This is a genomic window from Actinosynnema pretiosum (assembly GCF_024171695.1).
Lineage (GTDB): Bacteria > Actinomycetota > Actinomycetes > Mycobacteriales > Pseudonocardiaceae > Actinosynnema > Actinosynnema pretiosum.
Genome location: NZ_JAMTCF010000026.1, coordinates 1 through 111309 on the forward strand (window position 1 = coordinate 1; position 111309 = coordinate 111309).

The 111309-nt window shown below is 73.7% G+C and carries 102 protein-coding genes and 1 rRNA gene; 52 read left to right on the forward strand and 51 right to left on the reverse strand.

What is annotated here, in order from left to right:
* Positions 1-162 (reverse strand): 16S ribosomal RNA (locus LV78_RS36190); the annotation flags it as partial.
* Between the two features lie 336 nt (positions 163-498).
* On the opposite strand from LV78_RS36190, the gene LV78_RS36195 reads away from it, so the two are divergent.
* The 5 genes from LV78_RS36195 to LV78_RS36215 all read left to right on the forward strand — a co-directional run bounded on the left by LV78_RS36195 (position 499) and on the right by LV78_RS36215 (position 6808).
* Entirely contained in the window at positions 499-2049 is a 1551-nt protein-coding gene (locus LV78_RS36195; protein WP_308208795.1) for an MASE1 domain-containing protein, read from the forward strand.
* Positions 2050-3129 (forward strand): lycopene cyclase family protein, encoded by a 1080-nt coding sequence (locus tag LV78_RS36200; RefSeq protein ID WP_253850618.1) that lies wholly within the window; start codon positions 2050-2052, stop codon positions 3127-3129. It begins immediately after the preceding gene.
* A gap of 42 nt (positions 3130-3171) precedes the next feature.
* Complete coding sequence (locus tag LV78_RS36205) at positions 3172-4869, forward strand: EAL domain-containing protein (protein WP_253850619.1); 1698 nt, start codon at positions 3172-3174, stop codon at positions 4867-4869.
* Positions 4870-5201: 332 nt separating this feature from the next.
* The gene (locus LV78_RS36210) at positions 5202-6323 is read left to right on the forward strand and encodes a carboxylate-amine ligase (RefSeq protein WP_253850620.1); all 1122 of its coding nucleotides are present in this window, start codon (positions 5202-5204) and stop codon (positions 6321-6323) included.
* Between the two features lie 71 nt (positions 6324-6394).
* Entirely contained in the window at positions 6395-6808 is a 414-nt protein-coding gene (locus LV78_RS36215; protein ID WP_253850621.1) for a CBS domain-containing protein, read from the forward strand.
* A 132-nt stretch (positions 6809-6940) separates the two neighbouring features.
* Here the strand turns inward: LV78_RS36215 and LV78_RS36220 are convergent, their stop codons facing one another.
* The 8 genes from LV78_RS36220 to LV78_RS36255 all read right to left on the reverse strand — a co-directional run bounded on the left by LV78_RS36220 (position 6941) and on the right by LV78_RS36255 (position 13583).
* On the reverse strand, positions 6941-7294 hold the full coding sequence (locus LV78_RS36220; RefSeq protein WP_253850724.1) for a metal-sulfur cluster assembly factor: 354 nt from the start codon (positions 7292-7294) through the stop codon (positions 6941-6943).
* Positions 7295-7332: 38 nt separating this feature from the next.
* Positions 7333-7776: a Fe-S cluster assembly sulfur transfer protein SufU gene (sufU, locus tag LV78_RS36225; RefSeq protein ID WP_253850622.1), complete on the reverse strand. Its 444-nt coding sequence runs from the start codon at positions 7774-7776 to the stop codon at positions 7333-7335.
* On the reverse strand, positions 7776-9053 hold the full coding sequence (locus tag LV78_RS36230) for a cysteine desulfurase (protein WP_253850623.1): 1278 nt from the start codon (positions 9051-9053) through the stop codon (positions 7776-7778). The genes sufU and LV78_RS36230 overlap by 1 nt, the downstream gene beginning before the upstream one ends.
* 63 nt (positions 9054-9116) lie before the next feature.
* Complete coding sequence (gene sufC, locus LV78_RS36235; RefSeq protein ID WP_015803858.1) at positions 9117-9890, reverse strand: Fe-S cluster assembly ATPase SufC; 774 nt, start codon at positions 9888-9890, stop codon at positions 9117-9119.
* A 37-nt stretch (positions 9891-9927) separates the two neighbouring features.
* Positions 9928-10254 (reverse strand): Rieske (2Fe-2S) protein, encoded by a 327-nt coding sequence (locus tag LV78_RS36240; RefSeq protein WP_015803859.1) that lies wholly within the window; start codon positions 10252-10254, stop codon positions 9928-9930.
* Entirely contained in the window at positions 10251-11423 is a 1173-nt protein-coding gene (gene sufD / locus LV78_RS36245; RefSeq protein WP_015803860.1) for a Fe-S cluster assembly protein SufD, read from the reverse strand. The genes LV78_RS36240 and sufD overlap by 4 nt, the downstream gene beginning before the upstream one ends.
* A 1-nt stretch (position 11424) precedes the next feature.
* On the reverse strand, positions 11425-12870 hold the full coding sequence (gene sufB, locus LV78_RS36250; RefSeq protein WP_015803861.1) for a Fe-S cluster assembly protein SufB: 1446 nt from the start codon (positions 12868-12870) through the stop codon (positions 11425-11427).
* The gene (locus tag LV78_RS36255) at positions 12867-13583 is read right to left on the reverse strand and encodes a helix-turn-helix transcriptional regulator (protein WP_253850624.1); all 717 of its coding nucleotides are present in this window, start codon (positions 13581-13583) and stop codon (positions 12867-12869) included. The genes sufB and LV78_RS36255 overlap by 4 nt, the downstream gene beginning before the upstream one ends.
* Positions 13584-14113: 530 nt before the next feature.
* Here LV78_RS36255 and LV78_RS36260 point away from each other — a divergent pair.
* The 4 genes from LV78_RS36260 (at position 14114) to LV78_RS36275 (ending at position 21355) form a co-directional block, all read left to right on the forward strand.
* Positions 14114-15007 carry an SDR family NAD(P)-dependent oxidoreductase gene (locus LV78_RS36260; protein ID WP_253850625.1) on the forward strand — a complete coding sequence of 298 codons (894 nt, stop codon included), beginning with the start codon at positions 14114-14116 and terminating at the stop codon, positions 15005-15007.
* Between the two features lie 10 nt (positions 15008-15017).
* Entirely contained in the window at positions 15018-15599 is a 582-nt protein-coding gene (locus LV78_RS36265; protein ID WP_253850626.1) for a TetR/AcrR family transcriptional regulator, read from the forward strand.
* A 64-nt stretch (positions 15600-15663) separates the two neighbouring features.
* Complete coding sequence (gene mptB / locus LV78_RS36270; protein ID WP_253850627.1) at positions 15664-17268, forward strand: polyprenol phosphomannose-dependent alpha 1,6 mannosyltransferase MptB; 1605 nt, start codon at positions 15664-15666, stop codon at positions 17266-17268.
* 145 nt (positions 17269-17413) lie between these two features.
* The gene (locus tag LV78_RS36275; RefSeq protein ID WP_253850628.1) at positions 17414-21355 is read left to right on the forward strand and encodes a patatin-like protein; all 3942 of its coding nucleotides are present in this window, start codon (positions 17414-17416) and stop codon (positions 21353-21355) included.
* Here LV78_RS36275 and LV78_RS36280 read toward each other — a convergent pair.
* On the reverse strand, positions 21298-23805 hold the full coding sequence (locus LV78_RS36280; protein WP_253850629.1) for a glycosyltransferase: 2508 nt from the start codon (positions 23803-23805) through the stop codon (positions 21298-21300). The two genes, LV78_RS36275 and LV78_RS36280, sit on opposite strands and share 58 nt — an antisense overlap.
* Positions 23802-24428 (reverse strand): DUF998 domain-containing protein, encoded by a 627-nt coding sequence (locus tag LV78_RS36285; RefSeq protein WP_253850630.1) that lies wholly within the window; start codon positions 24426-24428, stop codon positions 23802-23804. The genes LV78_RS36280 and LV78_RS36285 overlap by 4 nt, the downstream gene beginning before the upstream one ends.
* A gap of 121 nt (positions 24429-24549) precedes the next feature.
* Here LV78_RS36285 and LV78_RS36290 point away from each other — a divergent pair, with 121 nt between their 5' ends.
* The 7 genes from LV78_RS36290 (at position 24550) to LV78_RS36320 (ending at position 30626) form a co-directional block, all read left to right on the forward strand.
* Entirely contained in the window at positions 24550-25488 is a 939-nt protein-coding gene (locus tag LV78_RS36290) for an ABC transporter ATP-binding protein (protein ID WP_253850631.1), read from the forward strand.
* 53 nt (positions 25489-25541) lie between these two features.
* Positions 25542-26258, forward strand: a complete 717-nt coding sequence (locus LV78_RS36295) for an ABC transporter permease (RefSeq protein ID WP_253850725.1) — start codon at positions 25542-25544, stop codon at positions 26256-26258.
* 156 nt (positions 26259-26414) lie between these two features.
* Complete coding sequence (locus tag LV78_RS36300) at positions 26415-27170, forward strand: YbaB/EbfC family nucleoid-associated protein (protein WP_253850632.1); 756 nt, start codon at positions 26415-26417, stop codon at positions 27168-27170.
* A complete protein-coding gene (locus LV78_RS36305; RefSeq protein WP_253850633.1) occupies positions 27167-27490 on the forward strand; it encodes a WXG100 family type VII secretion target in 324 nt (107 codons plus the stop codon). Before LV78_RS36300 ends, LV78_RS36305 begins: the two co-directional genes overlap by 4 nt.
* Before the next feature lie 3 nt (positions 27491-27493).
* Positions 27494-28615 (forward strand): hypothetical protein, encoded by a 1122-nt coding sequence (locus LV78_RS36310; protein ID WP_253850634.1) that lies wholly within the window; start codon positions 27494-27496, stop codon positions 28613-28615.
* Positions 28615-29466 (forward strand): hypothetical protein, encoded by an 852-nt coding sequence (locus LV78_RS36315; protein WP_253850635.1) that lies wholly within the window; start codon positions 28615-28617, stop codon positions 29464-29466. The genes LV78_RS36310 and LV78_RS36315 overlap by 1 nt, the downstream gene beginning before the upstream one ends.
* A gap of 167 nt (positions 29467-29633) precedes the next feature.
* Entirely contained in the window at positions 29634-30626 is a 993-nt protein-coding gene (locus LV78_RS36320) for a COX15/CtaA family protein (protein WP_253850636.1), read from the forward strand.
* On the opposite strand, the gene LV78_RS36325 is transcribed toward LV78_RS36320, so the two are convergent.
* The 4 genes from LV78_RS36325 to LV78_RS36340 all read right to left on the reverse strand — a co-directional run bounded on the left by LV78_RS36325 (position 30569) and on the right by LV78_RS36340 (position 35302).
* Positions 30569-31027 carry a GbsR/MarR family transcriptional regulator gene (locus LV78_RS36325; protein ID WP_015803876.1) on the reverse strand — a complete coding sequence of 153 codons (459 nt, stop codon included), beginning with the start codon at positions 31025-31027 and terminating at the stop codon, positions 30569-30571. The two genes, LV78_RS36320 and LV78_RS36325, sit on opposite strands and share 58 nt — an antisense overlap.
* Positions 31028-31204: 177 nt before the next feature.
* The gene (locus LV78_RS36330; protein WP_253850637.1) at positions 31205-31930 is read right to left on the reverse strand and encodes a DUF742 domain-containing protein; all 726 of its coding nucleotides are present in this window, start codon (positions 31928-31930) and stop codon (positions 31205-31207) included.
* A gap of 10 nt (positions 31931-31940) precedes the next feature.
* Positions 31941-32384 carry a roadblock/LC7 domain-containing protein gene (locus LV78_RS36335; RefSeq protein WP_253850638.1) on the reverse strand — a complete coding sequence of 148 codons (444 nt, stop codon included), beginning with the start codon at positions 32382-32384 and terminating at the stop codon, positions 31941-31943.
* Positions 32381-35302: a sensor histidine kinase gene (locus LV78_RS36340; RefSeq protein WP_253850639.1), complete on the reverse strand. Its 2922-nt coding sequence runs from the start codon at positions 35300-35302 to the stop codon at positions 32381-32383. Before LV78_RS36340 ends, LV78_RS36335 begins: the two co-directional genes overlap by 4 nt.
* A 341-nt stretch (positions 35303-35643) precedes the next feature.
* On the opposite strand from LV78_RS36340, the gene LV78_RS36345 reads away from it, so the two are divergent.
* Both LV78_RS36345 and LV78_RS36350 read left to right on the forward strand, forming a co-directional pair.
* Positions 35644-36063 (forward strand): DUF485 domain-containing protein, encoded by a 420-nt coding sequence (locus LV78_RS36345; protein ID WP_253850640.1) that lies wholly within the window; start codon positions 35644-35646, stop codon positions 36061-36063.
* Positions 36063-37640: a monocarboxylic acid transporter gene (locus tag LV78_RS36350; RefSeq protein WP_253850641.1), complete on the forward strand. Its 1578-nt coding sequence runs from the start codon at positions 36063-36065 to the stop codon at positions 37638-37640. Before LV78_RS36345 ends, LV78_RS36350 begins: the two co-directional genes overlap by 1 nt.
* A gap of 84 nt (positions 37641-37724) precedes the next feature.
* Here the strand turns inward: LV78_RS36350 and LV78_RS36355 are convergent, their stop codons facing one another.
* Both LV78_RS36355 and LV78_RS36360 read right to left on the reverse strand, forming a co-directional pair.
* A complete protein-coding gene (locus LV78_RS36355) occupies positions 37725-38594 on the reverse strand; it encodes an ATP-grasp domain-containing protein (RefSeq protein ID WP_253850642.1) in 870 nt (289 codons plus the stop codon).
* On the reverse strand, positions 38591-38878 hold the full coding sequence (locus tag LV78_RS36360) for a hypothetical protein (protein WP_253850643.1): 288 nt from the start codon (positions 38876-38878) through the stop codon (positions 38591-38593). The genes LV78_RS36355 and LV78_RS36360 overlap by 4 nt, the downstream gene beginning before the upstream one ends.
* Positions 38879-38916: 38 nt before the next feature.
* On the opposite strand from LV78_RS36360, the gene LV78_RS36365 reads away from it, so the two are divergent.
* Together LV78_RS36365 and LV78_RS36370 are read left to right on the forward strand one after the other, a co-directional pair.
* A complete protein-coding gene (locus tag LV78_RS36365; RefSeq protein ID WP_253850644.1) occupies positions 38917-40524 on the forward strand; it encodes a DUF885 domain-containing protein in 1608 nt (535 codons plus the stop codon).
* A 151-nt stretch (positions 40525-40675) separates the two neighbouring features.
* Complete coding sequence (locus LV78_RS36370; protein WP_253850645.1) at positions 40676-41647, forward strand: quinone oxidoreductase family protein; 972 nt, start codon at positions 40676-40678, stop codon at positions 41645-41647.
* 99 nt (positions 41648-41746) lie between these two features.
* Here LV78_RS36370 and LV78_RS36375 read toward each other — a convergent pair whose 3' ends face one another.
* Entirely contained in the window at positions 41747-42301 is a 555-nt protein-coding gene (locus tag LV78_RS36375) for an FKBP-type peptidyl-prolyl cis-trans isomerase (RefSeq protein ID WP_253850646.1), read from the reverse strand.
* Between the two features lie 238 nt (positions 42302-42539).
* Here LV78_RS36375 and LV78_RS36380 point away from each other — a divergent pair, with 238 nt between their 5' ends.
* The 5 genes from LV78_RS36380 to LV78_RS36400 all read left to right on the forward strand — a co-directional run bounded on the left by LV78_RS36380 (position 42540) and on the right by LV78_RS36400 (position 47256).
* Positions 42540-43547, forward strand: a complete 1008-nt coding sequence (locus tag LV78_RS36380) for a hypothetical protein (protein ID WP_372495026.1) — start codon at positions 42540-42542, stop codon at positions 43545-43547.
* Positions 43548-43553: 6 nt separating this feature from the next.
* Entirely contained in the window at positions 43554-44201 is a 648-nt protein-coding gene (locus LV78_RS36385) for a hypothetical protein (protein ID WP_253850647.1), read from the forward strand.
* Between the two features lie 251 nt (positions 44202-44452).
* Entirely contained in the window at positions 44453-45091 is a 639-nt protein-coding gene (locus LV78_RS36390; RefSeq protein ID WP_015803889.1) for an HD domain-containing protein, read from the forward strand.
* Positions 45092-45209: 118 nt separating this feature from the next.
* Positions 45210-45860, forward strand: a complete 651-nt coding sequence (locus LV78_RS36395; protein WP_253850648.1) for a sigma-70 family RNA polymerase sigma factor — start codon at positions 45210-45212, stop codon at positions 45858-45860.
* A 1012-nt stretch (positions 45861-46872) separates the two neighbouring features.
* Complete coding sequence (locus LV78_RS36400; protein ID WP_253850649.1) at positions 46873-47256, forward strand: hypothetical protein; 384 nt, start codon at positions 46873-46875, stop codon at positions 47254-47256.
* A 98-nt stretch (positions 47257-47354) separates the two neighbouring features.
* Here the strand turns inward: LV78_RS36400 and LV78_RS36405 are convergent, their stop codons facing one another.
* A complete protein-coding gene (locus tag LV78_RS36405; RefSeq protein WP_253850650.1) occupies positions 47355-48278 on the reverse strand; it encodes a heme o synthase in 924 nt (307 codons plus the stop codon).
* Positions 48279-48551: 273 nt separating this feature from the next.
* On the opposite strand from LV78_RS36405, the gene tkt reads away from it, so the two are divergent.
* From tkt to LV78_RS36440, 7 genes are all read left to right on the forward strand, one after another.
* Entirely contained in the window at positions 48552-50651 is a 2100-nt protein-coding gene (gene tkt, locus LV78_RS36410) for a transketolase (RefSeq protein ID WP_253850729.1), read from the forward strand.
* Between the two features lie 32 nt (positions 50652-50683).
* Positions 50684-51796 (forward strand): transaldolase, encoded by a 1113-nt coding sequence (gene tal, locus LV78_RS36415; RefSeq protein ID WP_015803894.1) that lies wholly within the window; start codon positions 50684-50686, stop codon positions 51794-51796.
* Positions 51797-51798: 2 nt separating this feature from the next.
* A complete protein-coding gene (locus LV78_RS36420; protein WP_253850651.1) occupies positions 51799-53418 on the forward strand; it encodes a phosphoglucose isomerase-related protein in 1620 nt (539 codons plus the stop codon).
* Entirely contained in the window at positions 53415-54956 is a 1542-nt protein-coding gene (gene zwf, locus LV78_RS36425; RefSeq protein WP_253850652.1) for a glucose-6-phosphate dehydrogenase, read from the forward strand. The genes LV78_RS36420 and zwf overlap by 4 nt, the downstream gene beginning before the upstream one ends.
* Entirely contained in the window at positions 54953-56071 is a 1119-nt protein-coding gene (opcA, locus tag LV78_RS36430; protein ID WP_253850653.1) for a glucose-6-phosphate dehydrogenase assembly protein OpcA, read from the forward strand. The genes zwf and opcA overlap by 4 nt, the downstream gene beginning before the upstream one ends.
* Positions 56068-56847: a 6-phosphogluconolactonase gene (pgl, locus tag LV78_RS36435; protein ID WP_253850654.1), complete on the forward strand. Its 780-nt coding sequence runs from the start codon at positions 56068-56070 to the stop codon at positions 56845-56847. The genes opcA and pgl overlap by 4 nt, the downstream gene beginning before the upstream one ends.
* A gap of 427 nt (positions 56848-57274) precedes the next feature.
* Positions 57275-58612 (forward strand): sensor histidine kinase, encoded by a 1338-nt coding sequence (locus tag LV78_RS36440; RefSeq protein ID WP_253850655.1) that lies wholly within the window; start codon positions 57275-57277, stop codon positions 58610-58612.
* A gap of 560 nt (positions 58613-59172) precedes the next feature.
* On the opposite strand, the gene LV78_RS36445 is transcribed toward LV78_RS36440, so the two are convergent.
* Entirely contained in the window at positions 59173-60438 is a 1266-nt protein-coding gene (locus tag LV78_RS36445; RefSeq protein ID WP_253850656.1) for a hypothetical protein, read from the reverse strand.
* Between the two features lie 44 nt (positions 60439-60482).
* Here LV78_RS36445 and LV78_RS36450 point away from each other — a divergent pair, with 44 nt between their 5' ends.
* On the forward strand, positions 60483-61421 hold the full coding sequence (locus LV78_RS36450; RefSeq protein WP_253850657.1) for a hypothetical protein: 939 nt from the start codon (positions 60483-60485) through the stop codon (positions 61419-61421).
* Positions 61422-61502: 81 nt separating this feature from the next.
* On the opposite strand, the gene LV78_RS36455 is transcribed toward LV78_RS36450, so the two are convergent.
* The 14 genes from LV78_RS36455 to LV78_RS36520 form a co-directional block, all read right to left on the reverse strand.
* Positions 61503-61847, reverse strand: a complete 345-nt coding sequence (locus tag LV78_RS36455) for an RNA polymerase-binding protein RbpA (RefSeq protein WP_041837022.1) — start codon at positions 61845-61847, stop codon at positions 61503-61505.
* A gap of 50 nt (positions 61848-61897) precedes the next feature.
* Positions 61898-62131, reverse strand: coding sequence for a preprotein translocase subunit SecG (secG, locus tag LV78_RS36460; protein ID WP_015803903.1), 234 nt, complete (start codon positions 62129-62131; stop codon positions 61898-61900).
* 93 nt (positions 62132-62224) lie between these two features.
* Positions 62225-63010, reverse strand: a complete 786-nt coding sequence (gene tpiA / locus LV78_RS36465; protein ID WP_253850658.1) for a triose-phosphate isomerase — start codon at positions 63008-63010, stop codon at positions 62225-62227.
* Between the two features lies 1 nt (position 63011).
* Entirely contained in the window at positions 63012-64178 is a 1167-nt protein-coding gene (locus LV78_RS36470; protein WP_253850659.1) for a phosphoglycerate kinase, read from the reverse strand.
* 19 nt (positions 64179-64197) lie between these two features.
* The gene (gene gap, locus LV78_RS36475) at positions 64198-65202 is read right to left on the reverse strand and encodes a type I glyceraldehyde-3-phosphate dehydrogenase (RefSeq protein ID WP_253850660.1); all 1005 of its coding nucleotides are present in this window, start codon (positions 65200-65202) and stop codon (positions 64198-64200) included.
* A 604-nt stretch (positions 65203-65806) separates the two neighbouring features.
* Entirely contained in the window at positions 65807-66925 is a 1119-nt protein-coding gene (locus LV78_RS36480) for a hypothetical protein (protein ID WP_253850661.1), read from the reverse strand.
* Between the two features lie 87 nt (positions 66926-67012).
* The gene (locus LV78_RS41315) at positions 67013-68080 is read right to left on the reverse strand and encodes a hypothetical protein (RefSeq protein ID WP_301308039.1); all 1068 of its coding nucleotides are present in this window, start codon (positions 68078-68080) and stop codon (positions 67013-67015) included.
* Between the two features lie 254 nt (positions 68081-68334).
* Entirely contained in the window at positions 68335-69321 is a 987-nt protein-coding gene (whiA, locus tag LV78_RS36490) for a DNA-binding protein WhiA (RefSeq protein ID WP_015803910.1), read from the reverse strand.
* A complete protein-coding gene (locus tag LV78_RS36495) occupies positions 69312-70358 on the reverse strand; it encodes a gluconeogenesis factor YvcK family protein (RefSeq protein WP_301308061.1) in 1047 nt (348 codons plus the stop codon). Before LV78_RS36495 ends, whiA begins: the two co-directional genes overlap by 10 nt.
* A gap of 2 nt (positions 70359-70360) precedes the next feature.
* Complete coding sequence (rapZ, locus tag LV78_RS36500; protein ID WP_096498009.1) at positions 70361-71218, reverse strand: RNase adapter RapZ; 858 nt, start codon at positions 71216-71218, stop codon at positions 70361-70363.
* Between the two features lie 26 nt (positions 71219-71244).
* On the reverse strand, positions 71245-73230 hold the full coding sequence (gene uvrC, locus LV78_RS36505; protein WP_253850663.1) for an excinuclease ABC subunit UvrC: 1986 nt from the start codon (positions 73228-73230) through the stop codon (positions 71245-71247).
* A 442-nt stretch (positions 73231-73672) separates the two neighbouring features.
* Positions 73673-74185 (reverse strand): Rieske (2Fe-2S) protein, encoded by a 513-nt coding sequence (locus tag LV78_RS36510; RefSeq protein WP_253850664.1) that lies wholly within the window; start codon positions 74183-74185, stop codon positions 73673-73675.
* Between the two features lie 250 nt (positions 74186-74435).
* Positions 74436-74846, reverse strand: coding sequence for a Rieske (2Fe-2S) protein (locus LV78_RS36515; protein WP_253850665.1), 411 nt, complete (start codon positions 74844-74846; stop codon positions 74436-74438).
* 1191 nt (positions 74847-76037) lie between these two features.
* Positions 76038-76529: a hypothetical protein gene (locus LV78_RS36520; RefSeq protein ID WP_015803916.1), complete on the reverse strand. Its 492-nt coding sequence runs from the start codon at positions 76527-76529 to the stop codon at positions 76038-76040.
* A gap of 244 nt (positions 76530-76773) precedes the next feature.
* Here LV78_RS36520 and LV78_RS36525 point away from each other — a divergent pair, with 244 nt between their 5' ends.
* The 3 genes from LV78_RS36525 to LV78_RS36535 are packed head-to-tail and all read left to right on the forward strand — an operon-like array spanning position 76774 to position 79877.
* Positions 76774-78366 carry a helix-turn-helix domain-containing protein gene (locus tag LV78_RS36525; protein WP_253850666.1) on the forward strand — a complete coding sequence of 531 codons (1593 nt, stop codon included), beginning with the start codon at positions 76774-76776 and terminating at the stop codon, positions 78364-78366.
* Positions 78366-78863 carry a hypothetical protein gene (locus LV78_RS36530; RefSeq protein WP_253850667.1) on the forward strand — a complete coding sequence of 166 codons (498 nt, stop codon included), beginning with the start codon at positions 78366-78368 and terminating at the stop codon, positions 78861-78863. The genes LV78_RS36525 and LV78_RS36530 overlap by 1 nt, the downstream gene beginning before the upstream one ends.
* A gap of 60 nt (positions 78864-78923) precedes the next feature.
* Entirely contained in the window at positions 78924-79877 is a 954-nt protein-coding gene (locus tag LV78_RS36535) for a helix-turn-helix transcriptional regulator (protein WP_253850668.1), read from the forward strand.
* Here LV78_RS36535 and LV78_RS36540 read toward each other — a convergent pair whose 3' ends face one another.
* From LV78_RS36540 to def, 13 genes are all read right to left on the reverse strand, one after another.
* On the reverse strand, positions 79878-80840 hold the full coding sequence (locus LV78_RS36540; protein ID WP_253850669.1) for a hypothetical protein: 963 nt from the start codon (positions 80838-80840) through the stop codon (positions 79878-79880).
* On the reverse strand, positions 80837-81334 hold the full coding sequence (locus LV78_RS36545) for a SigE family RNA polymerase sigma factor (RefSeq protein ID WP_253850670.1): 498 nt from the start codon (positions 81332-81334) through the stop codon (positions 80837-80839). The genes LV78_RS36540 and LV78_RS36545 overlap by 4 nt, the downstream gene beginning before the upstream one ends.
* A gap of 140 nt (positions 81335-81474) precedes the next feature.
* Positions 81475-82827 carry a M28 family peptidase gene (locus LV78_RS36550; RefSeq protein WP_253850671.1) on the reverse strand — a complete coding sequence of 451 codons (1353 nt, stop codon included), beginning with the start codon at positions 82825-82827 and terminating at the stop codon, positions 81475-81477.
* A gap of 104 nt (positions 82828-82931) precedes the next feature.
* Entirely contained in the window at positions 82932-83408 is a 477-nt protein-coding gene (locus tag LV78_RS36555; protein WP_253850672.1) for a PH domain-containing protein, read from the reverse strand.
* Positions 83405-83887: a 6,7-dimethyl-8-ribityllumazine synthase gene (gene ribH, locus LV78_RS36560; RefSeq protein WP_253850675.1), complete on the reverse strand. Its 483-nt coding sequence runs from the start codon at positions 83885-83887 to the stop codon at positions 83405-83407. Before ribH ends, LV78_RS36555 begins: the two co-directional genes overlap by 4 nt.
* Positions 83884-85137, reverse strand: a complete 1254-nt coding sequence (locus tag LV78_RS36565; RefSeq protein ID WP_253850677.1) for a bifunctional 3,4-dihydroxy-2-butanone-4-phosphate synthase/GTP cyclohydrolase II — start codon at positions 85135-85137, stop codon at positions 83884-83886. Before LV78_RS36565 ends, ribH begins: the two co-directional genes overlap by 4 nt.
* Positions 85134-85772 (reverse strand): riboflavin synthase, encoded by a 639-nt coding sequence (locus LV78_RS36570; RefSeq protein WP_253850679.1) that lies wholly within the window; start codon positions 85770-85772, stop codon positions 85134-85136. The genes LV78_RS36565 and LV78_RS36570 overlap by 4 nt, the downstream gene beginning before the upstream one ends.
* Before the next feature lie 107 nt (positions 85773-85879).
* Complete coding sequence (gene rpe / locus LV78_RS36575) at positions 85880-86530, reverse strand: ribulose-phosphate 3-epimerase (RefSeq protein WP_253850730.1); 651 nt, start codon at positions 86528-86530, stop codon at positions 85880-85882.
* 582 nt (positions 86531-87112) lie between these two features.
* Positions 87113-89230: a hypothetical protein gene (locus LV78_RS36580; protein WP_253850681.1), complete on the reverse strand. Its 2118-nt coding sequence runs from the start codon at positions 89228-89230 to the stop codon at positions 87113-87115.
* 106 nt (positions 89231-89336) lie between these two features.
* Complete coding sequence (locus tag LV78_RS36585) at positions 89337-89843, reverse strand: flavoprotein (RefSeq protein WP_253850683.1); 507 nt, start codon at positions 89841-89843, stop codon at positions 89337-89339.
* Between the two features lie 223 nt (positions 89844-90066).
* A complete protein-coding gene (locus LV78_RS36590) occupies positions 90067-91503 on the reverse strand; it encodes an RsmB/NOP family class I SAM-dependent RNA methyltransferase (RefSeq protein WP_253850685.1) in 1437 nt (478 codons plus the stop codon).
* Positions 91500-92432, reverse strand: coding sequence for a methionyl-tRNA formyltransferase (gene fmt, locus LV78_RS36595; protein ID WP_253850687.1), 933 nt, complete (start codon positions 92430-92432; stop codon positions 91500-91502). Before fmt ends, LV78_RS36590 begins: the two co-directional genes overlap by 4 nt.
* A gap of 1 nt (position 92433) precedes the next feature.
* Positions 92434-92979, reverse strand: coding sequence for a peptide deformylase (def, locus tag LV78_RS36600; RefSeq protein WP_253850689.1), 546 nt, complete (start codon positions 92977-92979; stop codon positions 92434-92436).
* Positions 92980-93239: 260 nt separating this feature from the next.
* Between def and LV78_RS36605 the strand changes: the two genes are divergently transcribed.
* From LV78_RS36605 to LV78_RS36625, 5 genes are all read left to right on the forward strand, one after another.
* Positions 93240-93689: a hypothetical protein gene (locus LV78_RS36605; RefSeq protein WP_253850691.1), complete on the forward strand. Its 450-nt coding sequence runs from the start codon at positions 93240-93242 to the stop codon at positions 93687-93689.
* A complete protein-coding gene (locus LV78_RS36610; RefSeq protein ID WP_253850693.1) occupies positions 93686-94240 on the forward strand; it encodes a DUF3558 family protein in 555 nt (184 codons plus the stop codon). The genes LV78_RS36605 and LV78_RS36610 overlap by 4 nt, the downstream gene beginning before the upstream one ends.
* 173 nt (positions 94241-94413) lie before the next feature.
* Positions 94414-94947 (forward strand): DUF3558 family protein, encoded by a 534-nt coding sequence (locus LV78_RS36615; protein WP_253850695.1) that lies wholly within the window; start codon positions 94414-94416, stop codon positions 94945-94947.
* Positions 94948-95048: 101 nt separating this feature from the next.
* Positions 95049-96446 carry a hypothetical protein gene (locus LV78_RS36620; protein WP_253850698.1) on the forward strand — a complete coding sequence of 466 codons (1398 nt, stop codon included), beginning with the start codon at positions 95049-95051 and terminating at the stop codon, positions 96444-96446.
* Positions 96446-97165, forward strand: coding sequence for an ESX secretion-associated protein EspG (locus LV78_RS36625; RefSeq protein WP_253850700.1), 720 nt, complete (start codon positions 96446-96448; stop codon positions 97163-97165). Before LV78_RS36620 ends, LV78_RS36625 begins: the two co-directional genes overlap by 1 nt.
* A 14-nt stretch (positions 97166-97179) precedes the next feature.
* Here the strand turns inward: LV78_RS36625 and LV78_RS41320 are convergent, their stop codons facing one another.
* On the reverse strand, positions 97180-97314 hold the full coding sequence (locus tag LV78_RS41320) for a hypothetical protein (RefSeq protein ID WP_301308040.1): 135 nt from the start codon (positions 97312-97314) through the stop codon (positions 97180-97182).
* 178 nt (positions 97315-97492) lie between these two features.
* On the opposite strand from LV78_RS41320, the gene LV78_RS36630 reads away from it, so the two are divergent.
* The 10 genes from LV78_RS36630 to LV78_RS36675 are packed head-to-tail and all read left to right on the forward strand — an operon-like array spanning position 97493 to position 105666.
* Positions 97493-98068, forward strand: coding sequence for an RNA polymerase sigma factor (locus LV78_RS36630; RefSeq protein WP_253850702.1), 576 nt, complete (start codon positions 97493-97495; stop codon positions 98066-98068).
* On the forward strand, positions 98065-99252 hold the full coding sequence (locus tag LV78_RS36635) for a hypothetical protein (protein WP_253850704.1): 1188 nt from the start codon (positions 98065-98067) through the stop codon (positions 99250-99252). The genes LV78_RS36630 and LV78_RS36635 overlap by 4 nt, the downstream gene beginning before the upstream one ends.
* Positions 99230-99670, forward strand: coding sequence for an RNA polymerase sigma factor (locus tag LV78_RS36640; protein WP_253850706.1), 441 nt, complete (start codon positions 99230-99232; stop codon positions 99668-99670). Before LV78_RS36635 ends, LV78_RS36640 begins: the two co-directional genes overlap by 23 nt.
* Positions 99667-100836 carry a hypothetical protein gene (locus tag LV78_RS36645; protein WP_253850708.1) on the forward strand — a complete coding sequence of 390 codons (1170 nt, stop codon included), beginning with the start codon at positions 99667-99669 and terminating at the stop codon, positions 100834-100836. The genes LV78_RS36640 and LV78_RS36645 overlap by 4 nt, the downstream gene beginning before the upstream one ends.
* Complete coding sequence (locus tag LV78_RS36650) at positions 100811-101248, forward strand: RNA polymerase sigma factor (RefSeq protein ID WP_253850709.1); 438 nt, start codon at positions 100811-100813, stop codon at positions 101246-101248. The genes LV78_RS36645 and LV78_RS36650 overlap by 26 nt, the downstream gene beginning before the upstream one ends.
* Positions 101248-102444, forward strand: coding sequence for a hypothetical protein (locus LV78_RS36655; RefSeq protein WP_253850711.1), 1197 nt, complete (start codon positions 101248-101250; stop codon positions 102442-102444). Before LV78_RS36650 ends, LV78_RS36655 begins: the two co-directional genes overlap by 1 nt.
* A complete protein-coding gene (locus tag LV78_RS36660) occupies positions 102419-102859 on the forward strand; it encodes an RNA polymerase sigma factor (protein WP_253850713.1) in 441 nt (146 codons plus the stop codon). The genes LV78_RS36655 and LV78_RS36660 overlap by 26 nt, the downstream gene beginning before the upstream one ends.
* Entirely contained in the window at positions 102859-104049 is a 1191-nt protein-coding gene (locus tag LV78_RS36665; protein WP_253850715.1) for a hypothetical protein, read from the forward strand. Before LV78_RS36660 ends, LV78_RS36665 begins: the two co-directional genes overlap by 1 nt.
* Positions 104024-104464 (forward strand): RNA polymerase sigma factor, encoded by a 441-nt coding sequence (locus LV78_RS36670; protein ID WP_253850717.1) that lies wholly within the window; start codon positions 104024-104026, stop codon positions 104462-104464. Before LV78_RS36665 ends, LV78_RS36670 begins: the two co-directional genes overlap by 26 nt.
* The gene (locus tag LV78_RS36675) at positions 104464-105666 is read left to right on the forward strand and encodes a hypothetical protein (protein WP_253850719.1); all 1203 of its coding nucleotides are present in this window, start codon (positions 104464-104466) and stop codon (positions 105664-105666) included. Before LV78_RS36670 ends, LV78_RS36675 begins: the two co-directional genes overlap by 1 nt.
* A gap of 64 nt (positions 105667-105730) precedes the next feature.
* On the opposite strand, the gene ggt is transcribed toward LV78_RS36675, so the two are convergent.
* A complete protein-coding gene (ggt, locus tag LV78_RS36680; RefSeq protein ID WP_372495029.1) occupies positions 105731-107530 on the reverse strand; it encodes a gamma-glutamyltransferase in 1800 nt (599 codons plus the stop codon).
* 216 nt (positions 107531-107746) lie between these two features.
* On the opposite strand from ggt, the gene LV78_RS36685 reads away from it, so the two are divergent.
* Positions 107747-108049 carry a PLDc N-terminal domain-containing protein gene (locus tag LV78_RS36685; protein WP_253850720.1) on the forward strand — a complete coding sequence of 101 codons (303 nt, stop codon included), beginning with the start codon at positions 107747-107749 and terminating at the stop codon, positions 108047-108049.
* 7 nt (positions 108050-108056) lie between these two features.
* On the opposite strand, the gene LV78_RS36690 is transcribed toward LV78_RS36685, so the two are convergent.
* Positions 108057-110054, reverse strand: a complete 1998-nt coding sequence (locus LV78_RS36690; protein ID WP_253850721.1) for a primosomal protein N' — start codon at positions 110052-110054, stop codon at positions 108057-108059.
* Positions 110055-110128: 74 nt separating this feature from the next.
* The coding region (gene metK / locus LV78_RS36695; RefSeq protein WP_253850722.1) for a methionine adenosyltransferase at positions 110129-111309 on the reverse strand (1181 nt) is incomplete at its 5' end.

A 111309-nucleotide genomic window follows, 5' to 3' on the forward strand; every position in this document is an offset into this window, starting at 1 on the left:
TAGACCTAGTTTCCCAGGCTTATCCCAGAGTACAGGGCAGGTTACCCACGTGTTACTCACCCGTTCGCCGCTCGTGTACCCCGAAGGGCCTTACCGCTCGACTTGCATGTGTTAAGCACGCCGCCAGCGTTCGTCCTGAGCCAGGATCAAACTCTCCAATAATGAATGAGTTGATCGCTCGGACAACACTGACAAAATGTCAGTTGTCCAGTAACAATCTCAAAGGAATCCTCTTGACGAGGATCATAATTTACTGGCCATTCGGCACGCTGTTGAGTTCTCAAAGAACACGCGCACACCATCTCAAGTCCGCGTTGATCCGCGACCCGATCCGGGGCTGGTGTTTCAAGTTTTTCGCCCCGCTCCGTTCCGGTGTTTCCCGGCCCGTTCCGCGCTGGCAGAGAGAACATTACACAAGTCCTCCGCAGAAGTGAAATCGGGGGGTCCGATCCGCCGTTGTCGCTGGTGGACGGGCTGCGGGCGCGGGATGCTGTCCGGGTGTCACCGAACCCCCGCGCGCGCCGCGCGCACCGATGGGGCGGGTACGCCGCCCAGTTATCCCTGCTAGCGGTCGTGTACTACCTCGGAGCGCGCCTCGGCGGGCTCCAAGAGGTGACTGCGGCGCCCGTCACCCCCATGTGGCCACCCACGGGTGTGGCGGTGCTCGCACTCCTGACCGGCGGTCCCCGCCTGTGGCCCGGCATCGCGCTGGGCTCCCTCCTGGTGAACCTGACCGACGCCCCGCTGACGTGGTGGAACCTCGTGGTGTGCGCGGTCGGCACCGGCGGTCCCGTCCTCGCCTACTACCTGCTCCGCCGCGCGGACCTGCAACTGGAGCTCGACCGCACGCGCGACGCGCTCGCGCTGGTGTTCGTCGGCGCGTTCGCCGGGATGCTCCCCGGTTCCCTGCTCGGCAGCGGCTCGCTGCTGCTCGCGGGGGTGATCACGCCCGCCGAGTGGCTGCCCACCTGGGCGGTGTGGTGGACCGGTGAGGCGATGGGCGTGCTGGTGCTGGTCCCGTTCGGCCTGGCGATGCGCGAGCTCGGACCGCTCGGCGAGCGCTGGCGGGCCACGACCGCGCGCCGCGCGCTGGAGGCGAGCGCCCTGATCGTGAGCACGACGGGGCTGATGATGGTCACCTCGGGGACCAAGGCCAGACTGATGTTCCTGATCTTCCCCTTGCTGATCTGGGGGGCGTTGCGCTTCCAGCACCGGGGGGCGGCGCCGTGCGCGCTGATCGCCACGGTGTTCGCCTCGCGCGCGGCGGTGCTGAGCGCGGGTCCGTTCGCCGGGCTGGAGAACGCCCAGCAGAACATGCTGGGGTTGCAGGCCTACAACGGGACGGTGGCGCTGACCGGTCTGGTGCTGGCGGCGGTGATCGCCGAGCGGGACGCGGGCCGGGTGGCGATCGAGCGGACGGTGGAGCAGTTGAGCGCGGTGGTGTCGAGCTACCAGCCACTCCGGCTGGGTGGCGGGATCGCGGACGAGCGGCGGGACGGCCGGAGCCGTCCTGGCGGCCGGGGCGGCAAGAACGGCGGGGGCGGCACGAGCAGCCAGACCGGCCGGACGGGCTTGGCGGGCGGGAGCATCGGGAGCACCAGTAGCTCGCGGAGCGCGGGCAGCGGCGGGACAGGTCTGCCCGAGCAGGTCGGCCCACCCGGTCGGACAGGACGATCCGCTGAAGCGGGCGGGACTGGTGCGGTGGGCGGCCCCCGCGACGCGAGTGGGCCCGGCGAAGCGGGCGGGACTGGTGCAGCGGGCGGCCACCGCGACGCGAGCGGACCCGGCGAAGCCGGAGGCCCCGGCACGGCGGACCGGTCGGGGCGAGCGCCCGCACCTAGGCAGGCGCCTGGCCCCCGGCAGGCGGACCTGGCGGCAGGCCGGGCGGACAGGACCGGCGGAGCGGACTCCCCAGGTGCGACGAACGGCCCCGACGCGACGGGGCACCCCGGCGAAGCCGATCCCCCCAGTCCCCCCGGCGAGACCACCCCGCCCGACCACGCGGGTCGCCCCGACCACGCGGGTCGCCCCGGTCAGGACGGTCGGTAAGTGGACCTCCTGGTGGTTGGTGGTGGTCCGGCCGGTCGGGCGTTGGCGGCCTCGGCCGTGCGACGAGGGCTTGAGGTGTCGCTGGTGGACCCCCGCCCGGAGCGGCCGTGGCGGGCGACGTACGCGGCCTGGTCGGACGAGCTGCCCGAGGGCACGCCGGTCGTGACGCGCTCGCGCGCGCGGGCGTTCTCCACTTCCGAGCACGTGCTGGAGCGCGAGTACTCGGTCCTGGACAACGCCCGCCTGTGGGAGCTCCCCCCTGAGGTCGAGGTGCTCCGCGCGCGCGTGATCGCGCGCGCGGAGGGTCGGGTGCGCCTGGCGGACGGCCGGGTGCTGCGGGCCCGGCGGGTCGTGGACGCGACCGGGTCGCGCGGTGGCCGGGCGGCGCAGACCGCGGTGGGCGTGGTGGTGAGCCAGGCCGAGGCGGAGCCGTTCGTCGCGCCCGGCGAGGCGGTGATCATGGACTGGCGGCGCCCGCCGTCGGCCACCACCGGCGACCCCACGTTCCTCTACGCGGTCCCGCTGGGCCCGGACCGGGTGCTGCTGGAGGAGACCTCCCTCGCCCGCGCGCCCGGTCTGCCGCTGGCGGAGCTGCGGCTGCGGTTGCGGTCGCGGTTGGACGCGCACGGCGTCCGGACGCCGTCCGCCGAGGAGCGGGTGCGCATCCCGCTGGACGCGCCGAAGGCCGAGGACGGGTTCGGCGCGGGCGGCGGTCTGGTGCACCCGGCGACGGGGTACGGGGTGGCCACCGCGCTGCGGCTGGCGCCGGTGGTCGCGGACGCGCTCGCGGCGGGCGGGGGGCCGGAGGTGCTGTGGACGCAGGAGGCGCGAATGGTTCACGCGCTGCGACTGCGCGGTCTCACCGCGTTGCTGTCGCTCGCCCCGCGCGAAATCCCGGAATTCTTTCACCGGTTTTTCCAATTGCCGGTGGAGAACCAGCGGGAGTACCTCTCGCACCGCGATGACCTGCGCGGACTCACCTCAACAATGTTGATCTTGTTCCGGTCGTCGCCCTGGCGGGTGCGGGCCTCGCTGGCGGGTTCGGTGTTCTTCGGCCAAAGCTTGCTGAACAGCGGGTGAACCCACTCGGCAAACGCCGCGCGTAGGGGGAGTATCGGGGGCGTGCCTGCCCTGCTGGACGATGTCCGATTCGCCTTCCAGCCCCTGTTCAACCTGAACACCGGCGGGGTCGTCGCGGTCGAGGCGCTGGCCCGCCCGCACGACGGCAGCGTGCTCGACCTGCTCCAGGCGGCGTTCCGCGCCGGTTACCTGGTGGACGCGGACGTCGCGCTCGCGTGCCGGGCGATCCGGCACGCGGCCGAGCACGAGTTCGGGCTGCCGCTGCACGTCAACCTCATGTCGATGACCGTCGCGGAGCAACCGGAGAAGCTGGAGCCGCTGCTGCGCGCGCTGCACGAGGTCGGCCGCTCCCCCGACCGCCTGGTGGTCGAGCTGGGCGTGCCGTACACGCGCACCCCGCGCAAGGCGCTGCTGGGGGGCGTGCGGTGGCTGCGCGACGCGGGCGTGCGGGTGGCGCTGGACGGGGTGGGCGACGGCGACGTGCCGCTCGCGCTGCTCACCGACGTGGCCCCGGACCAGCTCAAGCTGGACCGGGGCATCGTCGTCGGCCTGCCCGACGACGCGGGCCGCTCGGCGCTGCTGACCGCGCTGCTGGGCGTGTGCGAGCAGACCGGCTCGGTGCTGGTGGCCGAGGGCGTGGAGACCGAGGCGCAGCTGGCCGCGCTGCGGCGGGCCGGGGTGCGGATGGCGCAGGGCGACCTGCTGGCGCCCGCGCGGCGGCGGCCGGACGTGGCCGCGACGATCCCGACCGCGCTCGCCGAGCCCTCGGACCCGGACGCGGTGGCGCGCACGACGCCGAACCTGCGGCTGGCCGGGCCGAGCGTGACCGACTTCCTGCACCCGGCGACCACCTTGCCCGAGTCGGCGACCGCCGAGGAGGTCAGGGAGGTGCTGGCCGCGCAGCCCTCGGTGACCGGCGTGGTGCTGGTGGACGAGCGCGGCAGGCCGTCGTGGACGTTGGAGCGCAACCGGTTCCTGCTGGCGGTGACCGGGCCGTTCGGGCACGCCCTGCACGCCAACCGGGAGGCGTCGCGGCTGGCGGACCGGCCGAGGGCGGTGGGAGCGCGGTTCAGCGCGATGGAGCTGCTGGAGGTCGTCACCCACGGGGACCGGGAGCGGGCGAACGACGACCTGGTCGTGGTGGACGAGGACGACAAGTGCCTCGGCGTGGTGCGGGTGGCGGACGTGGTGCGCGGGGTCGCCGAGCTGAAGGTGGAGCAGGCGGCGTCGATGAACCCGCTGACCCGGTTGCCCGGCAGCGAGTCGATCGCGCGCGAGGTGGAGCGGCGGGTGCTGGCCGGTGAGGTGTTCGCCGTGGGCTGGCTGGACGTGGACTCGTTCAAGGGCGTGAACGACCGGGCCGGGTTCGCGGCGGGCGACGACCTGATCCGGGCGGTGGGCAGGCGGCTGGCCGAGGGGGCGGCCGGGCTGCCCACGGTGCGCGTCGGGCACGTGGGCGGGGACGACTTCCTGCTGGTGGCGGGGCTGGACGAGCTGGTCGGGTTCGGGGCGGGGGTGCTGGACTCGGAGTTCGGCGTCGACGGGCTGCGGGTGACGCTGTCGCTGGCGACGCTGGTGTGCGCGACCGGGTCGGTGGGCTCGTACCGCGAGGTGTCCCGGCTGCTGGCGCCGCTCAAGCGGCAGGCGAAGTCGCTGAGCGGCTCGAGCTGGGTGCTGGGCAGGCCGGGCACGGACCGGGTGGACGTGCTGCGCGGCGGACCGCACCTCGCGGTCGGCTGACACGGCCGGTTGACGCGGTCGGTTGACGCCGTCGGTTGACGCGGTCGGTTGACGCCGTTGGTTGACGCGGCCGGCTGACGCCGTCGACCGACGCCGCCGGCTGACGCGGCACGGGCCCGGCCGAACCAGGACGGGCGAGGCGGGCGGACCCCGGCGAGCAACCCTCAGTTGGATTACCGGCGCATTAACCGTGATGGTGTTACCCCTGTTGGCGGGACCGCCAAAGGTGTTCGACAGCGGAGGGGTGAATTTCGCTCCAATGACGCTCCCTAACCCCGGTAGTCACTCTTAGCATCAGGGTGACTACCCACCGCACGGGGGAGGTCTTTCTGGTGAGCGAAGTCGACGTCACCGCGCTGCCGATTCCGCGTTCCGGGTCCGGGACAGCGCTGACCATCGGGGTCGAGGAGGAGTTCCTGCTGGTGGACGAGGTCACCGGGGAGCTGGTGGCCCTCGGGCCGCAGGTGCTCTCCGGGCCGCCCGACCAGGGGCTCGACCTCCAGCCCGAGATGACGCAGTACCAGGTGGAGAGCGCGACGGCGGTGTGCCGCACGGCCTCCGAGGTGCGCGAGCAGCTGCTCGCGGCGCGCGCGGCGCTGGCCAGGCGGGCGGCGGCGCACGGGGCGCGCCTGGTCGCGTCGGGCGCGCCGGTGCTGGGCGGCGAGCACCCGCCGCCGCTGACCGACCACCCGCGCTACCGGCGGATCATGGAGCGGTACGGGGCGCTGGTGGACGGGCTGACCATCTGCGGGTGCCACGTGCACGTGGGCATCCCGTCGCCGTCCGAGGGCCTGGTGATCAGCAACCACCTGCGGCGCTGGCTGCCGGTGCTGCTGGCGCTGAGCGCGAACTCGCCGTTCCACGAGGGCAGGGACACCGGGTACGCGAGCTGGCGGCACGTGGTGTGGAACCCGTGGCCGTCGGCGGGCCCGCCGCCGTGGTTCGACTCGGTGGAGGACTACCGGCTGGCCACGCACCTGCTGCGCACGAGCGGGGCGGCGCTGGACGACGGGATGGTCTACTGGGACGTCCGGCTGTCCGCGCACCACCCGACCGTGGAGCTGCGGGTGTGCGACGTGGCGGCGACGGTCGAGGAGGCCGTGGTGCTGGCGGCGCTGGTGCGGGCGATCGCGGCGACCGCGCTGTCCGGCGAGGCGGCGCCTCGGGTGTCGGACCGGCTGCTGCGGGTGGCGCTGTGGCAGGCGGCGCGGCACGGGCCGGAGGGGGCGGCGGTGGACCCGCTGAGCGGGGTGCCGGTGCCGTTCGCCGAGGAGGTCGGCGGGCTGCTGCGGTGGTGCGGGGCGGCGCTGGACGCGGCCGGTGACACCGAGCTCGTGGTCGAGGGCGTGGCCAGGGTGCTGCGGGACGGCGGTGGCGCGGCCAGGCAGCGGAAGGCGTACCGCAGGCGGGGCGAGTTCGCCGACGTGGTGGAGCTGCTGACCACCCGGACGTAGGACTCAGGGCGCGGTTCGGCCGAACGGGGCGCATCCTGCGGACGCAGGCTCACCCACCGGGAGGAACGGCCATGACCACCGCGCGAGAGATCATGCACGCGGGCGTGATGTGCGTGCAGGACGACCAGACGTTGGAGGAGGCGGCGGTGATGATGCGGGACATGCGGGTCGGCTCGCTGCCGATCTGCGGGAGCGACGACAAGCTCAAGGGCATCATCACCGACCGGGACATCGTGATCAGCTGCGTCGCGGCGGGCATCTCCCCCGCCGACATGCGGGCCGGTCAGCTCGCGCGGAACCTGCACTGGGTCGACGCGGACACCGACATCACCGACGTGCTGGAGACGATGGAGGTCAACCAGATCCGGCGCATCCCGGTGCTGGAGAACCACCGCCTGGTGGGCATGGTCAGCGAGTCCGACCTGGCCAAGCACCTGGACGACGACCAGCTCGCCGAGTTCATCGAGCGGGTGTACTCCGACTAGGGCGCAGGGACTAGGACGCGGGGACCAGGACGCCGGGACCAGGGCGCGGGCCCGACCGGCGGGCGGCCTCGAACGCGAGGAGGGCGGCTCCCCCTGACCGGGGAGCCGCCCTCTCGACGTGGAGCGGTGCGCTCAGACCGTGAAGCCGAGGGCGCGCAGCTGGTCGCGACCGTCGTCGGTGATCTTCTCCGGGCCCCACGGCGGCATCCACACCCAGTTGATGCGGAAGTCGTCCACGATGCCGCCGCCGACGCCGCCGACCAGCGCGGACCGGGTCTGGTCCTCGATGACGTCGGTCAGCGGGCAGGCCGCCGAGGTGAGCGTCATGTCGATCACGGCGGTGTTGCTCTCGTCGACGCGGATGTCGTAGACGAGGCCGAGGTCGACCACGTTGATGCCCAGCTCGGGGTCGACCACGTCGCGCATGGCCTCCTCGACGTCGTCCAGCGCCGCGATCCCGGCCTTGGGCGCGGGCGGCTCCGGCATCCCCTCGACGCCCCGCACCACGTCCTGCTCCGATGAAGTCACGACTTCGCTCCCTCGCTGCGGGAAACCGCGTCCTTGAAAGCCATCCAGCCCAGCAGCGCGCACTTCACGCGCGCCGGGTACTTCGCCACGCCCGCGAACGCGATGCCGTCCTCCAGCACGTCCTCGTCCGGCTCCACCTGGCCCCGGCCCTGCATCAGCTCGACGAACGCGTCGAGCTTGTCCATGGCCTGGGAGACCGGCTTGCCGACCACCAGGTCGGTGAGCACGGACGTGGCGGCCTGGCTGATCGAGCAGCCCTGGCCGTCGTAGGAGACGTCGGCGACGAGCGGCCCGTCCAGCTTCACCCTGAGCGTGACCTCGTCACCGCAGGTGGGGTTGATCTGGTGGGACTCGGCGTCGTACGGGTCCCGCAGGCCTCGGCCGTGCGGGTTCTTGTAGTGGTCCAGGATGATCTCCTGGTACATCTGCTGAAGCTGCATCACGCCACCCCGAAGAACTTCTGCGCCTCGCGGACGGCGGACAGCAGCGCGTCCACCTCGCCCTGCGTGTTGTAGAGGTAGAAGCTCGCGCGCACGGTCGCCGCGGCGTTCATCCTGCGGTGCAGCGGCCACGCGCAGTGGTGGCCGACGCGGACCGCGACGCCGAGGCTGTCCAGGACCTGGCCGACGTCGTGCGCGTGCACCCCGTCGACCACGAACGAGACCGCGCCGCCCCGGTCGGCGAGGTCGGTGGGGCCGACCACGCGCACGCCGGGAATGGCCGCCAGGCCGCTGAGGGCGGCGGCGACCAGTTCGTGCTCGTGCGCGGCGACCCGGTCCATGCCGACCGCGTTCAGGTAGTCGACGGCGGCGCCGAGCGCGACGGCCTGCGAGGTCATCGGCACGCCCGCCTCGAACCGCTGCGGCGGCGGGGCGAACGTGGAGCGGGCCATCTCGACCATCTCGATCATGGAGCCGCCGGTGAGGAACGGGGGCAGCGCCTCCAGGAGCGCGCGGCGGCCGTAGAGGACGCCGACGCCCGAGGGACCGAGCATCTTGTGGCCGCTGAAGACGGCGAAGTCCACGCCGAGGGCGCGGAAGTCGACGGGCGCGTGCGGCACGGACTGGCAGGCGTCGAGCACGGTCAGCGCGCCGACCCGCGCCGCCGCGGCGACGAGGGCGGCGACCGGGTTGACCGTGCCGAGCACGTTGGACTGGTGGGTGAACGCGAGCACCTTGGTGCGCTCGTTCACCACCTCGTCCAGGTTCGACAGGTCGAGCCTGCCCTCGTCGGTGACGCCGAGCCAGCGCAGCGTGGCCCCGGTGCGCAGCGCGAGCTGCTGCCACGGCACCAGGTTGGCGTGGTGCTCCATCTCGGTCACGACGATCTCGTCGCCGGGGCCGAGCCGGAAGCGCTCGGCCTCCGGGCCCGCCGTGGCCGCGTTGCCCATGGCGTACGCGACCAGGTTGACGCCCTCGGTCGCGTTCTTGGTGAACACGACCTCGTCGACGCCGACGCCGACGAAGCCCGCGATCCTGCGGCGGGCGTCCTCGTAGGCGTCGGTGGCCTCCTCGGCCAGCTGGTGCGCGCCGCGGTGGACCGCGGCGTTGGCGGTCTCCAGGAACGCCCGCTCGGCGTCCAGGACCTGGCTCGGGCGCTGCGAGGTGGCGCCGGAGTCGAGGTAGACCAGCCGCTTGCCCTCGCGCACGGTGCGGCCCAGGATCGGGAAGTCCGCGCGCACGACTTCGACGTCCAGCGGAGCAGCGGTGGTGGTCACGGCTCCGACGCCTCCTCTCGGTCTGGGGTCTCCCCCGGTGAAGGGGTCTCCCCCGGTGGAACGTCAGGCGATGCTCGCGGCTTCCTGCTTGCCGGTGTACTTCACGTAACCCTCGGACTCGAGCTGGTCGGCCAGCTCGGGGCCGCCGGACTCGACGATCCGGCCGCCCGCGAAGACGTGCACGAAGTCGGGCGAGATGTACTTGAGGATGCGGGTGTAGTGCGTGATCAGCATGACGCCGACCTCGTTGGACGCCTTGTAGCGGTTGACGCCCTCGGACACCACGCGCAGCGCGTCCACGTCGAGGCCCGAGTCGGTCTCGTCCAGGATCGCGATCTTCGGCTGGAGCAGGCCCAGCTGGAGGATCTCGTGGCGCTTCTTCTCGCCGCCGGAGAAGCCCTCGTTGACCGAGCGCTCGGCGAAGGCCGGGTCGATGTCCAGCTCGGACATCGCGCCCTTGACCTCCTTGACCCAGTGGCGCAGGTTCGGGGCCTCGCCGCGCACGGCGGTGGCGGCGCTGCGCAGGAAGTTCGACATCGAGACGCCGGGCACCTCGACCGGGTACTGCATGGCGAGGAACAGGCCCGCGCGGGCGCGCTCGTCGACGCTCATCTCCAGGACGTCCTCGCCGTCCAGGGTGACGGTGCCCGAGGTGATCTGGTACTTCGGGTGGCCCGCGATGGCGTAGGACAGCGTGGACTTGCCGGAGCCGTTGGGGCCCATGATGGCGTGGGTCTCACCGGCGTTGATGGTGAGGTCGACGCCCTTGAGGATCTCCTTGGTCGTCTCGTCGGCGACGACCGAGACGTGCAGGTCCTTGATCTCCAGAGTGGCCATGAGCTGTTCTCAGTTCTCCTGGTGAGGCAGTGCGAAGTCAGTTGGTGGTGGTGGTGACGTCCACGTGGACGTCACCACCGCGCAGTTCCACGGCGAACACGTCGACCGGGTCGGACGCGGGCGGCGAGGAGGGCTTGCCGGTGGCCAGGTCGAAGCACGACCCGTGCAGCCAGCACTCGATGCCCTTGCGGGTCACCTCGCCCTCGCTCAGGGAGATCGCGGCGTGGCTGCACTCGTCGCGCAGCGCGTGCACGGCGTCCCCCTGCCGGACCAGCACGACCGGGACCTGCTCGTCGCCGACCTGGAACGCGACCGGCACGCGGTCGGTCAGGTCGGCGAGCGAGCACACCCGGACGGCGGTCACACGCCCACGGCTTCCAGTTCCGCCTCGATCGCGGCCTCGAGGCGCTCGCGCACCTCGGGGACGCTGATCTTCAGCAGGATCTCGTGGAAGAAGCCCCGGACGACCAGCCTGCGCGCCTGGTCCTCGGGGATGCCCCTGGCCTGGAGGTAGAACAGCTGCTCGTCGTCGAACCGGCCGGTGGCGCTGGCGTGGCCCGCGCCCTCGATCTCACCGGTCTCGATCTCCAGGTTCGGCACCGAGTCGGCGCGGGCGCCGTCGGTGAGGACCAGGTTGCGGTTCAGCTCGTAGGTGTCGGTGCCCTCGGCCGCCGCGCGGATCAGGACGTCGCCGATCCACACGGTGTGCGCGCCCTCGCCCTGCAGCGCGCCCTTGTAGACGACGTTGCTGCGGCAGTTCGGCACCGAGTGGTCGATGAACGGCCGGTGCTCCAGGTGCTGGCCCGCGTCGGCGAAGTACAGGCCGTGCAGCTCGGCGTCGCCGCCCCGGTCCGCGTAGGACACGAGGGGGGTGAGCCGGACCAGGTCGCCGCCGAGGGTGACGGCGGTGTGCCGCACCTTGGCGTCGCGGCCGAGCCGGATGTGGTGCGTGGAGACGTGCACCGCGTCGTCGGCCCAGTCCTGCACGGTGACGACGGTGAGGTCCGCGCCGTCGCCGACGACGATCTCGACGTTGTCGGCGTACGCGCCGGAGCCCCGGTGGTCCAGGACCACGACGGCCTTGGCGAACTTGTCCGCGCGCACCTGCACGTGGCCGTACGCGACCTGGCCCTCGCCCGCGCCGGTGACGGTCACGGTGGTCGGGGCCAGCTCGGTGTCGCCGGGCAGGGTGATCACGGTCGCCTGGGCGAACGCGGACCACGCCTGGGCGGCGACCCGGTCGCCGGGGACGCCCGCGGCGCCGAGGCGCTCGTCGTCGCGACCCACGGTCTCGACCTTGACGGCCTCGGGCGCGTCGACCTCGACGGTGGCCGCGCCGGTGGCCTCGGCCCCGCTGTGCAGGCCCGCCATGCGCTTGAGCGGGGTGAAGCGCCAGATCTCCTCGCGCCCGCCGGGCACCTCGAACGCCGCCACGTCGTAGGACGTGAAGTGGTCGGCGCGCGAGGTGACCAGCGTTCCCGCGCCGTGCGAGTGGGCCGTCAGGCCGTGCTGCTCTTCGGTGGTGACGGCCATGTCAGCCGACGGCCCCTTCCATCTGAAGCTCGATCAGGCGGTTCAACTCCAGCGCGTACTCCATGGGCAGCTCGCGCGCGATGGGCTCGACGAACCCGCGCACGATCATGGCCATGGCCTCGTCCTCGTTGAGGCCGCGCGACATCAGGTAGAACAGCTGGTCCTCGGACACCTTGGAGACGGTGGCCTCGTGGCCCATGGCCACGTCGTCCTCGCGGACGTCCACGTACGGGTAGGTGTCGGAGCGGCTGATCGTGTCGACCAGCAGCGCGTCGCACTTGACCGTGGACTTGGAGTGGTGCGCCCGCTTGTTGACCTGGACCAGGCCGCGGTACGAGGCCCGGCCGCCGCCGCGCGCCACCGACTTCGACACGATGGTCGAGGAGGTGTGCGGGGCCATGTGGACCATCTTCGCGCCGGTGTCCTGGTGCTGGCCCTCGCCGGCGAACGCGATCGAGAGGACCTCGCCCTTGGCGTGCTCGCCCATCAGGTACACGGCCGGGTACTTCATGGTGACCTTGGAGCCGATGTTGCCGTCGACCCACTCCATGGTCGCGCCCGCCTCGGCCTTGGCCCGCTTGGTGACCAGGTTGTAGACGTTGTTCGACCAGTTCTGGATCGTCGTGTAGCGGCAGCGACCGCCCTTCTTCACGACGATCTCCACGACCGCGGAGTGCAGCGAGTCGGAGGAGTAGATCGGGGCGGTGCAGCCCTCGACGTAGTGGACGTAGGCGTCCTCGTCGACGATGATCAGCGTCCGCTCGAACTGGCCCATGTTCTCGGTGTTGATCCGGAAGTAGGCCTGGAGCGGGATGTCCACGTGGACGCCCTTGGGCACGTAGATGAACGAGCCGCCGGACCAGGTCGCGGAGTTCAGCGCGGAGAACTTGTTGTCGCCGGCCGGGATGACCGAGCCGAAGTACTCCTTGAAGAGCTCGGGGTGCTCCTTGAGACCGGTGTCGGTGTCCAGGAAGATGACGCCCTGCTCCTCCAGGTCCTCGCGGATCTGGTGGTAGACCACCTCGGACTCGTACTGGGCGGCGACGCCCGCGACGAGGCGCTGCTTCTCCGCCTCGGGGATGCCGAGCCGGTCGTAGGTGTTCTTGATCTCCTCGGGCAGGTCCTCCCAGGAAGCGGCCTGCTTCTCGGTGGAGCGCACGAAGTACTTGATGTTGTCGAAGTCGATGCCCGACAGGTCGGAGCCCCACGACGGCATGGGCTTGCGGTCGAACAGCCGCAGCGCCTTGAGCCGGTACTCGAGCATCCACTCGGGCTCGTTCTTCTTGCCCGAGATGTCCCGGACGACGTCCTCGTTCAAACCACGACGGGCGCTCGCGCCTGCCACATCCGAGTCGGCCCAGCCGAACTCGTAGTTCCCGATGCTCGCCAGGGTCTCTTCCTGGGTGAGCGGGACCGTGGTGGTTCGCTGCTCGGCAGCGGCAGTCATGCGGGCTCCCCTCCATGTGGGTCGCGGGGTGTGTTCGGGGTGCTGCTCTTCGGGATGTGCGTGGTGCAGACGGCGTCGCCCCTCGCGATGGTGGCGAGCCGCTGCACGTGCGTGCCGAGCAGGTCGGCGAAGGCCGCCGTCTCGGTCTCGCACAGCTGCGGGAACTCCGCGGCGACGTGCGCGACCGGGCACAGGTGCTGGCAGAGCTGCTCGCCCGCCCCGGCGGCGCGCGCCGAGGCAGCGTAGCCCTCCCTGCTCAGCGCGGCGGCCAGGGCCTTGGTCCGCCCGGCGGGCTCGCACTGCTCCACGATGGCCTGGCGGTGCCGGTCGACGAGTGCGTGCACCCGGCGCTCGGCGAAGGCCCGTACCGCCTCCTCCCCGCCCTGTTCGGCGAGGAACCGCAACGCGGCCACGGCGAGGTCGTCGTAGGCGTGCCCGAAGCGGGCGCGCCCCTGCTCGGTGAGCTGGAAGAGCTTGGCGGGCCTGCCGCGACCTCGCTGGCCGCGCCTTGGCGCCTCCCGGCCGGTCGCCTCGCCGTCGGCGACCAGCGCGTCGATGTGCCTGCGCACCGCGGCCTGGCTGATGCCGACCCGCTCCGCCACCGAGGCGGCGGTGATGGGTCCTTGCTCCAGCAGCAGTCGGGCCACGATGTGCCGGGTCCGACCGTCGTGCCCCTGGGGCACGGCGGCGTGGAAGGCCCCGGCGTTTTTCACAACACCAGTGTTGCTTATTTAGGGCGAGGGTGCAAAACCGGGGGGCGGAGGGAGCGGGGAGGGGGCTGTGAGCTGCGGGTTTGGAGGTTCGGGAGGGAGTGGGGGCGGTGAGCGTAAAGGCGGGGCGGGGAGTGGACGGGGCGCGGAACGGCGGGGACGACGGGCGGTGTGGCGGGCGGCGGGCGGCATGGCGGGCGACGGGCGGTGGGCGACGGGCGGCGAATCGACTCGGCGGCGATGACGGGCAAGACGGCGACAGCGGCTGATGACCGGGCGAGGGCGAGACGGCGGCACGAGGGTCACGGGGGCACGGCGCACCTAAGCGGGCAGATGACCAGGCGCGGGTGAGATTTCCCGGCGCGGGCGCGGCAGTCGGCCCGGACAGCGCGGTGGCGCGGTGGCGCGGTGGCGCGGTGGCGCGGCGGCCCGGCGGCCCGGCGGCCCGGCGGACGTTGAAACGGATCAGTTATCCACATCGTGCTACCGTCCGACCCGGAAACGGATAGTTCATCCGATCAACCGGAGGGGTCATGGGCGCGAAGCGTGCCGTCGTCACGGCGGGCACCGGCGGGATCGGGTTGGAGACGGCGGTGGGGCTGGCCGAGGCCGGGTTCGCGGTCACCGTCGTCGGGCGGGACGCCGGGCGGGGCGCGGCGGCGGTCGAGCGGATCGACGCCGCGGGTCGGGCGGCGGGCGGCGGCGCGGTCCCGGCGCGGTTCCTGCGGGTCGACCTGTCCTCGCTCGCCGAGGTGCGCGGGTTGGCCGGGGTGCTCGGCGCCGAGGGGCGCCTCGACGTGCTGGTGAACAACGTGGGCGGGTTCTTCGTGGAGCGGCGGGAGTTCGGCGGGGTCGAGGCCTCGTTCGTGCTCAACCACCTGTCGCCCTACCTGCTCACCGAGCTGCTGCTGCCCGCGCTCACCGCGAGCGCCCCCAGCCGGGTGGTCGCCGTGTCCTCGGCGGCGGTGGCGCTGGGCGGGCGGCGGTTCGACTCGGCCGAGCCGGGCGGGAGTTACTACGGGTTCCACCGGTACGGGCGGGCCAAGCTGGCGAACCTCGCCTACTCGCTCGACCTCGCGAAGCGGCTGGAGGGGACGGGGGTCGCGGTGCTCGCGGCCGATCCCGGCGGGGCGTCCACCGACCTGAGCACCAGGACCATGACCGACCCCCGGATCGTCAGCCCGGCGCTGCGGGTGCTGTGGCCGGTGCTGGGGCGGGTTTTCGCGCGCTCCACCTCCGGGTCGGCCCGCGACGCGGCGCGGTCGTCCCTGGTCGCGGCCACCGATCCGGGACTGGCCGGGCGGACCGGGATCGTGATCGGGGCCGACGGGCGGGTCGCCAGGCCCGCGCGGGCCGCGACGAGTCCCGCCGTGGCGGCCTCGGTGCGGCAGCTCAGCGAGCGGCTGGTGGCCGAGCGGCGCGACTAGACTCGCCCGCGTGCCGACCACCCCGCTGCGCAAGGACGCCGCCCGCAACTGGGAGCGGATCGTCCGCGTGGCCCGCGAGCTGATCGACGACGGCTCGCCGGTGCAGCTCAACGACGTCGCCCGCCGCGCGGGGCTGGGCGTCGGCACCGTGTACCGGCACTTCCCCACCGCCGAGGCGCTGGTGGAGGCGGTGGCCGCGCCGGGGCTGGAGGAGCTGGTCGCCGCCGCCGAGCGGGCCGCCGCCGACCCCGACCCGTGGCGGGCGTTCGACGTGTTCCTGCGCCGGGTGGTGGAGGTGCAGGTGACCGACGCGGCCGTGCCCGGCGTCGCCTCCTCCCCCACCGACGCGCTGCCGCGCACGACCGAGCTCAAGCTGTCGATGTGGGCGGTGGGCGGGTCGGTGCTCGACCGGGTGCGGGCCGCCGGGCTGGTCCGGCCGGACCTGACGGCGGACGACCTGACGCCGCTGGTGTGCGGCGTCGCGCACGCGGTGGGGTTGGCGGGCGGCACGCGGGAGCAGCGGGTGGCGACCGCGCACCGCTACCTGGACCTGCTGCTCGGCGGACTGCGCGCGGCTCCCCCGGCGGCCTGAGCGGCCCCTCGCGGTGCGCGACCGTCGTGCGTGGTCGCCACCTCGCAGTCGCTACCCTGCGCACGTGGGGACGGGTGCAGAGCGGGTGATCAGCGGCGCGGTGCTCGGTGACCGCGACGGGATCGGCGAGGCGGCTCCGCTGGAGGCCGTCGAGCGCAGGCAGTTGGACATCGTGCGGCGGTGGGGCACGGTCGGCGCGCTGCTGCTCGCGGTCGGGTCGCTGGGCGCGGGCGCCGCGCCGGTGCTGAGCCCGCTGCCGGGCACCCCGGTGCTCGGGCTGTTCGCCCGGATGCCCAGCGCGACGCTGGCGGTGGCCTGGACCGGCATCTTCATGATCGTCTCGGCCTGGCTGTGGCTCGGCCGTTTCGCCCGCCCCGGCCGTCCCCGGCTGGTCTCGCGCAGCCAGATGGACCGCACGCTGATGATGTGGATCACGCCGCTGGTCTTCGTGCTGCCCATGTTCAGCCGCGACGTCTACAGCTACCTCGCGCAGAGCCAGATCGCCGCCAACGGCCAGGACCCGTACGAGCTGGGACCGGCCACGGCGCTGGGCGTGGACAACGTGCTCACCCAGAACGTGCCGACCATCTGGCGCGAGACCCCCGCCCCGTACGGGCCGCTGTTCCTGGCGCTGGGCCGGGTCATCTCGGCGGTGACCGGCGACCACGTGCTGCCCGGCGTGTTCCTGCACCGGATGCTGGCCCTGGTCGGCCTGGCCATGATCGTGTGGGCGCTGCCGCGCCTGGCGGTGCGGTTCGGCGTGCCCGAGGTGAGCGCGCTGTGGCTGGGCGCGGCCAACCCGCTGGTGCTGTTCCACCTGGTCGTGGGCGTGCACAACGAGGCGCTGGCGATCGGCCTGATGCTGGTGGGCATCGAGGTGGCGCTGCGCCGCCTGCCGGTGCACAACCCCGGCGACCCGCTCACCCGCGACGAGCTGCTGTGGGTGGCGCTCGGCGCGGCCCTGATCACGCTGGGCGCGATGGTGAAGCTCCCGGCCGCGCTGGCGCTGGGCTTCCTCGGCATCATCGTGGCCCGCAGGCGCGGCGGTCGGCTGCGGGACCTGCTGTCGGTGGCGGTGTTCATGCTGGCGGTGGCCGTGGTGGTGACCGTGGCGACCTGCTTCGGCACCGGGCTCGGGTTCGGCTGGACCGAGACGCTGAACACGGCGGGCACGGTGAAGAGCTGGATGTCGCCGCCGACCGCGGTGGGCTTCCTCGGCGGCGGGCTGGGGCTGCTGCTGGGCCTGGGCAACCACACCGACTCGACGATCGCGCTCGCCAGGCTGATCGGGCAGGGCGTGTACGTGGTGATCGTCGGCTCGCTGCTGTGGAAGGCGTTCCGGGGCCGGATCAAGGCGGTCAACGGGCTCGGCGCGGGCCTCGGCGCGGTGCTGGTGCTCGGGCCGGTGCTCCAGCCCTGGTACCTGCTGTGGGCGGCGCTGCCGCTGGCGACGGCGGTGCTGGCCAAGCGGTTCCGGCTGGTGGCGACGGCGGGCAGCGCGATCATCGCGGTGGTGCTGCCGCCGACCGGGGCCGCGTTCGACGGGCGCGCGTACGTGCTGCCGCAGGCGGTGCTGGGAGCGGTGCTGGTGTTCGCGCTGTGCCTGTTCGTGGCGCGCAAGCACGTCGGACCGCTGATCAAGCGCGATCCGCTGCCCGGCGCCGCGTAGCTCGACCGTGAGTCCCCGACCACGCTGAGCAGCAATTCGGTCACGAGGGGTAACCCCCGATCACCCGCACGAGATGTCCGTGGTGTCCTTCCAGTGTCCGCAGGGATCTTGGAAGCCCACCACGGGTGATCGAGGGGGAACGGGCGTGAGCGCTGGCTCCGAGCAGTCCGGGCAGGCCGGGCAGAGCGGTCAGGCTGGACAGTCTGAGCAGGTCGGTCAGTCCGGGCAGGCCGCCGGGGGCATCCCGAAGGAGCAGGTCCGCTTCGCGGTGGTGCTCAACGGCGGGGTGAGCCTGGCCGTGTGGATGGGCGGCTCCGTGCTGGAGCTGGACCGGCTCACCCGCAGCACCGGCCCGTACCGGCACCTGCTCGACATGGTCGGCGCGACCGCCCGCGCCGACGTCATCACCGGCACCTCGGCGGGCGGCATCAACGGGGCCGCGCTGGCGCTCTCGCAGGTCAACGAGGCCGCGAAGCTGGAGCGGCTGCGGGACCTGTGGTCCGAGCAGGGCCGCATGGAGCAGCTGCTGCGCACCCCGTTCCAGGGCGACCCGGTGTCGCTGCTGCGCGGCGACGAGTTCTTCCTGCCCCGGCTGCACGAGGCCCTCGAACGCCTCACCGACGACTACCGGCCGCTGCCCGCGCACGAGCGCCCGGTGGACCTGCGGATCACCACGACCCTGCTCACCGGGGTGCCGTCGGTGACCTACGACGACCTCGGCGAGGCCCTGGTCCAGTCCAGCCACCAGGGCAGCTTCTCGTTCCGCCGCGACCCGTACGGCTGGGCGAGGCCCGCCGGGGAGACCGCGCAGGAGCGCCCGCGCGACGACTTCGCCCCGACCGGGCTGGACCGGCTCATCCCCAGGATGGCGCTGGCCGCGCGCGCGTCCGCGTCGTTCCCGTTCGCGTTCGAGCCCTCGCGGGTGCCGGTCAACGGCGGCGGCCCGGTCGACATGGCGGGCGTGGCCTCGTGGACCGACGGCGACCGCGACCTGTCCCGGTACGCGGTGGACGGCGGCGTGCTGGTCAACACCCCCACCAGGGAGGCGCTGGAGGCGATCGACCGGATGCCCGCCGAGGGCCCGGTGCGGCGGGTGATGCTGCTGGTGTTCCCGCACGCGCCCGGCGCGCCCGAGGGCGCCGCGTCCCCCGAGCCCGGCCCGCCGACGGCGGTCGGCGCGGGCGGGCAGCTGCTGGGCGCGCTGACCAGCCAGAGCGGGCGCACCTACGTGGAGCGCATCGAGGAGCACAACCGGCGGGCCGCGACCCGGCGCGGCGGGCGCAGCGCGCTGCTGTCCCGGCTGCACCGCGAGGACGCGCCGATCACCCGCAGCCTGTACGAGCTGACCAGGACCCTGCGCGGGCACTACGAGGACGTGCGCATCCGGCTCGCCGCCCGCGACCTGGCCACCCGCGAGCTGGACAAGCCCGGCTCGAACGCGGCGGGCTGGACGTTCGAGCGGGTGCGGGCCGCCGCCGAGGTCGCGCAGCGGAGCTGGCTGCGCGAGCACGGCAGCCTGCCGTACGTGCCGGTGCCGCCGCTGCCGGTGGCCGCGCCGGTCACCGGCTGGCCGTGGGGCATCTCGATGGCCGAGCGGCTGGTCACCGCCGCGATGGACCTGCTCAAGCGGCTGGTGTGGGTGGTGCCCGCCGAGGGGCCGGGCCTGGACGACTGCGCGCTGATCACCGGCGACCGGACCGTGCTGCACCGGGTGCGCGCGGAGCTGCGCAGGCTGCACGAGGAGCTGGACTCGGAGCAGGTGCGGGCGGGCGTCGAGGCGCGGGTGCGGGCCTCGCTGCGGCTGCCCGACGACCGGCCGGTCGAGCTGAACCAGATGTACTGGCGGGAGCGGCTGCAGAACTTCACCGAGCGGATGGGCGCGGACTCCGACGAGGAGCTCGGGCAGCGGGTGCGGGCGCAGGTGGCGCTGGTCGCCGAGGTGCTCGGGCACGCGCACGCGATCATCACCCGGTTGAGCCCCGAGCGGCGGGCGATGGTCGGGCTGGAGCCGTGGTGCCTGCTGCTGACCGAGCCGGTCACGCGCGGCGAGGCCGAGGTGGGGCTGGTCGGGGACGACGTGTGGCTGTCCCGGCTGCTCGCGCTGGAGGTGGCCACGACCTGCCTGGCCGACGACTCGATCAGCGGGCTCGACCAGGCCGTGGAGCTGGTGCAGGTCAGCCTGCGCACCCGCAACGCGTTCGCCGACTACAGCCGCACCCCCGACGACAAGGCGGGCGGGGCGTCGCTGAGCCGGTTCTCCGGATTCCTCAAGCGGTCGTGGCGGGTCAACGACTGGATCTGGGGCAGGCTCGACGGGGCGTCGATGCTGTGCCGGGTGCTGTTCGAGCCGACCAGGCTGCGGCGGGTCGACAAGCTCGCGGGCGGACTGCCCGGTGACGCCGCGCAGCGCGCCGGGGCGGTCGTGGCGGACCTGGTGGCGGAGCTGTTCGGCAGCGTCCTGCCCGAGGAGCTGCGGGCGGCGCGGGACGCGGCGGTGGCCGAGCTGACCGGGGTGTACGCCTCCGGCGAGGCCGACCTGCCGCCCACCTGCGCGGCGCTCGCCGACCTGGCCGCGTGGGGGCTGCACGCGCGGATCATCTGCGAGGAGCTGCCCGCGCTGCGGCAGGCGATCCTGGCCGACCGGGCGGACGGGGCGGACCGGCGCTCGCGCGGCGAGCTGTTCCTGGAGGAGCACGCCGGGCTGCTGGCCAGGCTCGCCACGCCGCCGATCAGCACCGAGGAGACGGCGGCGCTGGGCGTGCTGGCGCTGCGCGCGTTCGACCGGGCGGGCATCGGGCGGGAGCCGATCGGCCAGGAGGCGGGCAGCGACCAGGTGATCCGCACGGCGGCGACGGCGGCGGCGGTCGCGGTGACCGTGGCCGACAGCGACCGGTCGGGGCTGGGGCCGGTGAAGCCGCTGACCAGGGCGCTGCGCGGGGCGGCGCTGCTGCCCTACTGGATGATCAACGGGTTGACCAGGGGCGGGAACCTGGCCCGGTTCCTGGGGCTGGTCGGGCTGGCGCTGGGCGGGGCGCTGCTGGTGCTGTCGCTGTTCGACCTGCTGCCCGGTTGGGCGGTGGCCCCGGCCGCCGCGCTGGGGGCGGCGACGCTGCTGGCCGCGTTCGGGTACGCCGCGCTGCGGTCGGGGACGCTGCTGCACGGGCTGGTGCTGCTGTCGCCGGTGCTGCCGCTGGTGTCGGTGGCGGTGACGCGGTCGGAGGCCGCGCTGGGCGGCGGCACGGGCCAGGAGGGGGCGACCACGGGGGTGGTCGCGATCGCCGGGGTGGGGGTGGTGGTGGCGTGCCTGCTGGCGCTGGGCAGCCTGCCGTCCCCGGTGGGCACGCCGCTGGCGGTGCTCAAGCGGGTGCGGGTGCCGAAGCGGCTGGTCGGGGTGGTGGTGGCGGCCGGGGTGCTGTGGTTGGGCGCGCGGGCGGCGGCTGGGTGGTTGGCCGAGGCGGACTGGTGGGTCCTGGGGTTGGCGTCGCTGGTGGCGGTGGCGATCGGGTTCGGCGCGTCGTTCTCGCTGGGGCGGTCGATGCAGCGGTGGCGGCGGGCCGAGGAGCCCGCCGTGGTGGACGGCGGCGCGGGGTCGGGCTCGGGGGCGGGCGTGGACCCGTCCGGTGACGGTTCGCCGTGGGTCACCGAGCACGCCGAGCCGCCCTCGGCGGCGACCGCCGGGTGGGCCGGGGTGTACGGCACCGGGTACCTGGCGCTGGGGGTGCTGGTGCGGGCGCTGGACCTGGACTCCCCCGCGTGGAACGCGGTGCTGTGGACCGGGGTCGGGTTCGGGGCGGTGCTGCTGCTGGTCACCACCTGGTGGGTGCCGCTGCGCGGGCGGGCGCGCATCCTGGCGGGCATCGAGGACCAGGCGGTGCTGGCCGGGGTGCGCGACGAGGCCGCGTTCCTGCGCAGGTTGGAGGGGCACGGCAGCCTGTTCCGGTTCCTGGTGGGCGTGCGGGACGGCCACCCGGTGCTCAGGCCCGCCGGGAAGCGGGCCGCGCGCCGAGTGGCCGACCGGGTCGCCCGCGCTCAGGCGGCGAGCGCGGCGGGTGCGGCTGCCGTGACCGAGCCCATCGCCTCGGCGTAGAGGCCCTCGAACGTGGCCAGGGTGGAGTCGATGGCGTGCGCGGCGATCAGCTCGCCGCTCGCCGCGCCCATCCTGGCCCGCAGCGCCGGGTCGGCGGCCAGCGCGTGCAGCCTGGTGGCCAGCTCGGCGACGTCGCCCGGCTGGAACAGCCAGCCGTTGCGGCCCGGCCTGCACAGGTGCGGCAGGGCCATCGCGTCGGCGGCCACCACCGGCTTGCCCGCCGCCATGGCCTCCATCGTCGCCAGGCTCTGCAGCTCGGCCACGCCGGGCATGCAGAAGATGTCCGCGCCCGCGTAGGCCTGGAGCAGCTCCTCCTCGTCCACGAAGCCCCGGAACCGCACCCGGTCGGCGATGCCGAGCCTCTCGGCGAGCTTCTGCCACTCCGCGCGGCAGGAGCCGTCGCCGACCAGGTCGACCTTCACCAGCGGCACGAGCGCGGCGGCGCGCAGCAGCTCGTCCACCCGCTTCTCCTCGTCCAGCCTGCCGACGAACAGCACCGTCGGCCGGTCGTTCGCGGGCGCCGGGTAGCGGCGGTAGCGGTCGACGTCGATGCCGCAGGACACCGGCACCGCGCGGCGCGGGAACCCGTTGTCGTGCAGCAGGCCCACCGCGCGCGGCGTCGGGGCGGTGACCACGTCGGCGACGTCGAAGACGTTGCGCAGGTCGCGCCACGCCCAGCGGGAGGCCACGCCCTGGAGCCAGCCGGGAACGTGCGCGTGGCCGAACAGGTTCTCCGGCATGAAGTGGTTCGTCGCGGCGGTGGGGATGCCCCGCTCGGCGGCCAGGCGCAGCGCGTAGCGGCCGACGACGAAGTGCGCCTGCACGTGGACCACGTCCGGGCGGACCGCGTCGAGCACGCCCGCGACGTCCTTCGACACCTGCCAGGGCACGCCGATCCGGAACGTGCGGTGGAACGGGGTCCGGTGCGAGCGCAGGCGGTGCACGGTGATGCCGTCCACCCGCTCGGTCCGGGGTCTGCCGCTGGGGTCCAGGCACACGACGTGCACGTCGTGCCCGCGACCGGCGAGCCCGACCGCGAGGCGGTGCGCGAACCGCGCGGCGCCGTTGACGTCCGGCGGGAAGGTCTCGGCGGCGATGAGGATGCGCAGGGCGCGGCCGTCGGTCACGTCGTTCTCCGTTCCGAGGTGTTCGATTCGCTCCACCAGGGGACCGGGGCCCCCGGTGGTGGTGCCCCTCCGCGCGGGACGGCCCTCGCGGGCTGCCGCGCCCCGGTCCGCTGACCGTTCGCGCGCGGGGGTGAGGAGCGGCTGGACGCCGCGGTGGTCTGGGGTGTGGCGGGTGGGGATGTGGCGGGTGGGGGTGCTGCGGGCGGGGGTGCCGCTGGCGGGGGCTGCCTGCCGGGTGGCACTGCGGGCGGGGGTGCTGTCGGCGGGCGCTACCTGCCGGGCGGGGGCACTGCTGGCGGGCTCTGCCTGCCGGGCGGCACTGCGGGCGGAGGCGCTGTCGGCGGGCGCTACCTGCTGTGCGGGGGTGTGGCAGGCGGCGGTGCTGCGGTCCGGGGCACTGCGGTCCGGTGCGCTGCGGGCGGGCTCTGCCTGCCGGGCGGCGCTGCGGGCGGGGGCGCTGTCGGCGGAGCCGTCGTGCCGGTCGTGCTCGACAGCGGGGTCATGCTCGACAGCGGGCTCGTGCTCGGCGCGGGCGAGGGCGACCACGCCGGCGACCGCGACCCCGGCCACCGCGAGCTGGCCGAGCGCGACCGGGACGCCGGTGGCGGCGGCCTCGCCGAGCAGGAACGCGCCGAGGCCGACCGCGACCAGCGGGTCGACGGCGGTCAGGCAGGCCACCACCAGGTGCGAGGAGCCGCCGGAGTGGGCGTGCTGGATGAACCAGCCGCCGACCAGCAGCGCGACCACGATGGCCACGACGGTGAGCGCGGACGACAGGTCGAGCGCACCGGTCTGGAAGTCCTGGGACACCGCGCGCATCAGCAGCGACACGCAGCCGTAGGCGACGCCGCCCGCCGAGCCGAACGCCAGCGAGCGCAGCGCGGGCCGGGTGGCGACCACGCCCGCGAGCCCGGCGGCGGCCAGCAGCGCCAGGCACACCAGCACCGCCTGGAGCTCCGCCTCGGGCGGCACCTCGGTCGGGGTGGCGCTGCCCGCCGCGAGCAGCACGAACGCGCCGACGCCGAGCGTGGTCACCAGCACGGCGGGCAGCCGGGCCCAGCGCCGGTCGAGCACGGCGGTGACGCCGATCGCCAGGACGCCCACGGGCTGCACCACGCTCAGCGGGGCCATGCCCAGCGCCACCGCGTGCACGCCCGCGCCCACCACCATCAGCACCAGCCCGAGCAGCCAGCGCGGCCTGCCCAGCAGCGCGGCCACCCGCAGCGGCCCCTCCACCGCCCGCACGGCCTCGTGCTGGAGGCGCGCGGCCAGCGCGAAGAAGACCGCCCCGACCACCGCCAACCCCACCGCGATCCACGTCACGACGTCCCCTCCCGCCTGGAGAGCGCAGCCGCCAGCGTGAACAGCAGCGCGTACAGCACGACGAACAGGACGCGTTCGAACAGGCCCAGCAGGACCAATCCACTACCCGCGCCGAGCACCGCCGTGTGGCTCAACATGAATGCTCCGGAAGCGAATCCGGCGAGTATCGAGAGACGCCGCAGCAGAGGGCTCGGCAGAAATGCGCGGGAAACCAGCCAACCCGCTATCGGCAGGCTCGCGAACATGACCGCGCCCGCGTACCTGTGCACCAGTCCGGTCACCGAGGTGGGGGCTCCGACCGGGTCGGTCGGGAAGACCGCCACGACGGCCAGCCCCGCCGCCCACAGGCCGATGAGCACCGCCACCGGCCCTCGCCTCGGCAAACCCGAGCGCACCATGCCCACCAGCAACGCGATCGACCCCACCGCCAGCGCGAGAGCGGTGAAACCCAGCAGCCAGGTCCCACCGGAAACGGAGACGTAATCGCTGATCGTGTTCTGGACAGGGCTGATCGTACCGCCGGACGAGAGGTGCAGGTAAACTACGGGAAAAGGCGAGACGGCCAGTGCGGCAACAGCCAGCGCCCTCGGCGCCTCGACCATTTCCACCCTGTTCGCGTCCACAGGGAGATAATGGCGGAATGATCCATCCGGGGATATCGGGAAGTCCCCCCACACGACCCTGGAGCTTCCTGGAGAACCCTGGTGGGGCCAGCCCCACCCCCATTGGCCTACGCTGCCCTTCGTGAGCCCGAAACCCCATCGCCCTGCCGTGGAAGTGTCGGGGCTGGTGAAGCGGTACGGCGCCAAGACCGCGGTGAACGGCCTCGACCTCGTCCTGGAGCAGGGCAGCGTGCTGGCGCTGCTCGGCCCGAACGGCGCGGGCAAGACGACCACCGTCGAGGTGTGCGAGGGCTTCCGCTCCGCCGACGCGGGTCAGGTGCGCGTGCTCGGACTGGACCCCGCGCGCGACGGCGACCGGCTGCGGCCCCGAGTGGGCGTGATGCCCCAGGGCGGCGGCGGTTACCCCGGAATCCGGGCCGACGAGATGCTGCGGCTGGTGGCCGCGTGCGCCGCGAACCCGCTGGACCCGGCCTGGCTGCTGGAGGTCCTGGGGCTCGACGGCGTCGGCCGCACCACGTACAAGCGGCTGTCCGGCGGGCAGCAGCAGCGCCTGTCGCTGGCGTGCGCGCTGGTCGGCAGGCCGGAGCTGGTGTTCCTGGACGAGCCGACGGCGGGCATGGACCCGCAGGCGCGCAGGCTGGTGTGGGACCTGGTGGCGGCGCTCAAGGCCGACGGGGTGAGCGTCCTGCTGACCACGCACCTGATGGACGAGGCCGAGGCGCTGGCCGACCACGTGGTGATCGTGGACAGCGGGCGGGTGGTGGCGCAGGGCAGCCCGAGCGAGCTGACCGCGCACGACGCCGACGAGCAGCAGCTGCGCTTCCGCGCCAAGCCCGGCCTGGACACCTCGCTGCTGATCGCCGCCCTCCCGGAGGGCATGGGGGTGCGCGAGACCGTGCGCGGCGCGTACCTGGTGGAGGGCAAGGTGGACCCGCAGGTGGTGTCGACCGTGACGTCGTGGTGCGCCCAGCAGGGCGTGCTCGCCGAGGAGCTGACGGTGGCCAAGCGCAGCCTGGAGGACGTGTTCCTGGAGCTGACCGGCAGGGAGCTGCGGTCGTGAGGTTCGAGCCGGGCACGTTCGCGCCCGCGCCGGGCAGGGCCCCGCTGGGGCGGATGCTGCTGGCTCAGGCCAGGACCGAGGCGCTGCTGACGCTGCGCAACGGCGAGCAGCTGCTGCTGACGCTGATCATCCCGCTGGGGCTGCTGGTCGCGCTGACCCTGGCGACGGTGCTGCCGGTGCCCGACCCGAGGGTGGCGTCGGCGTCGGCGCGGGTGTTCGCGCTGGCGGTGATCTCGTCGGCGTTCACCGGGCAGGCGATCGCGCTGGGCTTCGACCGGCGGTACGGGGTGCTCAAGCGGCTCGCCGCGACCGCGCTGCCGAGGTGGCTGCTGGTGGCCGGGCGGATCACCGCCGGGTTCGCGGTGGTCGTGGTGCAGATGGTCGTGCTGGGCGTGACGGCGCTGCTGCTCGGCTGGTCGCCGACCGCCGCCGGGCTGGCCTGGGCGGTGCTGCTGGTGGTGCTGGGGACGCTGGCGTTCGGCGCGCTGGGCGTGCTGCTGGGCGGTGCGCTGCGCGCGGAGGTCGTGCTGGCGCTGGCGAACATCGTGTGGTTCCTGCTGCTGCTGGTCGGCGGGGTGGCGCTGAGCCCGGACTCGATGCCGTCGGGTGTCGGCGCCGTGGTGGGCCTGCTGCCGTCCGCGGCGCTGGTGGAGGGCCTGGAGGCCGCGCTGGTGCACGGGACCGGGCCGGGGGTCGGGCCGGTCGCGGTGCTGGTGGTGTGGGGCGCGGTGGCGGGGCTCGCGGCGACGCGGACGACGAAGCTGAGCTGACCCGAGCGGCACCGACGGTCTCCCGAGAGCGGAGCGCCCCCAGGTGGGCGCTCCGCTCTCGGCTTTCCGGCCCCGTTTCACCCGTTCTCCCCCGAAATCACCCGTTGAGCGGTCACCATGTGGACCCATCACACGGGAAGGCCTTGGGGGCGTGCTTTGTCAGCGGATTTCGAGCAGCTCGTCGCGCAGTTCGAGCGGTTCCAGGCGCGGATGACCCGCGTCGAGGGGCAGTTCGCCGGGGTCGACGACATGCGGCAGCGGTTGGCCGAGCTGGAGGTCGCGGCGACCTCGGCGGACCGGTCCGTCACCGTCGTCGCGGGACCGTCCGGGTCGATCCTGGACATCAGGCTCACCGAGCAGGCCGTGCGCAAGCCCGCGCACGCGCTCGCGGGCGAGCTGATGTCGACGCTGCGCAAGGCGGTCGCCGAGGCGGCGCGCAGGCAGGCGGGGATCGTCGACGGGGCGATCGGCGAGGCGTTCGGCGACGACCTGGACCTGACCGAGCAGGTGCTGGAGACCCAGGCGGAGCTGTTCGGCATGTCCAAGGAGGAGCTGCGGGCGGTGACCGCCGACGAGGCGACCACTCCCCCGCAGCAGGCCCCGCCGCGCCCACCGGCGCCGCCTGCGCCACCGGCACCGCCGGCGCCGCCCGCGCGCCCGACGCCGCAGGGACAGCCGCAGGGCGGTCCGGTTCCCGGCAGGCCCCAGCCCGGACAACCGCAGCCCGACCGGGCGCAACCCGGTCAACCGCAGCGCCCGCAGGGCCGTGAACCGCAGCAGGAGGACTTCTCCGAGCGGAACTTCATGAAGGACGACTGGAAGCAGCCGGGGTCGAAGCCCCAGCCGCCCGGTCAGGGCGGCAAGCAGGACGACCGCTTCCTCAACCTCTACGACGACGAGGACGGGCGATGAGCGACGGGTTCAGCGTGGACCCGGCGGAGCTGGAGGGCTTCGCGGGCGCGGCCGAGGGGCACGCGGGCACGGCCGGGCAGATCAAGGGCCTGGTCGACCGGGCCGACGTCGGCGACAAGTCCTGGGGCGTCGTCGGGCTGTTCGTGAAGAGCACCTACACCGGGATGCTCGGCGACCTCAAGGAGCTGTTCGGCGACCTGGAGGAGGGCCTGCAGGGGGTGGGCGAGCGCTTCCGGGCGACCGCCGAGGACTACCGGGGGCCCGAAGAGGCGATCCAGCGGGCCTTCGACGGCATCGACACCGGAAGCGGCGGGAGGTAGCGCGTGGCCGAGGAGAAGGTGGCGGCGGGCGGGGTCGAGATCACCGTCGGCGAGAAGACCACCGGGGAGAAGGCCGCCGAGGCCGCCCCGTTCTACGGGAACTACCTGAAGACCGCCGAGGCGGCGAGAAAGCGCGACGATCCCGGCGGGGAGCAAGCGCTCGTCTCGGAGGGGTCGGCGCTGTTCGACTCGCTGAAGACCTCCGCGACGTCCGTCGCGATGGACCCGCTCGGCTGGCTGATCGGGCAGGGGCTGAACTTCCTGATCAGCGTCGTGCAGCCGCTGGAGGACGCGATCCACTTCGTCAGCGGCGACGGTCCGGCGCTGGCGCAGGCGGCCGAGAACTTCAACGCCATCGGCGAGGGCGTCGCGAAGCTGCGCGAGTCCTTCGACCGGGACCTGAGCGGCCAGGTGCAGGGCTGGGAGGGCGAGGCCGCCGAGGCCGCCGCCGAGCGCCTGGGGCAGTTCGCGGGCGGCGTCGACGGGGTCGCCGGGCACGCCGGTGAGCTGGCCCGGTTCCTCCAGATCTCCAGCATGATCATGACCGTGGTAGAGGACGTGATCAAGGCGATCCTCACCGAGCTGATCACCTGGCTGATCATGATCTGGATTCCCGCGCTGGCCGCCGCGATCCCCACGGCGGGCGGCTCGACGGCTGCGGCGGGCGCGGCCACCGGCGTGCGGGTCGCGGCCAGCGCGGGCCGGGTCGCCCGGATCGTCGCCAAGCTGCGCGGGTTCCTGACCAAGATCGTGGACTTCCTCCGCCGCCTGGTCGGCCGGATGCGGAACATCCGCCCCGCCTTCCAGAAGGCGATGGCGGACAAGGCCGCCGCCAGCAGGGCCGCCGACGCCCGCCTGGCGCGTCAGTCCGGGCCGGATTGGCGGAAGACGCTGAACTCCCCGCTCGACCGGTTGATGAGCAAGGACGGCATGGTCGGCGAGCGGGTGCAGCAGGGCGCGGGCAGGTCGTTCGCGAAGGCGGCGGGCGAAGAGCTGGTGAACCAGGTGCTGCCGCTGCACGAGAAGGGCGCGCGGAACCGCGCGGGCGACGAGAAGCAGGAAGCCTACGGCGAGACCGGGACCGACCGGTCCAAGCAGAGCATCAAGGGAGATCTGGACCTCTGATGGCCGAGAAAGCTGTTCTGCCCGCAGTGGCGGAGAGCATGGTGGAGTACCTGACCAGTCCCCTCACGCTGGTGGTGCTGGGCGCCTGGCTCACGTTCGTGCTCCTCCGCCGCTGGTGGCAGTTCCGCAAGCGTGGGCGGGACCTGGCCGAGCTGGCCACCGCGCTGGCGCCGCTGGCGAGCGCGCGCGGAGGAGAGGTGACGGGGCTGGGGAGCCAAGCGACGCCATGGTCGGCGTCGGTGCGGCCGCTGCTCTCCGGACAGCGCACCAGGGTCTACCCGTGGCCGTTCTGGCTCTTCCAGCGGTCGGCGTTCCGGTCCGACCTCGCGCTGGACCTGCGGCACGGCCCCTGGCACGTCCGGGTCACCGAGAGCTCGGTGCGGATGGCGCAGCCGCGCACGATCGGCGTCGTCTGGCTGGTGGAGCACCGGATCGAGGTGGCCACCTCCCCGCTGCCGCCGATGTCCCTGCTCCGGCTCGGGGACCTGCCCCACCACGAGCGGATGGCGCACGCCCACGAGGCCAGGCTGCCGGTCGCGGGCGAGCGGGACCGGGACAGCCGCGTGCCGCTGGACCCGCCCGTGGACGTGGAGTTCAGCGCGCGCGGGCTCGACCTGGCGAGCGCGCGCAGCGCGTTCACCGCGGAGGCGCTGAGCTGGTTCGCCGCGCGCACCGACGCCCTGCCCGGCCCGCAGCAGGACGTGAAGTGGCAGTTCGACTCCGGTTTCCTCTACGCCGTCTTCGAGGGGCCCATCGACCCGGCGACGGTGCTCCCCGTGGTCGACAGCGCCCTCGGCCTGCTCGACCGCGTCCCCCACGCGCGGCCCCGGCACCCGGCAGCCGCGAGCTGACCGGCCCGCCGCCGCCCGGCCCGCCGCGCCGGGCGGCGACGTGCCCGACACCCGGCCGTCCGGTCAGCAGGACCTAGGTCCCTTGCCACGGGCCGCCTAACCATGCCCGGCCCGATCTTGTCAACCCCCGGTCACGCTCCGCCGACCACCTTGCCTACCATCGGTTCGTGTCCGCACCGTCCTGGTTCACCTCTTTCCTGCGCTCAGGCCAGCGCTCGTTCGCCATCGCGGCCGTCCTCGCCCAGGCAGGCATCACCGTCACGGGGTCGATCGTCCGCGTGACCGGCTCCGGCCTGGGCTGCCCCACGTGGCCCCAGTGCTTCGAGGGCAGCTTCACCCCCGTCGAGCACCCCGAAGTGGCCGCGCTGCACCAGTGGGTGGAGTTCGGCAACCGGACGCTCACCGGTGTCATCACGATCATCACGGCGCTGACCGTGCTGGCCGCCTGGTTCGACCGGCCGCGCCGCCCCCGCGTGCTCAAGCTGGCCGTCGTCCAGCTCGGCGGCGTGGTCGTGCAGGCCGTCGTCGGCGGCATCACCGTGCTCACCGGCCTGGCCTGGTGGACGGTGAGCGTGCACTTCCTGATCTCGCTCGTCCTGGTCTGGTACGCGGTGTTCCTGGTGGGCGCGCTGCGCGAGGGCGACGCACCGCCCCGCCCGCTGCTGCCGCGCCCCCTGATGGCCCTCCAGAGCGTCCAGGTGGGCGTGCTGGGCCTGCTGCTCGTCGCGGGCACCTTCACCACCGCCGCGGGCCCCCACGCGGGCGACGCGGACACCCCGCGCCTCCAGGTGGACATCGAGACCGTCGCGCAGCTGCACGCCGACCTGCTGTTCCTGTTCCTGGGGATGCTGATCGCGCTCGGCTTCGCGCTGCACTTCCACCTCAGGGCCGCGCGCAAGCGCTACTGGCTGCTGGTGGCCGCCGTGCTCGCCCAGGGCACGTCCGGCATGGTCCAGTACTTCCTCGGCATCCCCGAGGCCCTGGTGTCGCTGCACGTGCTCGGCTCGGCCGTGGTGGTCGTCGCGACCGCCGGGCTGTGGCTGGTGACGCGCGTCCGCGACGCCGAGGCCACCGGTGGCGGCGGCCCCGACGACGACGGGGATCAGCGCGAGGGCCTGCGCTCCCAGAGCGAGGGCAGCTCCGTGGCCAGCCACGCGTAGAGGTCGTCCACGGCGCGCAGCCTGACCGCCCGCTCCGGGTCGCCGCTCATCAGCCGCATCCCGGACTCGGTCAGCTCGCGCACGCTGACCAGCGCGTCCAGCTTCCGCTGCACCAGGTCCGCCCAGCGCTTCTCGTCGATGCGGTACTGGGCGGCCTGGCGCCCCCTCCGGGTGCGCTTGGTCACCAGCCCCGCGTTGACGAGGAACTTCAGGTTCGTGCTGATGGAACCGCTGCTGGCTTCCAGCTCCTGGGACAGCTCGGCCGCCGTCCGCTCGCTGGGCTGGCACACCAGCAGGTAGCCGAGGATGCGCCCGCCGATCAGCGGGATGCCCTCCTCGGCGAAGTGGGCGGCGAACCGCTCGATCCACGCGGCCAGCCGCGCTTCCCGTCCCGCGCTCATGCGACCCCCTGCCCTTCGGTCAACACTGAAGGCATAGTAGGTCGCAGGTGGATCTTGGGGCAAAGGGCGCGCCGGTCCGGCGGAGATCGCTCTGCGCGAAACTCACCCGGACGAGCGACCCACCGGGGTGCGCGGCGAGGGGCCGCGAGACCGGTCGGCGACCGGCCGCGCGCCCGCTCAGAGCCTGCGCAACCCGGCGAGCACCCGCTCCATCAGGCCCATGTTCGGCTGGTCGCCGTCCTCGGACGAGATCGTCTGGTGCACGTCGATCAGCCCGCGCTCGGCCATGTCGCCGAGCAGGACCTTCGCCACGCCCAGCGGCACCTTCAGCAGCGCGGCGATCTCGGCCACGGACCGGGGCCTGCCGCACAGCGCGATCACCTCCTGGTGCTCGGCCTTCATGCCGAGCGCCGCCGGGTGGTCCCACTCGGCCGCCGAGACCAGGGTCTCCAGCTCCAGCTGGTAGGTGGAGGTGGTGCGCCCGCCGGTCCACGAGTAGGCGCGCACGATCGAGGGCGCGTCCTCGTGCTCACCCGCGTCGGGGTGAACGGCGTCGGCGTGACCGGACCCCTGGTGGGCGGCCTCCGGGTAACCGGGCTCGGGGTACCCCGCGTCGCCGTAGGCCGCGTCGCCGTGCCCCGCGTACCCCGGCTCCGCGTACCCGCGCTCGTACCCCGGCGCGTCGCCGTACTCCGCCTCGGAGTACGGGTAGTCCCCGTACTCCGGGCGGTCGTTCGCCTGCTCGGCCTCGGGCGCCCGCTCGGGCCGCCGGGGGCGGCGCGCCGCCCGGTCCGGCGCGGCCTCGCGCTCCGGCTTGTTCGGGCGTGATGAGCTGAAGCTGAAGCCGTTGAGCAGATCGGCGAACGACTGTTTGCCTGACTGGGACTCCGGATCGCTGCTCATCTGCTCCACCTCAAGCCGAAGGACGGGCCATGATCCGCTTGGCGTCGTGGATCTGCGCGCGCAGCTCCGGGGTCAGCAGCTGGCCGACCTGCTCGACCACCACGGTCATCTCGTAGGCCACCTGGCCGACGTCGGCGTCCGGCGCGGCCAGCACCGCGAGGCACGAGCCGTCCCGGATCGACATCAGCAGCATGATCCCGTGCTGCATCTCGACCACCGAGCGCTTGACGCCGCCCCCGTCGAAGCAGCGCGCCGCCGAGTCGGTCAGGCTCGACACACCGGCCGCGATGGCCGCCAACTGGTCCGCCCGGTCCTCGGGAAGCCCCTCGGAGGCGGTCAGCAGCAGACCGTCCACCGAGATCACCACCGCGTGGGCGACACCGGGCACCCGGTCGGCGAAGTTGGACACCAGCCAACCGAACCGATCGACCTGCCCAGCCCTCTGCGCGCTCATTGTTCGGTCTCCCGCCCCGTTCTGTTGTCCCCAGCCTGCCGAACACCTTGCCGGACGCCGGTCTGGTAGTTGGCCAGGAACCCGCGTGTCGCGTTCGGGTCCCTCCGTACGGGTGGGGGCGCAGCGCTCTCGCCCTCAGCCCGCGCGGGCCGCTCGGTGACCAGGTTCGCGTCCAGGTTGGTGCGCGGTTTGCGCTTGGGCAGCTCCGCCCCTGCGGCTGTCACGTGTCGGGACGGTACCTCTTCGGCCGAAATAGCGGGAGGCTGCGTCTGCCTGGCGGGTGACGGCGCGCCGAAGAACTGCGCGGTGACCCGGCCGGGCGCATATCCACCCTCGGCCGGAGGGGCCGTCGGCGGCGCGGCGGGCGGGGCCGGGGGCGGCGCCACGGGGGTGGCGTCGGCGCTCTGCCCCTTCGGGCGCTTGGAGAACCACGTCGAACCGCCCTGCGTGGCCTCTGGCTGCCGGAACGGGTCGGTCGCGGAGCGCGACGGGGGCGTCGCGGTGCGCTTGGGCAGCTCCCCGCCGGGCGGGGTCTCGACCCGCCGGGGCGGCGCGGGCGGCTCGTCGTCGACGCGCCGCTCGTCCGCCCTCGGGTCGGCGGCCGGGGCGGAGGTGTCCGCCGAGAAGGAGAACGAGTCGTCCATCACGAACTGCTCGGCGCGCGGCGCGCGAGCGGGCTCGGGCCTGCTCGGCGGGGCCGGGTCGAGCGCGCGGCCGGCGAACGCGGCCCAGCCGCTCTCGCCCGCCGGTGCGCCGCCCGGCTGGGCCGTGCCGTTCTGGGCCGTCCCGTTCTGGGCCGTCCCGTTCTGGACCGTGCCGTTCTGGGCGGCGCCGGTGTGCGCGGTCCCGTTCGTGCCGAACGCGGTCCCGTTCTGGGCCGTCCCGTTCTGGAGGGCGTCGCGCACGACGTTGCTCTGCAGCGCGCTGCTCTGGCCGCGCTCCAGCTCGGCGGCGGGCCTGCGGGCGGCGGGCAGCTGGCCGGTCCCGGCCGGGCGGACCAGCTCGGAGGGCACCGCCACGACGGCGCGCACGCCGTCCCGGTCCGCCCCCTGCTCGCGCAGCACCACCTGGATGCCGTGCCTGCCCGCGAGCCTGCCGACCACGTACAGGCCGAGCTGGCGGGACGCGGACAGCTCGGCGGTGTCGTCCAGGGCCGCCGTGACGATCTTGCGGTTGGCCTCGGCCATGCCCTCCTCGGTGAGGCCGACGCCCTGGTCGACCACGTCCACGAGGACGCCGCCGCCGGGCCGGGGCCGACCGCTGACGATGACCTGGGTGCCGGGCGGGGAGAACGCGGTCGCGTTGTCCAGCAGCTCCGCGACGAGCCGGACCAGGTCGCCCGCCGCGTAGCCGACCACGTCGACCGGCGGGGTGGTCTGCACCATCACCCGGTGGTACTGCTCGATCTCGGACCCGGCGGCGCGCAGCACGTCGGCCAGCGGCACCGGCCGGGTGAACCGGCGGGCCACGTCGCTGCCGGAGAGCACCATCAGGTTCTCGTTGTTGCGGCGCATCCGGGTCGCCAGGTTGTCCAGCTTGAACAGGTTCGCCAGCTGGTCGGGGTTCTCCTCCTGGCGCTCCATCTCCTCCATGAGCTTGAGCTGGCGCTCGACCAGGCCCTGGCTCCGGCGGGAGAGGTTGATGAACGCGTTGCGCATCCCGGCGCGCAGCTCGGCCTGCTCGGCCGCGGAGCTGACGGCCTGGCTGTGCACGGCGTCGAACGCGCGGGCCAGCTGGCCGAACTCCTCGGTGGTGTGCACCGGCACCGGCTCGATCTCCGTGCGCACGCCGCCCTCGCGCAGCTGGGTGACCAGCTCGGGCAGGCGGTTGTCCGCGACGTCGAGTGCGGCCACCCGCAGGGTGCGCAGCGAGCGCAGCAGGTAGCTGCCGACGACGAAGCCGATGGCGCCCGCGGAGAACAGCGAGGCGAGCAGGATGACCGAGGCCACGCCCGCGCGGTCGCTGGTGGAGTCCTGGAGCCTGGCGGAGGCGCGCAGCAGCTCGCCGCCGAGGCGGGACATGACGACCTCGATGCGGGACAGCGTCGAGCTGGAGGCGGTGTTCCAGTCCTTGACCGGCACCTGGGTGCGCACGGTGCCGGGGTCGGTGCGCACGCCCTGGAGGAGCCGGTTGCGGGTGTCGACCTCGGGGCCGGCGACGGTGCTGCGGAAGTCGGCCTGCTGGTCGGCGGTGGCCACGGCGGTGAACTCGGCGACCTTGTCCTGGAAGCGGGTCCAGGACTGCTCCAGCATGGTCTTCTCGGTGTCCAGCAGGCCCCGGCGGCTCACGCCCGCGAGCACGGTGGCCTGCTGCCAGGAGACCTGCTCGCCGGTCATGGCCAGGTTGTGCAGGGCGTTCGCCGTGCCGGTGAGCGAGGCGTCGCCGAAGTCGCCGACCATGGCCTGGTCGAAGTCGGTGAGGGAGCGGATGACGACCGAGTAGGCGCCGATGCCGCCCGCGAGGTCGACGGTGCCGCTGGCGACCCGGTCGCGCAGCTGCGGCAGGCCGTCGAGCTGGACCAGCGCGTCGCGGTAGCGGGCCTCGGCGACGGGGCCGAGCGTCGGGGTGTTGCGGACCAGGTCGCGCACGGCGTTGGCGGCGCGGTCGGTCTCGTTGGTGACCGCGTCGAAGTTGCGCTTGTCCACGCTCGCGCCCTCGGAGCGCTGGGCGGACAGCGCCCGCTCGTCCTGGACGCTCGCGACCAGCGGGGTGAGCCCCGCGCGCAGCGACACCAGCCGCTGCATGTTCGCGTAGCCGTCGGCGGTGCGCACGTCGGTCCTGATCTGCATCAGGCCCGAGCCGAGCGCGACGAGCACGGGTACCGCGAGGACGGCGGCCAGCTTGACCGGCAGCCGCCAATTCCGCCAGTCGGCGACGGCGGTCCGCCATTGCCTGCGCGTGCTGTTGTCGCCAGTCACCAAGCAGCCCCGGAGTTTCTTATGGTCGATTCACCGCACAGCCAAAACCACGCCGACCTTTACGGCAGGCGGGGAAGGCTGCTGCGAGATAGTAGGTCGTGAACGCCCGAACGACAACGACCAGCCGTCAGGATCTCAACCGTTCGGCGGATCACACTATGTGAGAAATTTTCGAGAAGCCCCGTTTGTGCGGGTCAGAACCCGCTGGTGTTAACAGATACGACACGCTCGGCGACACTCCGCACAGGCCGTTGGCCAGCCGACCGGACGCGGTTACGCTGAGCGCCCGCAGCCGCCGTGCAGCCGCACGGGCCCGTGCCGCGAATCCGCGTGGAGGATTGATGACCAAGGCGTTTCCGCCACCGGTGGAATCCCGGCACCAGCGGGCGGACGCGCGGGGATTCGCCACTTTCGACGATCCCGCACCCGCCCTGCTCGTCGACGAGGACGGCAATCCGGATTACGTCGCGATTCAGCAGAGCGAGGATTTCCGGGAACTGCGCAGGCGCACCGCGCTGTTCGTCGTGCCCGCCATCCTGGGATTCCTCGCGTGGTACCTCGCGTACGTGGGCCTGTCCGCGTTCGCGCCCGACTTCATGGCCACCAGGGTGTTCGGCGTGGTCAACGTCGGCCTGCTGCTCGGCCTGCTCCAGTTCGTCACCACCATCGCCCTGACCTTGGGCTACTCCCGATACGCCAGGCTCCGGCTGGACCCCAGGGTCGCCGCGGTCCGCGAGCTGACCGACGAGGACGGCAACTGATGGGCGCCAACACGGCGGTCAACCTGGGCGTGTTCGGCGTCTTCGTGCTGATCACGCTGTTCGTGGTGTACCGGGCGGGCACCCGGAACGCGAGCGCTTCCGACTACTACGCCGCGGGGAGCAGCTTCACCGGCTCGCAGAACGGCGTCGCGCTCTCCGGCGACTTCCTTTCCGCCGCGTCGTTCCTGGGCATTTCCGGGAGCATCGCGGTGAACGGGTACGACGGGTTCCTGTACTCCATCGGCTGGGTCGTGTCCTGGTTGGTGGGGCTGATGCTCATCGCCGAGCGGCTGCGCAACACCGGCCGGTTCACCCTCGGGGACGTGCTGGCGTTCCGGATGCGCCAGCGGCCCGTCCGCGCGGCCACCGCCAACGTGACCCTCGTCATCTCGCTCTTCTACATGATCGCGCAGATGGCGGGCGCGGGCGCGCTCGTCTCGCTGCTGCTGGACGTGCAGAACGAGGCGGGGCAGGCGCTGGTCATCGCGGTCGTCGGCGTCGTCATGGTGCTGTACGTGCTGGTCGGCGGCATGAAGGGCACGACCTGGGTGCAGATCATCAAGGGCGTCCTGCTGCTGCTGTGCGTCACCATGCTGACGGTGTTCCTGCTCGGCAAGTTCGGGTTCAGCCTGTCGGCGCTGCTGGAGACCGCGAGCAGGCGCTCCCCGCTCGGCGACGAGGTGCTCGCGCCCGGCGCCCGCTACGGCGGCTCCGCGATCGCGCACATGGACTTCATCTCGCTGGCGCTGGCGCTGGTGCTGGGCACCGCGAGCCTGCCGCACGTGCTGATGCGCTTCTACACGGTGCCGAACGCGCGCGAGGCGCGGCGCTCGGTGGTCTGGGCGACCTCGCTGATGGCCACGTTCTACCTGTGCACGCTGGTCATCGGGTTCGGCGCGCTGGCCCTGGTCGGCGAGGACGCGATCAGCAAGGCGCCGGGCGGCGAGAACTCGGCCGCGCCGCTGCTGGCGTTCCACATCGGCGGGACGGTGCTGCTGGGCATCGTGTGCGCGGTGGCGTTCGCGACGATCCTGGCGGTGGTCGCCGGGCTGACCATGACCGCGTCGGCCTCGTTCGCGCACGACGTGTACGCGAACGTCATCAAGCGCGGGCAGGCCGACCCCCGGTCCGAGGTGCGGGTCGCCCGGCTGACCGCCGTGGTGGTCGGCGTGCTGGCGATCGGCGGCGGCATCGTGGCCAACGGGCAGAACGTGGCGTTCCTGGTGGCGCTGGCGTTCGCGCTGGCCGCGTCGGCGAACCTGTCCACGATCGTGTACTCGATGTTCTGGAAGCGGTTCAACACGAACGGGACGCTGTGGGCGCTGTACGGCGGCCTGGGGTCGTGCGTGGTGCTGATCGCGTTCTCCCCGGCCGTGTCCGGGTCGCCGACGTCGATCTTCCCCGGCGTGGACTTCCACTGGTTCCCGCTGGACAACCCCGGCCTGGTGTCGATCCCGCTGTCGTTCCTGTGCGGGTGGCTCGGCACGATCCTGTCGAAGGAGAAGGCCGACCCGGCGAAGCAGGCCGAGATGGAGGTCCGGTCGCTGACCGGGATCGGGTCCGGGTTGCAGCCCTGATCCGGTGAGCAGCCCTGATCGGGTGAACTGACGACGGTGGCCCGCGCCTGGGGAGGCGCGGGCCACCGGTCGTCCGGGGGTCGGTCAGCCCGCCAGCGCGGCCCTGACCGCCGAGGCGAAGCGGAGCGGCGCGCCCGCGTCGGCCTGGCGGAAGCCCAGCGACGGCTCGACCAGCTCCAGCTCCAGCAGCAGCGGCGCTCCCCCCGGACCGGGGATCAGGTCGACCCGCGCGTACAGCAGCTCCGAGCGGCGCAGCCCGCAGCGGTCGGTCGCGGCGTCCAGCACGTCCTCGGCCAGCCGCCGGTACGCGGGGGGCGGGGTGGACGGGCCGAGCCGCTCCAGGACGTACAGGCCGGTCTCGTCGTAGACCGCGTCCTCGGTGAGCATCGCGCCCTTGGTGAACGCGTGCGAGTAGCGGCCCGCGAAGAACACCAGCGCCGTCTCGCCCGCGCTGTCCACCCCGGACTGGTAGGGCTGCACCAGCGCGGGCGCGGCCAGCTCGGCCAGGTGCCGCTCGGCGGTCGCCACGTCGTTCGGGGCGATCCGCAGCGCGCCGCGCGAGCCGGAGCCCACGGTCGGCTTCACCACGAACTCGACGTCGCGCGGCCAGTCGGCGAACCCGGCGGTCGCCAGCGCGGTGGGCACCACGGCGACCCCGTCCGAGGCCAGGTCGACCAGGTAGGCCTTGTCCGCGTTCCAGCGGACCACGGGGGCCGGGTTGGCCAGCGCGGGCAGCGAGTCGACCCACGGCAGGAAGGCGTCCAGCTTCTCCGGGTAGTCCCACGGGGTGCGCAGCACGACGAGGTCGGCGGCGGCTGCGGCCTCGCCCGCGTCCGGGCCGTCCCAGACCGAGTAGCTCGCGTGCACGCCGAGGTCGGCCAGCGCGCCGACCAGGGGCGCGTCGTCGACGTCGCCGTCCGCCAGCCGCTCGCAGGTGCTGAGGACGACCTTCACCGGCGGGCCATCTTCCTGCGGTGGCCGGGGCCGATCTTCAGCGCGTCGCTGGTCTCGCGGTCCCACTCGGCCGCGTCCAGGTCCGCGACGGCCTCGACGACCTTCTCGGCGGTCTCGACGTCCGGCAGGACCAGGTCGCCCATGGCGCCGTCCGCGCCGACCAGCACGACCCGCGCGCCCGCCCGCCCGATGTTCTCCACGACGGCGCGCGAGGGCTTGCCGTGGGCCGCCACGAAAGCCGACGCCGCCCGGACGCCTCCAGCGATCTTCTTGTCCTCTGCCACGCCCGCCAGGGTAGGTGCTGCGGGTAATTTCCGTGCACGTGACCGAATCCACGACCCACGCCCAGCTCGTCGACGGCTTCCTCCGCTGGCACTTCGACGCCAACCCCGGTTCGGCGGCCATGCTCGGCTCGCTCGACCACGACCGGACGCTCGGCGACTTCACCGCCGAGGCGTTCCTGGCGCAGGAGCGGCAGGCCCGGACCTGGCTCGACCGGTTCACCGAGGCCACCCCGACCGACCCGGCCGACGCGGTGGACCGGGCGCTGGTGGTGTCGGTGCTGCGCGGGGCGCGCGCCAAGGCCGAGTGGCCCGCGTGGCGGCGCGACCCGTCCACCTACACCGGCGCGGTGCTGTTCCCGCTGTTCTCCGCGTTCCTGAACCGGTTGCGGCCCGAGGCCGAGCTGGTCGACGCGGTGCTGGCCAGGCTCGCCGAGGTGCCGTCGGTGCTGGCCGCGTGCCGGGCGAACCTGTCGCCGGAGCTGGCCTCGCCCAAGATCGTGCTGCGGGGCGCGGCGCAGGCCCGCGCCGGGCGGGCGTTCCTGACCGGGACGCTGCCCTCCGAGGTGGCGGACGCGGACCTGCGGGCGCGGGTCGCGCAGGCGGCCGAGCCCGCGGCGGTGGCGTTCGACGAGCTGGCGGCGTTCCTGGAGTCGTTCGCGGAGACCGCGCGCGGGAACTGGCGGATGGGCGAGGAGCTGTACTCGCGGCTGCTGACCGAGCAGGAGCTGCTCGGCTACGGGGCCTCGGAGCTGCACGAGCGCGGCAGGTCCGCGTACGCGGAGCTGGAGGCCGAGATGCGGGCGCTGGCCGGGGCCGACGACTGGCACTCGGTGATGCTCGCGCTGCAGGAGGACCACCCGCCGACGCCGGAGGCGATGCGCGCGGAGTACGAGGCGGAGACGCGGCGGGCGCGGGAGTTCCTGGTGGAGCGGGGGCTGGTGACGCTGGCCGACGGCGAGGAGTGCCGGGTGGTGCCCTCCCCCGCGTTCCAGCGGCCGGTGCTGTCGGTGGCCTCGTACATGCAGCCGCCGCCGCTGACCGACTCGCGGCTCGGGCACTTCTTCGTGCCCACCCCGCCGGAGGAGTTCACCGCCGACCAGGTCGCGCAGCGGCTGCGCACCAACTCGCGGTCGCAGCTGGCCACGATCGCGGTGCACGAGGCGTACCCCGGCCACCACTGGCACCTGTCGTGGCTGGCGACGCAGGACCGGACCGTGCGCAAGGTGTTCCGGACGCCGTACTTCTCCGAGGGCTGGGCGCTGTACTCGGAGAAGCTGCTGCGCGAGCAGGGGTACTTCACCGAGCGGGCGCAGGAGCTGGCGCACGTGGAGGCGCGGCTGTTCCGGGCGGCGCGGATGGTGGTGGACACGGCGCTGCACTGCGGCGACATGACCGCGGCGCAGGCCGAGGAGTTCATGGTGACGAAGGCGTCGCTGACGCCGGGCACCGCCGAGGGCGAGGTGACCCGGTACTGCGCGTGGCCGACGCAGGCGCCGTCCTACCTGACCGGGGCGCTGGAGATCGAGCGGATCCGGGGCGAGTACCTGGACGAGGGGCGCGGGACGCTGCGGGAGTTCCACGACCTGATCGCCGGGTCGGGCGCGCTGCCGCTGGGGTTGGCGCGGCAGGTCGTGCTGGGGCGGTAGCGCCCGGTGGGTGGGACCGGTGGTCGCGCGGGAACAGGGCGGCCACCGGTCGCGCTGGAGGGCGTGTGGCCGCGTTCGCGCGGTGTGGTCGGCGGTGCCGAGAGCTGTGAAGTCCCGTTAGCTGAAGTCCTGAGAGCACGGAGGTGCGGTAATGCCCAAGGCGGTCCTGGTTCGCGCGCACGGCGGGTCCGACGCGCTGGAGCACGCCGAGGTCGGGCCACTGGAGGCGGGCGCCGGTCAGGTGCTGGTCGACGTGGCCGCGGCGGGGGTCAACTACATCGACACCTACCACCGGTCGGGCCTGTACCCGGTGCCGCTGCCGTTCGGGCTCGGCCAGGAGGGCTCCGGCCGGGTGCGGGCGGTCGGCGAGGGCGTCGACGGGGTCGCGGTGGGCGACCGGGTGGCCTGGTACTCGGCGGCGGGCAGCTACGCCGAGCAGGTCGTGCTGCCCGAGGTCTCGGTGGTGCCGGTGCCCGAGGGGGTGTCGGACGACGTGGCGGCGGCGCTGCTGCTCCAGGGGTTGACCGCGCACTACCTGGTCGCGTCGACCTACCCGGTTCAGGAGGGCGACGCGGTGCTCGTGCACGCGGCGGCGGGCGGGGTCGGGCTGCTGCTGACCCAGCTGGCGAAGGCGCGCGGCGGGCGGGTGATCGCGACGGTGTCCACCGACGCGAAGGCGGAGCTGGCGCGCGGGGCGGGCGCGGACGAGGTGGTCCGGTACGACCGGGAGGACTTCGCCGCGCGGGTGCGCGAGCTGACCGGCGGCGAGGGCGTGGCGGCGGTGTACGACGGCGTCGGGCGCAGCACGTTCGACGGCAGCCTGGCCAGCCTGCGCGTGCGCGGGGTGCTGGCGCTGTACGGCGCGGCGAGCGGCCCGGTGCCGCCGGTGGACCCGCAGCGGCTGAACGCGGCCGGTTCGGTGTTCCTGACCCGGCCGACCCTGGCCGCGCACGTGCTGAAGGCCGAGGAGCGCGCGTGGCGGACCGGGGAGCTGTTCGCGGCGGTGCGGGAGGGGAAGCTGGACGTGCGGATCGGCGGCCGGTACCCGCTGGCCGACGCGGCTCGGGCGCACGACGACCTGGAGGGGCGCAGGACCACCGGGAAGCTGCTGCTGATCCCGTGACGGGCTGATCCGCCCCGCTCAGAGTCAGGACGCGGGAGAGCCCCGGCAGCCTCGTGCCGGGGCTCTCCCGCGTGTTGGGCCGTTCGGGTGCTCTCGGGACTACTTGACGCTGACCGCGTCCACCACGAACAGCAGCGTCTCGCCGCCCTTGATGCCCTGGTTGCCCTGCGGGCCGTAGCCGAGGTCGGACGGGATGACCAGCAGGCGGCGACCGCCCTCCTTGATGCCGACCAGGCCCTGGTTCCAGCCCGTGATGACCGGGGCGTTGCCCAGGTCCTCGACGTCGAAGGTGGCGCCGCGCTCGAAGGACGAGTCGGCGGTCTTGCCGTCGCTGAAGGTCACCAGCTCGTAGTTGACGGTCACCGTGGAGCCCTGCTTGGCCTCGGCGCCCTCGCCCTCCTTGAGGTCGCGGGTGAGCAGGCCGTCCTGCGGGGCGCAGTCCCGGGGGACGGTGATGGTCGGCTTCTGGCCGAACTCGCCGCCGACCTGGTACTGCTCCGGCTGGCAGGGCGGGCCGGAGGGCTTGCTGACCTTGTTGCCGCCGGTCTGCGCGGCGGGCGCGGTGGCGGCGGGGGTGTTCTCCCCGGTCTGGGTGGACGGGCGGTCGCTGGGGGTGCAGGCGGTCAGCGCCACTCCGGCGGACAGCAAGGACACGAGAGCCAGGGCCGATCGGCCGACGGTACGCATGGTCGTCGAGCTTATGGGGCGCGTCCGGGGACGTCTCGCCCAGGTCACCCGCGCAGGGTGGTCGGGCGGTCGGGAAAATTCACTGAAAATGTCCAACCAAATACGCCTTCCGCAAAACTGCGGCCCCGCGTACAGTTGCTTCCCGCGTCAACCATAACACCACGCGGCACTGATCCGTTCGTGTGCCGACCAAGGAGGTGACACCGTGTCGGCGGAGCCTGACGGCGTCCGCATGAAGCTGTTGGTGGAATTGTTCTGGACCCGGACCGGGCTTCTCCTGCTGATACTCGTGACCACTTCCGGGGTCTCGATGGTGATTTCCAGCGGGATGGAACAGGGCACGGCCAGGAACCTGGTCGCCTCGCTGGGCGCCAGCACGATGGTGTCCGCGGTCGTCGGGTTCACCCAGACGCTCGTGACCAGCACGGCCACCCGCCGCGCCATGGTCGACCCGGTGGTCGCGGAGAGCCGGAAGGCGCTGCGCGAGCTGACCGACGAGTACCGCGCGCTGGACCGCGAGTTCTTCCCCAGCCACGTGTTCGAGCCGACGGCCAGGCCGGACCCCGCGTTCAACCAGCTCATGATGCAGGACCTGGAGCGCACCAGGCTGTACTGCTTCCGCGGGTTCGCGGGGCGCTACGCCGCGTCCCGCCTGCTGCTGGCCAAGTCCGAGTGCGAGCTGCGCGTGGTGCTCGCCGACCCGGCCGACGAGGACGCGATCACCGGCAGGGCCAGGTACCTGCTGCGCAACGCGGGTTCCGACGGCGACTACGACACCATCCGCGCCGACCTGCGCGAGCAGGTCGCGGTCGGCCTGGTGGGCCTGTTCCTGGCGCGGGGGCGGGCCAGCCGGATCGACGTGACCATCGTGTCCGACCCGCCGCTGGACCGGCTGGAGCTGTTCGACGACAGCGCCTGGCTGACCCTGTACACCGGGACCGCTTCCGGTTCGATGCGGCTCTACCCGCGCACGCTGAGGTTCTCCGAGGGCTCCTTTCTCTACGGGATGGAAAGGGCCGAGTTCCTCAGGATCAGCAATTCCAAGGCGGGGTTCCACTTCTCGCTGACTCCCGCGACCACTCGGGCTGACTTCTTCGCGCTCTTCGAGAAGATCACCGGGACCGCATTGACGGAACCGGCGTTCGACGCACTGGAGGCGAAGTTCCACCACTTCCGCCGGGAATTCTCCGCCTCTGCTCAGTTGGGGAGCTGATAAGCAGTGCAGACCCACACCACCGGGTTCTCCGCCCTCGCGGAACTCGCCGCCCTCGTCTCGGACGACCACCCACCCGGCCCCGCGAACTGGGACCGGGTCGCGGAGTGCTTCTCCGCGTGGGCCTGCGCTCCGGGGCTGCGCGAGCGGGTGCGCGAGGACCTGCGCTCGCTCGGCCCGAGGGAGGAGATGCGCGTGGTGGCCCGGTCCCGCGAGACGACGACGCACTTCGCCTGGTGCCTGCGGGACGAGCCCGCCGAGCCGTTCACGTTCTGGCTGCACGAGTACAAGCCGCAGCGGGACTGGCGGCCGGGCTACGCCGACTCCGTCCACAACCACCGCTACCACTTCTGCACGGTCATCCTGTCCGGCGGCTACCTGCACGAGCGCTACCGCGTGCGGCTGGCGCCCGAGGGCACGGCGATCTCCGAGGTCGCCCCGCTGCGCAGCGCCGACTGCCGGGCCGGGGTGTCCGGGACCATGCTGGCGCACGAGTTCCACCGCATCCCGCGCGCGATCGACGGGACGATGACGTTCCTGGTCAAGTCGCGGGCGGTGAGCCCGTGGAGCCTGTCCTACGACCCCGGCACCGGGACCAGCCACCGGCACGTGCCGGTGGAGGCGCGCTGGGAGGTGCTGACCGGGAGGTTGTGACACGCGTTCACCTCGTCGGGCTTCACCCGTGCGGGGCTGCCCGGTTCCGGAGCGTTTCCACCCGGCCGGGCCACCCCGCCGCCGGACCGTTCCCCGTGCTGGGCGGCGGTCCTGCGCCCCGGACGCGCGGCCCCCTCCCCCGCGCGACCGGTCCGGGGGCCCGACCCGCCCCGCCGAGCGGGCGCTCTTCGGGCACCCTGAGGGCTCGCGCGCCGCCATACCATCGGCCCACCCGGCTCTGGGAGGGTCCGATGAGGATGATCACTGCTGTTTCCACCGAGGTCGTGGAGAAGCGCGTGTGGCGGTTGTGCCAGGACCACGCGGCGAACCTCCAGTTCCACGGCTGGCACCACGTGAGCTTCGTGCGCGACAAGGCCGTGCTGTTCGCGGGGCGCAACGGGGCGGACGTGGCGCTGGTCGAGGTGGCCGCGCTGGTGCACGACGTCAACTACGTGGTGCGCCGCAACTCGCTGCCCGTGGACGGGCGGGAGCTGCGGATGGAGATCCTGGCGGACGCCGGGGTGCCCGACGAGGCGGCGCTGCGGGTCGACGAGGTGGTCGAGGAGGCGGAGATGCGCACCCGCGACCGGTGGATCTCGGTCGAGGCGCAGGCGCTGTCCGACGCCGACACCCTGTTCAAGGCGTTACCGGTGACCCCGGTCGTGCTGGCGCCGAAGTACCTGCTGGAGAACGGCATCACGCTCCGCCAGCTCGCGCACAAGATCGTCGGCGAGCAGCGGTCCAAGCACGACGAGGGGTACTACTTCTACGACCCCCAGGCCGCCGCCCTGTACTCCAGGTGGGCGAGCGCGAACCTGGAGCTGTGGCAGTGCATCGTCGAGTCGCTGGACGACCCGACCGTGGAGGAGCTGCTGGCAGCGGTGCCCTAAACCTGCCACAACGAAGTTTTTCAAGATTTTCTCGAAAACCTCCGTAAGAGCCCGGCCGCTCGCGCGTCCCCCTACCGCCAGAGGGTGAGCCGCGGTCGGGCGTGGAGGTGTCTCGGGTATGGAATTCACCGGTGAGAGGGCGGTCGGTGCTCCTCGCCAGCGCGAGCGCGCGGCGAGACCGGTCGGCGCGGCGGCGGCCCGCGCCGCGTTAGCCGTGTCGAGGAGCGACGTGACGGCGGCCGTGGCGGGCGACCGCGCGGCCGTGGAGAGGCTGCTGGGCGTGCTGCGCCCGCTGATCGTGAAGTACTGCCGCGCACGCGTCGGCGGCGCCTACGCCACCGCCGACGACGTGGCGCAGGAGGTGTGCCTGGCGGTGCTGAAGGCGCTGCCGAACTACCAGGACCAGGGACGCCCGTTCCTGGCCTTCGTGTACGGCATCGCCGCCCACAAGGTGGCGGACGTGCACCGCTTCGCGGCGCGCAACCGCGCGGAGCCGGTGGCGGAGCTGCCGGACAAGCCGGAGTCGTCGGCGGGTCCGGAGGCGCGGGCACTGCAGGGCGAGGTGTCGGAGCAGATGGCGGAGCTGCTGCGGGTGCTGCCGGAGAAGCAGCGGGAGATCCTGCTGCTGCGGGTGGTGGTGGGGATGTCGGCGGAGGAGACGGCGCACGCGGTGCGCTCCACGCCGGGCGCGGTGCGCGTGGCGCAGCACCGGGCGCTGGCGCGGCTGCGGGTGGCGCTGGCGGGCGGGGCGTCGTCGGTGCTGGCTTGAGGGGGCGGTGTTCCGCGCGGGTGACCTCGGGCAGGGGTGGCGCGCGGGGGCGGACGCGGGGCCGGGCGTCATCGGCGCCGGTTTGAGGTTGGGGCGGGGGCGGCTGCCAGCGGGGCAGGTGGGGTGAGGGGGTTCGGGGGCTGACGCTCAGCGCCAGCGAGGGCCGCGCGGGGCGGGCGCGCTGCGGGCATCGGCGCCGGGCGCGGGCGAAGGGGCGGGACGAACGACGGCGTGGGCGCCGCGCGTGGGGACGCGCGGACGGGCGAGGGGTGTGGGACGAGGGCTTGGGCGGGACGCCGGGCAGGACGGCGACCCGCCCGTTGGGCTGTCCGGGGCGGGGACGGGAGCGCTGGTCGGGAACGGGGGACTTGCCAGGGAACGGGGGTCTTGCCAGGGGGCGAGGGACGCGGAGTGCGGAGCGGGGCGCGGGCGGGGCACAAGGCGCTGGGCGGGCAGGGCAGGACGAGGCGCTGGGAGCTGGCGGGGCAGGCACGGACGGGCGCGATTCCCAGTCCTGCGGCTCGGGAGCGCCCAAGGCGCGCCGAGGGGCGTGCCCGGTCGGCGGGGCTTGCGGGAGAGCCTGCCCGCTTGGCGATCGGCGGGGCTTGCCGAGAGGGCCTGCCCGGTTGGCCGTCGACGGGACTTGCGAAGGGGCCTGCCTGCTTGGCGATCGGCAGGCCTCGCGGACAGGGCGTCCAGGCGCGCCCCAAACGCCGGGGTCGGGGGTCTCAGACCCGGCTTCGACGGCGTGCGGACGCACGCGGGCCGAGGCCGTTCAGCCGCTCCCCCGGTCCGCGTGGCCGCCCGCGCGCTGCCCCGTTCGCCCGGCAGCGCGGCGCGGGCGCGGCGGGATTCCTCCCGGCCAGTGGCAGGACCTGCGCGAACAGCGCGCCCGGCGCCCCGCCGGACCGCGCGGGACGGGCTTCGGGGTCCGGGGGCGGGCAGTGCGGGGAGCGCACCCCGGCGGCTGAACCGCCCGGAACTGTCGGTCCCCGCCCCTACCCTCCAGCCCATGGGAGTCTCGCTCTACTACGCCGCCACCCGCGCCACCCCGCTCACCGACGCCGAGCGCGCCGCCGTCGACGCGATCGTCACCCGGTGGAACGACACCGCCCCCTACCCGGACGACGAGGAGGGCCTCTACCTCTACCCCGTCGACGGCGCCGTGCTGAACGGCTCCACCAAGCTCCCCTTCGAGCTCGACCGCACCGTCCCCTCGCTCGTGCACTGGCAGGCCGCCGTCACCGAGCTGCGCCGCGCCCTCCCCGACGCCGACTGGCGGGTCACCGTCGACGACGGGGACGTGCCGTGGACCGACGAGCACGGGTACACCAACCCGGCGCTCGCGGAGCTCGACCTGACCGCCCTGCTCGCCGAGGACCTGAAGAACCCCTGAAACCCCGGCCGCCCCGAAACCCGCGAGAACCCCCGGAAAAGCAGCGGGCCGGGGCCCGGAAACCCGGACCCCGGCCCTCGCCGGGCGCTAGCCCTGGATCAGAACGGCCACCCGAGGACCGGCAGCCCCACCACCGCGTCCACGGCCAGGCCGCAGAACACCAGGGTCAGGTACAGGTTCGACATGTGGAAGAACTTCATCGTGTTGGTCGACCCGCCCTTGCGGACCACCCCGTGCAGCCGGTGCGCGAACACCCCGAACCACACGCCCGACGCCAGCGCGACGCCCACGTAGATCCAGCTCGTCACCGGCGCCAGCAGCAGGCTGCACAGCACGGTCGCCCAGGAGTAGATGACGATCTGCCTGGTCACCTGCTGCGCGGTGGCCACGACGGGGAGCATCGGCACGCCCGCCCGCGCGTAGTCCTCCTTGAACTTCATCGCGAGCGCCCAGGTGTGCGGCGGCGTCCAGAAGAAGATCACGCCGAACATCGCCAGCGCGGGCAGCTCCACCGTGCCGGTGACGGCCGACCAGCCGATGACCACCGGCATGCAGCCCGCGAGGCCGCCCCAGATGATGTTCTGGGAGGTCCGGCGCTTGAGCACCAGCGTGTACACGAAGATGTAGAACAGGATCGTCGCGACCGCGAACACCGCGGACATCAGGTTCGTGGTGATCCACAGGAACGCGAACGAGACGACGCCGAGCACGACGCCGAAGATCAGCGCGTTGCGCGGTGGGATCGAGTTCTTGGCGAGCGGCCTGCTGCCCGTCCGCTTCATCACCGAGTCGATGTCGGCGTCGATGTAGCAGTTCAGGGCGTTGGCGCTGCCCGCGGCGAGCGTTCCGCCCGCGAGCGTGCACGCGATGAGCCACAGCGGCGGCAGCCCGCGCTCGGCGAGCAGCATCGCCGGGATGGTGGTGATCAGCAGCAGCTCGATCACCCTGGGCTTCGTCAGCGCGACGTACGCGCCGACGACCTGCCGCGGACTCCGCGCAGGGGCCTGCGCAACGGCACTCATCGCAGGGCGCTCCTCTGTCAGATCGGGGATGAACGGATCGTAACCGCGAGGTGTGGCGCCGGCCCTTTCGGGTAGGTGGTGACCAGGGGCACTCAAGCGCGAACACGCCCTGTGCGATCACGCACAGCGGATCTGCGCGCGTTCGGTGGCACATGCGCCCGAACAGCGGACTAGGCTGGTCGGAGGATGAGCAAAAACCGCGGATAGGCCCTGACGGGATCGATTGAGAAGCCTTGTCTGTGGACCGCCGCCCGCACTGAGACTGGAGCTGGAATCTCCGTGTCCGATGACATCACCCGGCTGACCGAGGCCACCGTCCCCGCCGACTGGACCGCGCTGGACAAGCGCGCCGTCGACACCGCGCGTGTCCTCGCCGCCGACGCCGTCCAGAAGGTCGGCAACGGCCACCCCGGCACCGCGATGAGCCTCGCCCCCGTGGCCTACTCGCTGTTCCAGCGGGTGATGCGCCACGACCCGGCCGACGCCGACTGGATCGGCCGCGACCGCTTCGTGCTGTCGGCGGGTCACTCCAGCCTGACGCTGTACATCCAGCTGTACCTGGCGGGCTACGGCCTGGAGCTGGACGACCTGAAGGCGCTGCGCACCTGGGGTTCCAAGACCCCCGGCCACCCGGAGCACCGCCACACCCCCGGTGTGGAGATCACCACCGGACCGCTGGGCCAAGGCCTCGCCTCGGCCGTGGGCATGGCGATGGCCGCCCGCCGCGAGCGCGGCCTGTTCGACCCGGAGGCCCCGGCGGGCGAGAGCCCGTTCGACCACCAGGTCTACGTGATCGCCTCCGACGGCGACATCGAAGAGGGCGTCACCTCCGAGGCCTCGTCGATCGCGGGCCACCAGCAGCTGGGCAACCTCACGCTGATCTACGACGACAACAAGATCTCGATCGAGGACGACACCGCGATCGCGCTGTCCGAGGACACCGCCAAGCGCTACGAGGCGTACGGCTGGCACGTGCAGGTCGTGGAGTCCGGCGAGAACATCTCCGGCATCCTGGCCGCGCTGGAGGCCGCCCGCGCCGAGACGGCCCGCCCGTCGCTGGTCGTGCTGCGCACGATCATCGGCTTCCCGGCGCCGAACAAGATGAACACCGGCAAGATCCACGGCTCCGCGCTGGGCGACGCCGAGGTGGCCGAGGTCAAGAAGGCGCTGGGCTTCGACCCGGAGCAGACCTTCGAGGTCTCGGACGAGGTGATCAACCACACCCGCTCGGTCATCAAGCGCGGCGAGGCCGCCAAGGCCGAGTGGCAGAAGTCCTTCGACGCGTGGGCGGCGGCGAACCCGGAGCGCAAGGCGCTGCTGGACCGCCTGATCGGCCGCGACCTGCCCGAGGGCTGGACCGACGCGCTGCCCGTGTGGGAGCCGGACGCCAAGGGCGTCGCGACCCGCAAGGCCTCCGGCGACGTGCTGTCCGCGCTGGCCCCGGTCCTGCCGGAGCTGTGGGGCGGTTCGGCCGACCTGGCCGAGTCGAACAACACCACGATGAAGGGCGCGGACTCGTTCGGCCCGGAGAGCTCCTCCACGAGCACGTGGAGCGCGAACCCGTACGGCCGCACGCTGCACTTCGGCATCCGCGAGCACGCGATGGGCTCGATCCTCAACGGCATCGCGCTGCACGGCCCGACCCGCCCGTACGGCGGCACGTTCCTGGTGTTCAGCGACTACATGCGCCCGGCCGTGCGGCTGGCCGCGCTGATGAAGTCCGCCGTCACCTACGTGTGGACGCACGACTCCATCGGCCTCGGCGAGGACGGCCCGACGCACCAGCCGATCGAGCACCTGGCCGCGCTGCGCGCGATCCCCGGTCTCGCGGTGGTGCGCCCCGGCGACGCCAACGAGACCTCGGCGTCCTGGCGGGCGATCATCGAGAACCCGACCGGTCCGGCGGGCCTCGCGCTGACCAGGCAGAACCTCCCGGTGCTGGAAGGCACCAAGGAGAAGGCCGCCGAGGGCGTCGCCAAGGGCGGCTACGTGCTGGAGGACGCCTCCACCGGGACCCCCGAGGTCGTGCTGATCGCCACCGGCTCCGAGCTGCAGATGGCGGTCGAGGCGCGGAAGGTCCTGGAGGCCGACGGCGTTGCAGCGCGTGTGGTGTCCATGCCGTGCGTCGAGTGGTTCGACGCCCAGGACGAGGCGTACCGCGAGTCGGTCATCCCGTCCTCGGTGAAGGCGCGCGTCGTGGTCGAGGCAGGCATCGCCCAGCCGTGGCACCGGTTCACCGGTGACGCGGGCGAGATCGTCTCGATCGAGCACTTCGGCGCCTCCGCCGACTACCAGACGCTGTTCCGCGAGTTCGGCTTCACGACCGAGAACGTCGTGGCCGCCGCCCGCCGGTCGCTGGACGCCACCCGCTGACCGACGACTCTTTTTCTAGGGGAGAAGCGAACATGACTGCGAAACCGCTGGCCGACCTCAGCGCCGCCGGTGTGTCGATCTGGCTCGACGACCTGTCGCGCGAGCGGCTGGACTCGGGCAACCTGGCCGGGCTGATCGCGGACAAGGCCGTGGTGGGCGTGACCACCAACCCGACGATCTTCGCCGGCGCCCTGTCCAAGGGCGACGCCTACGACGCGCAGGTGCGCGAGCTGGCCGCGCGCGGCGCCGACACCGAGGCCGTGGTGCGCGAGACCACCACGACCGACGTGCGCAACGCCTGCGACCTGTTCCGCGACGTCTACGCCAAGTCGAACGGCGTCGACGGCCGGGTGTCCATCGAGGTGGACCCGCGCCTGGCCAAGGACACCGACAAGACCGCCGCCGAGGCGCTCGACCTGTGGAAGGCCGTCGACCGGCCGAACCTCATGGTCAAGATCCCCGGCACGGTCGAGGGCCTGCCCGCGATCACCAAGACGCTCGGCGAGGGCGTCAGCGTGAACGTGACGCTGATCTTCAGCACCGAGCGCTACCGCGCGGTGATGGACGCCTACCTGGCGGGCCTGGAGCTGGCCAAGTCCAACGGCCACGACCTGCGCACCATCCACTCGGTGGCGTCGTTCTTCGTGTCCCGCGTGGACAGCGAGATCGACAAGCGGCTGTCCGCGATCGGCACCGACGAGGCCAAGTCCCTGCTGGGCAAGGCCGCGATCGCGAACGCCGTGCTGGCCTACGCCGCCTACCAGGAGGTGTTCTCCGGCCCGCGCTGGGAGGCCCTCGCGGCGGACGGCGCGAACGCGCAGCGCCCGCTGTGGGCGTCGACCGGCGTGAAGGACCCGAACTACTCCGACACCCGGTACGTCGACCAGCTGGTCGTCGACGGCGTGGTCAACACCATGCCGGAGAAGACCCTGGACGCGGTCGCCGACCACGGTCAGATCACCGGTGACACGGTCACCGGCAAGGCCGACGAGGCGCAGGCCGTGTTCGACGCGATCGCGGCGGCGGGCGTCGACGTGACCGACGTCTTCGTCACGCTGGAGACCGAGGGCGTCGACAAGTTCGAGAAGTCCTGGGCCGAGCTGCTGGAGACCGTCACCGGTCAGCTGGAGAAGGCGAAGGGCTGACGATGACCGAGGTGATCTCCGTGGAGATCGTCCGGGCGCCGAACGCGGAGCAGGTCGAGACCGTCGTGTCCGACCTGCTCCGCGACGCGGTGCCCAGCAGGCTCGCCGCAGGGGACGCCACGCTGTGGGGTCCCGAGGCCGAGCCCGAGGCGTCGATCCGACTCGCCTGGACGAAGCTGCACGAGACGTCCCGCCCGCTGCTGGCAGAGATCGCCGCGCTGCGCGCGGAGCTGCTGGCGGAGGGCGTCAACCGGGTGGTCCTCGCGGGCATGGGCGGTTCCTCGCTCGCGCCCGAGGTGATCACCGGCACCGCCGGGGTCCCCCTGGTGGTGCTGGACACCACCGACCCCGGCCAGGTGGTCGAGGCGCTGGTGGAGAGCCCCGAGCGCTCGGTGCTCGTGGTGTCGTCCAAGTCCGGCGGCACGGTCGAGACCGACAGCCACCGGCGGATCTTCGAGGAGGCGTTCGCGGCTGCGGGCGTCGACCCGAAGTCGCGCATCGTCGTGGTGACCGACCCCGGCTCGCCGCTGCAGGAGGCGTCCGAGGAGGCCGGGTACCGCAAGGTGTTCCTGGCCGACCCGAACGTCGGCGGTCGCTACTCGGCGCTCACCGCGTTCGGCCTGGTCCCGTCGGGCCTGGCGGGCGTGGACGTCGAGAAGCTGCTCGACGAGGCCGCCGCCGCCGCGCCGCTGGTGTTCGCCGACTCGGCGGACAACCCGGCCGTGCGGCTGGCCGCCGTGCTGGGCGTGGCGCACGCGCACGGCGCGGAGAAGGTCGTCCTCGCCGACACCGGCTCCGGCATCTCGGGCCTGGGCGACTGGGCCGAGCAGCTGGTGGCCGAGTCCACCGGCAAGAACAGCACCGGCCTGCTGCCCGTCGTGGTGGAGGGTCCCGGCGCGCCCGGTTTCGTGGACGCGGGCTCCGACGCCACGACCGTCGCGATCGGCCCGGCCACCGGGTCGTCCGCGCTCGCGGTCGAGGGCTCCCTCGGCGCCCAGTTCCTGCTGTGGGAGGTCGCCACCGCGCTGGTGGGCCGGGTGCTCGGGATCAACCCGTTCGACCAGCCCGACGTGGAGGCGGCGAAGAAGGCGGCGCGCTCGCTGCTGGACGCCCCGGCGTCCGGGCCCGCGACGCCCGCGTTCACCGACGGCCCGGTCGAGGTGCACGTCTCCGGCGGCGACTGGCTGCCGAAGGACGCCAAGACGGTGGCGGAGGCGCTGCGCGCGCTGGTCGCGGCGGCTCCGGACAAGGGCTACCTGTCGGTGCAGGCCTACCTGGACCGGGTGAACGACGCGTCGTTCGCGCTCAGCAGGGCCGAGCTGGCCAAGCGCACGCACCTCCAGACCACCTTCGGCTGGGGCCCGCGCTTCCTGCACTCGACCGGCCAGTACCACAAGGGCGGTCACCAGAACGGCGTGTTCCTCCAGCTCACGGGCGTGTCCGACCAGGAGCTGGCCGTTCCCGGCCGCCCGTACGACCTGGCGACGCTCCAGCTGGCGCAGGCCCTCGGCGACGGGCAGGTGCTCGCCGAGCACGGCCGCCCGGTGCTGCGGCTGCACCTGACCGACCGGGTCGCGGGGCTCGCCCAGTTCGTGGAGGCCATCCAGGAGGACGGCTCGTGACCACCGCCGAGCAGCGCAACCCGCTGCGCGACCCCAGGGACAAGCGGCTGCCCCGCATCGCGGGCCCCAGCGGCTTGGTGATCTTCGGCGTGACGGGCGACCTGTCGCGCAAGAAGCTCATGCCCGCGATCTACGACCTGGCCAACCGCGGCCTGCTGCCGCCGGGCTTCGCGCTCGTCGGGTTCGCCCGCCGCGACTGGGAAGACCAGGACTTCATGCAGGTCGTCCACGACGCGGTCAAGGAGCACGCGCGCACGCCGTTCCGGCAGGCCGTGTGGGACCAGCTCGCCGAGGGCATCCGCTTCGTGCAGGGCAGCTTCGACGACGACGCCGCGTTCGACTCGCTCGCCGAGACGATCCGGCTGCTCGACGAGGAGCGCGGCACGGGAGGCAACCACGCGTTCTACCTGTCGGTGCCGCCGAGCGCGTTCACCACCGTGGTGAACCAGCTCAAGCGCGCCGGTCTGGCCTCGCCCCCCGGCGACAACCCGACGCAGTGGCGCCGCGTGGTGATCGAGAAGCCGTTCGGGCACGACCTGGCCAGCGCGAAGCAGCTGAACGGGATCGTGAACGAGGTCTTCCCCGAGGAGTCGGTGTTCCGCATCGACCACTACCTCGGCAAGGAGACGGTGCAGAACATCCTGGCGCTGCGCTTCGCGAACCAGCTGTACGAACCCATCTGGAACGCGAACTACGTCGACCACGTGCAGATCACCATGGCCGAGGACATCGGCCTCGGCGGTCGCGCGGGGTACTACGACGGGATCGGCGCGGCGCGCGACGTCATCCAGAACCACCTGCTCCAGCTGCTGGCGCTGACCGCGATGGAGGAGCCCGTCTCCTTCCGCCCCAGCGACCTGCGCGCGGAGAAGGTGAAGGTCCTGTCGGCCACCCGGCTGGTGGGCCCGTTCGACGAGACGACCTCGCGCGGCCAGTACACCGGCGGCTGGCAGGGCGGGCAGAAGGTGCCCGGCCTGATCGAGGAGGGCGGCTTCTCCAAGGACTCCACCACGGAGACCTACGCCGCCATCACCGCCGAGGTGAACACCCGCCGCTGGGCGGGCGTGCCGTTCTACCTGCGCACCGGCAAGCGGCTCGGCCGCCGGGTCACCGAGGTGGCCGTGGTGTTCAAGCGTGCGCCGCACCTGCCGTTCGACGACACCTCCACCGAGGAGCTGGGGCAGAACGCCCTGGTGGTGCGGGTGCAGCCGGACGAGGGCGTGACCATCCGGTTCGGCTCCAAGGTGCCGGGCAACACGATGGAGGTCCGCGACGTCACGATGGACTTCGGCTACGGGCACGCGTTCACCGAGTCCTCGCCGGAGGCCTACGAGCGGCTGCTGCTGGACGTGCTGCTCGGCGAGCCGTCGCTGTTCCCGAAGAACGACGAGGTCGAGCTCTCCTGGGAGATCCTCGACCCGGTGATCGAGCACTGGGCGAGCATCGGCGAGCCGGAGAAGTACAAGGCAGGCACGTGGGGACCGCCGTCCGCTGACGAGATGCTGGCCCGCACCGGCAGGCACTGGAGGCGACCGTGATCATCGACCTGCCCTCGACGACCACGTCGCAGGTCAACTCGAAGCTCGTGCAGCTGCGCGAGGAGGGTGGCGCGGTCACCCTCGGCCGGGTGCTGACGCTGGTCATCGTGACCGACGACGGCAGCAAGACCGAGGAGGCTGTGGAAGCGGCGAACGACGCCAGCCGCGAGCACCCCTGCCGGGTGATCGTGGTGGCGCGCGGCGCCCGCCAGGCCGCCGCGCGGCTGGACGCGCAGATCCGGGTCGGCGGTGACGCGGGCGCGTCCGAGGTGATCGTGCTGCGCCTGTACGGGCCGCTCGCGTCCGAGGGCGCCTCGTGCGTGGTGCCGCTGCTGCTGCCGGACACCCCGGTGGTGGCGTGGTGGCCGAACGAGGCCCCGTCGTCGCCGTCGAAGGACCCGATCGGGCAGCTCGCGCAGCGCCGGATCACCGACTCGGCGGCCGAGAAGAACCCGATCAAGGCGCTGGAGCAGCGTCGGTCGTCCTACGCGCCCGGTGACACGGACCTGGCGTGGACGCGGCTGACGCTGTGGCGGGCGATGCTCGCCTCGGCGCTGGACCTGCCGCCGTTCGAGGCGATCACCGAGGCCGAGGTCAGCGGCGAGGCCGACTCGCCGTCGACCGACCTGCTGTCGGCGTGGCTCGCGGCGTACCTGAAGGTTCCGGTGAAGCGGGTCAAGGCCACCAAGGGCCAGGGCATCGTGGACGTGCGGCTGGACCGGCCCTCCGGGTCGGTGGAGCTGGTGCGGCCGGACGGCGCGGTCGGCACGCTGACCCAGCCGGGGCAGCCCGCGCGCCGGGTGGCGCTGCAGCGCCGGTCGGTGCGGGACTGCCTGGCCGAGGAGCTGCGCAGGCTCGACCCGGACGAGGTGTACGAGGCGGCGCTGCGGTCGCTGGCGAAGGTGGCGCGCAACAAGCCCGCCGCGAAGCCGGTGGCCCGCAAGGCCGACGCGGCGCCCGTCGAGCCCGCCCCGGCCCCGGAGTCGGACGCGGTGGAGACCCTGGCCGAGCCGCTGGGCTCCGAGGGGGCCGACACGCCCGAGGCGGTCAAGCCGAAGGCCAAGGCCGCCAAGGCGCCGAAGTCGGCCGTGCGCGCGGCGAAGGCGGGCTCGTGAGCGAGCCCGAGGTGGTGGTGCACCGCGACGGCGACCTGCTGGCCGCCGCCGCGGCTGCCCGCCTGGTGACGAAGCTGGTGGACGCGCAGGCGGCGCGCGGGTCGGCGTCGGTCGTGCTGACCGGCGGGCGGACCGGCGTCGCGGTGCTGGAGCAGCTGCGCCGGGCGCCCGCGCGGGACGCGGTCGACTGGGGCAAGGTCGACCTGTACTGGGGTGACGAGCGTTTCCTGCCCGCAGGGCACGCGGAGCGCAACGAGACCCAGGCCAGGGCGGCGCTGCTGGACCACGTGCCGGTGGACCCGGCGCGGGTGCACGTGATGGAGCCCTCCGACGGGCGCTTCGGCGACGACCCGGAGGCGGCTGCCGCCGCTTACGCGGACGAGCTGGCGGCGGCGGCGCGACCGGAGGACCACGGGTCGGTGCCGCAGTTCGACGTGTGCATGCTGGGCGTCGGCGAGGAGGGCCACGTGGCCTCGATCTTCCCCGACTCCCCTGCGGTGCACGAGCTGGAGCGGACGGTCGTGGCGGTGCGCAACTGCCCGAAGCCCCCGCCCACCAGGGTCAGCCTGACCCTGCCCGCGATCCGCCGCGCCCGCGAGGTGTGGCTGATGACGACGGGCGAGGGCAAGGCTGCGGCGGTGGCGATGGGCCTGGCCGGAGCCGGTGAGGTGCAGCTCCCCGCGGCGGGCGCCGTGGGGCAGCGGCGGACGCTGTGGCTGCTGGACTCGGCGGCGGCGGCGAAGGTGCCGGAGCTGTTCACTCCCCCGCTGGCGTGACGCGCGCGGTGCTGGTGGCCCACTGGAGCGCCACCAGCACCGGATCACCCCCCGCCGTCCCCGACCCCGGTCGGGCGCGGCGGCGGGGTTCCCCGGAGGGCCGGGGTCTGGAGGGCGGCGGATCACGCCGCCCTTGTCCTTTTCCGGGGCTCGACTGCCCTTTACGCGGCTCGACGGGCGCCCGCCGGTTCCGGCGGCGGCCCGTCGCCCGGCGTCCACACTGTGTGACCGCTGTGTGAACGCTGTGCGCCGCGAAATCGACCCCGGACCGTCGACAAGCCGCTGACCAGCGTTTACCTTTTGCTGTGGCGCCGTTCACGGGCGTCCGACGTTCGCGGTCGCAACTTCGTCGGGTTTGCCGCGTCCCGTCCGCGTGATCGCGCTGTCTCGATGGGTGATGAGCACATCGGGGGTGGAGGAGCGGGTCATGCCCAGTGCGACTGCGGTGCGGTTCGGCGATGGCGGGTTCGGCGCGGAGGGATTCGGCGCGGGCGGGTTCGGCGCTCGGGTCCGGGGCTCGCGGGTCCGGGGCTCGCGGGCCGGTGCGGGAAGAGCGGGCGTCCGGCTCGGGCTGCGCGCCCGGTGGGCCGCGCTGCGGGCGCTGGTCGGTCCGCGCGGAGGCCTGCTGCTGGACGTCGCGGCGGTGGCCGTGGCGGCGCTGGACGTGTGGTTGCGGGTGCTGCCCGAGGCCGAGGGGTACAGCAGGCTGCTGTCCGGGGTCGCGGTGCTGGCCGTGGTGTTCCGGCGGCGGTGCCCGTTCCTGGTGGTGCTGCTGACCATCCCCGGTTTCCTGTTCGGCTGGTCGCAGCTGGCCGCGATGATCGCGCTGGGCACGCTCGCCTGGCTGCGGCCCCGCTCCGCGCAGACCGCGATCGGCGCCGGGCTGGTGTGGTTCGCCCGGTTCTTCCTGTGGCCGGTGGACGAGTTCCTGGCCCTGCCGTGGACCGCGCACGTCCACGACGCGATCTACGGCGGGATCGTGGCGGGGATGCCGGTGGCGATCGGGCTGCTCGCGCACGTGCGGGCCGAGCTGTCCGCGCGGGTGCGTGAGCTGGCCGCCGGGCGGGAGCGGGAGCGGGCGCTGCACGCGCGCGCCGTGCGGGCCGACGAGCGGGCCAGGCTGGCGCGGGAGATGCACGACGTGGTGTCGCACCAGGTGAGCCTGATCGCGGTGCAGGCGGGGGCGCTGCGGGTCACCGTGCGGGACCCGGACGCGAAGCAGGTGGCGGGGAACATCCGGATGCTGAGCACCAGGACGTTGAACGAGCTGCGCGAGCTGGTGAGCGTGCTGCGCGCGGCCGACGAGCCCCCGCAGCCGGGCGTGGCCGACCTGCCGCAGCTGCTGCTGGGCACGGACGTGTCGCTGCGCGTGGACGGCCCGGTCCGCGACCTGCCGGGACCGGTGTCGGGGGCGGTGTACCGGACGGTGCAGGAGGCGCTGACGAACGTGCGCAAGCACGCGGAGGGCGCGTCGGCGGCGGTGGTCGTGGTGTCGGACGGGGAGCGCGTGCGCGCGGAGGTCCGCAACGGCGCGCCCCCGGACCGGGGCGGCGCCGGGCTGCCGAGCGGCTGCCACGGGCTGGTGGGGCTGCGCGAGCGGGCGGCGCTGCTGCACGGCCGGTTCCACGCGGGGCCCACGGACGACGGGGGGTTCGTGGTGCGCGTGGACTTCCCGCTGGACGCGGGAGCGGGTGGGGTGGACGGCGGGGTGGCTGACGGGGCTGCTGATGGGAGCGATCCAGTGGGCGCGACCGGGCGCGGGTGACCGGCCGCGCAGGAGAACACCGGGGAAACCTCTGGCGCGCAACGGAAAGCGGGAAGCAGCCGGGAGCGGGAACGAGGTGAGGGCGCGCGGAGGGCCGGTCGCGGAAACGGCGCGGGAAGAGGCCGGGAGCGAAGAGGGCTGAGCGCGGGCGGGACTCGGCGGCGGTCAGACCGGACGTAGGTCGGACCGAGCACAGGCCGGGTGCGGAACGGGCCGGGCGTGTCGGGCAGCGCTCGTGCTGGTGCCCGGCGGTGGTCGGTCGAGGCCGAAACCGAACTGCCAACTGTTGTCAGTCAACAGTTGGCAGTTCGGTGCGGGATTCCCGGCGGGCGAACGAACCGAGCTAGCGGGCCGAGCAGGCGAACCGAGCGGTCGAGCAGCGCGGTCGAACCAGGCGCTCGAACCGAGCCATCGAGCTGAGCGGTCGAACCAGGCGGTCAAGCCGAGCGGTCGAACCGGGCCGTCGAGCCGAGTTGCAGGCGGTGCGGTCGAGCCGGGCAGCGGGCAGGCGGTCGAGTCGAGCGGTGGGCGGTGCGGCCTGGCAGGACCGGCCGCACCGCTCAGCGGCGCTTGCCCTGGTCGCCGACCGGGCGGATGCGCTGGGTCGCCTCGGCGGAGCCCTGCGTGGGCGCCTGCATCGGGGTGCCGACCGGGCGCAGGCGCTGGGTGGCCTCCGAGTCCGCCGGGGACGTGATCTCGGCGGGCGCGGTCTGGACCGGCGGCCTGGTGGGCGCCTTGACGGCCTGGAACTTCGTGGTCGCCTGGTCGCCGCCCTGCGCGGGGACCTGACGCCCCGGCTGGGGAGCCCCGTGCGCCTGCGCGCCCGAGGGACCGCCCTGGGGCGGGACCACCGGAGCGGTCGGCCTGGCGGGACCCGGCCTGCCCTGCTGGGCCGGAGCGCCCGGAGCGCCCGCGCCACCGGCCCCCCGACCGCCATCCGGTTGCGCCCCAGCGCTTTCCTCGCCGCCGACCACGGCGGGCGCGATCGCGGTGGACTCCCCCGCGCCACCCCGCCGCACGCCCTGAGCGCCCCCCTGCGCCCCGTCGTCCTCCGCACCCCGCACCACTGCGGGAACCGGGCCCGAAGACCCGGCACCGTCCTCCTCAGCCCGCGCAACGGCCTGCTGCGACGGCGCCAGGTACCCCACCACCATCGCCGCCACCACGAGCACCACGACCACCGCCCCGGCCGCGACCGGTTCCGGCGTCAGCACCCGCAGCACCGACGACCACACCACCGCCGCGAACCCGGTGGCGAGCCCGGCGGGCACGAACTGCAGCGCCCTGCGCGAGCGGCGCGGCGGCAGGACGCCCTTCACCATCGCCCACAGCGCCGCCGACCACGCGGCCACCGCCAGCACGAGCAGCACGAGCCCGGCGACGCCGTACACCGACAGCACCGACCCGCGCACGTCGGCGGTGCTGCCGCGCGAGGCGATCACCTCGCGCCGGTCGTCCAGCAGCTCCAACCGCACCGGCACCAGCCCGGTGGCCTTGCCCTCCAGCCCGGCCATGTCCAGCACGAACGCGCGCGTCACGCTGGTGCGGCCGGGGACCTCGAACGGCACGGTGGTCTCGTAGGAGAAGAACTCCAGGCCGAACGCGCCGCCCGACAACCGGATGACGCGCGCCTGCCTGGTCTCCGCCGATCCGTTGTGGACGGTCACCGTGACCTTGCGCGAGCCCGAGGGGTCGAGCACGAGCCGGTTGTCGCTGAACTGCTGCCCGTCGACGGACGCCGTCATGGTCGCGGTGTCGCCTTGGGCGAGGGCCGGTGCGCCCGCGAGGAACATCCCGCACAGGAGCAGTGGGACGACCCTGCCCATAATGCGTCTCACAAAGCACCTCGACGTTCAGGGGACTGGGAGAAATGCGAACGGCTGGAACACTATCCGTACTGGCTGTCCTCGCCTACGCCCTGTCCACCCTCGTGACCGCACCGGTGTCGCAGGCGCAGGGCTCGCTCGGCATGTCGGTCAGCTCCGGCAAGCCGGGCACCGGGTTCAGCGTCCAGTGGACCGGGCTCCGGGTGACGTGCCACAACTACTCGGTGCAGGTCGTCTGGGACGGCGACGTCGTCATCGGCAACGGCGGGGTCGGCTGGTCCGGCTCGGGGTCGACGTGGGCGGTCGTGCCGTCCACGGCGAAGCCGGGCAGGCACCGGGTGACCGCGCGGACGGTGTGCCCGAGCCCGAGCACCGTCTCGGGCGCCTTCACCGTGACCGGTGGCGAGACCTCGCAGCAGCAACCGCCGCCGCAGGAGGAGGACGACCCGAAGCCGCCGCAGACGTCGGAGCAGGCGCCGCCCCCGGCGGCGCCGACCACGACCACGCGGCCGAGCACCACCACCAGCACCACGACGACCACGACCACCAGCACGACCACAGCCACGTCGGCCCCGTCCTCCTCGGCCTCCGAGCCGAGCAGCGCGGTCCCGCACGGCGACGGCGTGCTGGTGATCGACAAGGACGACGTGCAGCCGGGTGACCCGTTGAACGCGACCGGCACCGGGTGCACGCCCGGCGCCTCGGTGACGCTGTCGTCGCTGGGCGAGCAGGTCGGCTCGACGACGGCGGACGACGCGGGCAGGTTCAGCTCGCCCGTGGAGTTCCCGACCGCCCAGGCCGGGCGGCACGAGATCCGCGCGTACTGCGGGATCGTGCTGGTGGGAAGCGTGAACGTGGTGGTCACCAGCTCGACGGGCGGCGTGCTGCCCGCGGTGCTGGGCGTGTCGGCGGTGGCGCTGGTGGGCGGTCTCGTGCTGCTGCGGCAGTTCCGGGGCTTCCGCCGGGTCCGCGCGAGCGCGTGACAGGGCGTCAGGTGAGTTGTGCCACCAAAGCGAGAGGCCCCGTGGTGATCCACGGGGCCTCTCGCCGACGGTGCCTGCTAGCTAGGGCTCTTCGCGCTGCCTGCGCAGCTTGGTGAGCGCCTCTTCGAGGATCGCCTCGCCGTCCGCGTCGGAGCGGCGCTCCTTCACGTAGGCGAGGTGCGTCTTGTACGGCTCGTTGCGCGGGGGAGCAGGCGGAGCCTGCTCGTCCCGACCTGCCGGAAGACCGCACCGCGGACAGTCCCACATCTCCGGGACGTCCGCTTCGACCGCGAACGACGGGCGCGACTCGTGCGCGTTGGCGCACCAGTACGACACCCGACGCCGGGGCGCGGACTCGCCGCGCTCCGACTCGCCCATCGGGCCTGCGCCGACGCGGGTACCGCGAATCGCGTTACCACCAGCCATCGACCCTCACACCCCCACCACGTGGATTTCCGTGTCGCCGACCGGAGTTGTCAGGCGACCTTCTGAATCAAGCCGATGCCCACGATGGCGATCACCCAGATCGCGCCGACGAACAGCGTCAGGCGGTCCAGGTTCTTCTCCACCACGCTGGAGCCGGACAGGCTCGACTGCATACCGCCACCGAACAGCGAAGACAGACCGCCACCCCGACCGCGGTGCAGCAGCACCAGCAGGATGAGCAGCAGGCTGGACACGATCAGGAGGATCTGCAGGAAAGTGTTCATCTCTTCCTCGCTGTCAGGCAGGTGACGCCACAGAGTACCCGGTCGACTGCCGTACGTGGACGACGCGGGTGGCCAGGGTGTTCAGGCCAGTGGTCAGGGTAGGGGACCACCCGCGGCGAGCGCGCAGAGCTTGCTGAACTCGTCGCCGTCGAGGCTCGCGCCGCCCACGAGGGCGCCGTCGACGTCCTTCTGGGCGATGAGCTCGCCGACGCTGCCGGACTTGACCGAGCCGCCGTAGAGCACCCGGACCTCGGACGCGACGTCCTCGCCGTAGGCCTCGGCCAGCTTGACCCGCAGCGCGGCGCAGACCTCCTGCGCGTCGGCCGCGCTGGCGACCTTGCCGGTGCCGATCGCCCACACGGGCTCGTAGGCGATGACGACGCCGCGCACCTGCTCGGCGGTCAGGCCCTTGAGGCCGGCGACGAGCTGGTCGGTGCAGAAGGCGACGTGCTCGCCCCTCTCCCGCACGTCGACCTTCTCGCCGAGGCAGAAGATCGGGGTGATCCCGTGCTTGAGGGCGGCCTTGACCTTCTTGTTGACGGTCGCGTCGTCCTCGTTGTGGTAGTCGCGCCGCTCGGAGTGGCCCACGGTGACGTAGGAGCAGCCGAGCTTCGCGAGCATCACGCCCGAGATGTCGCCGGTGTAGGCGCCCGAGTCGTGCTGCGACAGGTCCTGCGCGCCGTACTTGAGCAGGAGCTTGTCGCCGTCGACCAGGGTCTGCACGCTGCGGATGTCGGTGAACGGCGGGAGCACCGCCACCTCGACCTTGGCGTAGTACTTCTCGGGCAGCGCGAAGGCGATCTTCTGCACCAGGGCGATGGCCTCCAGGTGGTTCAGATTCATCTTCCAGTTGCCCGCGATCAGCGGAGTGCGCGCCATGTCAGTTGCCCTCCAGCACGGAGACCCCTGGAAGCTCCTTGCCCTCCAGGTACTCCAGCGACGCGCCGCCGCCGGTGGAGATGTGCGAGAAGCCGTCCTCGGGCAGGCCGAGGGAGCGGACGGCGGCAGCGGAGTCGCCGCCGCCGACGACGGTGAACGCCTCGCTGGCGATCAGCGCCTCGGCCACCGCGCGGGTGCCGCCGGAGAACTTCTCGAACTCGAACACGCCCATCGGGCCGTTCCAGAACACGGTCTTCGCGTCGGCGAGCTTGGAGGCGAACAGCTCGCGCGAGGCGGGGCCGATGTCCAGGCACTCGCGCTCGGCCGGGATCTCGTCGAACGGCACGACGGTGTAGTCGGCGTCGGCGGAGAAGCCGGTCGCGGCGAGGAAGTCGACGGGGAGCAGCAGCTCGACGCCGCGCTTCTCCGCCTCCTCCAGGAAGCCCTTGACCTTGTCGATCTGGTCCTCCTGCAGCAGGGACTTGCCGACCTCGTGGCCCTGGGCCTTGAGGAAGGTGTAGGCCATGCCGCCGCCGACCAGGAGCCGGTCGACCTTGGTGAGCAGGTTCTCGATGACGCCGAGCTTGTCCGAGACCTTCGCGCCGCCGAGGACGACGACGTACGGGCGCTGGGTGTCGTCGGTGAGCTTGCGCAGCACCTCGACCTCGGCCAGCACGAGCCCACCGGCGTAGTGCGGGAGCTTCTTGGCCACGTCGTAGACGGAGGCCTGCTTGCGGTGCACGACGCCGAAGCCGTCGGACACGAACGCGTCGGCCTTCGCGGCCAGCTCGTCCGCCAGCGCCTCGCGCTCGGCGGCGTCCTTGCTGGTCTCGCGGGCGTCGAAGCGGATGTTCTCCAGGAGCACCACGCTGCCGTCACCGGCGGTCTCGGCGCCGATCTCCACGGTCTGGCCGAGGAGCTCGCCCAGCCGCACGGCGACCGGGGCGAGGGAGAACTCGGGGTCGGGCGCGCCCTTGGGGCGGCCCAGGTGCGCGGCCACGAGGACGCGGGCACCCGCGTCGACCAGCGCCTTGATCGTCGGCACCGACGCGCGGACGCGGCCGTCGTCGGTGATCTTGCTGCCGTCGAGGGGGACGTTCAGGTCGGCGCGCACCAGGACGCGCCGACCCGACACACCCTCGGCGAGCAGGTCGCCAAGAGTCTTCACTGTGTGCTCGTCCCCTTGCTCAGAGCTTGCTGGCGACCAGGTTGACCAGGTCCACGAGGCGGTTGGAGTAGCCCCACTCGTTGTCGTACCAGCCGACGACCTTGATCTGGTTGCCGATGACCTTGGTCAGCGGCGCGTCGTAGATGCAGGACGCCGGGTCGGTGACGATGTCCGCCGACACGATCGGGTCGGTGTTGTAGCGCAGGTAGCCCTTGAGGGCGCCCTCGGCCGCCTTCTTGTACGCGGCGTTGACCTCGTCCACGGTGGTCTCGCGACCCACGGTGACGGTCAGGTCGGTGGCCGAGCCGGTGGGCACGGGCACGCGCAGCGCGTAGCCGTCCAGCTTGCCCTTGAGCTCGGGCAGGACCAGGCCGATGGCCTTGGCGGCGCCGGTGCCGGTGGGCACGATGTTGAGGGCGGCGGCGCGGGCGCGGCGCAGGTCCTTGTGCGGCGCGTCCTGCAGGTTCTGGTCCTGCGTGTACGCGTGGATCGTGGTCATGAGGCCACGCTCGATGGTGAACTCGTCGTGCAGCACCTTCGCCAGCGGGGCGAGGCAGTTGGTGGTGCAGGACGCGTTCGAGATGACGGTCTGGGTGCCGTCGTACAGGTGCTCGTTGGCGCCGAGCACGACGGTCAGGTCCTCGCCCTTGGCGGGCGCGGAGATGATGACCTTCTTCGCGCCGCCCTCGTCCACGTGCTTGCGCGCGGCGGAGGCGTCGGTGAAGAAGCCGGTGGACTCCACGACGACGTCGACGCCGAGGTCCTTCCAGGGCAGCTTGCCGGGGTCGCGCTCGGCGAGGGCCTTGATGGTCTTGCCGTCGACGGCGATGCCCTCGTCGTTCACGGTGACCTCGGCGTCGAGCCGCCCGAGGATGGAGTCGTACTTCAGCAGGTGAGCCATCGTGTTGACGTCACCGAGGTCGTTGAAGGCCACGATCTCGATGTCGTGACCACTGGCCTGAACGGCGCGCCAGAAGTTGCGGCCGATGCGGCCGAAACCATTGACACCTACGCGAACCGTCACGGTGCGTCTCCTCGATCGTCGCTGGCGCCTCGGCGCCAGGGGGCGTGCGGGTGGGCCGCCTTCGGCAGCCATCGGCCAGCCTATCCCCAGTCTTGCGGCCCTGGCCTTATGGCCACCAGGATGTCTTTATCGAACAAGAAAATCCACTGTTACTCGCCAGTAATGACCATGTTCTCCGACAGGTCGTGACGAAGGTCCCGACCACGCGGGGCAACATCGCCGAAACTCGGGCGAGACAGGTGGTCAGGCCGGTGGCGGCAGGGTCGCCGGTCCTGCGGGCGGCGGGGCGGCGGACCCTTCCGGAGGGCGGGCGGGGGCTGTTCGGGCGCGCGGGGGTTGAGGCTTTCGGGGTGGTCGCGGTTCGACCTTGAGGGGGAACCGCCCACTGCCGGTTGTCGACGGGTGGCGGGCGGAGCACGCGGGCGGCGCGCCCCGGACGGGCCCGCCTCGGGCGCTGGAACGATCCGGGGGGCGCGCTCGGAGGTGACCGCGCACGAGGGGCGCGGGACGCGGCTTCGCGGGCGCAGCGGGCGGATCAGGACGCGCGAGGGGGCGGGGACCCCCGGCCCCGCCCCCTCCCGTTCCGATCACCCGCGCGCCGGGCTCACCTGGCCAGCAGCGCGTGCAGGACCTCCATCGCGATCGCCTCCGCCTCGTCGACGGGGATCGGGTCGGCGAAGTACGAGTCGCGCACCATGCCGCCGTAGGCGACCTCGTAGATGTGCACGCCCGACACGACCTTGACGCGGACCATTTCGCCGTACCGGTCGGTCGGCCGGAGCATGACCTTGGCCCGCTCGCCGACGCCGGGCAGCTCGCGGACCTCGTCCCAGCGGCGGCCGTACTCCTCGTCGAACCAGTTGTTCCTGATGTCCGGGTAGTCGAACGTGCCCACCGTGATCCGCAGGTCGCGGTAGCCGGTGTCCGCGTCCGCGAGGGTCTGGTAGTCGCAGTTGGCGAAGTAGCTGTCGCTGCTGCCCTCGACCCGGTTCCTGGTCTGGGCGCGCTCCAGCAGCGCCTCGTCCAGGTCGCACTCCGGGCTCATCCGGGCGCCCACCTGCGCCTGGACCTTGCCGGTCGGCGGCTCGGTGTCGATCACCAGCGGCGGTGGGGTGATCGCCTGGATCGGGGGCAGGGTGAAGGTGGACGTCTCCTGGACGCGCGCCTCCTCCACCCGGTCCGGGGAGAGGAGGAGGCGGAACAGGCCCAGCAGGAGCACGGTGCCGACCGCGACGGCCGCGACGCTGGCGCGCTTGCGGGGAAGCGGCGCGCCGTAGGCGCCGGGGTGGTGGGGGCCGCCGGGGTACTGGGGGTGGCCGGGGTATTGGGGGTGACCTGGGTACTGGGGGTGGCCGACGAACGGGCCGGGCCGGTAGCCGGGGAAGGTCTGCGCGGGTGGCGGCGGGAACTGGGGGTGCTGCGCGTAGACGGGGCCGTGGCCGGGGATCTGCGCGACCACCACGGGCGTGGGCGGCGCAGGCGCGGGCGGCGCGGGCTCGGCGGGCGCAGGCTCGGCGGGTGCGGGTGCGGGTGCGGGTGCGGGTGCGGGCGCGGCGTCGGCGGGAACCTGCTCGCCCGCCGTCCGCTCGTCCGGCACGACCTCACCGGGAGTCGCTTCCGGCGCCGGCGTCGGTGTCCCCGGCTGCTCGACGTCGGCGGCCGGGATCTCTTGGGGGGACCGGGGCGCGGGGGAACCCTCGGCCCCCGCTGGGGGCGTGCTCACCGGGCAATGGTCGCACCACCGCCAAGCGATTTCCGCGTCACGTGGAAAGCGTTTGCCACATCACCCCGGCGCCCGCTCCCCCGCCCGTCAGCGCCCCAGGAGCTCCTTCGCGACCAGCGTCGCGATCTCCTCGGACAGCTCGTCGGGCACCTCCGGCGACAGGAACGAGTCGGTCTCGAACCCGGCGTAGCCGATCTCGTACACCACGTTCCCGGAGACCACCTTGAGCTGCACGCCCATGACCGAGTCGGCCTCGGCGGGCTCGGCCAGCAGCTTCGCCCGCTCGCCGAGGCCGTCGACCTGGCGGACGGTGCCCCAGTCGTACACGTCGTCGTCGTACCACTCCTCCAGCTCCGCGCTGTCCTCCGCCTCGTAGACGGAGACGTAGAGGTCGCGGCGGACGGAGCCGTCGATCGTGCTGATCGTGCCGTAGGAGCAGAACGCGAAGCCGAAGAACTCCTCGCTCTCGTAGCGGTTGGAGGTGCGGGCGCGCTTGAGCGTGGCGTCGCTCAGGTCGCACTCGTCGGGCATGGCGGCGTTGCGCTGCTCGCCGTGCGGCGACTTGTAGTCGAGCGGCGACTCGTCCGGGTCCAGGGGCACGTCGGTGGGGTCGAGCGGGCTGGCCGTGGCCTGGGCGCGCGACTGGGGGTCGCGGACGAGCGGGTACCCGGCCGCCCACAGGCCGCCGAGCGCGACGAGCACCAGCGCGAGGATGCCCCCGAGGACCGCCGCCAGCACCCGGCCGGTGCGCAGCGGCGCGGGCTGGGGGGCCGGGTAGGAGGGGTACGCGTGGGGCTGGGGGAAGCCCTGGGCGGGCGTGCCCCAGGCGGGCGCCGGAGGTCCGGGCGGCGGGAACCCGGTCTGCGGGAAACCGGCCTGCGGGGTCGTGGCCTGCGGGAACGCGCCCTGGACCCCGTCCTGCGGCGGTCCGGCCGGGAACGCGGCGCCCTGGACCTGTCCGGCCGCCTGGGCCTGCGCGGCACGGGCCTGGTCGGCCTGGACCTGGAGGTACTCGGGAACCTGCGCGTACACCGGCGACATGCCGGGGATCTGCGCCACGACCACCGGCTGCTCGGGCACGACCGCCCCGCCGGAACCGGCCTCGGCGGGCTGGGACGCGGCGGACTCGTCGCCAACCTCAGGGAACTTGCTCACCCGGCAATCCTTCCACCACGCGCGACCCGCTTCCGGGCGAGCCCACCACCCGACCGGTCATCCCACGACCACCGGGAGCGGAGCAGCGGACCCGCCGAGCGCCTGCGGCGACCGGCGGCGGCCTCGGCGACCGGCGGCGCGACGCCCCCACCAGTGTCGCACCGGCCCGGCCACCGACGCGGGTGAACGGGGAACCGGGGCCCGCGCCCCGCCCGCGCGACGGGCCGCCCCGGCGGAGCGGCCCGTCGCGGGGGTCACACCTCGGCTTCCAGCATGTCCGCCGTGACCGCCGACTCGGTGTCCGGAAGCCCCAGGTCGCGGGCCCGCTTGTCCGCCATCGCCAGCAGCCGCCGGATCCGCCCGGCCACCGCGTCCTTGGTCATCTGCGGCTCCGACAGCTGCCCCAGCTCCTCCAGCGACGCCTGCCGGTGCGCCAGCCGCAGCTGGCCTGCCGCCGCCAGGTGGTCCGGGGCCTCGGCCCCGAGGATCTCCAGCGCCCGCTGCACCCGCGCCGCCGCCGCGACGGCCGCCCGCGCCGAGCGCCGCAGGTTCGCGTCGTCGAAGTTCGCCAGGCGGTTCGCGGTGGCCCGCACCTCGCGGCGCATCCGCCGCTCCTCCCAGGCCAGCACGCTGTCGTGCGCGCCGAGCCTGGTCAGCATCGCCCCGATGGCGTCGCCGTCCCTTATGACGACCCGCTCCGCGCCGCGCACCTCCCGCGACTTCGACCCGATGCCCATCCGCCGCGCCGCGCCGACTAGCGCCAGCGCCGCCTCGGGACCGGGGCAGGTCACCTCCAGCGACGACGAGCGGCCCGGTTCGGTCAGCGAGCCGTGGGCCAGGAACGCGCCGCGCCACGCCGCCTCGGCGTCGCACACCCCGCCGGACACCACCGGCGCGGGCAGCCCGCGCACCGGACGGCCCCTCGGGTCGAGCAGGCCGGTCTGCCTGGCCAGGCCCTCGCCGTCCTTGACCACGCGCACCACGAACCGCGTCCCCTTGCGCAGCCCGCTGGAGGTGATCGTGAAGACGTCGGACTGGTGCCCGTACAGCTCGTGGATCTCCCTGCGCAGCCGCCGCGCCGTGGACCCCAGGTCCAGCTCAGCCTCGACCACCACCCGGCCGCCCACGATGTGCAGCCCGCCCGCGAAGCGCAGCAGCGAGGCCACCTCCGCCCGGCGGCAGCAGGTCTTGGACACCGCCAACCTGCTCAGCTCGTCCTTGACCGCCGACGTCATCGCCACGGCTGTGGTCCTCCCCTGCTCTCGCTCTGCTCACGCTGCGTCGCACTCGACTCACGCAGCGTTGTACTGGACGGGCCGAACCCGTCCTCCCCCGCCCCGGCCAGCGCGCGCCGGATGCTCTCGGCCAGCGCGGCCGAGTCGTGCCGGTCGGGCGCACCGGGCACCGCGACCTCGGACAGGTGCGCCACAGCCCCGAGAGCTGCGGCGGCGCGCTTGAGCCGGTCCGGGACGGGCACCGAGTCGGCGTCCGCGATCACCGCGTCGACGCGCAGTCCGGGCGCGTGCTCGGACAGCACGTCCAGGTGCAGCTCCGGGGAGAAGCCCTCGGTTTCGCCCGGTTGGGGGACAAGGTTGAGGACCACGACCTTGCGCGCGCGGGTCCGCACGAGCGCGTCGTGCAGCTCCGGGACGAGCAGGTGCGGCAGCACGCTGGTGAACCACGAGCCGGGCCCGAGCAGCACCACGTCCGCGTCCAGCACCGCCTGGACCGCCTCCGGGCAGCCGCGCGGCGGCTCGCTCGGGCGGCCGGGGCCGTGCAGCCGGATGCGCTGCACCCGGCCGGGCGTGGTGGCGATCGCGACCTGCCCCCGGATGCGCCTGACCTCGTCGTCGTCCTCGTCGAGGCCGGTCACGTCGGCCTCGATCTCCAGCGGTTCGGCGCACATGGGCAGCACGGTGCCGCGCACGCCCAGCAGCCTGCCCGCCTCGCGCAGCACGGCGACCGGGTCGCCGAGCTGTTCGAGCAGGCCCGCGAGGACCAGGTTGCCGACGGCGTGGCCCGCGAGCGCGCCGGTGCCGCCGAAGCGGTGCTGGAACAGCGTGGACCACAGCGCCGACGAGGTGTCGTCGTCGGCCAGCGCCACCATGGCCTTGCGCAGGTCGCCGGGCGGCAGCAGGCCGAGCTCGCGGCGCAGCCTGCCCGACGACCCCCCGTCGTCGGCGACGGTCACCACGGCGGTGACGTCGTCGGTGAGCCTGCGCAGCGCCGTGAGCGTGGCGTGCAGCCCGTGGCCGCCGCCCAGCGCGACAGCGGACAGGCTCACTCGCGGCCCAGGTCCCGGTGGACGACCTTCACGGCCATGCCGTCCTCGGTGGCGAGCCTGCCCGCCAGCTCCTCGGAGATCGCGACGCTGCGGTGCTTGCCGCCGGTGCAGCCCACGGCCAGGGTCAGGTAGCGCTTGCCCTCGCGGCGGTAACCGGCGCCGATCAGGCCGAGCAGCTCGTGGTAGCGGTCGAGGAACTCCTCGGCGCCCTCCTGGGTGAGGACGTAGTTGCGCACCTCGCCGTCCAGGCCGGTCTGCTCGCGCAGCTCGGGGATCCAGAACGGGTTGGGCAGGAACCGCACGTCCATGACCAGGTCGGCGTCCATCGGCAGGCCGTACTTGTAGCCGAAGGACAGCACGGTGACGCGGGTGCGGGTGGCCGACTCGGAGCCGAACGTGTCCTCGATCTTCGCGCGCAGCTGGTGCACGGACAGCGCCGAGGTGTCGAGGACCAGGTCGGCCTCCTCGCGCAGCGGGGTCAGCAGCACCCGCTCGGCCTCGATGCCGTCGGCGAGCCTGCCGTCGGCCTGCATCGGGTGGCCCCGGCGGACCGACTCGAAGCGGCGGATCAGCACGTCGTCGGTGGCCTCCAGGAACAGCACCTTCGGCTTGTAGCCGCGCGCGTCCAGGTCCTTGATGACGGCGGCGAGGTCGTCGGTGAACGCGCGGCTGCGCACGTCCATGACGACCGCGACCCTGGTGATGGCTCCCCTGGCCTGCGCGCCCAGCTCCACCATGGTGGAGATCAGCTCGGGCGGCAGGTTGTCCACGACGAACCAGCCGAGGTCCTCAAGGCACTTCGCGGCGGTGGACCGGCCCGCCCCCGACAGGCCCGTCACCACCGCGACCTCGATGCCGGACTTCTCCCCGGCGGTTTCGCTCACGTTCGCTCCCCTTCGGTACCGGCCGCGGCGCCCAGTCTGGCGCGCACGGCCTCGGCGGTGCGCCGTCCCACGCCGGGCACCCCGCTGATCTCCTCGATGCTCGCCTCACGCAGCTTCCGCAGTGAGCCGAAGTGCTTCAGCAGCGCCGCCTTGCGCGTCTGGCCGAGGCCGGGCACGTCGTCCAGCTCCGAGGCCGTCATGCGCTTGGACCGCTTCTGGCGGTGGTAGGCGATGGCGAACCGGTGCGCCTCGTCGCGCAGGTGCTGGAGCAGGTAGAGGGCTGTGCTGGTGCGGGGCAGGATAGTCGGGTCCGGGTCGTCCGGCAGCCACACCTCCTCCAAGCGCTTGGCGAGTCCGACGACGGCGACGTTGTCGATCCCCAGCTCGGCCAGCACCCCGGCGGCGGCGGTGGCCTGCGGTCCCGCGCCGTCCACGACGAGCAGGTTCGGCGCGTAGGCGAAGCGGCGGGGCTTGCCGGTCTCCGGGTCGATGCCGGGCTTGGCGTCGTCGCCAGCCTCGGCGGTCTCCTTCAGGTAGGCCTGGAAGCGGCGGCGCACGACCTCGGCGATGGAGGCGACGTCGCCCTCGGTGGCGGCCTCGCGCAGGGCGAAGCGGCGGTACTCGGACTTGCGCGGCAGGCCGTCCTCGAAGACCACGAGGGAGGCGACCACGTCGGTGCCCTGGGTGTGGCTGATGTCGACGCACTCGACGCGCAGCGGCGCGGTGGGCAGGTCGAGGGCGTCCTGGAGCTCCTGGAGGGCGGCGGAGCGGGCGGTGAGGTCGCCCGCGCGGCGCAGCTTGTGCTGCTGGAGCTCCTCCTTGGCGTTGCGCTCGACGGTCGCCATGAGGTCGCGCTTGTCGCCGCGCTGCGGCACCCGCAAGCTGACCTTCGCGCCGCGCAGGCCGCCCAGCCAGCGCTCCAGCGCGGGGGCGTCGTCGGGCAGCTCGGGGACCAAGACCTCGCGCGGCACCGGGGCGGCGTCCTCGGCGGACGTCCCCGCGGCGCTGGTGGGCGCGACGCCCGCGGAGGCGTTCGCGGCCTCGGCCTGGCCGCCGTAGAACTGGGTGAGGAAGCGGTCCACCAGCGCGGGGACGCCCTCGGAGTTCTCCCGGTCGACCACCCAGGCCCGCTGCCCGCGCACCCGGCCGCCGCGCACGTGGAAGACCTGGACGGAGACCTCCAGGTCGTCGGTGGCGAACGCGACCACGTCGGCGTCGGTGCCGTCGCCGAGCACGACGGCCTGCTTCTCGACGGCGCGGCGCAGCGCGGACAGGTCGTCGCGCAGGCGGGCGGCGCGCTCGAACTCCAGCTCCTCGGCGGCGGCGTTCATCTCGCGCTCCAGGCGGCGCACCATGCCGTCGGTGCGGCCCGCGAAGAAGTCGCAGAACTCGCCGACGATGGCCCGGTGCTCGGCCGGGGAGACCCGGCCGACGCAGGGGGCGGAGCACTTGTCGATGTAGCCGAGCAGGCAGGGGCGGCCCATCTGCTCGTGGCGCTTGAAGACGCCGCCGGTGCAGGTGCGGGCGGGGAAGACGCGCAGCAGCATGTCCAGGGTCTCGCGCAGGGCCCAGGCGTGCGGGTAGGGGCCGAAGTAGCGCACGCCCTTGCGCTGGGGGCCCCGGTAGACGTGCAGGCGCGGGATCTCCTCGTTCAGGGTCACCGCGAGCATCGGGTAGGACTTGTCGTCCTTGTAGCGGACGTTGAAGCGCGGGTCGAACTCCTTGATCCAGTTGTACTCAAGCTGGAGCGCCTCGACCTCGGTGCCGACGACGGTCCACTCGACGCTCGCGGCGGTGGTGACCATCTGGCGGGTGCGCGGGTGCAGGCCGGAGAGGTCGGCGAAGTAGGAGTTCAGCCGGGAGCGGAGGCTTTTCGCCTTGCCTACGTAGACGACCCGGCCAGTGGGGTCGCGGAACTTGTAGACACCGGGGGCCTCCGGGATGCTCCCGGCGGCGGGTCGGTAGGTCGACGGGTCGGCCACGCGACAAGACTACGTGCGGGGTCCGACAACTCTCCGGGCGGCCGGGAAGGCGCAGGTCCGGGCCGGGCGGCGCCCGCCGCCGGGGGGGGGTGGTGGCGGCGGGCGCCCGGCAGGTGGTCCGGCGGCGGGTGACCGGCCAGGGGCCTGCAGCGGGCACCCCACAGGCGGTCCGGCGGCGGGCAGTCCGGCAGTGGGTGTCCGGCAGGGGTCCGGCGGGGGCACCCGGCCAGGGTCCGGCGACGGGCGCCCGGCAGGCGGTCCGGCGGCAGGCATCCGGCCGGGTCCGGCGGCAGGCGCCCCGCAGGCGGTCCGGCGACGGGCGGTCCGGCAGGCAGTCCGGCGGCAGGTGACCGGCCAGGGGCCGGCAGCGGGCACCCCGCAAGCGGTCCGGCGGCAGGCGGTCCGGCGGCGGGCGGTCCGGCGGCGGGGCACCCGGCCGGGGTCAGGGGCCGACGTAGACGACCTGGTCGCCCTGGACCGCGACCTGCACGGCGGTCAGGCCGCGCTGGGCGGGCGGGCTGGTGACCGCGCCCGTGGCCGCGTCGAACTTGCTGCCGTGCGCGGGGCAGGTGATGGTGCCGTCCTTCGGGGCGCCCACGGTCTCGCCGACGTGCGGGCAGGTCGCGTCGTAGGCCTTGACCTCGGCTCCGGTGCGGACCAGGACCAGGGGCTTGCCCTTCGGGCCGTCCACGACCACGCCGCCGTTGTCCGGGACGTCCGCCAGCGCGACCAGCGACTGGCCGCCCGAGGTCGCGGTCCCGCCGGGGGCCGAGGTCGCCGGGGTCGACGCGCCGCCGGTGGAGCCGCCGCCCGTCCCGGTGCCGCCGGTGGTGGGGGCGCTGCTCGACGAGCCGCCGTCGCCGCAGGCCGCCAGGCCGCCGGGGACGGCCAGTGCGACGAGCACTCCGCAGAGCACGCGCCTGCGGGAGAGGGAGCCGGGGTCGGTGGTGGTCACCTTGGTCCTCCGTCGATCCGTGGTGGTGGGCAGTTCGGGGTTGCCCGGACCACATTCGGCACGCGCGGGGGAGGCGGCAAGTTCAGCGGTCCCACCGACAGCCGATCAACAGGGTGAGGTGAGGTGGGGGTTAAGCGGAACGTGGCGATCGGCTGCACGTTCGAGGGGTGCCGACACTTTCCGGTGAAACAGGCTCGATGAATTGACATTCCAGTCGGCCCGGAAATGGGGCCGCCGGAAGTCCACCCGATCAGGCGAGGAGAACGTCCTGGCCCATCACCCGGACGGGGACCTCGGTGAGGTCTTGCTTCGCCGGGCCGGAGAGCACCTCGCCGGTGGCGGGGTCGAACGTGCTGCCGTGCGCGAGGCAGGCGACCGTCCCGGCGGTGGGCGGGTTGACGGTGGCACCCGCGTGGGGGCAGGCGGGGTTGAAGGCGCGCAGGCCCGCGTCGGTGGGGCGGAGCAGGAGGAGCTGCCCGTCGGTGGACACGTCGACCAGCGCGCCGCCGCCCACGGGCACGTCCGCCAGGGCGGCGATCCGGTCGCCGGGCTTGCCGCTGCCCACGCCGGGACGGCGGGTCGGCGCGGTCGGGCCGCAGGCGGTCGTGACGGCGGGGGCGGTGAGCGCGAGCAGGCCGCACAGGAGGGTTCTCCGGTCCACGGGAGCATTCTGCGTCGCCCGGTCGGCGGGGGTGGCAGGGGGCCGGGGAGCGGGCGTCGCGGCGGGTCGGGGACCGGGTGGGGCCGTTCGGACGGCGGCACTCGGCGGAGTGCACCCGGAAGTCGATCCGGCGTCAGGGCGCGTGACATCCCCCGCGAGGGGGACCACTGGTGGGTGAAGTTCGGCGGGGCGGAGGCGTCGAGCAGGGCGGCGTGGGCGGGAAAGGCGCTGATCAGCACGGGTGCGCACCACGTGGGGACAGCGGAACGGCCGCTGTTTGACGAGTGCGGCGAGCCCGGTGCGCGCGCAGTGGGCAAGAGCAGCGCCGATCAGCGCGGACATCCGTTGGGCGGGGAAGGTGGGACGGCCGCTGACCAGCCTGGAGGACTGCTGGGCGGGCAGGCGGAACAACCGCCCACCAGCCTGGAGGTCAGTTGCGAGGGGCGCGAAACAGCCGCTGACCAGCCTGGACGTCCGTTGAACGGACCAGACGGGACAGTCGCTGGCCTGCCTGGACGTCGAGCGGGGCGACGAGCGGGTACAGGTGGGGCCGGGGACGGCAGTGGGCGGGTGGCGTCGGCACCCCACCCGCCCCGTGCCCGTCTCCGGTCCCCTCCCCCGCAGGTGGGAACCGCTGGCGAGCACCTTCACCGGGGTCCCGTTCGGGTCGGGACCCCGCGGGCGCCCGCCGGTGGCGTCGCCTCACCGCCGGCAGGCCCCCGCGGCCCTGCTGGTCGACCCTCTCGCCGGTCGACCGACCGGACACCGGGGCTCCACCCCCGGCTCCGGCCACAACCAGTCCCGGCACGTCCCACCGGGTCGTCGCGACCAGCCCCGCGCCCGCCGCCGAGCGCCTGCTGGTCGCACCCCGACCGGTCGGGGTGCCTGCGGAGCGCGTCCCGTGACCGCCCCGCCTCGAACCGCACTCCCACGAGCGCCTCACGACCACATCACCGCTGGTAGGAGCCCTCCGAGCGCGATCTACGCCAACCGGGGCCCGTCGAGGACCCGCCGCCGGGAATCAACGTCGAGAGCCCACCGTCGGCCCCCGCCACCGGGCCTCGCCGTGGAGACCCAGCGCCGTGAACCCGCCGCCGAGCCCCAGCCGAGCCCCGGCCGAGCCCACTGCCCAGCCCCACTGCCGGGGCGCCCGTCGCCGAGCGCCCGGCCAGCCCTACCGCCCGACCGCCCCTACCGCTCGTCCTGCGCCGCCGCCGACCTGGCCAGCGCCAGCACCGCCGTGAACGGCGGGAACCAGTGGCGCGAGTGCGACGGCGGGTTCGCCCACCTCAGCGAGCCGTACCTGGTCATCGTCGGCGGCAGGGCGATGCGCTGCGGGGAGCGCACGAACTGCACCTCCGGCGGCGCCTTCAGGTGGGTCGGCAGGAGCGCCACCAGCTCCGCGAGGAAGATCCAGTGCTCCCGTGGCCCCGGTATGACGGTGACCGGTCCGGCGAGCATCCTCGCCTTCAGGTCGGCCAGGACCCTGGAGCCGATTCTCGCCGGCATGGCCAGCGCGGTGGTCGCGGGCCCCAGCGGGAGGAACACGCCCTGCTCGGTCACGGACACCTTCCAGCCGAGCAGCCGGTAGCCCGCGATCGCCTCGCCCAGCGCCTGCTGGTGCGCGCGGTCGCGCGGTCGCGGTCGCGGGTTCGTGCTGTGTGCGGTGGTGGTGACGGTCATCGGCGGAGGCCCCTCCCCGGTCGGGTGGTCGTAGGTCTGGTGGGCTTTCCGGCGAGGGGGTTGCCCCCCCGCCCCGTACACACGCAGAGTGGGTCCAACCGGGAGCAGTCACCACACCAGGCCCGGATCGGTTTGATGCACCACATGAATGACCCCCATCCACCACACGGCGTCACCAGCCCCTGGCCAGGACCACCACACGCCCTTATGCACGAAATGCATGGACTCGTGGTGACGCTTCCCTATGCTGGTGGCCACGCTCAGTGACGGGAGCGAGCCGATGGAAGCGAACGGACGAAGAGCCACCAGCACCAGGCGCGCGTGCCCGTCCTGCGGGGCGCTGATAGCCGCCGACAACTCGGACCGGCTCTGCCACCGGTGCAGGCGCAACGCGCGCGCCGACATCTACGGGCCCCCCGCCCTGACCGAAGAGTTCTGGGACCACCCCGTGCTGGCCTCCGCGTTCGCGGCCAGGGACATGGGCGCGGTCCTGGCCGCCTACCGGCACCACCCGCAGCACGTCAGCCGGATCACCCAGGACCGCATGGCCACCTGGCTGGGCATCAGCCAGGCGCAGCTGTCGCGGTACGAGACCGGCGAGAACCCGATCGACCGGATCGAGCGACTGCGCCACTTCGCGCGCGCGCTGAGCATCCCCGGCGACCGGCTGTGGTTCGACCGCGTCGGCATTCCCAGCCAGGTGGCCCCCGAGATCGGGGCGCCGCCCGATGTGCTCGTCGCAGCGTGGGACGCGTCGAGCATAGCCAGATCGGTCGAGGAAACGGCGAGGAGCGACTTGGCGATCAGCAGACGGGCGGCGCTCACAGCGGCCGCCACGGTCACGATGGGCCCCACCCTGGTGGAGCCGCTGCAGCGGTGGTTGCACCCGCTGCAGCCGCTGACCAGGTGGTCGTCCAGCGCGGCGATCAGCGAGGAGGAGCTGGCCGCTTTGCAGCACGTCGCCGACGGGCTGCGCGGCTGGGGCGGTCGGGGCGGGTACGGGTTGGCGCGCAAGGCGGTGCTGGGCCAGCTGGAGGAGCTGGCCGAGCGGCTGACCAGGGCCCCGGCGGGACCGACGACGGAGCGGGCGTTCTTCATCGGCGCCGAGCTGTCGAAGGTCGCGGCGAGCATGTCGTGGGACGCGGGGATGCACGACGCGGCGCAGCGGTACTACGTGCTCGGCGTGCGCATGGCCAAGGCCGGGCACAACGACCCGTTCGCGGCGCTGTGCCTGGCCGCGATGGCCAGGCAGATGTTCGACCTGGGGCGGCCCGAGGACGGCCTGGACCTGGTGCAGCTGGCCCAGTACGGGACCCGCCGCAAGGCCACGCCGACCCTGCAGGCGCTGCTGCTGACCAGGGAGGCGTGGGCGTACGCGCAGCTCGGCAGGGTCAAGGAGTTCCACCGGGCGGTGGGCCAGGCGCAGGACAGCTTCGCCCAGCGCGAGCACGGTTCCGAGCCCTGGTGGTTGCAGAGCTTCGACGAGGCGGAGTTGGAAGGGGTGATCGGGGCCCGGCTGCGGGACCTGGCCGCGCACGACCCGAGCCAGGCGCTCCTGGCGGAGAAGCACATCCTGCGGGCGCTGGAGCTGCGCGACCCGGCGCGGGTGCGCAACCGGGCGTTCGACGTGATCGGCCTGGCGCGCACCAAGATGGCGGCGGGTGATCCGGAGGCCGCCTGCGGCCTGATCCAGCAGGTCCTGCCGACCGCGGTCGGCCTGGCCTCGGGTCGGGTCGTGCGCAAGCTGCAGGACTTCGCGAAGGAGGCGGAGCGGCACCGGGAGCTCCCGCTGGTGCGCGACACCCGCGAGGCGATCCGGGGAGTGCGGACGGCCTGATGCGGGTGGGGATCACCGGGCACAGCAATCTGACGCCCGAATGCGTCGACGAGGTGAGCGCGGCGATCCGCGCGGCACTGGACGCGGCACTGGAGGACGAGGCGGCGGGCGGGTCATCCCTGGTCGGGGTGACCTGCCTGGCCGCCGGAGCCGACCAGCTGTTCGCGCGGGTGGTGCTGGAGATGGGCGGGGAGGTGGAGGTCGTGCTCCCGGCGGCGGACTACCGGGACAAGATCAAGCCGCACAACCTGGCGGAGTACGACGAGCTGGTCGGCCGGGCGACGGTGGTCAGCGTGCTGCCCAACGAGGTGTCCGGGCGGCACGCGTACGTGATGGCCAACGAGCGGATGCTGGCGAGCGTCGAGCTGGTGGTGGCGGTGTGGGACGGGCTGCCCGCCGGTGGGAAGGGCGGCACCGGGGACGTGGTGGAGCACGCGGTGGCGTCCGGGGTGCCGGTGGTCGTGGTGTGGCCGCCGGGGGCGCGCAGGAGGAGCTGACGGGGCGGGCGCGGCGGAACCAGGTCCGTTCCTGACCTGGTTCGCTGTGACACTGGTGCGGTGTTGGAGACCTCGGCTCGCCTGCTCAAGCTGTTGTCGCTGCTCCAGGTCCGGCGCGAGTGGACCGGTCCGGAGCTGGCCGGGCGGCTCGGCATCGGGGTGCGCACGGTGCGCCGCGACGTCGACAAGCTCCGGTCCCTCGGCTACCCCGTGTCCTCGCTGCCCGGTGCCGCCGGGGGCTACCAGCTGGGCGCGGGGGCCGAGCTGCCGCCGCTGCTGCTGGACGACGAGGAGGCGGTCGCGGTCGCGATCGGCCTGCGGACGGCGGCGGGCGGGACGGTGCGCGGCATCGAGGAGAGCTCGGTGCGGGCGCTCGCGAAGCTGGAGCAGGTGCTGCCGTCCCGGTTGCGCAGGCGGGTCGCGGCGCTCCAGCGGCACACCGTGTCGCTGGCCGCGCCCGCCGTCCGGGTGGACGCGAACGCGCTCGCGGTGATCGCCGGGGCCTGCCGGGACGCGCAGCGGCTGCGGTTCGGCTACCGGGGCAGGGACGGCGCGGAGTCGAAGCGGCACGTGGAGCCGTTCGGGCTGGCCCACACCGGGTGGCGCTGGTACCTGGTGGCGTGGGACGTGGACCGGGCGGACTGGCGCACGTTCCGGGTCGACCGGTTCGAGGACGAGCCCGCGCTCGGGGCGCGCTTCCCGCGCCGGGAGGCGCCCGCCGAGGACCTGGAGGCGTACGTGTCGGAGCAGCTGGCGGTCGCGCCGCACGAGCACCGCGCCGAGCTGGTGGTGCACGCGCCGCACGAGGAGGTCGCGGCGCGGGTGTCGCGGACCTCGGTGAGCATGACGCCGATCGACGAGCGCAGCACGCGGGTGGTGATGGCGGCGTCGTCGGTGGTGGAGCTGGGGATGTGGGTGGGGGTGCTCGGGTTCGACTTCACCCTGGTCGACTCGCCCGAGCTCGCCCAGCACCTGCGGGTGCTGGGCGAGCGGTTCGGCCGGGCGGTGGGGTGATCAGGGCTTGGCGGTCCTCGCGAGCTCCTCGCCGATGGCCTGGAGGCGGGCCTCGTCCAGCGGCAGGGTCTCCCGGCCCGCGCCGAAGCGGTCGAAGGCGCCCTGCTCCTCGCTGACCCGGAAGTCCTTGCTGCTGTAGTTGCGCAGGACGAGCACGTAGTAGGCGCCGGAGGGGTGGTAGACCCGCAGGTTCTTGATGAGCGACTGGTGCGGCAGGTGGACCGTGGTCTCGTAGTACTGGACCACGACGCCGTTCTCCAGGGTGGCACGGCGGGGCGGGGCGCAGTTCATCGCGCCGAAGAGCTCCTGGTCGGCCGCCTGCGTCGGGGTGAGGCCCTGGGGGTAGTGCCCCCTGACGAGGGCGATGCTGCCCGCGCCCTCCTCGTCGCTCAGGTCGGTCCAGTTGGAGTAGCCGTCCTGGATGTCCCAGGGGCGCCTGGGCATCTTGACCTGGGTGAACTCACCGACGCGCGCCTTGCCCGAGTGCAGTTGGAGCGCCCGCACCAGGGTGGTCGCCAGCTCGCCGGAGAGCGGGTAGGCGCTCTCGTCCTCGGTCCAGGAGGGGTCGGACTCCCCGTCGCACTGCTCCGGGGTGAGGACCTTCCAGCCCGCCGGGGGCGGGTAGCGGTCGGACGAGAAGGTGCTCTTCGGGGTCCGCGCGGGGACGTTCACCTGCGGCCAGAGGACGACCGGCGGGGCGGTCGTGGTGGTGGGCGCGCTGGTGATCGTGGTCAGCCCCGAGTCGGCGGGTGAGCTCTGCTGGGCGAGGCCCTTGAGCGAGCCGATGCCCAGCGCCGCGCCCCCGACCAGCGCGAACGCCGCCGCCACCGCGCCGGTGCGGTGCAGCAGGACCCGGCGGCGGCCCCGGCGCAGGACCTCGTCCAACCCGGTCGCGGGCCGGGGGTCCGGGCCCTCGACCTCGGCGCGCAGCGCGGCGCGCAGCTCGTCGTCTTCCCACATCACGTGCGCTCCCTGGGGTGTGCGCGGTCGTAGGCGCGGCGGAGCGCCTCCAGGCCGCGCGAGGTCTGGCTCTTGACGGTGCCCTGCGTGCAGCCCATGGTCTGGGCCACCTGCTCCACGGACAGGTCGTGGACGAACCGGAGCACGATCACCGCGCGCTGGCGCGGTGGCAGCTCCTGCAGGGCGGGGATCAGGTTCTGGCGGTGCTCGGCGGAGTCGGTGTCCGGGAGCACCGGGCGTTCGGGCGGCTCCGCCACGGCCTGCTCGCGGCCCCGCCTGCGCCGCCGGGTGTCCAGGAAGACCCTGGTCACGACCGTGCGCAGGTACGCTTCGGCGGTCTCGCTGCGGACCCTGGCCCACGCGGAGTACACGCGCACGAACGCGTTCTGGGTGATCTCCTCCGCGTCCGACCAGTTGCCGCACATCGCGTAGGCGGTGCGGCGGGCCTGATCGAAGTGCCCGGTGTAGAACCGGGTGAACTCCTCGTCGCGTTTCAACTCTCGGCCCTTCGTCTCGCGGTCACCGCTTCTACGCGTTCACGCGGGCGAGGGTTGACAGCACGACGGGATTTTCCCCGTGGGGAAGCGAAAGGGGCCCGCCGGACCGCTCCGGTCCGGCGGGCCCCTGACGAGCCGGGTCAGCGCGGGGTGCTCGCCAGCCGGTAGGCGGCCGAGCCGATCAGCTCCAGCGACACCTGCAGGCGCTCCTCGCTCACGTTGGCCGCGATCGTGTCCTCGGGGGTGTGGTACAGCGGCTCCAGCTCCGCCGGACCGCCCTCGCCGCGCCAGCTGAAGTTGGCCGCCGCGATGCCGCGCTCGTGGAACGGCACGTGGTCGCTGCTGCCGCGCTGCACCGGGCCGTGCACGCGGGAGCTGTAGCCGAGCCTGCCCGCCGCCGCCGCGACCTGGGAGGTGGTGCTGTTGTTCCCGCCGTCCACGGACAGCAGCCAGTAGGCGGTGGCGGGGCCGTGGCTGGTGGCGACCATGTCGTTCTGGAACACGCCCCGGATGCGGGCCGCCTCGACGTCGGTGAGCTGGTCGACGTAGTGCCGGGAGCCGATGAGGCCCTGCTCCTCCGAGCCCCACAGGGCGAAGCGGAGCGCCTTGTGGGTGGGCAGGTACCGCAGGACGCGGGCAAGTTCGAGGGCGAGGACGGTTCCGCTGCCGTCGTCGTTGGCGCCCGGCGAGCCGATCACGGTGTCGTAGTGGGCGGTGACCATGACGACGCCGGTGTCGCGGCCGGGGAGCAGGCCGGGGCGCTCGGCGATGACGTTGTACGAGGTCAGGTTCGCGTGCAGCGCCGTGGTCACGGTCAGCGGCACGGGGCCGCCGAGCGCGCGCAGCCGCTCCACGTGGACCTGGGCGAGGCCGAGGACCGGCACGGGGACGGTGGTGGGCAGGGTCGGGGAGAACGCGCTGGCCTTGCCCGCGCCCGCCGCGTTCACCCGGCCGAGGAGGACGGCCGCCGCTCCCCTGGCGACCAGGTCGGCCGGGATCGGGGAGCCGGTGGGGACGTTGACCAGCAGGGCGATCCTGCCGGTGAGGTCGGCGGGCGGGTCGGTCCCCGCGCCGAGGTCCACGAGGACGCCGGAGGCGGTGGCGTCGAGCGCGCCGAAGCGGGAGGCCCCAGCCTCCCAGGTGCCCGCGCCCGCCGGGGTGAGGGTGGAGAGGTACTTGTCCGCGACCGGGAAGGGTTGCAGCTCCACGCGGTAGTTCAGGTCGGTCAGGACCTGGGCGAGGTAGTCGCGGGCCCGGTGCTCGGAGGCGGTGCCGCCGATGCGCTGCCCGATGCGCTCGCTGAGCACCCGCAGGTGGTTCATGGCCTCGCCCGCCCGCACCCGCGACACCACGGGGAGGTCGGCCAGCGCCAGGTCGGGGGCGCCCGAGGCGCCCGGCCGCTGCTCTCGGGCAGCGGCCAGGGCCGCTCCGGGGTTCAGGCCCGCGACGACCACACCTGCCGCCGCGGCCATCAGGACGTCACGTCTGCGCATGGGGCTCCCCCAACGGGTTCGAGTCGATCACCCGAACGTAGGGAGCCGGTGCCGCGCCGACAAGGGTTCCGCAGGCGGACCACCCGGTTCGCCTGCGGAACCGCTCAGCGGGTGGCCGCCTTGTGCAGCTCGCGCAGCGCGCGCACCGCCGCGACGGCGTGCTCGCGGTCGACCGCCTGCACGGCCATGATCGACACGTACTCGTCCTCGGGGAACTCCAGCCGCGCCCAGGGCGCGCCGTCCGGGAACGACACCTTCAGCACGTCGGCCCAGGCGAACTTGTACGAGGTCACCGGGTTGCGCACCTCGACGCCCTCGGCGTCGGCGCGCACCCTCGGCCGGGCCAGCAGCAGCACGGCCGCCGCCAGCACGACGCCCAGCAGCGCCATCGCGATCTGGTCGGACGTCCGGAAGATCACCCCGGTGGGGGTGTCGCCGAGCAGCCAGCCGACCACCGCGAACACCACCACCAGCAGCGCGGCGGACGCGTACGCCACCGTGCGGATCTTCTTCGGCCGGAACTGGACCGCCTCGGTCTCCCGCGCCACCCGCTCCGCCGCCTTCCCTGCCACCGCGCTCACCCCGAACCCTCGTTGACGGCGCGCAGCACCAGCGCCGCCTCCAGCGCGGCCACCGCCGCCTCGTGCCCCTTGTCCTCGACCGAGCCGTCGAACCCGGCCCTGGCCACCGCCTGCTCCTCGGTCTCGCAGGTCAGCACGCCGTTGCCGACCGGGGTGGACTCGTCCAGCGCCACCCTGGTCAACCCGGCCGTGACCGCGTCGCACACGTACTCGAAGTGCGGGGTGCCGCCCCGCACGACCACGCCCAGCGCGACGACCGCGTCGTGCGTGCGGGCCAGCGCCTGCGCCACGACGGGCAGCTCCACCGCGCCCGCGACCCGCACGACGGTCTTCGCGGTCGCGCCCGCCTGCTCGGTGGCGGCCACCGCCCGCTCCACGAGCCGGTCGGTGATCCTGCCGTGCCACCGGGTCGCCACGACCGCGAGGCTGAGCCCCGCCGCGTCCGGGACCTCGGCGGCGGGACGGCCCTCGCCGCTCATTCCACGCCCTCCGTGCCGCTGGTGATCGGTTCCTCCGGGTCCAGCAGGAGCTCGTGCCCCATCCGGTCCCGCTTGGTGCGCAGGTAGCGCAGGTTCTCGGGGTTCGGCGACACGGGCAGCGGCACGCGGTCGACCACGCGCAGCCCGTAGCCCTCAAGGCCGACCCGCTTGGCCGGGTTGTTGGTGAGCAGCCGCATCGACTTGACGCCCAGGTCGACGAGGATCTGCGCGCCGGTGCCGTAGTCGCGGGCGTCGGCGGGCAGGCCCAGGTCGAGGTTGGCGTCGACGGTGTCCGCGCCCGCGTCCTGCAGCTGGTAGGCCTGGAGCTTGTGCACCAGGCCGATGCCCCGGCCCTCGTGCCCGCGCATGTACAGCACGACGCCCCGGCCCTCGGCGGCCACGGCGGCGAGCGCCGCGTCCAGCTGGGGGCCGCAGTCGCAGCGCAGCGAGCCGAGGACGTCGCCGGTCAGGCACTCGGAGTGCACCCTGACCAGCACCTCCTCGCCGTCGCCGACCTCGCCGCAGACCAGGGCGACGTGCTCGATGCCGTCGACCTTGCTGTCGTAGCCGTAGGCGCGGAACACGCCGTGCGCGGTGGGGATGCGGGCCTCGGCGACCCGCTGGACCTGCACCTCGACCCGCCTGCGGTAGGCGACCAGGTCGGCGATGGTGATCAGCGCCAGGTCGTGCTCGGCGGCGAACACCTCCAGCTCGTCGCGCTGCGCCATGTCGCCCTCGTCCTTCTGCGACACGATCTCGCAGAGCACGCCGACCGGGGCGAGGCCCGCCAGGCGCGAGAGGTCGACGGCGGCCTCGGTGTGGCCGGTGCGGCGCAGGACGCCGCCGTCGCGGGCGCGCAGCGGGACCACGTGGCCGGGGCGGGTGAAGTGGGCGGGGGTGGCGGTGGCGTCGGCCAGCAGGCGGATGGTGCGGGCGCGGTCGGCGGCGGAGATGCCGGTGGTGCCGCCCTGCTTGGCGTCGACCGTGACGGCGTACGCGGTGCCGCGCTCGTCCTGGTTGGTGTGGTACATCGGCGGCAGGTCGAGGCGGACGCAGTCGGCCTCGGTGAGGGACACGCAGATGTAGCCGGAGGTGTGCCTGACCATGAAGGCGACCAGCTCGGGGGTGGCCTTCTCGGCGGCGAAGATCAGGTCGCCCTCGTTCTCGCGGTCCTCGTCGTCCACGACGATGACCGGGCGGCCCGCGGCGACGTCCGCGATGGCGCGCTCGATGTCGGCGAAGCGGTTCACCCGGCGGTCCCGGCGCTCTCGGCGGCGCCCGCGGTCCCCGAGGGCAGGTGCGGGACGGCGAGCTTCTCGACGTACTTCGCCAGCACGTCGACCTCCAGGTTCACCTGGTCGCCGGGCTGCCTGCGGCCCAGGGTGGTGGCCTCCAGGGTGGCCGGGATGAGGCTCACGCTGAACGAGTCGGCGGTGACGTCCACGACGGTCAGCGACACGCCGTCGACGGTGATGGAGCCCTTCTCCACCAGGTAGCGGGCGAGGGAGGCGGGCAGGGTGAAGCGGACCAGCTCCCAGTGCTCGGAGGGCTCCCTGGAGAGCACGGCGCCGGTGCCGTCGACGTGGCCCTGCACGATGTGGCCGCCGAGGCGCTGGCCGACGGCGGCGGCGCGCTCCAGGTTGACCCGGTCGCCGCTCGCCACCCCCGCCAGGCTGGAGCGGACCAGGGTCTCGCGCATGACGTCGGCGGTGAACGCGCCGTCGACGACGTCCACGACGGTGAGGCAGACGCCGTTCACGGCGATGGAGTCGCCGTGCTTGGCGTCACCGGTCACCAGCGGACCCGAGATGGTCACCCGCGCCGCGTCCGGCAGGTCGGTCACCTCGACGACCTCGCCCAGCTCCTCCACGATCCCGGTGAACACAGTTCCTCCTCAACGGCCTTCGACCCGCGCGGCGGCGGGCACGCCTGCCAGGGTAGGCGGCGCGGCGGCCGGTGCGGCGTGCGCACCGCCGGGTGGGATTCGGGGGGTCACCTGGCTCCGGCGGCCAGGCCGCGCAGGGACTCCAGGGCCTTCGCCGGGTCGGCGGCGTCGTAGACGGCGGAGCCCGCGACGAAGCAGTCCACGCCCGCCTCCGCGGCCTGCGCGATGGTGTCGGCGTTGATGCCGCCGTCGATCTCGATGACGAGCTTGAGGTGGCCGGTGTCGACCAGGTTCCTGGCGGCGCGGACCTTGTCCAGGACTTCGGGCATGAAGCTCTGGCCGCCGAATCCGGGCTCGACGGACATCACCAGGAGGGTGTCGTAGTGCTTGAGCACGTCGACGACCGAGTCGAGGCTGGTGCCGGGCTTGATGGACAGGCCAGCCTTGGACCCGGCGGCCCTGAGGTCCTTGGCGAGCTTGACCGGGTCGGCGGCGGCCTCGGCGTGCACGGTGACGTTGTAGGCGCCCGCCTCGGCGTAGCCGATCGCCCAGCGGTCCGGGTCCTCGATCATGAGGTGGCAGTCGAGGGGGATGTCGGTGGCCTTGCGCAGCGACTTCACCACCGGCAGGCCGAGGGTCAGGTTCGGCACGAAGTGCGCGTCCATGACGTCGACGTGCAGCCAGTCTGCGCCGGTGACGGCGGCTGCCTCGTCCGCCAGGCGGGCGAAGTCGGCGGACAGGATGCTGGGGGCGATCATCGGCTGGTGGACCACGGTGGTCGAGTCTAGGGTTCGCGCGCCTGCGGGGTGCGCGGCGGATGGCCCGGTCGGGGGACGGCGGGGCGGTGACCTGGGGATCGGGGTGCGCGGGGGCGGGGTTTGGTGGCGGGTCTCACCGGGAGGCGGGGTGGGTGGAGGTCAAGCGGAGAACCACCCGGCAGCAACCGGAGAACCCGCCTGGCGATGGGGCGCGCAGCGCTGCTGCCAACTGTTGACAGTCAACAGTTGGCAGTTCGGGATCGAGGGCTTTGGGCTCTCGGCTGCGGGTTCCCGGCTGCGGGCTCCGGGCTTCCGACTCCGGACTCCCGGCTGCGCGCTGCGCGCTGCGGGCTCCGGGCTGCGGGCTCCGGGCTGCGGGCTCCGGGCTCCGGGCTCCGAGCTACCGAGCTACCGAGCTACCGAGCTACCGGGCTACCGGGCTACCGGGCTACCGGGCGAAGTTCTACCCGGTCAGGCAAGTTCGTAGCCTCGATCTCCCGCCTTGCCCGACTCCCCGCCGAAACCCCGCCCGACCACGAGCCGCTCAGCGCTCCCCCACCGGAACGCCCCACCACACACCGCTCAGCGCTCCCCGACCGCCTGCGTCCCCGTGACCCGTCCGCGCAGCCGGGCCGCTTCGCGCTCCGCGCCCATCCGCTCGTACCCGCGCAGCGCCCGCGAGGCCTGCTCATCGGCCCCCGCCGCGTCACCGCGCTCGGCGAGCAGCGCCGCCAGGTCCTCGCAGGCCACGGCACGGGTCAGCGGGTGGCGGTGGGCGGTGGTCGCGGCCAGCAGGCCGGCCGGGTCGCGGTCGCGCAGCGCGCGGGCGTGGGCGGCGGACGCGGCGGGCGCGCCCGTTCCGGGGTTCGCGGCGGCCAGGTCCGCCGCCGCGCCGACGACCAGGTCGGCCAGCTCCGCGTCCCCCGCCGCCAGCGCCACCCCGACCAGCCACGGGGCCGCCGAGGGCTCCTCCACCAGCACCCGCCGCAGCGCGCCCGGCCCGGCCGCGCACCCGCGCGCCAGCTCGGCCGCCCGCACCGGCCCGTCCTGGGCCTCGGCCAGCCGCAGCAGCACCCAGTCGGGTTGGCCGAGCAGCTCGGCGAGCCTGCGCGCGAACGGGCCCTCCAGGCAGCGGCGGCCGTGCTCGACGGCGCCCGCCAGGTCGCCGCGCAGCAGCGCCGCCGTCGACAGCACCCCGCCGAGCAGGGGGATCAGCAGCTCGATGCCGCCGCTCCTGGCCAGCGCCAGGCTCGCCGCGCCGGTCACCTGGGCCTGGACGAGCCTGCCCGACTGGAGCTGCACCCGCGCGCGGGCGAACAGGCGCAGCGCCCGCGCGCCCGGCGGGGTCTCCCAGGCCTGCGCCGGGTCGTCCGGCCGGACCAGCCGCTCGGCCTGGGCGAACTCGCCGAGCGCGGACAGCTTGAGCGCGAAGGCCCCGTTGCAGTAGCTCTGCCACCACGTCGTCGGCCCGCCCGGCTCCCAGCGGGTGGCCTCGCGCCCCCAGTACAGGCTCTCCGCGAGGTTGCCCGCCGACCACTCCAGGCAGGAGCGGACCGACGCGGCCATCACCACGTCCGGGTCGCCGGTCTGCTGGCCCCGCGCGGACAGCACCGACAGCGCCAGCGCGCCAGCCATCGGCCCCTCGGTGAAGTAGTTGGCGAGCAGCCGCAGCGCCTCGGCGAGCGCGCGGGTGCCCGGTTCGACGCCGGGGGTGGAGAACGCCCTGGCCGCCTGGAGGTCGGCGCCCACCGCGTCGCCCTCGGCGAACCTGATCCCGGCCAGCTCGACGTGCAGCCGCGCGGTGACGTCCGGGGCCGCGCCGTTCAGGCCCGAGGTGGCCAGCGCGGTGGCCTCGGCGAGGCGGCCGTCCTCGGACAGCGCGCGGACCCGGTGCAGCAGGGCCAGGTCGGTGTCGCTGTGCGGGGCGGCGGGCGGTGGGCACGGGGCGGGCGCGGGCACGGCCTCGGCGACGGCGCGGCGCACCAGCTCCGAGCAGAACTCCAGCCGCTCGCCCCGGTCGAGCACGATGCCGGAGGCGATCAGGGCGCGCACCGCCTCCGGGGTGGCGCCGGTGCCCGCGACGGCGGCGGCGTCGTGCGGGCGGAAGCCGGCGCCGAGGGCGGAGGCCCCGCGCAGGAGCCTGGCCGCGTCGGGCGGCAGGGCGTCGACCCTGGAGCCGATCAGGGCGCGGACGCGGCGCGGCAGCGGACCCTCGACCGGCCTGGCGGCGCCGTCGTGGACCTCGACGCGGTCCTCCTCGCGCAGGCCGGTGACCAGCTCGGCGAGCATCCTCGGGTTGCCGCCCGCCGTCGCGGCCAGCGCGGTGAAGTCGGGGTGCGGCGGGAGTTCGAGCAGCTCGCGCAGCGCGCGGTCGACGGCGGCCGGGTCGACCGGGCCGAGCGGGACGACGTCGGCGCCCGCGAGCTCGCGGCGGACCTCGTCGCCCGCGAGGGAGGAGGTCATGGCGAGCAGGCCGGTGACGTTCGGCTCGCGCAGCACGGGCAGCAGGTGCAGCAGGGCGGGCGGGTCGGCGTGCGCGTCGTTCAGGGCGAGCAGCGGGCGGGGCGCGCGGCGCAGGGCGGTCTCGTCGACCTCTCCGGGGGCCCTGGCGAGCAGCGGGGTGTAGCCGCGATCGCGGGCCGCGCCGACGGCGGCCTCCAGGACGCGGGCCTTGCCGAACCAGGGCGGGCCGTCGAGCACCAGGATTCCGCCGGGCGCGGACAGGAACCGCAGGACTGACGCCCATTCACGATCTCGCCCGCACAATTTCGACACGATCAAGCCTGCATCGGTTTCCGATCGGCTGTCAATCGGCGGTGCGGGACACGATTTCGGCCACTGCGTCGTCATATTCGGCGGCGAGGTGGACTCCGGCGGAGCGCAACGCGGCCAGGTGGAGCGGGAACGCGGGGTGGGCGCGCTGGTCGTCGTTGGCCTGCGGCAGCACGACCAGCGGGACTCCCCGGCCGAGCGCTTCGCCCAGTGCGGTGAGGGCCTGGTTGTCGGCGATGCCGAGCGCGAGCTTGGCGAGCGAGTTCGCGGTGGCCGGGGCGAACAGGAACGCGTCCGGGACGGGGTGCGGGCGGGGTTCGGCGGGCAGCCGGGAGGTCCAGCGCACCGGCAGGTCGGTGAGCGCCTGGAGGGCGGGGAGGGCGCCCGCATGCTCGAACCAGCGGGCGGCGGTGGGGGTGAGCGTGACGGCGAGCCGGAACCCCCTGGCGGCGAGGGGCGCGGCGACCCGCTCGACCAGCGCCCGCTCGACCCCGCCCCCGGCCGAGGCGACCAGGCCCAGCACCACCGGTCCGGTCCGCACCCGCGACCGCTCCCCTCGCTCTTGCCGCGCGCTCGTGGCCACGGGGCCGCGCCCGGCGTTCGTCCCCGCGCTCGTGGGGCGGTTCGCCCACGACCGGCGGGCGGTCCGGGCGGCGGTCCGGGCGCGCCGGGTGCTCCCACCCGACGCGCCCGCTCCCGCTTCAGCCGTTCGTCCCGCCCTGCGGTCCCGTCCCGCTCTGCTCTGCCGTTCGTCCGGCCCGACGTCAGGCCGGGCGGCGCAGGATCGCGCAGAACATCGCGTCGGTGCCGTGCTCGTGCGGCCACAGCTGGACCTGCGGGCCGTCGCCGAGGTTTGGCACGCCGGGGAAGAACTCCCTGGTGTCGAGCCGCTCGGCCCCGGTCTTGCGGGCCACCTCGGCGACCACGCCGACCGTCTCGGCCAGGTGCGGCGAGCACACCACGTAGGCCACCACGCCACCGGGCCGCACCAGCTCCAGCGCGGAGGTGAGCAGCTCGCGCTGGAGCTTCGCCAGGCCCGCCACGTCGGACGGCTGGCGGCGCCACCTGGCCTCGGGACGGCGGCGCAGCGCGCCGAGGCCCGTGCAGGGGGCGTCGACCAGGACGCGGTCGTAGCCGCCGTCCAGGCCGGGGTCGCGGCCGTCCGCGACGCGCACGTCCACCGGAAGGCCGATGGTGGCCTTGCGGATCAGCTCGGCGCGGTGCGGGGTCTTCTCGACCGCGTCCAGGGTCGCGTCCGACAGCGCGGCCAGCGCGCCGAGCAGCGCGGCCTTGCCGCCGGGACCGGCGCACAGGTCGAGCCAGCGCTCGTCCGTCCCCTCCAGCGGGGCCTTGGTGAGGGCGAGCGCGCACAGCTGGCTGCCCTCGTCCTGCACGGCGGCCAGGCGCTCGCGCACCACGTCCAGGTCGGCCGGGTCGCCGCCGTCGGGCAGGTGCACGCCGTACGGCGAGTACGGGGCGAGGTCGCCGCCGGTGATGGCGGCCAGCTCGTCCGCGCTGATCTCGCCCGGTCGGGCGATCAGGTGCACGATCGGGCGGGTGTCGTCGGCGGCCAGCGCGGCGCGCAGCGGCTCGCCCCGGCTGCCCAGCGCCTCGGCGAAGGCCTGCGCGACCCAGCGCGGGTGCGCGGTGGACATGGCCAGGTAGCCGATCGGGTCGCTCTCCTCGTCCGGGGCGACCTCGTCGATCCAGCCCGCCTCGTCCTGGCCGGTCACCCGGCGCAGCACGGCGTTCGCGAAGCCCGCGGCGCCCGAGCCCCGGTCGGCGCGCACCAGGTCGACCGTGGAGGCGACGGCGGCGTGCGCGGGCACGCGGGTGCGCAGCAGCTGGTAGGCGCCCAGGCGCAGGGCGTCCAGCACGGCGTCGTCGATCTCGGCGAGCGGGCGGTCCGAGCAGGTGGCGAGGACGGCGTCGAGCAGGCCCTGGGCGCGGGCGGTGCCGTAGGCCAGCTCGGTGGCCAGGGCGGCGTCGCGGCCGGTGATGCGGCGCTCGCGGAGCAGGCCGGGCAGCACCAGGTTGGCGTAGGCGTCGCGCTTGGTGACCGCGCGCAGCGTGTCCAGCGCGGCCCGGCGGGCCGGGTCCTCCTGCGGCGGGCGCTCGGGGCCGGGGTTGCGCTTGGGCGGGTGCGGGCGGCGCGGCCGGGAGGGCCGGGACGACCGGGGGGAGGAGGTGTTGCCGCTCATGAGATGCGCTCTCCAGGCTCGATGCGGACGCCGCGCGCCCAGTCCGTTGCGGCCATCCGCTTCTTGCCCTGCGCCTGCACCTCGCCCAGCCGCACGGGGTGCGTGGCGGTGCCGACGAGGACGCGCTTGCGCTCGACCTTGATCTGTCCGGGGGCCAGCGGCTCCACCGGGTCCTCCACCGGGGCGACGGGCCCCAGCTTGAGCCGCTCACCCCGGAACTCGGCCCACGCGCCCGGCTCGGGGGTGACCGCGCGGGCCAGCCGGTCGAGCGCGGTGGCGGGGGTGGTGAAGTCCAGGCGGGCGTCCTCCACGCTGATCTTGGGCGCGTGGGAGACGCCCTCGGGGGACTGCTCGACGGCGCGCAGCGTGCCGTCCTCGATGCCGTCGACGGTCGACAGCAGCAGGCGCGCGCCGGACTCGGCGAGGCGGCCCAGCAGGTCGCCGGAGGTGTCGCGGTCGCCGACGCGCTCGGTGACGACGCCGAACACCGGGCCCGCGTCGAGCTCCTTCACGATGCGGAAGGTGGAGGCGCCGGTGATGTCGTCGCCGTGCCGCACCGAGGCCTGCACCGGGGCCGCGCCGCGCCAGGCGGGCAGCAGGGAGAAGTGCAGGTTCACCCAGCCGTGGGTGGGGATGGCGAGGGCCTTGGTGGGCAGGAGGGCGCCGTAGGCGACCACCGGGCACAGGTCGGGGGCCAGCTCGGTGAGCCGGGCGAGGAAGTCGGGGTCACCGGCCTTGGCCGGGGTGAGCACCTCGACGCCGCGCTCGTCGGCCAGCGCCGCGACGGGCGAGCGCTCGACCTTGCGCCCGCGTCCCGTGGGGGCGTCCGGCCGGGTCACGACGGCGACGACCTCGTGCCGGTCGGAATCCAGGAAGGCGCGCAGCGAGGGCAGGGCGGGTTCCGGGGTGCCCGCGAACACCAGGCGCACGTCAGTTGCCTCCGAACAGGGGGTGCGGGCTCTGCTTGATGACCGGGACGTTGCCGCCGAACCAGGACTCCTGGCGGATCTCCCGCATGGCCCGCTTGCGGGTCTCCTCGTCGAGGCGGTCGACGAAGACGACGCCGTCGAGGTGGTCGGTCTCGTGCTGGATGCACCGGGCGAGCAGGTCGGTGCCCTCGACCTCGATGGGGTCGCCGTGCATGTTCCAGCCGCGCGCGACGACCTGTCGGTGCCGCACGCAGTCCCAGGACATGCCGGGGATGGACAGGCATCCCTCGGGCCCGTCCTGCGTCTCGTCGCCGACGACGTCGAAGGTCGGGTTGACCATGTGCCCGGCGAACCCGTCGCAGTGGTAGGTGAACACGCGGAGCCCAACGCCGAGCTGAGGAGCCGCCAACCCGGCGCCGCCCGCGTCGCTCATGGTGTCCCAGAGGTCTTTGACGAGCTTGCGCAACTCGACGTCGAACTCGGTCACCTCTGCGGCGGGGGTCCGCAGGACAGGGTCGCCGAACAGGCGGATGGGTTGGACGGTCACGCACTACTCCTCGTGAAGGGGCGGGGGGTCAGTCTAGGAGCAGGGGGGCGGGGGTGGGGCATCGGCGGTTGGGGGTTGCCGGGGCGCGGGCGCCTGAACGGTGGAGATCACCATTTCCGGTAGCGCCGCGAGCACGAGTTGTCACGCCCGGAAGTGACCCTGGACTCACCCGATAGAGCGATTGACGATTAGGCCGTTGGTACCCATCCCGATAGCTACCATCCCGACCGCCAGGGGTTCCTTTCAGGGGAGGGAGAACGGTGTACCTCGACGAGACGGCGGGTGGCGGCGGCACGGCGGTCGGTCCGGTGGCCTCTGCCGCAGGGGCGACGGCGGGCGCGCTGAGCCTGGGGCTGAGCGGCTTCCAGGCCGCGCTCACGGCGGTGAGCAGGGCCAACGAGGCCAAGGAGTTGGCGCTCGACCCGGACGCGGTCAACAAGATGATCACACGGCTCAAGGACATGCAGGACAGCCTGGACAAGCTGGACCGGCGTTCCGACCGCTTGGTCTACAAGATGCCACTGGGTGGCGGTTACGCGGATGAGATCAGCGCGCTCAACCAGCAGGTCGGACTGCAAGCGGTCGACAGCCTGCCGAAGTTCAACAAGGCGATCACCGAGCTGATCGAGCAGCTGGAGAGGAGCCGCGCGTCGTACCGGGCGATTGACGAAGGAACCGCCAACGCCATGAACAGGACCCTGTCCCGGTGAGGACTCGACAGCAGGCAGCGGCCCTGATCGCGCTGGCCATCGGCGCGCTCGCGCTCACCGCCTGCACGGTGAGCGGAACGCCGAAAACGGCGAACAGCTCCGGCCTGGTGAGCACGAACGAAAGCACGAGCACGTCAGCGGAGAGTTCGAGTTCGCTGTCAGGGGTTGAAGCCTGCTCACTGCTCTCAGCGACCGATATCGCCGAGTACGACCTGATCAACGAGAAAGCCAAGGTCCAAGCAGGCGATTCGATCTGCTCGTGGAGTCTGAAAGGCAAGAACCAGGGGCTCACCATCGGGGTGCAGGCAAGGACGGGCACCGGTGATCTCAACTTCTCCGGCAGGCAGACCGAGCGCATTTCCATCGGGAAGTACAGCGGAATCAGGTCGATCACCCCGACGAGCCTGACCAGGTGCACCATCTTCGTCGAGGTGAGCGACACCTCGACGATCGACATAACAACCAACAACCCGGACGTGGACGACGACACGACCGTGGTCTGCGACCGGGCGACGAGGCTTGCCGAGTCGATCGCCTCCAGACTGCCCTGAACCACCCGAAAGCTCCATCCCAGGGGGGATGAAAATGGCCGAAGCGAAACCGATAACACCAGCACTAACAACCAGCTTCCCCGACCGACAGCACCAAGACATGCAGAAGGCTGCGACGAAACGAGCGTCAACGCGATGAACAGGACCGGAACGCAGTGAGCACCCCACGATTGGTGACCGCCACGATCGCACTGGCCATCGGCGCGCTCGCGCTCACCGCCTGCACGGTGAGCGGAACGCCGAAAGCAGCGGAGAGCGCCCATACCGGCACCACGACCGCCAGCACAGGTGCCACAACGACGAGCAGCAGTCCCCTCGCCGGGTTGAAGGCCTGCCCCCTGCTCTCCGCTGAGGACATCAGGGAGAACAACCTGACGAACGAGGAAGAAGAGGTCCAGGCGGGCGACCCGATCTGCTCGTGGTCGAACAGGGTCGACGGCGGCGGTTTCACGGTCGGCATCCAGGCGAACACCGGCACCAGCGAGCTCAACTTCTCGGGCAGGGAAATCGAGCGCATCACGATCGGCGAGTACAGCGGGATCAAATCCATCACGCCCACGAGCCTCACCCGGTGCACCGTGTTCATCGAGGTGACCAGCAAGGCGACGATCGACATCACCACCAACAACACGGACAAGGGTGATGTGACCGATTCCTGCAACCGCGCGATCAAACTTGCCGAGTCGATCGCCTCCAGACTGCCCTGAACCACCCGAACGCTCCATCCCAGGGGGGATGAAAAATGGCCGACGCGAAACCGATAACACCGGCACAAACAGCCAACTACCCCGGCTGGCAGCACCAGGACATGCGAAAAGTGGTGAACGAGGACTTCGACGCTTCCCGGTCGTCCGAGGTCAGCGCCATGTGGAAGGACCTGGGCAGCGCCTTCCAGGACATCGCCGACGACTTCAAGGTCCTGGTCACCGGCTCCGAGCAGGGGTGGACCGGTGAGGCGGGGAACGCGGCGCGCAACGCCCTCGGCAAGGTCGGCGAGTTCAGCAAGGAAGCCGGTGAGCAGTTCACCGCGACCAGCAAGGCGCTGGACAGCCAGGTCGGCTCCGCGAGCCACGCGAAGAACGACATGCCGGAACCCTCGCCCTACGAGCCCGAGAAGATGCTCAAGCAGGCTGCGGGAACCGGGAACGTCTTCACGGTCGCGCTGACCCTCGCCGCCCTCCCGGCCGCCAAGGAGAAGTCCGAGGAGGCCAAGCAGAAGGCCGTCCAGGTCATGCGGGAGCGCGACAACTCCCTGGAGGCTGCGGCCAAGGCGATCCCGGCTTTCTCGTTGATCCCCTCGGTGACCGAGGACCAGGGCGTTTCCAGCACCCCGGACATCGCGACCCACCAGCGCACGACGTCCAGCAACCACAACGTCGGCGGTCACACCGGGAACGACCAGTCGTACAGCGGCTACACGCCCAACGGGACGCCCGTTTCCGCCGGGTACACCCCCAGCGGCAACGGGGGTGGCACCACGCAGGCGTCCTGGGCGGCTTCGCCCGGCGGGACGCCGGTTTCCCCGGCGCCGACCCTGCCTCAGGGCGCGGGTGGCGGGGCCTTCTCCGGGGGTGGGGCGGGCAACGGTGCGCCCATCGGCGGGTTCCCCGGTCTCGGGGTCGGGGGTTCGGGTGGCGGCAGCACCGGACGGGGTGCGGGCGGTAGTGGCGTTGTTCGGCCCGGTGCGGTGCCCGGTTCGGGTGGTGGCGGGCGTGGCTCGTTCGGTGGGGCCAACGCAGCCAACGGGGCCAACGGGGTTGGTGGCGCCCGAGGGCTTGGGGCCGGGGGCTTCGGGCGTGGTGGCGCAGGTGGTGGCGCCGCAGGCGGTGTGGGCGTTGGCGGCTTCGGAGGTGCCGGCGGACGCGGGTTCGGCGGGGCCGGTGGTGTGAGCGGCGGCGGCTTCGGGGCCGGTGGCGGCTTCGGGAGCGGTGGCGCGAGCGGCACGGGGGCCGGAGGGTCCACCGGCGCGCTCGGGAACGGAAGCGCCTCCGGCGTCGGCGCCGCCGGGCGCGGCGCGGCGGGGGCCGGGGGTTCCGCAGGCGCGCGTGGCACCGCGAGCGCCGCAGGGGCCGGGGGCATGGGCGCCGGTGGGCGCGGCGGGAGCGGTGACGGGGAGGACCTGGAGCACAAGTCCAAGTACCTCGTCCCCACCGACGACTACTTCGACGACGGTCGCATGGTCGCCCCTCCCACGATCGGCGGCTGATGTCCACCATCGCCACCCTCGCGCCCGCCGCCTTCGAGGTGCTCTGGGAGCGGATGGGGCTCGGGCCGCTGCCCTACCCGTTCGACCTCGCCCCGCAGGGCGCCACGCTCGACGAGCGCGCCCGGCTGGTGTCCGCCGTCCTCGCCGACCTCGAACGCACCGGCCTGGTGCGGCGCGGGCGGCCGGAGCCCGAGCTGGAGGACGCGCTCCGGCTCGTCGCCGCGCCGCGCTGGCGGGTCGTGCTCATGGGGGCGCCCGACCTCGCCAAGGGCGGGTTGCTGCGGGCCGCCGCCTCGGTCAACGGGGGCTTCGCCGTGCTGCTGACGCAGACCGAGGACGCCCTGCGGCTGGACCTGCTGCGCGACCGCTCGCCGGTCGCCGCCGCGGTCTCCGCGCTGCCCGACCGGCGGCCCGGTCCCGGCAGGCCCGTCACGGTGCCCGCCGCCGCGCTCGACGCGCCCGCGCGGCCGACCGGCGGGTTGCAGCGGGTCGGGGCGGGCAACGGGTCCGAGGACGTGCGGCAGCTCCAGGCGATGCTCGCCGGACCGTTCCTGGGCACCGGGCACGTCACGGTCGAGGCCGAGGGCGCGCCGCCCCCGGTGACCTGGATCGACACCCCGGCCGGGCGCTACCTGGCCACCGGGACCGACTGGATGTCCGTCGCCCCCGGTGACAACCGGGCACTGGTGCAGCGGCTCAGCAGGCCCGCGACCGGGTAGGAGGGGTGGGGGGCTCAGTCGTCCCCCACCTCGCCCAGCAGCACCACGCTCGCCAGCGCGGCGAGGAAGTGCGCCAGGAAGCGCACCGGCGCGGGCAGGTCCGAGGCCGCGGGCGTTCGGGTCCGGCGGTGGGTGGTCGCGGTGCTCATGGCGCCTCCTCCTGGAGCGGGGTCTGCGGGTTGACCGTTCCCACGCTCCCCCGCGCCGGTCTCAGCGCGCGTCCCCTCCCGGTTGCGAACCGGGTGCTACCGGAGTCGTACCCCGCCCCCTAGGGGTGTGCGACCCACACCACTGCAACACCATGATCCTCTTCGGCTACCTGTTCCCATGATGGCTGCTGGAAGCAGACAGGGGGCGCCGCCGTTGGAATCGGACGCCGAGCTGTGGGAGCGGGGTGACCGGGCCGCGTTCTCCGCGCTGTTCGAGCGGCACGCCGAAGCCGTGTGGAACCACGCCTACCGGCTCACCGCCTCCTGGGCGCTCGCGGAGGACCTGACCTCCTCGGTCTTCCTCACCGCCTGGCGCAAGCGCGCCGAGGTGACGCTGGTGCGCGACAGCGCCCTGCCGTGGCTGTACAGCGTCGCGGGCAACCTGGCGCGCACCGAGTTCCGCCGCGTCGGCCGCTTCCGCCGCGCGCTGCTGCGCGTGCCCACCCCCGGCGTGGTCCCGGACCACGCCGAGCACGTCGCGTCCGCCGTGGACGGCGAGCGCTCCCTCAAGCGGGTGCTGGCGCTGCTGGAGACCATGCCCAAGGCCGAGCGGGAAGCCGTCGAGCTGTGCCTGCTGGGCGAGCTGAGCACGGCCGAGGCCGCCGAGCTGCTCGGCGTGGCCGAGGTGAGCGTGCGCTCCCGGATCAGCCGCGCCCGCGCCCGCCTGCGCGCCGGGGCGGAGGAGATCCGATGACCGCCGAACTGCCCCCGCGCCGCCCGATGCCGCCGGAGGTGCGCGAACGGCTGCGCCGCCGGGTCCTGGGCAGGAGCGCGCCGGGCCGGAACGCGCTGGGCCGGAACGCGCGCACGGTCCCGCTGACCGCCGCCGCCACCGCCGCCGCGCTCGCCCTGGGCGGCGTCGCGTTCAGCCAGGTCGCGCGGGACGAGAGCCCGGCCGTGCGGCCGACCGTCACCGACGCGCCCCCGACCACCACGGCACCGTCCACATCGGACGAACCGCACGCGCGGATCGAGTCCCCGACCTCCGAGGACCTGCTCCGCTGCGGGCTCACCTCGGCGCGGCAGGTCGTGGTCCTTCCGCACTCCCGGCTGGTCGTGGGCGACGGGCTGTGCGAGCTGTCCGGGACCGGCGTCTACCGCACCGAGGACCGGCGGATCAGCGTGTTCACCAGCGGCGCCAGGGTGCTGCACTTCCGCGAGGGGCTGCTCGTCGGCGTGGCGTCCGCCCCCGACGGCCTCCTGGTCACGGTCGGCGGCGCGTCCTCGGAGCGGTCGGGCCCGTCGACCGCGCTGATGTCCACCAGCACCGGGGACGGGGTGTTCCTGGTCAGGACGGAGGACCAGCGGACCCTCTCGCTGACCTTCGGCGGCAACCGGACGACGACCGCGACGTTGACCGACGACGAGATCGGCGGCCTGCGGCGCACCGAGCCGCTTCCCGGTGGCTCGGGGCTGGACGAGGTGGCCGGGCGCTGCGCCGACCAGGCCTGGCTGACCGGCCGGATCACCGACCCGGCGCGCTGGCGGCCGGTCGTGGCCACCGAGCCCGGCGCCGGGGAGCACGTGCTGGTGCTGGGCGACGGCTCGGGCTCGTTCCTGGCCTGTCCCGCCTGGGACTGGCAGTCACGACCGCACACCACCGCGAAACCGTTGGGCGAGCGGGACTTCGCGGTGCTCAGCTCCGACGCGAGAGCGGGCTCGTCGACCCGCTACCTGGCGGGCGTCGTGGACGAGCGGGTGACCGCCGTGGAGCTGACCGACGCCCAGGGCCGTCCGGCGGCGGAGGTCGTGCTGGAGAACGGCTGGTTCGCCGCGAGGTTCACCGACCAGCCCGAGGGGGCGGCGTGGCCCGACTACCGGGTGCGGGTGTTCGCCGGGGAGGAGGTGCTGCGCGATGGGCTCGCGACGACGAACTGACCGGAACCGCTTGGCGGAGCTGTTCGACCGGCACGCCGAGGACGTCTGGAACCACGCCTACCGCCTCACCGGCTCGTGGGAGCTGGCCGAAGACCTGACGGCGCAAGCGTTCCAGGCCGCCGGACGCCGAACCGCCGAAGCCGCGCTCCTCGGCGACCAGACCCTGCCCTGGCTGCTCGCCCTCACCACCCGGCTCACCCGTCCCGCGCCACCGCACGACGGCGACCGGGCCGTGCTCCGCGTGCTGGCCGCGCTGGCCGGGCTCGCCCTCCCCGACCGGGAGGCCGCCGAGCTGTGCCTGCTCGGCGAGCTGCCCCCGGTCCAGGCGGCTCAAGCGCTCGGAACGACCGAGGACCACGTCAGGTCCGTCGCGGACCGCGCCCGCGCGCGGCTGAGGCAAGCGGAGGAGGAGCGATGACCGACCGGCTGCCCCCGCGCAGGCCCATGCCGCCCGAGGTGCTCGAACGGCTGCGCCGCCGGGTCCTCCCCACCAACCACCGCGCCCCGGTGGCCGCCGCGGCCGTCGTCGCCGCGCTGGCCCTCGGCGGTGTCGCGCTCACCCAGGAAGCCCGCGACGAGAGCCCGGCCGAACGACCACCGGAGGTGAGCACCACGTCGACCACGTCGACGACCACCCAGCACTCGCCGGTCTCCACCCCGACCGCCTACGAGCTGGACAAGTGCGGGTCCGCGTCGGCCGAGTACGTGGTCGCCCTGCCCTCCGCGCGGCTGGTCGTGGAGGAGGGGGCCTTCTGCGAGCTGGCCCCGACCGGCGTCCACCGCTCGACCCCGGCCGACCTGCCCGTTCCCGCCGGGAACGGCGTGCGGCTGCGCTGGGTGTCCGAGACGGGGGTCCTGGTCGGCGAGCTGCCTGCGGGCGCCCACGAGGTCACCTCGGCCACGAACCCGGCCCTGCGCGCCGCCGGTGAGCCAGCACAGCTGGAAGCCTTGTCCCACAACGGTTTGTTCTTCGTCCCGCTGAACCACTGGACCCTGGTGGAGCTGTCCTTCGACGGCGGCCCGGCCATGACCGCGCAGGTCCCGCCGGAGCTGTTCGCGCGCCCCGCGCACACCGAGGTGTTCCCCGCGTCGAGGCGCGCCGAGCCGGACCAGGTCGCGGCGCGCTGCGCCTACCGGGCGTGGCTGGACGGCGCGGCAGGCACGGCGGACCTGGCGCGCTGGCAACCGCTCGTGGCCACCACCGCGCAGGACGACCACCTCGTGGTCCTGCGCGACGGCGCGGGCGCGGTCCTGGAGTGCCCCACCTGGGAGTGGACGACCGAGTCCCGCTTCCGCCGGGCGGACGGGTCCGCGCGGCAGGGCGCGTTCACCGCGCTGGGCAGGCACTCCACGATCGGCTCGACCACCTGGTTCCTGACCGGCGTGGTGGACGAGCGGGCCACCGCCGTGGAGCTGACCGACGCCCAAGGCCGTCCGGCGGCGGAGGTCGCGCTGGAGAACGGCTGGTTCGCGGCGAGGTTCACCGACCAGGTCCCCCAGGAACAGCCCGACTTCACCGGCTACCGGGTGCGGGTGCTCGCCGGCCAGGAGGTGCTCCATGAGGGTCCTGCGACGACGGGTTGACCGGGCGGTGCTGGCCGAGCTGTTCGACCGGCACGCCGAGGACGTCTGGAACCACGCCTACCGCCTCACCGGCTCGTGGGAACTGGCCGAAGACCTGACGGCACAAGCGTTCCAGGCCGCCGGACGCCGAACCGCCGAAGCCGCGCTCCTCGGCGACCAAGCGCTCCCCTGGCTGCTCGCCCTCACCACCCGCCTCCCCCGCCCGACGGCGGAGGAGGGCGACCCCGCCGTGCTCAGCACGCTGACCGCGCTCGCCGACCTGCCGCGAGCCGACCGCGAGGCCGCCGAGCTGTGCCTGCTCGGCGGACTGCCCCCGGCCCGAGCGGCTGCGGCCCTCACCACGACCGAGACCGACGTCAGGTCCGCCGTCGACCGCGCCCGCGCGCGGCTGGGGCAAGCGGAGGAGGAGTGATGACCGACCACGGGCTGCCCCCGCGCAGGCCGATGCCGCCCGAGGTGCTCGAACGACTGCGCCGCCGGGTCCTGCCCACCACCCGCCACCGCGCCCCGACAGCCGCCCCGGCAGCCGCAGCGGCCGTCGCCGCGCTCGTCCTCGGCAGCGCCGCGCTCACCCAGGTCGCCCGTGACGAGGGCCCGGCCGAACCACCACCGCAGGTGGACACCACCTCGTCCACGGCGACCACGCCCACGAGCGCACCGCGCTCACCGGTCTCCCCCCCGACCGCCTACGAGCTGGACGCCTGCGGCCCCGCCGAGGCCGAGTACGTCGTCGCCCTGCCGCCCGCGCGGCTGGTCGTGGCGGCGGACTCCTTCTGCGAGCTGGCCCCGACCGGCGTCCACCGCTCGGCCCCGACCGACCAGCCGGTGCGGGTGGAGAACGGCCTGCGGCTGCGCTGGGTGTCCGAGACGGGCGTGCTGGTCGGCGAGCTGCCCGACGGCGCCCGCGAGGTCACCTCGGCCACCAACCCGGCCCTGCTCGCGGCGGGTGAGCCGGGCGAGCTGAAAGCCGTGTCGCACAACGGTTTGTTCTTCGTCCAGCTGGCGCACTGGACGCAGGTCGCGCTGTCCTTCGACGGCGGCCCGGCGACAAGCGCCCAGGTGCCGCCGGAGCTGTTCGCGCGCCCGGCGCTCACCCCGGTGTTCCTCTCGCCGAAGCGCGCCGAGGCCGACCAGGTCGTGGCGCGCTGCGCCTACCGGGCGTGGCTGGACGGCGCGGCCGAGGACCCCGATTCGGCCCGGTGGCAACCGCTCGTGGCCACCACCGCGCAGGACGGCGACCACGTGGTGGTCCTGCGCGACGGCGCGGGCGCGGTCCTGGAGTGCCCCACCTGGGGCTGGGAGACCGAGTCCCGCCTCCGCCCCGAGGGCGGGTCGACGAGCCGGGCCCCGTTCACGCGGCTGGGCGGGCACGCCGCGCTCGGGTCGACCACCTGGTTCCTGACCGGCGTGGTGGACGAGCGGGCGACGACCGTGGAGCTGACCGACGCAAGCGGCCGTCCTGCGGCGGAGGTCGCGCTGGAGAACGGCTGGTTCGCAGCGAAGTTCACCGACCAGCTCGCCCAAGAACAACCCGACTTCACCGGCTACCGGGTGCGGGTGCTCGCCGGGCAGGAGGTGCTCCATGAGGGTCCTGCGACGACGGGCTGACCGGAACGCCCTGGCCGAGCTGTTCGAGCGGCACGCCGAGGACGTCTGGAACCACGCCTACCGCCTCACCGGCTCGTGGGAACAGGCCGAAGAGCTGACCGCACAGGCTTTCCAGGCCGCCGGACGCCGAACCGCCGAAGCCGCCCTGCTGGGCGATCAAGCACTCCCCTGGCTGCTCGCCCTCACCGCCCGCCTCCCCCGCCCCGCACCGTCGCACGACGGCGACCCGGCCGTGCTCCACGTGCTCACCGCCCTGGCCACGCTGCCGCGATCGGACCGGGAGGCCGCCGAGCTGTGCCTGCTCGGCGAACTCGCACCACCCCGAGCGGCTCAAGCGCTCGGAACGACCGAGGACCACGTCAGGTCCGCCGTGGACCGCGCCCGCGCGCGGCTGGGGCAAGCGGAGGAGGAGTGATGACCGACCACCGACTGCCGCCGCGCCGGCCGATGCCCCCGGAGGTGCGCGACCGGCTCCGCCGCCGGGTGCTGGGCCGGGACCGCTACCGCGTCCCGCTGGCCGCCGCCGCTGCCGCCGCCGCGCTCGCCCTGGGCGGCGTGGCGCTGTCCCAGGCCACGAAGGACGACGGCCCCGCCGAGCAACCGCCGGTGACCACCACGTCGACCACACCCGCGTGGTCGCGGACGCAGCGCGCGGAGATCGCCACCCCGACCGCCGACGACCGGGAGCGCTGCGGCGCGGGCGCCGACCACGTCGTCGTCGTCCGGCCGGAACCGGTGGGGGCGCCGGGCGCGCCGTCCGCGCGGCTGGTCGTGGACGGGGACGACTTCTGCGAGCTGACCGCCACCGGCGCGCACCGGCCCGCGCCCACCGACCAGCCGGTGGCGGTGGGGGACGGCGTGCGGCTGCGCTGGGTGTCCAGCGCGGGCGTGCTGGTCGGCGAGCTGCCCGAGGGCGCCGAGTCGGTGCGCGCCTCCCTGCGGGGCGGCTCCCCCGACCTGGGCGCCGTCTCCCGCGACGGCCTGTTCTTCGTCCCGCTGAACCACCGGCCGGACGTCGACCTGGCCTTCGACGGCGGGCGGGCGGCGGGCACGTCGATCCCCGGCGGGCTGTTCAGCACCCCGCTGCGCACCGACCTGTTCCCCGAGGCGCGGCGCGCCGAACCCGACCAGCTGGTGGCGCGCTGCGCCTACCGGGCGTGGTTGGACGGTGTGATCGGATCCGCGAACCCGGCGCCGTGGCAGTGGCTCGTGTCCACCTCGGCGCAGGACGGTGACCACGTGGTGGTCCTGCGCGACGGCGCGGGCGAGCTGCTGGAGTGCCCCACCTGGGACTGGTCGACCAGGACGAGCGCGCGCCGGGAGGTCGGGGGCTTCCGGCGGTTCCCGTTCGCGCTGGTGGGCGGGCACTCCGAGGTCGAGCGGACCACCTGGTTCCTGACCGGTGTGGTGGACGAGCGGGCCACGACCGTGGAGCTGACCGACGCAAGCGGCCGTCCTGCGGCGGAGGTCGCGCTCGACAACGGCTGGGTCGCGGCGAGGTTCACCGACCAGCTCGCCCAGGAACGACCCGACTTCACCGGCTACCGAGTACGAGTGCTCACTGGAAAGGAGGTGCTCCATGAGGGTCCTGCGACGACGAACTGACCGGAACGCCCTGGCCGAGCTGTTCGAGCGGCACGCCGAGGACGTCTGGAACCACGCCTACCGCCTCACCGGCTCGTGGGAGCTGGCCGAAGACCTGACCGCGCGAGCGTTCCATGCGGTCAGGGGCAGGAGCGCCGAGGCCGCGCTGCTCGGGGAGCACGCGCTCCCCCTGCTGCTCGCCGTCACCACCCGGCTCACCCGCCCCGCGCCGCCGCACGACGGCGACCGGGCCGTGCTCCGCGTGCTGGCCGCGCTCGCCGACCTGCCGCGAGCCGACCGGGAGGCCGCCGAGCTGTGCCTGCTCGGCGAGCTGACCCCGGTTCAGGCGGCGGGCGCGCTGGGCACCACCGAGAACGACGTCAGATCCGCCATCGACCGCGCACGCGCGCGGCTGGGCCGAGCGGAGGAGGAGTGATGACCGACCGACTGCCACCGCGCAGGGCCATGCCGCCCGAGGTGCGCGACCGGCTCCGCGAGCGGGCGCTGGGCGGGGGCGCGGCGCGGGGTGGCGCGGTGCGCCGGGCCGCGCCGCTGGTCGCCGCCGCCGCCGTGCTCGCGCTGGTCGCGGGTGGGGTGGTGGTCAGCAGGTTCGCGCGGGACGACAGCCCTGCCACGCCGCCGCCGACCCCGAGCACGGTGCGCGACGACGTGCGCGGGACGCCCGCGAAGGTCGGGTTCGAGCAGCCGTCCGCCCGCGACCTGGCGGAGTGCGAGCTGCCGAGCGCCGAGTTCACCGCGATCACCCCGGCCTCCAGGATCGTGGTGGGGGACGTCCTCTGCGAGATCACCCTCACCTCGGTCACCAGGACCGCGCGGGACGGGGGCGCCCTCCGGTTCCAGCGGGGCCTGCGCGGGCTGCTGCGGGGCGAGCAGGTGTACGTCGGCAGCCTCCCGGCGGGGCTGTCGGAGATCACCTCGGTGCGGCTGGTGAGCCTGTGGCGCAAGGACCTGGGGGTCACCGTGGAGCCGGTGACCCGCGACGGGCTGTTCTTCGTCCCGCTCCCTGGCAGGCGGAACCCGGTTGGCGGCCTGAGCGACCTGGGGTTCCTGGACCTGGCGGTCGACGGCGGCCCGGTGAACCGCGAGTCGATCGTCGGGCAGGGCCCGGCGTCCACGACCCGCGAGCTGTCCCCTGCGGACGACGGGTCCACGACCGCCCGGTGCCTCCAGCACGCGCTGGAGGGCGACCTGGCGGTGGTGCGCGACCCGGCGGACTGGCGGGTCGTCGCGCGGGTGGCGCACGAGCGGGACCAGTTCCGCGTCCTGCGCGACGGCTCGGGCGCGACCGTCCACTGCCCGACCTGGGACGGCGTCCCCGATCCGGCCGGGGCGTCCGGCCTGGTCAGGCCCGAGCGCGGGTTCGCGGTGCTGGGCGTGTCCCGGAACGACCACTCGCGGACGGTGTACCTGGCCGGCCGGGTGGAGGAGGGCGTGTCCCGGCTGGAGCTGACCGAGTCCGCGAGCGGGGCGGTCGGCGAGGTGAGCGTCCAGGACGGGGTGTTCATCGCCCGGTTCCCCGACCTGGAGGTGCAGCCCGGCGGGCAGGTCTTCGAGGCCGGGGTGTTCGACGCGGACGGCCGGGAGCGGTACCGGGGCCCGGCGGTCCAGGAGGGGTGAGCGAGCGGGGCCGCCCGCACCAGGGGGTCGGGCGGCCCCGTCCGCGCGTCGGGGGTGACGGCGCCTAGCGCGGGTGCACCACGCGGGCCGCGCCGCCGCCGCGCCTGCTGGTCTCGGCGGCGGCCCGCCAGCGGCCGTCGGGCAGCCGCTCGACGGCCGTCACCGCGCCGATCTCGGCGGTGGGGGTGAACCGGTGGCCGAGCGCGGTGAGCCCGGCGGCCTCCGGCGCGGCCAGGAACGCGGCCTCGGCCTGGGTGGTGGCGGAGTTGCGCTGCGAGGCGCGCGGGGACGCGATGGCCGCCACCAGCGGCACCCCGCGGTCGAGCCGCTGCACCAGGACGTGCAGCACGGTGGTGATGATCGACGCCCCGCCCGGCGAGCCGAGCGCGAGCACCGGCTTGCCGTGGTCGAGCACGATGGTCGGGCTCATCGAGGAGCGCGGGCGCTTGCCGGGGCCGGGCAGGTTCGGGTCGAACACGCCCGGCACGGTGGGCGTGAAGGAGAAGTCGGTCAGCTCGTTGTTGAGCAGGAACCCGCGCCCCGGCACGACGATGCCCGAGCCGCCCTCCTGCTCGATGGTCAGGGTGTACGAGACGACGTTGCCCCACCGGTCGGCGGTGGTCAGGTGCGTGGTGTGCTCGCCCTCGTACGGCGTCGGCGCGGCCGTCCCGCCCGAGGCGCACGCCACCGGGTTCCTCGGGTCGCCGGGCGCGACGGCCCCGGTCATCGCCTTCGCGTCGTCGATCAGGCAGGCCCGGCTCGCCGCGAACCGCTCGGACAGCAGCCCGGACACCGGCACGTCCACGAACGCCGGGTCGCCCACCCACCGGTTCCGGTCGGCGAACGCCAGCCGGGACGCCTCCAGCACCCGGTGCCCCACCAGGACCGGGCTCGCGCCGGACAACCGGCCGGTCTCCAGGATGTTCAGCGCCTCGCCCACGGTCGTCCCCCCGGACGACGGCGGCGCCATGCTGTGCACCTCCAGGCCCCGGTAGGAGGTGTGGACGGTGTCGCGGCGCGGCGCGTCGTAGGTCGCCAGGTCGCGCGCGGTCAGGTCGCCCGGCCGCACGTTCCTGGTCGAGCCGGGCACGACCGGGGGCGTGCGGACCGCGTCCACCACGTCCCGGCCGACGCCGCCCCGGTAGAACGCGCCCACGCCGCGCCTGCGCAGCTCGCGGTAGGTGTCGGCCAGCTCCGGGTTGCGGAACGTGCTGCCCACGGCGGGTGGCGCGCCTCCTGGCAGGAACAGCTCGCGGGTGGAGGTGAAGTCGGCGAACCTGGCCGCGTTGCCCGCCACCTGCTGGGTGAAGGTGGCGTCCACGGTGAACCCGCGCCTGGCCAGCGCCTCGGCCGGTTCCAGGAGCCGGTCGAGCGAGCGGCTGCCCCAGCGCTGCAGGGCCCGCTCCCAGGTGAGCGGCGTGCCGGGCGTGCCGACGGACCGGCCGCTGGTGACGGCCTCGGCGAACGGGACCGGCGCCCCGTTCTCCACGAACAGGTCGGGACCGGCCGAGGCGGGCGCGGTCTCCCGGCCGTCGACGCTCGACACCGTCCGGGTGCGGGCGTCGTAGACCACGAGGAACCCGCCGCCGCCGATGCCCGCCGAGAACGGGTCGGTGACGCCGAGCGCGGCGGCCGTCGCGACGGCGGCGTCCACCGCGTTGCCGCCCCTGGCGAGCACGTCGACCCCGATCTGGGAGGCGTCCGGGTCGACGCTGGACACCGCTCCCCCGTGGCCGACCGCCTCGGGTTGCCTCGGGGCGGGTCTCGGCCGGGAGCGCTCCGCCTGGAGCGGGTCGGCGTGCGCGGGCGCCATCGGCGCGACGAGCGCGGCGGCGGTGAGCAGGACCACGGCTGACCGGATCATCTGCTCCTTGTACCGCACGCGGGGCCGCGCGGGTACGCCCCGAACGGCGACCGTTCGGGTGGCCCGCGCGGTGGGAGGCGGTCGCGGGTAGTGCTTTAGCACTAGTGCCGGACCGGCTCCGGTGATGACGCGGGATGACGGGCCCCGGCGGCAGCATCGGTGGTGCCGGGGAACGAGCCCCGGCGCAGCCCACGAGAGACGGGAAGAGGGATCGAGTTGTCCACCACCGCGCAGACCGCCACCACGATCGCCCAGCAGGCCCAGCAGGACCCGGACTTCCAGATCTGGGGCATCGCGCTCGGCAGCGGGATGCTCGTGGTCCTGGCCGCCCTGGTCGTCTTCTTCCTCGCCGCCCTGGTCAGCATCCTCGGCTCGCCGCAGGGGTTCCTGCTGAAGCTGGTGTGGATCGCGATCGTGCTCTGCCTGCCGTTCCTCGGCTGCCTGCTGTGGTTCGCGATCGGCCGGGGCTTCGCCCGCCGCGAGGCCGCCGACCGGCGCCGGGAGCACGGCTACCGCTGAGCGGCGCTCACAGCACTTCGAGCGGGTCGACCTTCACGCGAACAGGTTCGGTCTCCTTGCGGGCGCTGCGGATCGACAGCACGTCCGACAGGGACGCCGACAGCGCCCGCCCGTCGCCCCTGGGCACCCGCACCAGGGCCCGCTCGCGCTCCTCGCCGAGCGGCACCGGCCCCAGCACCTCGCCGCGCTCGGGCAGCCGCAGCTCCTCCAGCACGACGGCGAGCGCCTCCGGGGTCGCGTCGAGCGTGGCCATCCGCACGGCGGGCGGGAAGCCCAGCTCGGCGCGGGCGGCCAGCTCCTGCCCGGCGTGCCACACCGGGTCCCAGCGCACCAGCGCCTGCACGGGGGCCAGCGAGGACTCGGCGACCACCACGATCCGGCCGCCCCGGTCGCCCCGGCGCACCAGCGCGGCGGCCCCCATCCAGCGGCGCACCGCCTCCTCGGCGGCCCGCAGGTCGGCCCGGCCGAGCAGCGCCCAGCCGTCGAGCAGCAGCGCGGCCCCGTAACCGCCGTCGGCGACCGGTTCCGCGCCGGGCGTGGCCACCACCAGCGCGGGCCCGCCGGGCACCTTCGCCAGCACGTCGTCGCCGCCGGAGGTGCGCACCACGACCCCGCTGAACGCCCGCCCCAGCTCCTCGGCGGTGCGCCTGGCCCCGATGACCTGGCCGCGCAGCCTGCGCGACCCGCACGACGGGCAGCGGAACGCCGCCTCGGTCGCCCCGCACCACCGGCAGTAGGCGGGCTTGGGCGCGCCGTCGCCACCGCCGCCGGGCAGCGCCAGCGGACCGGCGCAGCGCCTGCACCGGGCGGCGGCGCGGCACTGCCCGCAGGCCAGCGCGGGCACGTACCCCCGGCGCGGCACCTGGATCAGCACCGGCGCGCCCGCCGACAGCGCGGCGCGGGCCGCCTCGAACGCGATGGACGGCAGCCGCGCCGAGCGGGCCGCCGGGTCCTTGGCCTCCTGCCAGTCGCCGTCGCCGACCGCGACCACGCGCGGCGCGGCGGCCCGCAGCTCGTCCCGGTCGGCCACGACCTCGTGCGCCCAGCCGCTGTCCACCAGCAGCTGCGCCTCGGCGGTGCGGGCGAACCCGCCCACCAGGAACGCGGCCCCGCCCAGGTGGGAGCGCTGCACGAGCACGTCGCGCACGTTCGGGTAAGGCATCCTCGGCTCGGCGTGCAGGTCGTCGCCGTCGTCCCACACCACGACCAGCCCGAGGTCGTTGACCGGGGCCAGGGCCGCGCCGCGCGCGCCCAGCGCGATCCGCACCGAGCCGCGCCGCACCGCCAGCCAGCGCTTGTACCGCTCCTGCGGCCCCAGCTCGGCGGCCAGCACGGTCACGGCGGCCGGGTCGACCAGCTTCGCGCACGCCTCGTGCAGCCGGGCCAGGTCCCGGTGGTCGGGCACGACGATCAGCACGCCCCGGCCGCCGGACGCCACGGTCGCGGCGGCCTCGGCGAGCCGGGCGGGCCAGTCCTCGGCGGGCAGCGCCTGCCACACCGCGCGCGGCGCGCGACCGGCGGCCAGCGCGTCCAGGAAGTTCTCGCCGTGCCGGTAGCGGCCCCAGCCGGTGTCGGCGGGCCGCTCGGGCGCGGGGGACGGGGGTGGCGGCGCGGCGGCCTCGGCGCGGGCGTGGCGCGGTGGGACGGCCGTGCGCAGCACGTCGATCAGGGTGCCCGCGTACCGGTCGGCGACCGCGCGAGCCAGTTCGACCACCTCAGGGGCCAGCACGGGCTCCGGGGACACCACCTTCTCCAGGAAGGCGAGCCTCCGGCCGTACTCGGTCGACTCGGCGCGCTCCAGCAGGTAGCCGTCGACCAGCTGACCGGCGAAGCGGACCCGCACCCGGACGCCGGGCACGGCGACCTCGTCCAGGTCGGTGGGCACCTGGTAGTCGAACGGCCGGTCCAGGTGCGGCAGCGGCACGTCCACGACGACCCTGGCCACGGGCATGGCGGCGGCGGGGACGCGTTCGCCCCGCCTGCTCGCCGCCCTGCCCTGTGCCATGCCCGAATCTCTACCAGAGGGGTCCGACAGTCCCGGACCGCCGGTCCCCCTCCGGGTGGTCCTTCAGCGATCGATCAGGCGCCCGCCGCCGCGCGCAGGGCGTCGGCGCGGGAGGTGTTCTCCCAGGGCAGGTCCACGTCCGTGCGCCCGAAGTGGCCGTAGGCGGCCGTGGGGGCGTAGATCGGGCGCAGCAGGTTCAGGTCGCGGATGATCGCGGCCGGGCGCAGGTCGAACACCTCGGTGATCGCCTGCTGGATCTTGGTCGGGTCCACGGTCTCGGTCCCGAACGTCTCCACGAACAGACCCACGGGGGCGGCCTTGCCGATCGCGTAGGCCACCTGGACCTCGATGCGGGTCGCCAGGCCCGCCGCGACGGCGTTCTTGGCCACCCAGCGCATCGCGTACGCCGCCGAGCGGTCGACCTTCGACGGGTCCTTGCCCGAGAACGCGCCACCACCGTGCCGCGCCATGCCGCCGTACGTGTCCACGATGATCTTGCGACCGGTCAGGCCCGCGTCACCCATCGGACCGCCCAGCACGAACCGACCGGTCGGGTTCACCAGCAGGCGCACGTCCGAGGTGTCCAGCCCCAGGCCCTCGATCTCCGGCGCCACCACGCACTCGCGCACGTCCACCCCGAGCAGCTGCTCCAGGTCGATGCCATCCGCGTGCTGCGTCGACACCACCACAGTGTCCAGGCGCACCGGCTGGTCACCGGCGTACTCGATGGTCACCTGGGTCTTGCCGTCCGGACGCAGGTACGGCACCGACCCGTCCTTGCGCACCGCCGTCAACCTGCGCGAGAGCCGGTGCGCCAGCGCGATCGGCAGCGGCATCAGCTCCGGCGTGTCGGTGCACGCGTAGCCGAACATCAACCCCTGGTCGCCCGCGCCCTGCTGGTCGATGTCGTCACCCGCGTCACCGGTGCGCTGCTCGTACGCGGTGTCCACACCCTGCGCGATGTCCGGCGACTGCGCCCCGATCGCCACGTTCACCCCGCACGAGTGACCGTCGAACCCCTTCGCCGACGAGTCGTACCCGATCTCCAGGATCTTCTCCCGCACGATCGACGGGATGTCCACGTACGCCTCGGTCGTCACCTCACCGGCCACGTGCACCTGACCGGTCGTCACCAGCGTCTCCACCGCCACCCGCGACGTGGGGTCCTTGGCCAGCAGCGCGTCCAGGATCGAGTCGCTGATCGCGTCGCAGATCTTGTCCGGATGGCCCTCGGTCACCGACTCACTGGTGAACA

Coding starts and splice junctions, on each gene's coding strand:
- LV78_RS36215 (WP_253850621.1), top strand. CDS start 6,395: ATGACCACCGCGCGAGAGATCATGCACGCGGGCGTGATGTGCGTGCAG.
- LV78_RS36220 (WP_253850724.1), bottom strand. CDS start 7,294: ATGCCGGAGCCGCCCGCGCCCAAGGCCGGGATCGCGGCGCTGGACGAC.
- sufU (WP_253850622.1), bottom strand. CDS start 7,776: ATGCAGCTTCAGCAGATGTACCAGGAGATCATCCTGGACCACTACAAG.
- sufC (WP_015803858.1), bottom strand. CDS start 9,890: ATGGCCACTCTGGAGATCAAGGACCTGCACGTCTCGGTCGTCGCCGAC.
- sufD (WP_015803860.1), bottom strand. CDS start 11,423: ATGGCCGTCACCACCGAAGAGCAGCACGGCCTGACGGCCCACTCGCAC.
- sufB (WP_015803861.1), bottom strand. CDS start 12,870: ATGACTGCCGCTGCCGAGCAGCGAACCACCACGGTCCCGCTCACCCAG.
- LV78_RS36260 (WP_253850625.1), top strand. CDS start 14,114: ATGGGCGCGAAGCGTGCCGTCGTCACGGCGGGCACCGGCGGGATCGGG.
- LV78_RS36295 (WP_253850725.1), top strand. CDS start 25,542: ATGCTGCTGGCTCAGGCCAGGACCGAGGCGCTGCTGACGCTGCGCAAC.
- LV78_RS36305 (WP_253850633.1), top strand. CDS start 27,167: ATGAGCGACGGGTTCAGCGTGGACCCGGCGGAGCTGGAGGGCTTCGCG.
- LV78_RS36315 (WP_253850635.1), top strand. CDS start 28,615: ATGGCCGAGAAAGCTGTTCTGCCCGCAGTGGCGGAGAGCATGGTGGAG.
- LV78_RS36325 (WP_015803876.1), bottom strand. CDS start 31,027: ATGAGCGCGGGACGGGAAGCGCGGCTGGCCGCGTGGATCGAGCGGTTC.
- LV78_RS36330 (WP_253850637.1), bottom strand. CDS start 31,930: ATGAGCAGCGATCCGGAGTCCCAGTCAGGCAAACAGTCGTTCGCCGAT.
- LV78_RS36335 (WP_253850638.1), bottom strand. CDS start 32,384: ATGAGCGCGCAGAGGGCTGGGCAGGTCGATCGGTTCGGTTGGCTGGTG.
- LV78_RS36345 (WP_253850640.1), top strand. CDS start 35,644: ATGACCAAGGCGTTTCCGCCACCGGTGGAATCCCGGCACCAGCGGGCG.
- LV78_RS36350 (WP_253850641.1), top strand. CDS start 36,063: ATGGGCGCCAACACGGCGGTCAACCTGGGCGTGTTCGGCGTCTTCGTG.
- LV78_RS36370 (WP_253850645.1), top strand. CDS start 40,676: ATGCCCAAGGCGGTCCTGGTTCGCGCGCACGGCGGGTCCGACGCGCTG.
- LV78_RS36390 (WP_015803889.1), top strand. CDS start 44,453: ATGAGGATGATCACTGCTGTTTCCACCGAGGTCGTGGAGAAGCGCGTG.
- LV78_RS36395 (WP_253850648.1), top strand. CDS start 45,210: ATGGAATTCACCGGTGAGAGGGCGGTCGGTGCTCCTCGCCAGCGCGAG.
- LV78_RS36400 (WP_253850649.1), top strand. CDS start 46,873: ATGGGAGTCTCGCTCTACTACGCCGCCACCCGCGCCACCCCGCTCACC.
- LV78_RS36405 (WP_253850650.1), bottom strand. CDS start 48,278: ATGAGTGCCGTTGCGCAGGCCCCTGCGCGGAGTCCGCGGCAGGTCGTC.
- tal (WP_015803894.1), top strand. CDS start 50,684: ATGACTGCGAAACCGCTGGCCGACCTCAGCGCCGCCGGTGTGTCGATC.
- LV78_RS36420 (WP_253850651.1), top strand. CDS start 51,799: ATGACCGAGGTGATCTCCGTGGAGATCGTCCGGGCGCCGAACGCGGAG.
- LV78_RS36440 (WP_253850655.1), top strand. CDS start 57,275: ATGCCCAGTGCGACTGCGGTGCGGTTCGGCGATGGCGGGTTCGGCGCG.
- LV78_RS36445 (WP_253850656.1), bottom strand. CDS start 60,438: ATGGGCAGGGTCGTCCCACTGCTCCTGTGCGGGATGTTCCTCGCGGGC.
- LV78_RS36450 (WP_253850657.1), top strand. CDS start 60,483: ATGCGAACGGCTGGAACACTATCCGTACTGGCTGTCCTCGCCTACGCC.
- LV78_RS36455 (WP_041837022.1), bottom strand. CDS start 61,847: ATGGCTGGTGGTAACGCGATTCGCGGTACCCGCGTCGGCGCAGGCCCG.
- secG (WP_015803903.1), bottom strand. CDS start 62,131: ATGAACACTTTCCTGCAGATCCTCCTGATCGTGTCCAGCCTGCTGCTC.
- tpiA (WP_253850658.1), bottom strand. CDS start 63,010: ATGGCGCGCACTCCGCTGATCGCGGGCAACTGGAAGATGAATCTGAAC.
- LV78_RS36520 (WP_015803916.1), bottom strand. CDS start 76,529: ATGACCGTCACCACCACCGCACACAGCACGAACCCGCGACCGCGACCG.
- LV78_RS36525 (WP_253850666.1), top strand. CDS start 76,774: ATGCTGGTGGCCACGCTCAGTGACGGGAGCGAGCCGATGGAAGCGAAC.
- LV78_RS36530 (WP_253850667.1), top strand. CDS start 78,366: ATGCGGGTGGGGATCACCGGGCACAGCAATCTGACGCCCGAATGCGTC.
- LV78_RS36550 (WP_253850671.1), bottom strand. CDS start 82,827: ATGCGCAGACGTGACGTCCTGATGGCCGCGGCGGCAGGTGTGGTCGTC.
- ribH (WP_253850675.1), bottom strand. CDS start 83,887: ATGAGCGGCGAGGGCCGTCCCGCCGCCGAGGTCCCGGACGCGGCGGGG.
- rpe (WP_253850730.1), bottom strand. CDS start 86,530: ATGATCGCCCCCAGCATCCTGTCCGCCGACTTCGCCCGCCTGGCGGAC.
- LV78_RS36590 (WP_253850685.1), bottom strand. CDS start 91,503: ATGAGCGGCAACACCTCCTCCCCCCGGTCGTCCCGGCCCTCCCGGCCG.
- LV78_RS36620 (WP_253850698.1), top strand. CDS start 95,049: ATGCGAAAAGTGGTGAACGAGGACTTCGACGCTTCCCGGTCGTCCGAG.
- LV78_RS36625 (WP_253850700.1), top strand. CDS start 96,446: ATGTCCACCATCGCCACCCTCGCGCCCGCCGCCTTCGAGGTGCTCTGG.
- LV78_RS41320 (WP_301308040.1), bottom strand. CDS start 97,314: ATGAGCACCGCGACCACCCACCGCCGGACCCGAACGCCCGCGGCCTCG.
- LV78_RS36630 (WP_253850702.1), top strand. CDS start 97,493: ATGATGGCTGCTGGAAGCAGACAGGGGGCGCCGCCGTTGGAATCGGAC.
- LV78_RS36635 (WP_253850704.1), top strand. CDS start 98,065: ATGACCGCCGAACTGCCCCCGCGCCGCCCGATGCCGCCGGAGGTGCGC.
- LV78_RS36640 (WP_253850706.1), top strand. CDS start 99,230: ATGGGCTCGCGACGACGAACTGACCGGAACCGCTTGGCGGAGCTGTTC.
- LV78_RS36645 (WP_253850708.1), top strand. CDS start 99,667: ATGACCGACCGGCTGCCCCCGCGCAGGCCCATGCCGCCCGAGGTGCTC.
- LV78_RS36650 (WP_253850709.1), top strand. CDS start 100,811: ATGAGGGTCCTGCGACGACGGGTTGACCGGGCGGTGCTGGCCGAGCTG.
- LV78_RS36655 (WP_253850711.1), top strand. CDS start 101,248: ATGACCGACCACGGGCTGCCCCCGCGCAGGCCGATGCCGCCCGAGGTG.
- LV78_RS36660 (WP_253850713.1), top strand. CDS start 102,419: ATGAGGGTCCTGCGACGACGGGCTGACCGGAACGCCCTGGCCGAGCTG.
- LV78_RS36665 (WP_253850715.1), top strand. CDS start 102,859: ATGACCGACCACCGACTGCCGCCGCGCCGGCCGATGCCCCCGGAGGTG.
- LV78_RS36670 (WP_253850717.1), top strand. CDS start 104,024: ATGAGGGTCCTGCGACGACGAACTGACCGGAACGCCCTGGCCGAGCTG.
- LV78_RS36675 (WP_253850719.1), top strand. CDS start 104,464: ATGACCGACCGACTGCCACCGCGCAGGGCCATGCCGCCCGAGGTGCGC.
- ggt (WP_372495029.1), bottom strand. CDS start 107,530: ATGATCCGGTCAGCCGTGGTCCTGCTCACCGCCGCCGCGCTCGTCGCG.
- LV78_RS36690 (WP_253850721.1), bottom strand. CDS start 110,054: ATGGCACAGGGCAGGGCGGCGAGCAGGCGGGGCGAACGCGTCCCCGCC.